This is a genomic window from Streptomyces sp. NPDC006458 (genome assembly GCF_040612135.1).
GTDB lineage: Bacteria > Actinomycetota > Actinomycetes > Streptomycetales > Streptomycetaceae > Streptomyces.
Genome location: NZ_JBEXPR010000002.1, coordinates 219,063 through 332,840, shown reverse-complemented (window position 1 = coordinate 332,840; position 113,778 = coordinate 219,063). Strand labels below are relative to the sequence as shown.

The following is a 113,778-nucleotide window of genomic DNA, read 5'->3' as shown; positions in this document are numbered from 1 at the left end:
ACACCGGGCCGGGCGACGAGGGCGAGCAGCAGATGCTCGTCCCCGATACTCCGGTCCCGATGGGCGAGGGCGATGCGCAGCGTCTGGGTGAGCAGTTCCCTGGCCCCCTTCCCGAAGGGCCGCCGTCCCGACCACCGCCCCCGCCCGTCACCCAACGCGCCTTCCCCGTGCGTCTCCTCGACCCGCGACACGACCGCCGCGAGATCGATCCCGAGCCCGGACAGCGCTTCTTCCTCCGCCCGGGAGAGCCCACCCCGCCGCCGCACGGCATCGAGCTCCCGCGCGACGTCGGCCCGCCGCTCCCCCGACAGTCCGAGTGCGCCCAACGCGAAGGACCCCCGACTTCCCTCCCGATCCAGCAGCGCGAGCAGCACATGCTCCTCCTCGACGCGCCCGGCCCCCACCCGCTCGGCATGCCCGACGGCTCCCTCCACCACCGCCCGTGCATCCTTCGTGAACCGCTCGAACATCATCGCCTCCCGTACTTCTTGTGCACGGCCTGCTTGCTGACGCCGAGTTCCGCGGCGATCTCCTGCCATGACCAGCCCTGGTTCCGCGCACTGCGCACCTGCACCGCCTCCAGCTGCTCCAGCAGCTTCCGCAGCGCGGCGACGGCCCGCAGTCCGACCCGGGGGTCGCGATCACCCGCACGCTCGGCGAGATCCGTTGCTTCACCCATACCGTCAACATAAGTTGACAGGCGCAGGGTGTCAACCAAAGTTGACGCAACGCCAAAAGCAAAGGGCGGGCCGGCACAAACGCCGAACCCGCCCAGAACCCGAACCAACCCGGAAGGCTCAGGAGTTGGTCAGCACGACCTTCCCGAACAGCTCACCGGACGCCATCTTCTCGAACCCCTCCCGGGCCCGGTCCATCGGCAGCTCCTCGTCGATCACGGGGCGCACACCCGTGGCCGCGCAGAAGGCCAGCAGATCCTCCAGTTCGTCCTTGGTGCCCATCGTCGAGCCGACGACCTTCAGCTCCAGGAAGAAGATCCGCGTCAGCTCCGCGTGCGAGGGCCGGTCACCGCTCGTCGCCCCGGAGATGACGATCGTGCCGCCGGGGCGCAGCGACTTCACCGAGTGCGACCAGGTCGCCGCGCCGACCGTCTCGATCACGGCGTCCACCCGCTGCGGCAGCCGCGCGCCCGACTCCACGGCCTCCACGGCTCCGAGCTCCAGCGCCCGCTTCCGCTTCGCCTCGTCCCGGCTGGTCGCGAACACGCGCAGCCCCGCGGCCTTGCCGAGCACGATCGCGGCCGTGGCGACTCCGCCGCCGGCGCCCTGCACCAGCACGGCGTCACCGGGGCGCACGCCCGCGTTGGTGAAGAGCATCCGGTACGCGGTCAGCCAGGCGGTCGGCAGACAGGCAGCCTCCGCGAAGGACAGCTCCTTCGGCTTCGGCAGCACGTTCCACACCGGCACGGCCACCTGCTCCGCGAAGGTGCCCTGGTACTTCTCGGTGAGGATCGAACGGGGCTCCTTGGGACCGACCCCGTACCCGGTCTGCCCGATCACCGAGTGCAGCACGACCTCGTTGCCGTCGGCGTCCACGCCGGCGGCGTCGCACCCGAGGATCATCGGCAGCTTGTCCTCCGCGAGGCCGACGCCTCGCAGGGACCAGAGGTCGTGGTGGTTCAGCGAAGCGGCCTTGACATCGATGGTCGCCCATCCGGGCCGTGCCTCCGGGGCCGGGCGCTCCCCCAAGACAAGTCCGTTCAGCGGCTCGTCGCGATCGATTCTGGCGGCATAGACAGCGAACATGTCGCCGACGATAGGTTCCCGACGCCCTGGTTGGAACGCCACGGCCCTGTGACACACACCCTCTTGCCACAGCCGGCCCCTCGGCGAAGGCACGTTTACAGGCCGGACGAAAGCCGAGCCGACACGCAACTCAACGCGACAAGGCACCGCCGCGCCCACCCGTCCCGCCCCAAGCGGCACGCATGCCCGCGGCTGAGCGCTGAGCGCGGCCCGCAGCGACGACAACGGGCGTCGGAAAGCCGCAGACGGCGCGCGCGGCCCCGCCCCGGAGCGCCCGGAGGCCGCGTAGGACGGAGAGGGGAAGTGGCGGCAGACGCCGGGAAGCCCCGCACGACGCGGCGGCCCGGCGCAGCGAGAAGCCGCACACGGCGGAGAAGGGAACGCAGCGGGGGGCGCCGGGAAGCCGCAGACGGCGCGGGCAGCCACGACCCGGAGCGCCCGGAGGCCGCGTACGGCGAAGAGGAACCCAGCGGGAGGCGCATCGGAAAGCCGCACACGGCGAGAACGAACCGAACGGGGCGGCCCATCGGAAAGCCGCACACGGCGAAGAGGAACCGAGCGGGAGGCGCATCGGAAAGCCGCACACGGCGAGAAGGAACCGAGCGAGCGAGGGGGAACGCGTCGGGAAGGCGCGTACGGCGGGGAGGGGACGGGGCGGGGGGTGTCCGCCCGCAGCGGACGGCGGTGACCGCCCTCAACCCCCGTAGGAGACCAGATCGGCGGACCGAGGACGGACACCCCCCGCCGCGGCCCCGCACCACCCACAAGCGGCCCGCGCCACCCCAACCCCCACCGAACAGGAACAGGCCGCCGCAGGCACCCCGGCACCCCCGGGACCCCCGGCACCCCCGGCGCCCACAACCACCCGACCAGCCGAACACGAAGGCAAAAAAATGGCCCCGTCCAGAAGACGGGGCCATTCGGCTGAACAAATAGCGTGTCAGCGCGACGTCAGCGACGCGCCACACCCTCCGCGCGAGCCGCAGCCGCGACCGCGGCCGTGACCGCCGGAGCGACGCGCTCGTCGAAGGGCGACGGGATCACATAGTCCGCGGACAGATCGTCGCCGACCACCGACGCCAGCGCCTCGGCCGCCGCGAGCTTCATGCCCTCGGTGATCCGGGTCGCCCGCACCTGCAGCGCACCCGCGAAGATCCCCGGGAACGCCAGCACGTTGTTGATCTGGTTCGGGAAGTCCGACCGCCCCGTGGCGACGACAGCCGCGTACTTGTGGGCGACATCGGGATGCACCTCGGGGTTCGGGTTCGCCATGGCGAAGACGAAGGCCCCCTCGGCCATGGAGGCCACGGCCTCCTCCGGCACCGTGCCGCCGGAGACACCGATGAACACGTCGGCCCCCGCCAGCGCCTCCTCCAGCGACCCCGACAGCCCGGCCTTGTTCGTGAACCCGGCCAGCTCCCGCTTGACGTCCGTGAGGTCGCCCCGGTCGGCGGACACGACGCCCTTGCGGTCGGCGACCGCGACATCCCCGATGCCCGCTTCGATGAGCATCTTGGCGATGGCGACACCGGCCGCCCCCGCACCCGAGATGACGGCGCGCAGCTCACCGAGCGCCCGCCCGCTCAGCCGCGCGGCGTTCCGCAGCGCGGCCAGCGTGACGACGGCCGTGCCGTGCTGGTCGTCGTGGAAGATCGGGATGTCCAGCGCCTCCTGGAGCCGCCGCTCGATCTCGAAGCACCGCGGCGCCGAGATGTCCTCGAGGTTGACACCGCCGAAGGAGGGAGCGAGCCGCACCACGGTCTCGACGATCTCGTCGACGTCGGTGCAGGCCAGGGCGATGGGAACCGCGTCCACACCACCGAACTGCTTGAAGAGGATCGCCTTGCCCTCCATGACCGGGAGGGAGGCCTCGGGCCCGATGTCACCGAGTCCGAGCACGGCCGTGCCGTCGGTCACGACGGCGACGACGGACGACTTCCATGTGTAGTCGTTGACGAGTTCCGGCTGCTCGGCGATCGCGGTGCACACCTTCGCGACGCCGGGCGTGTAAGCCAGGGACAGGTCGTCCTTGTCGCGGACCGGCACGGTGGCTTGCACTGCCATCTTGCCGCCGCGGTGCAGCGCGAACGCCGGATCGAGGTCGAAGGAGTCGAGGGGCTCGCCCCCGCCCTCCTGACCCGTTGTGGCGCCACTGTCGCTGCGAGGATTGACGATCTCCGCTGCCACTTGTTTTTACCCCTTAAATATTCAAGGTTGAGGGTTTGACCACTCCCGGTGAGGGGTGGGCGGGCACCGCGTACGCCCCTTGCTTGAGTGATGCATCGGGCATGTACACGACGGGCGCGCCGCACACGCGCCCTGGGCCCCGGATGAGGGGTGTAAAGAACCTTCTTACCGGACGGACGCCATGGAGGACGAGTCCATAACGCGAAGGTCACATGCCAGTGCCATGACTCATGCGCGAATATGGGGACAAGACAAACCCTGGACAAACCCCGGACAAACCCTCGCCAACCGCTCAACCCGCCACAGGGCCTGGAGTCACCGATCCGGACTCCGACACGAACCGGAGATCTTCCGGCCGGAATGAAGGATTCCCGGAGAAGATCCGGCCGTGATGTACCGGAGTGGACCGGTTCGAGGCTCTCCCGTTATCCGATTTTGACATTGCCGTCCCACTGAATGGCTCAGTCCGAATGGCAAGATGCGGTAATCACACGAGGTCGCGACACCTGAAGGTGTGTGTTCTCGTCGACCCATCGGCAACTCCACCCATCCGCCGGAGGAACCCACCATGACCGCAAGCACCACCCGTCGTACGACCGCCACGCGCACCCGGCTGGCAGCGGTCGGCTCGATCGCGGTCGCAGGCGCTCTGCTTCTCACCGGCTGCGGTGACCAGACCAAGAACAACGACTCCGAGTCCACCGAATCCGCCTCCAAGAGCACGGCCCCGCTGGCGGACGAACTGCCCCAGGCGATCCGTGACAAGGGTGTCATCAAGGTCGGCTCGGACATCGCGTACGCCCCTGTCGAGTTCAAGGACGAGGCCGGCAAGACGGTCGGTATCGACCCCGACCTCGCCGCCGCCATGGGCAAGCAGCTCGGCGTGACGTTCGAGTTCGAGAACGGCACGTTCGACACGCTGCTCGGCGGCCTGCGCTCGAACCGGTACGACATCGCCATGTCGGCCATGACGGACACCAAGGACCGCCAGGAGGGCATCGACTCCGAGACCGGCAAGAAGGTCGGCCAGGGTGTCGACTTCGTCGACTACCTCACCGCCGGTGTCTCGATCTACACCAAGAAGGGCGACGACCAGGGCATCAAGAGCTGGTCGGACCTGTGCGGCAAGAAGCTCGTCGTGCAGCGCGGCACCGTCTCGGAGGACCTGGCCAAGGCCGAGGCCGCCAAGTGCCCGGCCGGCCAGAAGCTCACCATCGAGGCCTTCGACAACGACCAGCAGGCCCAGACCCGCCTGCGCTCGGGCGGCGCGGACGCCGGCTCCTCCGACTTCCCGGTGGCGGCGTACGCGGTGAAGACCTCCGGCGGCGGCAACGACTTCCAGCTGGTCGGCGAGCAGGTCGAGGCCGCTCCGTACGGCATCGCCGTGGCCAAGGACGACACCGAGCTGCGCGACGCCCTGGTGACCGCGATGAACGCGATCATCAAGAACGGCGAGTACCAGAAGATCCTCGACAAGTGGGGCGCCGCCGACGGTGCCACCACGGAAGCCGCCGTCAACGGCGGCAAGTGACCGCTCGCTCCGCGGCCACTGAAAGGCAACACCCGTGACTGACATCGACAAGTCGGACGGCCCGGCGGTCACCCCGCCGGCCGGTCCGGAGGCCATCAAGGCCGTTCCGGTTCGGCACTACGGCCGGTACATCTCCGCGGTGCTCGCTCTCGCGATCTTCGGCGCGCTCATCTACGCCTTCGCCAACGGCGACATCAACTGGGGCGCGGTCCCGGACTACTTCTTCAACGAGCGCATCCTCAAGGGCGTCCGCGAGACGATCTGGCTGACGTTCCTCTCGATGGTCATCGGCATCGCCGGCGGCCTCATGCTGGCCGTCATGCGGCTGTCCAAGAACCCGGTGACCTCGTCGATCGCGTGGTTCTACATCTGGTTCTTCCGCGGCACCCCGGTCCTGGTCCAGCTGTTCGTCTGGTTCAACCTGGGCTTCGTCTTCGAGTACGTCAACCTCGGCCCGTTCTACAAGGACGAGTGGTCGGACTTCATGACCCCGTTCCTGACGGCGCTGCTGGGCCTCGGTCTGAACGAGGCCGCGTACATGGCGGAGATCTGCCGTGCCGGTCTGCTCGCGGTCGACGAGGGCCAGACCGAGGCGGCGCAGGCGCTGGGCATGAGCCACGGCAAGACGCTGCGCCGGATCGTCATCCCGCAGGCGATGCGCGTGATCGTGCCGCCGACGGGCAACGAGGTCATCAACATGTTGAAGACCACGTCGCTGGTCGCGGCGGTCCAGTACTACGAGCTGCTGAGGTACGCACAGGACATCGGCACGACGTCCGGTGCCACGGTCGAGATGCTGTTCCTGGCGGCGGCCTGGTACCTGATCCTGACGTCCGTGCTGAGCGTCGGCCAGTTCTATGTCGAGCGCTACTACGCCCGCGGTTCGAGCCACCAGCTGCCGCCCACCCCGTGGCAGAAGGTCCGTGCGCATCTGACGTCCTTCTCCAGCCGAAAGGGGGCCGCGGCATGACCGACAAGCTCAGCAAGACGGAGGCGGTCGCGAAGGACTCCTCCCTCCTCATGGTCAAGGCCGAGGGCGTCCACAAGTCGTTCGGCCCGCTCGAAGTCCTCAAGGGCATCGACCTGGAGGTCAAGCAGGGTGAGGTCTTCTGCCTCATCGGCCCCTCCGGCTCCGGCAAGTCGACCTTCCTGCGGTGCATCAACCACCTGGAGAAGATCAACGCCGGCCGGCTGTACGTCGACGGCGAGCTGGTCGGCTACCGCCAGAAGGGCGACAAGCTGTACGAGCTCAAGGACAGCGAGGTCGCGCTGAAGCGCCGGGACATCGGCATGGTGTTCCAGCGGTTCAACCTGTTCCCGCACATGACGGCGCTCGAGAACGTCATGGAGGCTCCGGTCCAGGTCAAGCACACGAGCAGGGCGGAGGCCCGGGAGGGGGCCCGGCAGCTGCTGGAGCGCGTGGGGCTGGCCGACAAGGCCGGGAGCTACCCCTCGCAGCTCTCCGGTGGCCAGCAGCAGCGCGTGGCGATCGCCCGTGCGCTCGCCATGGACCCGAAGCTGATGCTGTTCGACGAGCCGACCTCGGCCCTGGACCCGGAGCTGGTCGGTGACGTCCTCGACGTCATGCGCGATCTGGCCGAGTCCGGCATGACGATGATCGTCGTCACCCACGAGATGGGCTTCGCCCGCCAGGTGGGCGACAGCCTGGTCTTCATGGACGGCGGCGTGGTCGTCGAGGCCGGCGACCCGCGCGAGGTCCTGACGAACCCGCAGCACGAGCGCACCCAGGCGTTCCTGTCCAAGGTTCTCTGACCGGACACCACATGAGCAGGGGCGGTACGGATCTCCGTACCGCCCCTGCTCATGTCCGCTCAACCGCGTCGGGCCCGGCCCCGCGCCCGGCTCACTTGAGGGCGAGCAGGAGCGTGTCCGAGGGCGAGCACCACACGGGCCGCACCTCGGTGAAGCCCTTCTCGCGCAGGACGCGTGCGTGCCAGGCGGCGGAGGGTGTGTCGCCGTCGGCGTGCTCGCCGTAGATCTCGAAGCGGCGGGCGGTGGGTCCGGCGAGGACCGGGTCCTTCGCGGCGAGCTGCCACCACTCGGCCCAGTCGAGGGCGCCGTCGGTCCTGGCCTGATCCATGCGGGTGTGGCGCAGGGCGCGCTCGGCGGCGTTGATCCGGGGGGTGGTGTCGTCGATCATGTGGTCCGCGTTCATGAGGACACCGCCGTCGCGGACGAGGTCGGCGAGCCGGCCGTAGAGGGCCGCCAGGGGCTCGCTGTGGAGCCAGTGCAGGGCGGTGGCCGTCAGGATCGCGTCGTAGGAGTCGTAGGGCAGTTCCGACATCCAGTCGGGGTCTTTGAGGTCGGCGGCGACGAAGGTGACCCGGTCGTCGCCGGCGAAGGTGCCCTCGGCGATGGCCAGCAGGGCCGGGTCGAGGTCGACGCCGGTGCTGGTGGCGCCGGGGAGGCGGGCGAGGAGGCGGGCGGTGATGCTGCCGGTGCCGCAGGCGAGGTCGAGGACGCGCGGGGTGGAACCGACGAGTGCCTCGACCATGTCGAGCATGATGCGGAAGCGTTCCTCGCGGTCGGGCATGTACCACTCCTGCTGCCGGTCCCAGCTCTGCTGCCAGGCCTGCCAGTCGGTGCCCGTCTCGGTGGTGCCCGTGTCCGTCATGGGTGCCCTCCGTCCACTCCTGCACGTAATACCCTGGAAGCACGATCAGCTGTTACCCGACCGCACGCCACGACGATAGAACGCCCCCGTAAGGACTACAAGTGGAATTGGCCTATTACTCGGATTATGCCGTACGCCTCGTCAACAGCGAGGAGCCGGCCCGGGGCACGGACACGCTGACCTCGGTCGAGGCCGTCCGTGAGCTGTTCGGCGGCAACCAGACCGCGGCCCGGCGCGCCACCGAGGCGGACGTGACCCGGTTCCGCTCGGTCCGGGCCCGGCTGCGCGCGGTGTTCGAGGCCGCCGACCAGGGCGACGAGACGCTCGGGGTGGATCTGCTGAACTCGCTGCTGCTGGAGTTCCCGGTCAGTCCCCAGATCTCCGGCCACGACCTGCGCGACGACGACGGCCGCCCGCAGTGGCATCTGCACCTGGCCGATCACCCGTCGAACGCGACCGCGGGCTACGCCGCCATCGCCGCGATGGGCCTGGCCTTCCACCTCACCGAGTACGGCGTCGACCGGCTGGGCCTGTGCGAGGCGGCCCCGTGCCGCAACGCCTACCTGGACACCTCCACCAACCGCTCCCGGCGCTACTGCTCCGACCGCTGCGCCACGCGGGCCAACGTGGCCGCCTACCGCGCCCGCAAGCGCCAGGAGGCCGGCCGCACCGACAGCACGGGCCGCGCCGCGGACAGCGCCCAGCCCAGCACGGAGAGCACCCCGCGCTGAGCGGGATCGCGCGGCCGGTAGCGCAACCGGACCCGGCCGAGCACCAGGTCCTCGGGGACGACGCCGTAGTCGGTGCTGTCCCCGCCCGCGCGGGCGTTGTCGCCGAGCACCCACCAGCCGCTCTCGCGGCGCTCCACGGCACGTTTGACGACCAGCAGGTCCTGCTGGAACGGATGGCGCAGCACGACCACGTCACCGGGCCTGACCCGGGCGCCGTAGTGCACCACGAGCCGGTCGCCGTGGTACAGCGTGGGCACCATCGACGGCCCGGTCACCTCGGCCACTCCCAAGGGCAGCGCTCCCCTGCGCTCGGTCTCCTGCGACAGCTCCGGCATCACCCGGCACCTCCCCGGTTTCTTCCTCCACCAGTCTCGGTCCGACCCTGGACTTTTGTCCTAAGCCCTAGGGGGCACTCGCGAAAACCGGTCTCCCAGGGAGTAATGTCCCACCTGAGAAGACGATCACGAGGAAGGACTGCTCCATGCTTTCCCGCCTGTTTGCCCCCACGGTCAAGGTCAGCGCGCACTGCGACCTGCCCTGCGGTGTGTACGACCCGGCCCAGGCCCGCATCGAGGCGGAGTCGGTGAGGGCCGTACAGGAGAAGATGGCCGCCAACGACGACCCGCACTTCCAGGCGCGTGCCACGGTCATCAAGGAGCAGCGCGCCGAGCTCGCCAAGCACCACGTCTCGGTGCTCTGGAGCGACTACTTCAAGCCCCCGCACTTCGAGAAGCACCCGGAGCTGCACCAGCTGGTCAACGAGACCCTGAAGGCCCTCTCGGCCGCCAAGGCGTCCACGGACCCGAAGACCGGTGAGAAGGCTCTGGAGCTCATCGAGAGGATCGATGTGATCTTCAAGGAGACGAAGAAGGCCTGACGAGGGGCACCCCCTCATGACCGGCGGTCGGTGCACCACCGCGGGTCGTCGGCTGTGTGAGAAGGGCTCGACCGGCACAACCGGCCGGGCCCTTCTCGGCAGGGTCCGGGGCCGCCGGGACCGTGCCATCCTGAAGGCGTGAACAGGGACGACCTGGTCCGGCTGCGCAAGGCGCGGGACCGTATGGACCGGGAGTACGCCGAGCCGCTGGACGTCACCGCCCTCGCGGCGACCGCGCTGATGTCGCCCGGCCACTTCCAGCGCAGCTTCCGCGAGGCGTACGGCGAGACGCCCTACGGCTATCTGATGACCCGGCGCGTCGAGCGGGCCAAGGCGCTGCTGCGGCGCGGCGATCTGAGCGTGACCGAGGTGTGCATGGCGGTGGGCTGCACCTCGCTGGGCTCCTTCAGCGCCCGCTTCACCCAGCTCGTCGGCGAGACCCCGAGCGCCTACCGGGCGCGCTCGCACGAGTACAGCGCGGTGATCGCGCCCTGCTTCGCCCGCAAGTACGCCCGCCCGCGCCGTGCGTGAGCGCGCGGCCGGGCCTAGCGTGAGGGCATGGACCTCAAACTCAGGCAGTGTTTCCTCGCCGTCGACGACCACGACAAGGCGCTGATCTTCTACCGGGACGTCCTCGGCCTGGAGGTCAGGAACGACGTCGAGTACGAGGGCATGCGCTGGCTGACGATGAGCTCGCCGGCCCAGCCGGACGTGGAGATCGTCCTGGAGCCGCCGGCCGCGGATCCGGACGCCTCCGCCGCCGACAAGGAGGCGATGGCCAATCTGCTGGCCAAGGGCCTGCTGCGGGGCGTGAACTTCACCACCGCCGACTGCGACGCGCTGTTCGAGCGGGTGCGCGAGGCGGGCGCGGACGTGATCCAGGAGCCCATGGACATGCCGTACGGCGTGCGCGACTGCGCCTTCCGCGACCCGGCCGGGAACATGCTGCGCTTCATGCAGCGGCCCGCGGAGTGAACTCCCCCGCGGACACGGGACTTCGCGCCTACGATCGCGCGCATGAGCATCCGCTGGACGTACGCCTTCGCCGACCGGCCCGCCGACCGCTTCGAGCAGGCGTGTGCCTTCTGGACGGCCGTGACGGACACGCGTCTGTCCGAATTCCGGGGTGAGTCCAAGGAGTTCACCACGCTGCTGCCGGACGGCGCCGACCCCTGCGCGAAGGTCCAGGGGGTTCGGTCCGGGGAGGGCGGCGCGCACCCGGACTTCGCCGTGACGGACGTCGCCGCGTTCGTCGAGGAGGCGGTGCGGCTCGGCGCGGACTCGGCGGCCGAGCACGAGGGCTGGGCCGTACTGCGCTCCCCCGCCGGGCAGTTGTTCTGCGTGGTGCCCTGGAACGGGGAGTCGGTGCGGCCGCCCGTGGCGCACGGCAGCCGCCTGGACCAGCTCTGCCTGGATGTCCCGCCCTCGGCCTTCGACGCCGAAGTCGCCTTCTGGACAGCGCTGTTGGCCGACTGGGAGTCCACGCCCGGCTCGCTGCCCGAGTTCCGCCTGCTCAGGCCGCCGCACGGGCTGCCGCTGCGGCTGCTGCTCCAGCGTCTGGGCGAGGAGCGGCCCGCCGGCGCCCATCTCGACCTCGCCTGCGCGGACATCGACGCGACCCGCGCCCGGCACGAGCGGCTGGGCGCCTCGTTCGTGACCGAGGGCCGCCACTGGACGGTGATGCGCGACCCGGCCGGCGGTCTGTACTGCCTGACCGCCCGGGACCCGCGGACCGGACGGCTGACCGAGAGCTAGTGCCCCGACAGGCAACGTTCGCCCCGTCGCGACGCCCGGCACGCCCTCTCGCCGCACCGGGCACAGACCCAAGTACATCCAGTACGAGGGCCTGCACCCGGCACACCGAGAGCACGCGCCGGACGCCGCTCCTTGACGGGCAAACGCTGCCTGCCGGGGCACTAGGGCATGACGGCGTAGGCGCACGCGACGTTCGTCGGGTGCTCCGGGGTCGAGCATTCGGTGTACTCGCCGCGGTCGAGCCGCGGCATCGGCGCCGGCTCGTCGTACTCCTCCCAGCGGCTCGCGGGGGCCGAGCGGAGTCCTGGAGCGCCAGGGTGAGCCCGCCGCCGGCCACTACGGCGACCGCCCAGGCGATCACGGCCCACCGCCATAACCGGCGCCGGTTCACGACCACGGCTCCACGTCGACCACGGCGTCCACCGGGATCGGCCCGTACACGTGCGGAAACTCGTCTCCTCCGGGCTCCGGCGCCTCGTACTTCAGCGGCGCCCCGAGCCGTGCCGGGTCGATCACCAGGACGACCAGTTCGTCGGGGCCCTCGTAGGAGCCGTAGAGGAAGGCGGCCACCTTCGGGAGCTGCTCGTGGGTCGAGCAGTGGATGAAGCCCTCCTCCTCCAGGGTGCGGCCGCGGGTGGACATCTCGTAGGCGCCGCGCTCGCGGGCCGCGTCCCACAGGGAACGCTCGGTGAGGTGCAGGATGAACGGCTGTTCGGGCATCGCCCCAAGCTACTCGCTCAGCCGTGCCGCCCGCTGTCGCAGGTAGCGCTGCTCGGGCAGGCTCAGGGTCTTCTCGGCCGCGCTGGTGTATGCGTCCCGGGCGGCGGCGCGCTCGCCGGCGCGTTCCAGGAGGTGGGCGCGGACGGCGTCCGGCCGGTGGCCCAGCTCGCCTTCCAGGGCGTCCAGTTCGGCGAGGCCCGCGCGCGGGCCGTGCACCATGGCGACGGCCACCGCCCGGTTGAGGCGTTCGACGGGGCCGGGGACCAGGCCGACGAGGACGTCGTAGAGGCCGAGGATCTCGCCCCAGTCGGTCGCCTCGGGTGCCGGGGCCTCGTCGTGCACGGCGGCGATGGCGGCGCGCAGCGCGTAGGGCCCGGCCGGGCCGTGGGTGAGGGCGCGGGTGACCAGGGCGACGCCCTCCTCGATCGCGGCCTTGTCCCAGCGGTCGCGGTCCTGCTCGTCGAGCGGGATCAGCTCCCCGTACGGCCCGCTGCGGGCCTCGCGGCGGGCGTCGGTGAGCAGCATCAGGGCCAGCAGTCCGGACGCCTCGCCGTCGTCGGGCAGCAGCCGGTGCATGGCGCGGGCCAGCCGGACGGCCTCGCCCGCGAGGTCGCGGCGCTGCAGGCTGCTGCCGGAGGTGGCCGTATAGCCCTCGTTGAAGATCAGGTAGAGGGTGTGCAGCACGGCCGGGAGGCGGTCCTGCCAGTGGTCGGGGCGGCCGAAGCGCACCCCGCGCACCTTCTTCTTGGCCCGGCTGATCCGCTGCGCCATGGTCGCCTCGGGGACGAGGTAGGCGCGGGCGATCTCGGCCGTGGTCAGGCCGCCGACCGCGCGCAGGGTGAGCGCGATCCGGGCCGGGGGCGGCAGGTCGGGGTGGCAGCACAGGAAGAGCAGGGTGAGGGTGTCGTCCTCCCGGGGCGCGCGGTCCTCGCGGGCGGCTCCGTCCTCGGCGGGCAGTTCGTCGCGCGGGGTGAGCTCGGCGACCCGCCGCTCACGTTCGCGCCTGGCCTCCTCGCTGCGCAGGGCGTCGGTGAGGCGCCGGGAGGCGACCCGGATCAGCCAGCCGCGCGGGTTGTCGGGCACCCCGCTGCCGGGCCACTGCCGGGCCGCCGCGAGCAGCGCCTCCTGTACGGCGTCCTCGGCGGCGTCGAAGTGGCCGTAGCGGCGGACCAGCGCGCCGAGGACCTGCGGCGCGTTGCCGCGCAGCAGGTCCTCGATGTCGTACGGCAGGCGCATGGGCGGGTCAGCAGATGTCCCCGGCGCCTTCCTGGATGGGCCGGATCACCACCGGGTAGACGGGGGCGCCGGCGGGCTGGGGGCAGCGGGTGACGCGGTCGGCGATCTCGGTGACCCGCTCCAGGCTGGCGCAGTCCAGCACCCAGTAGCCGGCCAGCAGTTCCTTGGTCTCGCCGTACGGCCCGTCGGTGATGATCGCCTTGCCGTCCTCGCCCAGCGTGACGTGCCGGGCGCGGGCGGGCTCGGTGAGACCCTGTGCGTCGACCAGTTCGCCGGACTCGGCGAGGTCGTCGTTGATGGCTCCCATGTACTCGAACATGGCCTTGATGTCGGCCTCTGTCCAGGCCGGGGAGTGCTCGTTCGCGTTGCCCGTCATCGCCTTGTAGTCCGCCTGCGTGCCGAGCACCATGACCAGGTACTTCATCGTCCGCTCCTTCGGCCGGGCCGCCCTCGGCGGGCGGCTTTCACGGGTACGTCGGAGCCGACCCGGGATTCTCGACAAGGCGGTCCGGGACTTTTCTCCCGGCTCACGACTGCTCCGCGACGGAGGCGTCCGGCGGCTCGTGCCGCTCCCGCTCGTGCGGACGCTCCTGGTCGGTGTCCTTCTCGGGGAAGGACGGGCACTCCGGGTTCCGGCACGGGCCGGCCTCCCACTTCGGCACCCAGGCGCCCAGCGTCTTGTAGCGCCGGACGACCGTTCCGACGGGCTGTCCGCAGTCGGGACAGACGGGTTCTGCTCTGTCCATGCCTTCAGGGTAGGCCGGGCCGGGCGTCAGCGCTTCCTGCTGTACGTCCGCACGAGGATGCCGTTGTCGAACGTGCGCACCGAGTCGAGGGCGAAGTGCGTGAGGGAGAGGCCCTCGGCGAACATCGGCATGCCGCTGCCGTAGACCATCGGGTACGTCTTGACGACCAGCTCGTCGATCTCGTCGAGCAGTTCGCCGGCGACCGCGGAGCCGCCGCACAGGTAGATGTCGAACCGGCTGTCCTCGGCCTTGAGTTCGCGCACCCTGGCGACGAGATCCCCGGAGATGATCTCGACATGGGGGTCCGGGGACTGCGTCATGCTGCGCGAGGCGACGTACTCGCGCAGATGGGCGTAGGGGCTGGTGATGCCCTCCCGCAGGCCGACCTCGTAGCTGCCGCGCCCCTGGATGACGGTGTCGAACCGCTGGAGGGGCCGGTCGTCGATGCCGAGGGCCTTGCGGCCCTGGGCGGACAGGGTGTCGGGGCACTCCGTCGCGAGGTACCCCAGGAACTCCTCGTCGAGGTAGGCGAACATCGCCGTCGCGTCGCCGGACGGGTCTCCGATGAAGCCGTCGACGGAGCAGGCAACGAAGTACGTGAGCTTGCGCAAGCTGATCTCTTTTCGTTGGGCGTCGCGTTTACTTCCTCAGTTGTAGTACTTCAGTTGGAGTGGTTCAAGGGCTGCAAGGGTCCCCGAGGAAAGTGGGTGAGGAAATTCCGCTTGGCGGTGTCCGGGGCCCTGCCCCGAGCCGCGTACCGCCCGGCCCGCGATCAGGCCCTGGGTTCGCGCCACATCGGCCACATCAGCGGCCCTTCCGGCAGGCGCAGCGGGCTGCCCGTGACCTCGAAGCCGAGCCGCTCGTACAGGGCGCGGCTGCGGGCGTTGCTGGCCTCCAGATACGCGTGCCGACCCTCGCGGTCGCAGCGGTCCAGGACGCGTCCGACGAGGGCGGTGCCGAGGCCGCGGCCCTGGTGGGCGGGGTCGACGCCGATCATCCACAGGTATTCGTGCGGACGGTCGCAGGGGTGGATGTCCGCGGTCAGCCGGCCGATGAGCTCGACGCGCTCGTTGGCCGGGTCGACGGCCTGCCGCAGCCGCGCGAACCCGTCCTCACCGCCCTCCTCCTCGTCATGGGCCCCGGCCGGCACGGACAGCCACAGCGCGCAGGCCGAGCCGTCCTCGGTGACGTCGACGCGCCCGTCGCCCAGCACGATGTCCGTGAAGGCGCCCATCAGCCGGTGGTGCGTCGTGCGGCGGTACTCCTCGCCCGGGAACACCCAGCCGCTGACCGGGTCGTCCTGGAAGGCCGCGTCCAGCAGCCTCACGACCCCGTCCCGGTCGCCCCGTGTCGCCGTCCGTATCGCCACACCCATGGCCCGATCCTCTCAACCGACCTTGATCGCAAGGAGGTTGAGCCTAGCGGGACGCCGACCGGCGGGACCGGACCGGCTCGGCCGGGCAGGACACCGCCGGTCGGCGGACCGGGCTCACGCGGACGTACGGGGCACTTCGCGGGCCGGCTTCGAGCCGCAGGGCGTACGAGGCACTCCCCCGGCCGCCCGCACGTCGAGCGGCGTACGGTTGCGACCCCGGCCGCCTCAGCTCGTACGGCGGGTGACGAACTCGGCCAGGGAGAGCAGCCCCTCGGCGGTCTCCGGGTCGGGAATCGCGCGGGCCAGCTCGGACATCGCCCGGAACATCCGGTCGGCGGCCTGCGCCTGGGCCCAGTCGCGGCCCCCGGCCCGCTCCACGGCCAGGGCCGTGCGCTCCAGGTCCCCCTGGTCGTAGGGGACTTCGTACAGCGAGGCCAGTTCCGTCGCGGCCGCCGTGCCGGAGGTCAGCGCGGCGACGACGGGCAGCGACTTCTTGCGCGCGGCGAGATCCGCCCCGGCCGGCTTGCCGGTGCGCCCCGGGTCGCCCCAGATGCCGATGACGTCGTCGATGAGCTGGAAGGCGAGCCCGGCCTCTCGGCCGAAGGCGTCGAGTGCCTCGACGTCCTCCCGCGCGGCACCCGCGTACAGCGCGCCGACCGCGCACGCGCAGCCCAGCAGCGCTCCCGTCTTGGCCTCGGCCATGGCGAGCACCTCGGCCAGGCCGACGTCCGCGGGCGCGCACCGCTCCAAGGCGGTGTCGACCCGCTGGCCCTCGCACAGCTCGACGACACAGGCCGCGAGCCGGGCGGAGGCCGGCGCGGACGCCGGGTGCGGGTCCTCCGCGAGGAGCCGCAGGGCCAGCGCCTGCATGGCGTCCCCGGCGAGGATCGCGTCGGCGTCGCCGAACACGGTCCACGCGGTGGGCCGGTGCCGGCGCGTGGTGTCGCGGTCCATCACGTCGTCGTGCAGGAGCGTGAAGTTGTGGACCAGCTCCACGGCCGCCGCCGCCCGCACGGCGGCCGCCCGCGCCGTGGGCCCGCCGAGCGCGGCAGCCGCGGTGAGGACCAGCGCCGGGCGAATCGCCTTGCCGGAGTTCCCGGCGGCCGGGCTGCCGTCGGCGTGCTCCCAGCCGAAGTGGTAGAGCGCGACCCGGCGCATCCCGCCGGGCAGCGAGTCCAGCGCGGCGCGCAGGGCGGGGCCGACCGCCTCCCGAGCGCCCTCCAGGATCGCCATGGCCTCCTGGCTGTCGGGCGGAGCCGAGGGCACGGCGGGGTCCTGCGGACCACCCCCGTCGCTCTGCGTCTGCGCCTGGTTCGCGACGGGTCCTCGCTTCTCCCCGCCGCGCCGCGGCCCGCCGAGGCGCGGCGGGGACTCCGTCATGAACTCGGCCACGCGCGCCCCCTGCCGGGCCCCGGGTGGGCCCGCCCCGAGGGGCGGGCGCACAGCGCGGGTGGGGTCACCGCCAGCGGCCGATCTCGACGTTCTCCAGCACGCCGAGGGCGTCCGGGACGAGGACCGCGGCCGAGTAGTAGGCCGTCACGAGGTACTTGATGATCGCCTGTTCGTTGATGCCCATGAACCGCACGGACAGGCTCGGCTCGATCTCGTCCGGGATGCCGGACTGGCGCAGGCCGATCACGCCCTGGTCCTGTTCGCCGGTACGCATGGCGATGATCGAGGTGGTGCGGGCCGCGGTGACCGGGATCTTGTTGCACGGGTAGATCGGCACACCGCGCCAGGTCGGGATGCGGTTGCCGCCGACGTCGATGGTCTCCGGCACCAGACCGCGCCTGTTGAGCTCACGGCCGAACGCGGCGATCGCGCGCGGGTGGGCGAGGAACAGCTTGGTCCCGCGCCGCCTGCTGAGCAGCTCGTCCATGTCGTCCGGGCCGGGCACGCCGTCGTGCGGCTGGATCCGCTGGTCGTACTCGCAGTTGGTCAGCAGCCCGAAGTCGGGGTTGTTGACCAGCTCGTGCTCCTGGCGCTCCTTGAGCGCCTCGACCGTGAGCCGCAGCTGCTGCTCGGTCTGGTTCATCGGCTGGTTGTACAGGTCGGCCACGCGCGAGTGGATGCGCAGCACGGTCTGGGCGATGCTCAGCTCGTACTCGCGCGGACGGGCCTCGTAGTCGACGAAGGTGTGCGGGATGTCCGGCTCGCCGGAGTGGCCGGCGGCGAGGTCGACGGCCTTCTCGCCGTACTTGTTGGTCGACTGCTCCGGGATCGCCTGCTGCTCCTGGAAGTGCTCGCGCAGGGTCTCCGCGCGCTCGGCGACCTGCTCGACGTCCTGGCGGGCCAGGATCAGCACGGTGCAGGAGGTGACCGCGCGGACGGTGTGCTCCCAGATGGCGTCGCCGTGCAGCAGGGCGGCATCGCCGAAGTAGGCGCCGTCGGCGAGGACGCCGAGCACCGCGTCGTCGCCGTAGGGGCCCTCGCCGATCTTCTCGGCGCGGCCGTGCGCCAGGAGGTAGACCTCGTCCGTCGGACTGCCGAACGAGGCGATCACCTCACCGGCCGCGTACTCCCGCTGACGGCATCGCGAGGCCAGTTCCCCGAGGACCTCCAGGTCCTCGTAGGTCCGCAGAGCCGGCAGCTCGCCCAGCTCCGTCGGGATGACCTCGACCCGGTCGCCGGTCTTCACAAAGGTGACACGCCCGTCTCCGATGGCATAGGTGAGCCGCCGGTTGACCCGGTACGTGCCGCCCTGGACGTCCACCCACGGCAGACTGCGCAGCAGCCAGCGTGAGCTGATCTCCTGCATCTGCGGGACGGACTTGGTGGTGGTGGCCAGGTTCCGCGCGGCCGCGGTGCCGAGACTCTGCTGCGGCTCGTCCTGCTCCGTGCGGACCTCTTCGCCTACCGACATAAAGAACTGCCCTTCAGGTAATACCCCGACAGCGTTGCGCGGTGGGGCACCGGTCTCCGCGAGAAGCCTTCCATCACTCAGTGTGTCCGTGCTATTACACGAAAGAGCGGGAATTAACCGCCGCGCTTCTGGGCACACTTGGTCTCCGCTCACGCCCCGGTGCCGACGCGCGCCCCGCCCGAGCGGAGCCCAACTGTCCGAATCCATGCGCCCGCTGGGCGGCTCTCCGGTTCGGGCGGCACGCGGACGGCAATACGCCGGAGTGGACGGCGGCCGCGCACGGCCGCATCACGGCATCGGCGTGAAAGGAGCGGTCATGGCCCCACCCATGTCCGCGGACAGACTGCTGGACGCGCTGCGCGACGAGGGCCTCGCGGTCGTCGAGGTCGGCGACTGGAGGCACCACAACCGCAACCACAAGGGCCCCTGGGGGCCGGTCCACGGCGTGATGATCCACCACACGGTGACCCGCGGCGCCGAACGGACCGTCGAACTGTGCCGGGACGGCTATCCGGGTCTGCCCGGCCCGCTGTGCCACGGCGTCATCACCAAGGACGGCCGGGTCCACCTCGTCGGCCACGGCCGCGCCAACCACGCCGGCGCCGGGGACGACGACGTCCTGCGCGCGGTGATCGCCGAGCGGGCGCTGCCACCGGACAACGAGGCCAACACGGACGGCAACCGGCACTTCTACGGCTTCGAGTGCGAGAACCTCGGCGACGGCGAGGATCCCTGGCCCGAGGCCCAGCTGTCCGCCGTGGAGCGGGCCGCCGCCGCGATCTGCCGCCACCACGGCTGGACCGAGCGCTCGGTGATCGGGCACCTGGAGTGGCAGCCCGGCAAGATCGACCCCCGCGGCTTCACCATGGACCGGATGCGACAGCGCATCCGCGAACGCCTCACCTAGTGCCCCGACAGGCAACGTTCGCCCCGTCGCGACGCCCGGCACGCCCTCTCGCCGCACCGGGCACAGACCCAAGTACATCCAGTACGAGGGCCTGCACCCGGCACACCGAGAGCACGCGCCGGACGCCGCTCCTTGACGGGCAAACGCTGCCTGCCGGGGCACTAGGGACACCGCCGACCCGCCCCTTGTTCGACAATGGGGCCGTGACCAGCTCCGACGCCTCCGCCGCGCTGCGCCCCCGGCTGCCCTCGCCGCTGAGCGAGGCGGCCGACGCGCGCTTCGCGGCGCACGGTGTGCGGCTGCTGCTCAAGCGGGACGACCTGATCCACCCGGAGCTGATCGGGAACAAGTGGCGCAAGCTCGCGCCGAATCTCGACGCGGCGGCGGGCCGCCCGGTGGTCACCTTCGGCGGGGCGTACTCCAACCATCTGCGGGCCACCGCCGCGGCGGGGCGGCTGCTCGGGCTGGACACGGTCGGCGTCGTGCGCGGCGACGAGCTGGCCGGCCGGCCGCTCAACCCGTCGCTGGCCCGGTGCGCGGCCGACGGCATGCGGCTGCACTTCGTCGACAGGACGACTTATCGCCGCAAGGACGACCCCGGCACGCTCGCGGAGCTTCTGCGCGCGGCGCACGCCGAGGAGGCGTACGTCGTGCCGGAGGGCGGCAGCAACGCGGCCGCGGTGCGCGGCTGCGCGGCCCTCGGGGAGGAGCTGCGCGGCCGCGCCGACGTGGTCGCCGTCGCCTGCGGCACGGGCGGCACCCTGGCGGGCCTGGCGGCGGGCCTGGCCCCCGGCCAGCGGGCCCTCGGCGTGCCGGTGCTCAAGGGCGGCTTCCTGAGGGACGACATACGGTCCCTCCAACGGAGGGCCTTCGGCGAGGAGCGCGGCGACTGGTCGCTCGCCGACCGGTTCCACTTCGGCGGCTACGCCCGTACGACGCCGGAACTGCACGCCTTCGCGGAGGACTTCGAGGACCGGCACGGGCCGGCCGTGGAGCGTCTGTATGTCGCCAAGTTGCTCTATGGACTGCTGACCCTCACCGAGGAGGGCGCCTTCCCGCGCGGGACGACCCTCGCGGCGGTGATCACGGGTCGGCCGTTCGCCTGAGGCCGGCCGTTCGCCTGAGACCGCCCGTCCCGCCGGGGCGAGCCGCTGCCCGGAGGGCTCACGCTCCCCGGACGGTTCACCTTTCCCGGAAGGTTCATGTGGTCTCCCGGTACGCCGCCGCCTCCTCCAGGTCGAGTCTGCGCAGCAGGATGCGGAGCATCTCGTCGTCGATGTAGCGCAGGTCGCGCAGTCTGACGAAGACCTCGCGCTCGGCGCCGATCATCTCGCGCGACAGCCGCCGGTAGGTGTCGTCCACGGTCTCGCCGGTAACCGGGTTGGCCTGGCCGAGGCGCTCCCAGACGGAGTTGCGACGGCGCTCCAGGACCGTGCGCAGCCGGTCGGCCAGCGGTCCCGGAAGGGCGTTGCGCTCGTCGGTGAGGAGTTCGTCCAGCCGCTGCTCGGCGGCCCGGGAGGCCTGCGCCTGGGCATTGGCCTCGGCGAGCGTCTCGGCCTGCTGGTCGCGGCCGGGCAGCTTCAGGACGCGGATCAGCGGGGGCAGGGTGAGGCCCTGCAGGACCAGGGTGCCGATGACGGTCGTGAAGGTGAGGAAGAGGATCAGATTGCGGCCGGGGAAGGGCTCGTCGCTGTCGTGCAGGGTCACCGGGATGGAGAAGGCGATGGCCAGCGACACCACGCCGCGCATACCGGCCCAGGAGATGACGAACGCGCCCTTCCAGGTGGGATTGGCCTCCCGCTCACGGATGCGCGCCGAGAATATCCGGGGCAGGAACGTCGCCGGGTACACCCACACGAAGCGGGCCACGACCACGGCGACGAAGACCGCGACCGCGTACCAGGCCGCGTCGATCCCCTCGTACTCCCCGAGCTCCCGCAGGACCACCGGCAGCTGCAGGCCGATGAGCGCGAACACCGAGGACTCCAGGACGAAGGCGACCATCTTCCACACGGCCTCCTCCTGGAGGCGGGTGGCGAAGTCGACCTCCCAGGCGCGGTGTCCGAGGTAGAGCGCGACGACCACCACGGCGAGGACCCCGGAGGCCTCGAACTGCTCGGCGACGCCGTAGGCGACGAACGGGATGAGCAGCGACAGGGTGTTCTGCAGGAGCGCCTCGTGCAGGTGGGTGCGCAGCCAGTGCAGGGGGGCCATGAGGACGAGACCGATCCCGACGCCGCCGATCGCGGCGACCAGGAACTCCACGATGCCGCCGGCCCAGCTCGCCCCCTCGCCCACGGCGGCCGCGACGGCCACGCGGTAGGCGGTGATCGCGGTGGCGTCGTTCACCAGGGACTCGCCCTGGAGGATCGTGGTGATCCGCGAGGGCAGGCCCACCCGGCGGGCGACGGCGGTGGCCGCGACGGCGTCCGGCGGCGCGACCACCGCGCCCAGCACCAGGGCCGCGGTCAGCGGCAGGTCGGGGATGAGCATGTACGCCGCCCATCCGACCACGAAGGTCGCGAAGAGCACGTAGCCCACCGACAGCAGCGCCACGGGCCGTACCTGCGCGCGCAGATCGAGGTAGGAGCTGTCGACGGCCGCGGTGTACAGCAGCGGCGGCAGCACCAGCGGCAGGACGATCTCCGGTTCCAGGTGGTAGTCGGGGATGCCGGGCACGTACGACAGGGCCAGTCCGGCCGCCACCAGCAGCAGCGGCGCGGGCACGGGGCCGCGGCGCGCGGCGCCCGCCACCGCCGCGCTTCCCGCCACCAGCAACAGCAGTGGCATCACGTCCATGGTTCCCGCCCTCGTTTTTCCGCGCCGTCACGCGCAGGCCCGTCGTAACCTGGCAATCATGAAACAGTGCACGCATGCCGACGCGCTGCCGCACCCGGAGCCGGGCCCGCTGACGGACACCTGTCCGGAGTGCCGGGTGGCCGGAACCCACCCGGTGCAGCTGCGGCTGTGTCTCACCTGCGGCCATGTCGGCTGCTGCGACTCCTCCCAGGGCCGGCACGCGACCGGACACCACAGGGAGTCGGGGCACCCCGTGATGCGTACCTTCGAGCCGGGCGAGGACTGGCGGTGGTGCTTCGTGGATCACGTACTCGTGTGACCAGGAACGGCTGTCGTGTGACCCTGGAGCTGGACGGTTCGACTCTCTGACGTCTGGGTACGTCAACCCGGCGCGCGCTCTTCCCTTTTGGGCCCGCAGAACCTCTAGACACGGAGCGTATCCGCAGGTTTACTGTGAGTGACGCCAGGGGGTTGGGGTCCCGGGGACAGCACGGCCGAGAGCGCGATAGCGTCACGGCTGTACCACACTTCGCGTTACCCCGGGGGGCGACCCTCGGCTCCGAACAGCTTGTACCACCTTGGAGGTGAGGGTGTCCCAGATCGCAGGCGAGCCCGCTACCCAGGACTTCGTGGAAGTCCGGCTGCCGGCCGCGGGTGCCTACCTGTCGGTGCTGCGGACGGCCACGGCCGGCCTCGCGGCCCGTTTGGACTTCACCCTGGACGAGATCGAGGACCTGCGCATCGCGGTGGACGAGGCCTGCGCGATCCTGCTCCAGCAGGCCGTGCCGGGCTCGGTGCTCAGTTGCGTCTTCCGGCTCGTCGACGACTCGCTGGAGGTCACGGTCTCCGCTCCGACCACGGACGGCCACGCCCCGTCACGGGACACGTTCGCCTGGACCGTCCTGTCGGCCCTCGCGGGCAAGGTCTCCTCCGCGGTGGACGAGGACAGGACCGTTTCGATCAGCCTCTACAAACAGCGCGGCGCGGGACCCGGGCCGGCGTGAAGGACGGGGACGGGCCGGTGCGGGACGAAGAGCGCGGCACACGGGAGCTGCGGGCCGAGGACGGGGCCGCCACCCCTTCCCCGACCGGGGCCGGGGGCCTGGCACAGGCCGGTCCGGACGGCTCGCGGCGCATGGCTGACGGCATCGACGGCATCCCCGAGCAGGCCCGGCCGCATCCGGAGGACCTCCCCCCGGCCACCGGCGGCCAGGACGCGGGGGCGGGCCAGGGTGCGCCCGAGGCAGGGCACGACGGGGTCCGCCCGGTCCGGGGGGCGAGGGCTCGGCGAAGGGCGACGGGCGGGACGATGAGCGAGCACGAGCGAAATTCCGAGGACGGCGCGGTGGGCGGGCAGGGCACGCACCACGACCCGCAGGACCGCAGCGGGGCGCGCGCGCTGTTCCTGGAACTGCGCGAGCTGAAGGACGGCAGCCCCGAGTACGCGGAGCTGCGCAATCAGCTGGTGCGCATGCACCTGCCGCTCGTCGAGCACCTCGCGCGCCGCTTCCGCAACCGCGGCGAGCCCCTCGACGACCTGACGCAGGTCGCCACCATCGGCCTGATCAAGTCGGTCGACCGGTTCGACCCGGACCGCGGCGTGGAGTTCTCGACGTACGCCACCCCGACGGTGGTCGGCGAGATCAAGCGGCACTTCCGCGACAAGGGCTGGGCGGTCCGCGTGCCGCGCAGGCTCCAGGAGCTGCGGCTGGCGCTGACCACGGCCACCGCCGAGCTGTCCCAGCAGCACGGCCGCTCCCCGACGGTGCACGAGCTGGCCGAGAAGCTGGCGATCTCGGAGGAGGAGGTCCTGGAGGGCCTGGAGTCCGCCAACGCGTACTCCACGCTGTCCCTGGACGTCCCCGACACCGACGACGAGTCCCCCGCGGTCGCGGACACCCTTGGCGCGGAGGACGAGGCGCTGGAGGGCGTCGAGTACCGCGAGTCCCTCAAGCCGCTGCTGGAGGATCTGCCGCCCCGCGAGAAGCGGATCCTGCTGCTGCGCTTCTTCGGCAACATGACCCAGTCGCAGATCGCGCAGGAGGTCGGCATCTCGCAGATGCACGTCTCGCGTCTGCTGGCCCGCACGCTGGCTCAGCTGCGGGAGAAGCTGCTGGTGGAGGAGTAGGAGAGGCGACGGGGGCTGCGCCGCGGCCCCCGTGGCGTCACCGCTGCGCGCGCCCCGGCCCGCGGATGCCCAGCGCGTCACGCGTCTCGGGCGACAGCAGCAGGACCAGGGACGTCACGGCGACGACCGCGAGGACGGCGCCGGCCGGGATGGCCATGCTGTCCGCCTGGAGCAGGGTGTAGGCCACCGGCAGGGCCATGATCTGGGTGAAGATCGCGGGCCCCCGGCTCCAGGAGCGCCGGGCGAGCAGCCCGCGGGCGGCGAGCAGCGGCAGCAGCGCGATCACCAGCAGCGTGATCCCGCCGGTGACGGCCTGGCCCCGGTCGTCGGGGTCGCCGGTCAGTCCGAGCACGAGCATCAGGCCCGCGCCTGCCACCAGCGCGACCCCTTCCAGCGCGGCGAGGACGGCGGCGTACGTCAGTCGCCGCGGGCGCGGGCCGGTGACGTCGGCGGTGGTGGGGGTCTCTTCACTGGTCACCTCTGAAGGGTAGCCGCCGGTTCCACGGCCCCCCGTGTCGAGGTTCACGCCCGTTTGTCTTATCTGATCCACGCTTCCGTCTGGGATCAGTACCACCCAGTAGGTAGTGTGCAACGCATGCGTGCACTTCTCGTGGTCAATCCGGCGGCAACCACTACGAGCGCACGAACGCGCGATGTACTCATTCACGCGCTCGCCAGCGAGATGAAGCTGGAAGCGGTCACCACCGAGTACCGCGGGCACGCACGCGACCTGGGCCGGCAGGCGGCGGAGAGCGGCGAGATCGACCTGGTGGTGGCGCTCGGCGGCGACGGCACGGTCAACGAGGTCGTCAACGGTCTGCTGCACGCCGGCCCCGACCCGGAGCGCCTGCCCGGTCTCGCCGTGGTCCCCGGCGGTTCCACCAATGTCTTCGCCCGCGCGCTGGGTCTGCCCAACGACGCGGTCGAGGCCACCGGCGCCCTGCTCGACGCCCTGCGCGAGGGCAGTGAGCGCACGGTCGGGCTGGGGCTGACCTCGGGCACGCCGGGCACGGACGACGAGGCGGTGCCGGCCCGCTGGTTCACCTTCAACGCGGGCCTCGGCTTCGACGCGGGCGTGGTCGGCCGGGTCGAGCAGCACCGTGAGCGGGGCAGGAAGTCGACGCACGCGCTCTACGTCCGCCAGGCTCTGCGTCAGTTCCTGGGTGAGCCGCACCGCAGACACGGCACGATCACGCTGGAGGCGCCGGGTCTGGAACCGGTGACCGAGCTGGTGCTGTCCATAGTCTGCAACACCGCCCCGTGGACGTATCTGGGCAATCGCCCGGTGTACGCGTCCCCTCGGGCCTCGTTCGACACGGGGCTCGATGTACTCGGTCTCAGCCGTCTGTCGACGCCCTCGGTTGCCCGGTATGCCACACAGTTGCTCACTTCGTCCCCCGAGCGCGGACCCCATGGGAAGCACGCCGTCTCGCTGCACGATCTGAGTGAGTTCACCTTGCATTCGAAGGTCCCCCTCCCCCTGCAGATGGACGGTGACCACCTCGGGCTACGTAAGAGCGTGACGTTCACAGGCGTACGCCGTGCACTGCGTGTGATTGTGTGAGCAGAAGACGCCAAAGTCCTTTCACTCGAACGTTTAGGCCAGGATCCACCCCATGGAAGTACGGCTGTGACCTAGTCGACACCGAGGAATCAAAAAAAACTTTCCGGAAGGGGTTGTATCCGCCGCTGAGGTTTGCGAGTCTCTACGTGGCGATCGGGACGGCCCGCAACACCGGCTGGCACAGATCACCGGAACCCCTCTCAAAACCAAGGACCACGCCAGTGAACCTGGCGGTCGGCCCTTCCCTTGTTGAGGGATTCGTGAAAGCGTTCACATTCACAAGCAACCTGCATGTAATACCAAGGAGAGGTAGCAGCCATGGACTGGCGTCACAACGCCGTTTGCCGCGAGGAAGACCCCGAGCTCTTCTTCCCCATCGGCAACACCGGTCCTGCGCTGCTGCAGATCGAGGAAGCCAAGGCCGTCTGCCGTCGCTGCCCGGTGATCGAGCAGTGTCTGCAGTGGGCGCTCGAGTCCGGTCAGGACTCCGGCGTCTGGGGTGGTCTCAGCGAGGACGAGCGCCGCGCAATGAAGCGCCGCGCCGCCCGCAACCGGGCTCGTCAGGCCTCCGCCTGACACAACCCACCCCGCTGACAGCCTGAGCTTGGCGGCGCGTACAGCGAGTACGCAACTCCCGCCCCCGAGCACGCAGCGCGCAGTACCCCCGATGCGCATCAGCAACGAGCACGAGCCTCGGACCATCGAATGGTCCGGGGCTCTTTGCTGTGCCCGGCCGGTTGTCTCCGCGGCCGGGCACTTCCGTGCCGCTGCCGGTCACCGCCGCAGCCGGGCGACTTCCGCGACCGCCTGTGTGCCCGGTTACTTCTGCGCCCGCACCGGGATGTCGAGGAGCACCTGGCAGCCGCCCTCCGGCGCCGGGACCATGTCGAAGCTGCCGCCCAACTCGCCTTCCACCAGCGTCCGTACGATCTGCAGGCCGAGGTTCCCGGCGGTGCGGGCGTCGAAGCCGGGCGGCAGGCCGATGCCGTCGTCCTGGACGGTGACCAGCAGCCGGGCGTCCTTCGTCGTCCCGCCTCGGACGGCCGACACCTCGACCGTGCCGGTGTCGCCCTCGCGGAAGCCGTGTTCGAGGGCGTTCTGCAGAACCTCGGTCAGGACCATCGACAGCGGGGTGGCCACCTCGGCGTCGAGGATGCCGAAGCGGCCGGTGCGCCGGCCGGTGACCTTGCCGGGCGAGATCTCGGCGACCATCGCCAGGACCCGGTCGGCGATCTCGTCGAACTCCACGCGCTCGTCCAGATTCTGGGACAGCGTCTCGTGGACGATCGCGATCGAGCCGACCCGGCGGACCGCCTCCTCCAGGGCGGCGCGGCCCCGCTCGGACTCGATGCGCCGGGCCTGGAGGCGCAGCAGCGCGGCGACCGTCTGGAGGTTGTTCTTCACCCGGTGGTGGATCTCCCGGATGGTGGCGTCCTTGGTGATCAACTCGCGTTCGCGGCGGCGCAGTTCGGTGACGTCCCGGAGCAGGACGAGGGAGCCGATGCGGGTGCCCTTGGGTTTGAGCGGGATGGCCCGGAGCTGGATGACGCCGTCGCTGGTCTCGATCTCGAACTCGCGCGGCGCCCAGCCGCTGGCCACCTTGGCGAGCGCCTCGTCCACGGGGCCCCGGGACGGGGCGAGTTCGGCGGTGGTCTGCCCGAGGTGCTGGCCGACCAGGTCGGAGGCGAGGCCGAGCCGGTGGTAGGCGGACAGGGCGTTCGGGGAGGCGTACTGGACGACGCCGTCGGCGTCCAGCCGGATCAGACCGTCGCCCACGCGGGGCGAGGCGTCCATGTCGACCTGCTGGTCGGGGAACGGGAACGAACCGGCCGCGATCATCTGCGCGAGGTCGGAGGCGGACTGGAGGTAGGTCAGCTCCAGCCGGCTCGGGGTGCGCACGGTGAGCAGGTTGGTGTTGCGGGCGATGACGCCGAGCACGCGCCCGTCGCGTCGTACGGGGATCGACTCCACCCGTACGGGGACCTCCTCGCGCCACTCGGGGTCGCCCTCGCGCACGATCCGGCCCTCGTCGAGGGCGGCGTCCAGCAGCGGGCGGCGGCCGCGCGGGACGAGGTGGCCGACCATGTCGTCCTGGTAGGAGGTGGGGCCGGTGTTGGGCCGCATCTGGGCGACGGAGACATAGCGGGTGCCGTCACGGGTGGGGACCCACAGGACCAGGTCGGCGAAGGACAGGTCGGAGAGCAGCTGCCACTCCGAGACCAGCAGATGGAGCCACTCGAGGTCGGAGTCGTCGAGGGCGGTGTGCTGGCGGACCAGTTCGTTCATGGAGGGCACGCTTGGAGCGTACCTGGGGGTCTGTACGGCACTGAAACGCATTGCGGTGCGGGGGCTTCGGCGGCGGGGCCGGCGGGCCCGTACGGCCCCTGAAAACACCCGCGGGCCGCGGCGCCTGGGAGGGACCCTCAACCCTCCCGGCACCGCAGCCCGGAGCAGAACGGCCGGGGGGTGTGCGGTCCCGTCGGCCGAAGGTGAGGACCCGGGGCAGTCAGGGCAGAGAGCCCGGTTCCTCGTTCCGTCCTCCTGTGCGGGGAAGACGGAGGCTTGTTTTGTCGCGGTGTTGCGTGGTTCCCTACAGCATTGTGGACTAGACCATTCGGTGTGTCCATGCGGCGGAACTCGTTTTGTTGTCCGCGGAAGCCTAACCCGCGCGCGTCAGGTACGGGGCCAGATGTCCATGGCAATTTCGGCGAGCGCCTCCAGTTCCTGCCGACTCGCGCCGTCGCGCGCCTGCTGGGACATGCCCTGGATCATCGCGCCGGTGTGCCGGGCCAGCACGGCGGCGCCGGTGCCCGCGGGCAGCTCCCCCGCCATGACGTCCGCCGCGATACGGCGCTCGAACGCCGCGATGCCGGCGTTGCGCCGATCACGCAGGGACGCCTCCACCTCGGGGGTCGAGCAGTTGGTCGCCGCGTGGACGACGAGGCAGCCGGGCGGGCGGCCGGGGGTGGTGTACGCGATGGCGGCCTCGCACAGGACGCGTCGCACGGCCGCGCGGGCCGTGGGCTCCTCGGCCAGGGCGCGCTCGGCGAAGGAGGCGTAGCGCAGGTCGTACTCCCGGACGACCTCGGCGAACAGCGCCCGTTTGTCGCCGAAGGCGGCGTACAGGCTGGGGGTGCCGATGCCCATGACGCGAGTGAGGTCGGAGACGGTGGTGGCCTCGTAGCCGTGCTCCCAGAAGGCCATGATCGCCTTCTCCAGCGCCGTCTCGCGGTCGAAGGACCGCGGGCGGCCGCGCGGCCTCGTGTTCACCATGGAATCGATTTTATAGCGTGGACTAGAGAAATACCGGAGGCCCGGCGGGGTGGCCCCCGCCGAGGGTCTCGGCGGGGCGCCGGGGTGTGCGTCCGCGCCGCGGGGTCTTCCATGGGAGAGGGAGCGCCCGGAGGGCCCCGAGCGGGCCGCCCGAAGGGGCCCGCTCTGTTAGATTGGTCTAAACCACACGCCCCCTCCGGGTGCCTTCGAGTCCCCTCTCCAGAACGGCAGGCCCAGCGTGGAAGTTGTCATCGTTCCGGATGCCGAGGCCGGCGGCGAACTGATAGCCGAGGCCATGGCCCAGTTGCTGCGTCGCAAGCCCGACGCCCTGCTCGGCGTGGCGACCGGCTCGACCCCGCTGCCCATCTACCAGGCACTGACGGCCAAGGTGCGCTCCGGCGCCGTGGACGCCTCCCGGGCGAGGATCGCCCAGCTCGACGAGTACGTGGGGCTGCCCGCCGAGCACCCCGAGTCCTACCGCTCCGTGCTGCGCCGCGAGGTCCTGGAGCCGCTCGGTGTCTCCATGGACGCCTTCATGGGCCCCGACGGCACCGCGCGGGACGTACAGGCCGCGTGCGAGGCGTACGACGTGGCTCTCGCCGAGGCGGGCGGGGTGAACCTCCAGCTGCTCGGGATCGGCACGGACGGGCACATCGGCTTCAACGAGCCGTGCTCCTCGCTGGCCTCCCGTACACGGATCAAGACGCTCACCGAGCAGACCCGGGTCGACAACGCGCGGTTCTTCGACGGGGACATCGCACAGGTGCCGCACCATGTGATCACCCAGGGGATCGGGACGATCCTGGAGGCGCGGCATCTGGTGCTGCTGGCCACGGGTGAGGGCAAGGCGGATGCGGTGGCGGCGACGGTGGAAGGGGCGGTGGCGGCGGTGTGTCCGGCGTCCGCGTTGCAGCTTCATCCGCATGCCACTGTCGTGGCGGACGAGGCTGCGGCGTCGAAGCTGAAGCTCGCGGAGTACTTCCGGCATACGTATGCCCACAAGCCGGACTGGCAGGGGATCTAGCGGGGTCGTCTGCCTGGTTGTTCTTGGTTTCGGGGTGCGGGGTTGTGGGGGTGTTCGCGCAGTTCCCCGCGCCCCTTGAGGGCGTTTCCCCGAGGCGCGTCGAGAGGCTGGGGCATTCGGAGGCTGGGGTATTCGGAGGCCGAGGCGCCGTCGGCCTCAGGTACGTGAGGGGGGCTAGCGGGGTCGTCTGCCTGGTTGTTCTTGGTTTCGGGGTGCGGGGTTGTGGGGGGTGTTCGCGCAGTTCCCCGCGCCCCTTGAGGGCGTTTCCCCGAGGCGCGTCGAGAGGCTGGGGCATTCGGAGGCTGGGGCATTCGGAGGCTGGGGCATTCGGAGGCCGAGGCGCCGTCGGTCTCAGGTACGTGAAAGGCGCCGGTTCCCTCCCCTGGGGGACCGGCGCCTTTCGGCTCGGGTGGGGTGCTACGCGCCCGCGATGACCTCTGCCGCCGCCCGGCCCGACACCCGGGAGGCGCCGTGGGTGGCGATGTGGAGGGCGCCTCGGGGCGCGGCCTGCGGGAGGCCCATCTCCACCACCACCGTGTCGGGGCGGGCCCTCAGGAGGGCGTCCAGGGCCGCCGCCATCCACGAGTGGCGGTGCTCGTCGCGGACGACCGCCACGATCCGGCGCTCCCCCGCCGCCTTCAGCGCCGCATGGGCCGCCTCGTCGCCGGTGTACGTGTCCGTCTCGGTGCCGGGCAGCAGGGCCGACAGCTCGGCCGCCACGCCCCACGGCGTCTCGTCGCCGACCGCGATGTTGGCGACGGGCGACAGGGTGGCCACGTAGGGCGCCCGCGTGAGCGGGGTGAAGGTGCTCGCGCCGGTCACGCGCAGGGCGCGGCGGGCGGCGCGGAGGCCGACCTCGGGATCGGCTGACCCGGCGGAGCCGGCCGCGGCCGCGGCCGTCCAGCGGGCCAGTCCGCGCACCCGCTCGGCGGCGTCGGCGAGGCGCTCCTCGGGGAGGTCACCCGTGCGGACCGCGGTCACCAGGGCGTCGCGCAGCCGGCGTACGGTCTCGTCGTCGGCGAGGCCGCCGCCCACGCAGATGGCGTCGGCGCCGGCCGCGAGGGCGAGGACGCTGCCGCGCTCGATGCCGTAGGTGGAGGAGATGGCCTGCATCTCCATGCCGTCGGTAACGATGAGGCCGTCGTAGCCGAGTTCGACGCGCAGCAGGTCGGTGAGGATGCGGCGGGACAACGTCGCCGGGTGCTCCGTGTCCAGCGCGGGGACCAGGATGTGGGCGCTCATCACGGCTCGGCTGCCCGCGGCCATCGCCGCGCGGAACGGGGCGAGTTCGCGCTCGGCGAGCACGGCCGGGTCCGCGTCGATGCGGGGCAGGGCGTGGTGGGAGTCGACGTTGGTGTCGCCGTGCCCGGGGAAGTGCTTGGTGCAGGCGGCGACGCCGGCGGACTGCAGGCCCTGGACGTAGGCGGCGGTGTGCCGGGCGACCAGGCCCGGGTCGGCGCCGAAGGAGCGTACGCCGATGACCGGGTTTTCGGCGTTGGAGTTGACGTCGGCGGACGGCGCCCAGTTGAAGTTGACACCGCACGCGGCGAGGCGGCGGCCCAGCTCCTGGGCGACCTCGCGGGTCAGGTCCGCGTCGTCCACCGCGCCGAGGGCGTTGTTGCCCGGGAAGGAGGAGCCGGTGCGCACCTCCAGGCGGGTGACGTCACCGCCCTCCTCGTCGATGGCGACCAGGACGTCGTCGCGCTCGGTGCGCAACTGGGCGGTGAGCGCCGCCAGTTGCTCGGGCGAGGCGATGTTGCGGCCGAACAGGCCGACCGAGGCGAGGCCCTCGCCGAGGCGGCGCAGCAGCCAGTCGGGGGCGGTGGTGCCGGGGAAGCCGGGCTGGAGGACCGTCAGCGCGTCACGGGTCAGCACGTCTTTTGAGTTGGACCCGGTGGTGCCGCTGGCGAAAGTCGTCATCGAAGGCGTCATCCCTTCACGGCGCCGGCGGTCAGACCCGCGGCCATCTTGCGCTGGACGAGGAGGAACAGCACGACGATCGGCACGGCCATCATGGTGGCGCCGGCCATCATCGGGGCGTACTCGGTGCCGTGCTTGGTGGTGAAGTTGCCGAGCCAGACGGTCGCCGTCTGGTTCTGCTGGCTGAGCAGCATCAGGGCGTAGAGGTACTCGTTCCAGGCCTGGATGAAGCCGTAGACGGAGGTGGCGACCAGGCCGGGGGCCAGCAGCGGGAAGACGACCCGCATGAAGGCGCCGGTGCGCGAGCAGCCGTCGACCATCGCGGCCTCCTCCAGCTCCTTGGGGATGTTGACGATGAAACCGCGCAGCGTCCACACGGTGAAGGGGAGGATGAAGGTCAGGTAGGTGATGATCAGGCCGGTGAGCCTGTCGTACTGGCCCAGGTCGTTGAGCAGCAGGAAGACCGGGATGATCATGGCGACCAGCGGGACCATCTGGACCGCGAGGATGCCGACGATCACGACCTTGCGGCCGCGGAAGGCGAAGCGTGAGATGGCGAGGGCTGCGAGCAGTCCGATGACGATGCCGATCACGACGACGGCCACCGAGACGACGAGGCTGCGGCCGACCGGGCCCCAGAAGTCGGCGATGCCGAGCGCCCGGTCGAAGTTGGACAGCGTCAGGCCCGTGGGGAACAGGCTCGGGTCCGGGTCGATGGCGTCCTTGGCGGGCTTGAACGCGGTGTTCAGCATCCAGTAGACGGGGAATCCGACGACGGCGGAGACGAACAGGCCGAGGAGGTTCCAGCCGAGCCTGGAGCGCCCGGGGCGGCCGCCTTCGGACTTCGCAGAGCCGCTCTTCACAGCGGTCGCGCTCATTCGACCTCTCCGATCTTCAGCATCTGGCGCATGTACACGGCGACCACACCGAGCAGCAGCAGCACGGTGATCACGGCGATCGCCGAGCCCTGGGCGTAGTCGTTGACCACGAAGGCGCGGTCGTAGGAGTAGGTGTTGAGGATCTGGAACTCCGGCTCGGGATGGCCGTTGCGCATCACGAAGACCTGCGGGAAGACACCCATGTCCCAGATGACCGACAGGGTCGCGAGCATCACGATGATCGGCTTGAGGATGGGCAGGGTGACGAACCGGAAGACGCCCCAGGCGCCGGCGCCGTCGAGGCGGGCGGCCTCCTCCAGTTCCTTGGGGACCTGGGTGAGACCGGCGCTGAGGGTGATCACCACGAAGGGGACGGCTCCCCAGACCACCAGCAGCATGATCACGGCGAGGCCCTGAGGGCCGCCGGCGAACCAGTTGTGGCCGATCAGGTCGACGCCCGGCAGCTTGCTCAGCAGGGCGTTGAGGATGCCGTAGTCGGCGTCGAAGAGCCACTTGAAGACGGTGGTCGCGACGATGACGGGCATGCCCCAGCTGGCCACCAGCGCGATGTTGATCAGGGTCTTCACCCAGCCGGAGACCCGCTGGAGCAGCAGGGCGATCAGCATGCCGATGACCATCGTGAAGACCACCGCGCCGACCGCGAAGACGACCGTGCGCAGTACGACGGTCCAGAACTCGCTGTCGCCGAGCACCTTGGTGAAGTTCTCGAAGCCCACCGACTCGGCGGGCTGGAAGCCCCACAGCTGCGGCTGGCCGAACTTCTGGAGCGACAGGGTGACCAGCCGGACCAGTGGATAGCCCATGACCAGGGCGAGGATCAGCAGACAGGGCGCGAGCAGCAGCCAGGCGGTGGCCGCCGGGCCGTACGTCCGTTTGGCGCGGGGCCGGTCCGCGGTGACCGGCGGGGGTGCCTGCCGCGGCGGCGGCACCTTGGCAGGGGTGGTCGTGTCGGCACTCATCGCGCGCTCCTTGGCGGGTCCCTCAGGTCTCACGGAAAGAAGGCGGGGCTCCGCCTGCAACGGAGCCCCGCCTCAGGTCACTTGGTGTTGATGACCTTGTCGATCGCGGCGTCCGCGTCCTTCGCGGCGGCCTCGACCGACTTCTTGCCGGTGCCGATGCTCTGCAGCATGGTCTGCAGGACCTGGGCCTTCTCGACCTGGCCCCAGCCGGGCGCCATCGGGACGAACCAGTTGGACTCGGCGGCGGTGGCCGGGACGACCGTCGCCGGGTCGTTCTTCAGGGTGGCGAGGTCGGTCTTGTTGTTGGGCAGGTTGCCCTTGCCCATCAGGCCCTTCTGGCCGGCGGCGCCGGTGAGGGCGTTGATCCACTCGGCGGCGACCTCCTGCGCGTCCGACTTCACCGGGACGGCGAGGTCGGAGCCGCCGAGGAAGACCGGGAGGTTCTTGCCGGACGGGCCGGGCATCACGAAGTTCTCGACGTTGTCCTTGAGCTTGCCGGTCTTGTCGTTCTCCGGGGCTGCGGCGCTGCCACCCTCCCAGGCCGGGGCGAAGATCATGCCGGACTTGCCCTGGCCGTACACGATGTAGCGGTCGGACTCGTCCTTGGTCTTGTCACCGTGCATGTAGGTGTCGAGGACCTTCTTGAACTCGTTCAGGCCCTTGATCGACTCGGGCGAGGAGAGGCTGGCCTTCCACTGGCCGCCCTCCTCCTTGGCGATGGCGCCGCCGGCGTCGTATACGAAGGACATGGCCGCGTACCAGTCGCGGGAGGGCTGGTACCAGGCGCTGAACTTGTCGCCCTGCTTCTTCTGGACCTTGTCCAGGGCGGCGGTGAGCTCGGCGTAGGTCTTCGGGGCGGCCTTGACGCCGACCTGGCCGAAGACGTCCTTGCGGAAGTTGCCGACGCGGGTGCCCGCGTAGTACGGCACGCCGTAGGTCTTGCCCTCGTAGGTGACCGAGGCCTTGAGGCCGTCCAGCCAGGCGTCGGACTGCTCGAACTTCGCCGGGTCGACCGGGGCGAAGGCGCCCTTGACCATGTAGGCGAGCATCTCGGTGTTGCCCATCTCGACAACGTCCGGGGTCTTGTCGGTGGCGAGAACGGCGTCGAGCTTGGCGTTCTTGTCCGGCCAGCCGTAGTACTCGTGCTTGATCTTGATGCCCGGGTGCTTCTCGGCGACCGCGTCGTCGGCGGCCTTCACCAGCTCGGGCCAGTTGTTCTGGGCGTCGACGGTGAGCCAGACGGTCAGTTCCTTGACCTCGGCAGGCTTGTTGGAGTCGCTGCCCTTGTCGTCGCTGTCCCCACACGCCGCGACCGAGAACATCATGCCCGCGATACCGATCGCGGCTACCAGCTTGCGCTTCACGCCACCCTCCTCAGGGATGCCACAAACCCCCCTCGTCCCCGCGGTGAATTGGCGTCAACGCCGTGCGAACCGTCCGTGGGGCCGGGACCTGGACCAATGGTGTAGACCAGTACCCGGAGCTTGGCCCAGACCAATAGGGCTGTCAAGGGTGTTCAAGCGGCCCCTGGGCGTCCGTGATGGGACCGAGATATGCAGGGACCTTTCATTCCGCAAGCGACAGAACGGACGGACCGCTGCGACTGGACCACTGCCTCTCGACAACGCGTTGGACTAGACCAACAAGGGTCCCGAAGGTATACAAAGGAGATCACGGAGCGTGCGGAGAACACCCACACAGGACACCAGCCCGCGAAGCCGTGCCACGATGTGAGCCGCGGCCGATGGGATTCGGTCGCATCGGCACCCGGAGCCGGGAAGGCGGAGCATGAGCACCGACGTCAGCAGTGCGGAGAACGAGGGTGGAGCGAGTGTCCGTACCGCGCGCGTGCCCAAGTACTACCGCCTGAAGAAGCACCTGCTGGACATGACGGAGACGCTGCCGCCCGGCACGCCCGTCCCGCCCGAGCGCACACTCGCCGCCGAGTTCGACACCTCCCGCACCACCGTGCGCCAGGCCCTTCAGGAACTGGTCGTCGAAGGCCGCCTCGAACGCATCCAGGGCAAGGGCACCTTCGTGGCCAAGCCGAAGGTCTCCCAGGCACTGCAACTGACCTCCTACACCGAGGACATGCGCGCCCAGGGCCTGGAACCGACGTCCCAGCTGCTGGACATCGGCTACATCACCGCCGACGACCGCCTCGCCGAGCTCCTGGACATCACCGCGGGCGGCCGCGTGCTGCGCATCGAGCGGCTGCGCATGGCCAACGGCGAGCCCATGGCCATCGAGACCACGCATCTGTCCGCCAAGCGCTTCCCGGCCCTGCGCCGCTCGCTGGTCAAGTACACGTCCCTGTACACCGCGCTGGCCGAGGTCTACGACGTCCATCTCGCCGAGGCCGAGGAGACCATCGAGACCTCGCTGGCCACCCCGCGCGAGGCCGGCCTGCTCGGCACCGACGTCGGCCTGCCGATGCTGATGCTCTCCCGGCACTCCGTGGACCGCGAGGGCAATCCGGTGGAGTGGGTGCGCTCGGTGTACCGCGGCGACCGGTACAAGTTCGTGGCCCGTCTGAAGCGGCCCGCGGAATAACCGATCTCCACGGCTCGGGAGGCCTGCGGAGTGCGTACTGACTTAAGCTCGTCGGGGTGAATCCTTGCGAAACCCCTGATGGATGTCAGTGGGCGGCTGTATGCGTGTGGTGTGAGACATGCGGATGGGGCGGGCTGACCCCTGCGGGACGTCGGCGCCGGGAGACGGTACGGATGCAGGCGGCCGAACTGTTCGAGCGGAATGAACCGCCCCGGCTTCGCTCGGGTGGAGCGAGTCGAAGCCGTCGGCGTCGAAGTTGTGGATCACGTCCCGGACCCGGCCCGCGCTGGTGAACGTAACCTCAGCGACCTTCGCCACGGGCATGCGCTGGGCGGACAGCAGCACCTCGCCGCCAGGTCACCACCGGCCTGGTACCTCTGCGGATGATCCGCAGCAGCCGTCGGCCCTCGTCGTCATCGATCTCACGGAAACCCATACTCGCTCTGCCACCCGCCAGCTTGACGGATGACACCGCCACGGCGATCACCGGGACAGCGCGTCACAGATCCGTCAGCGGGTCTCCCGCTGGGCGTCGTACGCGGTAGTCGGCATCTTGGTGAGCGTCCCTGCCGGGATGAAGGCCTTGGGGCGAGGGGGGACCTGGCATGATCGCGTAAACATACGTCCCGGTAGGCCTTGACGCTCTGACCTCAGCGCTGGCACGGTTCGTTCGAAAGTGCTCGGCAGTGCGTCCGATTGCGCATGACCACGCACCATCAGTGTTCTCGGCTGCATTTCTCATGCCGTCACCGCACCCCCTGGCGGGGATGCGGCACACCCAGCCGCGCCCGTTGCCGTGCGTCCCCATCTCCACCGTAAGGAGTCCCCCTTGCGCGCTTCACGCCCACGGGGCAGAAGCTTCGCCGCTCTCGCCGTCCTCACCCTCGCTCTGGCCCTACCTCTGCCGGCGACGGCCGAGGCGGTCGAGCCCGCCCCGGCCGTCGTGCCCCAGCCCGTCTCCCAGACGAGCCTGACCGGCAGCGGCTTCGCCCTCACCGCGCAGACGCCGGTGAACGTCATCTCCTCCAGCGACCCCGACGCGGCGGGCGTGGGCTCGTACCTCGCGGGGCTGCTGGCCCCGGCGACCGGCTACACGCTTCCGGTCACCACCACCTCCCAGCCCGCGAGCCAGGCCATCGTCCTGGACCCCAACGGTCCGTCCAGCCTGGGCGCCGAGGGCTACACGCTGAACTCGACCAGCACCGGTGTGACGGTGACCGCGTACGGAGCGCAGGGCCTGTTCCGCGGGGTGCAGACCCTGCGTCAGCTGCTGCCGGCGGCGATCGAGTCCACCTCGGTCAAGCCGGGCCCCTGGACCGTCGCCCCCGTGCAGATCTCGGACTCGCCCCGGTACTCCTACCGTGGCGTCATGGTCGACGTGGCCCGCCGCTACTTCCCGATGGCCCAGCTCAAGCGGTACATCGACCAGGCCGCCACGTACAAGATCAACACCCTGCATCTGCACCTGACGGACGACCAGGGCTGGCGTATCGCGATCGGCGCGATACCGAGCCTGACGACGGTCGGCGCGAGCACGCAGAGCGGCTTCACCGGCGGTACCACGTGGTACTACACCGCGGCGGAGTACCAGGAGATCGTCGCCTACGCCAAGTCCCGCTTCATGACCGTCGTCCCGGAGATCGACGGCCCGGGCCACACCAGCGCCGCGCTGGCGTCGGTCGCCAACCTCAACTGCAACAACACCGCGATCAGCCCGTACTCGGGCTTCGACGTGGGCATCAGCCTCTACTGTCTGAGCGACGCCCAGCACATCTCCAACGTCAGCAGCTTCCTCACCACCGTGATCGACACCGTGGCGGCGATGACGCCCGGACCGTACGTCCACCTCGGCGGTGACGAGACCCCGCAGGCCACCTCGACCCAGTACAACGCCTACGTCTCCGCCGCGACCGCGGCCGCGACCGCGCGGGGCAAGACGGTGATGGGCTGGCACCAGCTCGGCCAGTCGACGATTCCCGCGAACAGCATCATGCAGTGGTGGGGCGACGCCGACGACCGGAGCAGCATCGGCACCTCCAACGAGACCGAGAGCATCCAGTTCGTCCGCAACGCGGTCGCGCAGAACGCCAAGTTCGTCATGTCGCCGTCCGACCACGCGTACCTGGACATGAAGTACGACTCGTCCACCCCGTACGGGCTGAGCTGGGAAGGCTACGTCCCGCTGAGCAGGGCCTACGACTGGGACCCCACCACCTCGACCGCCAAGCTCAACGGCACCGGATCGATCGTTTCGGCCGGCCAGATCGCCGGCGTCGAGGCGGCGCTGTGGGCCGACCGCGCCTACTCCCCCAGCACCAGCCTGCCGACCTCGACCAACCAGTTCCCTGAGCCGTACGTGTACGCCGAGCACATGACCTTCCCGCGTCTGCCCGCCATCGCCGAGATCGGCTGGTCGCCGCAGTCCACCCACAACTTCACCGACTTCAGCAACCGTCTGGCCACCCACGGCGCGCGCTGGACCGCGGCGGGCATCAACTACTACGCCGCCCCGGACGTCAACTGGTCCGGCGGTGGCAGCTCCGGCGGAGGCGCCTTCAACGGCGTCCACACCCTCGCCACCGGCGGTCAGGCCCTGACCGTCCCCAAGAAGGGGACCAACGGCACCCAGCTCACCACCTCGGCGCTGGTCAGCACCAACAGCCAGAAGTGGACCTTCACCGAGCAGCCGGACGGCTCGTACACGCTGGTCAACGTCGGCTCCGGGCTCTGCGTCGACGTCAACGCCGGCTCCATGTCGGCCGGCGCCGCCATCATCCAGTGGACGTGCAGCGGGACCACCAACCAGCGATGGAACGTCGCGGCGGCCACCGGCGGCGGCTACACCTTGACCTCGGTCAAGAGCGGCCTCGTGATCACCACCGCCTCGACGGCCAACAATGCCGCCGTCACCCAGCAGCCCTCCAGCGGATCGGCGCTGCAGCGCTGGACCATCGGATGACACCCGGGCCTGACGGCCCGACGGTGCGGTAGCGCGGGACGTCCATGGCGCCGGTCCTTGGGCCAGGTCGTCCCGCCCGCTCAGTCAGCAGCCTGAGGCCCGTCGTGGTCCGGTCTTCCCGGACCACGACGGGCCTCAGGTCATGGCGGGGAGCACGACCTGGGCAACCTGGAAAGCCGCGAGGAGAGAACAGCACCACAGCCCCTCACCGTGGGCATCAACAGCTTCATCGGCAACTACACGGACGTGGAACCTTCCTGCCGGTCAGCGTGGCCACCCTCGCCGCGGTCCACCACCTGGTCCTCCATCCGGCCGGCCGAAGCCGCCCAGCCGTCGGTAGACGTGACAAACGCTCAGCCGATGTGCGGACGAGGGGTTCCGTGCCGGTGACGCCGTGACCTAGATTGCCTGCCCACTACAACAGGTGATCTTTGAGGGGACGGAGTCGCCAGATGTCGCAAGCCCCAGAAGTGAGAGGAGAGCCGGTGGTGACGCCCGCGCGCGTCGTCATCGCTCTCTGTCTCGTCGCCCCGTTCGTGGCCATGCTGTGGGTCGGTTCGTACGCCAGGACCGACCCGACGCTCGGCGGCATCCCGTTCTTCTACTGGTACCAGATGGCCTGGGTCGTCATCTCCACGGCGCTGACCATGACCGCGTACAAGCTGTGGCAGCGCGACCAGCGCGAGCGTGCCACCCGCAAGGGGGGTGAGCGCTGATGGAGAACGATGTCAACGGCGTCGCACTCGCCGTCTTCGTCTTCTTCTTCCTGGCCGTCACGGTCATGGGCTTCCTGGCCGCCCGCTGGCGCAAGGCCGAGAACGAGCACAGCCTCGACGAATGGGGCCTGGGCGGACGGTCGTTCGGCACCTGGGTCACCTGGTTCCTCCTCGGCGGCGACCTCTACACCGCGTACACCTTCGTCGCCGTGCCGGCGGCGATCTACGCGGCGGGCGCGGCCGGCTTCTTCGCGGTGCCGTACACGATCCTCATCTACCCGCTGATCTTCACGTTCCTGCCCCGCCTGTGGTCGGTCTCCCACAAGCACGGCTATGTGACGACCTCGGACTTCGTGCGCGGCCGCTTCGGCTCCAAGAGCCTGTCGCTGGCGGTCGCCGTCACCGGCATCCTGGCGACGATGCCCTACATCGCGCTCCAGCTCGTCGGCATCCAGGCCGTGCTGGACGTGATGGGCGTGGGCGGCGGCGAGGACACGAACTGGTTCGTCAAGGACCTGCCCCTGCTGATCGCCTTCGGCGTGCTGGCGGCGTACACCTACTCCTCCGGCCTGCGGGCCCCCGCCCTGATCGCGTTCGTGAAGGACACGCTGATCTACCTGGTCATCGCGGTCGCGATCATCTACATCCCGATCAAGCTGGGCGGCTTCGACGAGATCTTCGCCAAGGCGTCCGAGGCCTACGCCCAGACGAACCCCGCCACGGGCAAACCACGCGGCGCGCTGGTTCCGGCCGAGGCGGGCCAGTGGACGTACGCCACGCTGGCGCTGGGCTCGGCGCTGGCCCTGTTCATGTACCCGCACTCGATCACCGCGACGCTCTCCTCCCGCAGCCGTGACGTGATCCGCCGCAACACCACGATCCTGCCGCTGTACTCCCTGATGCTGGGTCTGCTGGCCCTGCTGGGCTTCATGGCCATCGCGGCCGGGGTCAAGGTGCAGAACGGCCAGCTGGCCATCCCGCAGCTGTTCGAGGACATGTTCCCGGACTGGTTCGCGGGCGTGGCCTTCGCGGCGATCGGCATCGGCGCGCTGGTGCCGGCCGCGATCATGTCCATCGCGGCCGCGAACCTGTTCACCCGCAACATCTACAGGGACTTCATCAAGCCGGACGCCACGCCCGCCGAGGAGACACGCGTCTCCAAGCTGGTGTCGCTGCTGGTGAAGGTGGGCGCGCTGGTCTTCGTCCTGACGATGGACAAGACGGTCGCCATCAACTTCCAGCTCCTCGGCGGCATCTGGATCCTGCAGACCTTCCCGGCCCTCGTCGGCGGTCTGTTCACCCGCTGGTTCCACCGCTGGGCGCTGCTGGCCGGCTGGGCCGTCGGCATGCTCTACGGCACGATCGCCGCGTACGGCGTGGCCTCCCCGACCCAGAAGCACTTCGGCGGCTCCGCCAAGGAGATCCCCGGCATCGGTGAGATCGGCTACATCGGTCTGACGGCCTTCGTGCTCAACGTGGTGGTGACGGTGGTCCTGACGTTCGTCCTGAAGGCCGCCAAGGCCCCCGAGGGCGTCGACGAGACCGAGCCGGAGGACTACACGGCGGACGCGGGCGACCCGGGCGTGAAGACGGAGCTGCCGCTCGACGCGGCCCACTGAAGGGGCGCCAAGGGGCGCGGGGGGCCGTGTCCGTGAGCGGCTCCGCCGCGCGGGCGCGACCAGCCACCCGCAACCCGCAGCGGGCCGTCGTCGGAACCCACGACGGCGGCCCGCGCGCTCCTCCACACTCACACCATGGACATCCAGATCCGCCCCGCACGGCCCAGCGAGTACGACGACCTCGGCGAACTCACCGCCCGCGCCTACCTCCAGGACGACCTCCTCACCTTCGGCGAGAGCGACTGGTACCTGGGCGAACTCAGGAACGTCGCCAAACGGGCGTCCGCCGCGGAGGTCCTCGTCGCCACCGATGACGACCACCTCCTCGGCAGCGTCACCTACGTTCCCTCGCCCGGCCCCATGGCCGACCTGGCCCGCCCGGGAGAGGCCGAGATCCGCATGCTCGCGGTGGCCCACCGGGCCAGGGGCCGAGGCGTCGGCGAGGCCCTGGTCCGCGCCTGTGTCGACCGCGCCACAGCCGCGCGGCGCACCCGCGTCGTCCTGTCCACCCAGGACGCCATGCGCGCCGCCCACCGCATCTACGAGCGTCTCGGCTTCGTCCGCGCCCCGCGGCGCGACTGGCAGCCGCTCCCCGGCCAGGACTTCACTCTGCTCACCTACGAGTTGACGCTATGAAGTCACCCGGCGGCACAACATATGGGGGTGCCACCCGGACCCGGCACTAGATGTATGCTCATGCTCGCTGTCGCCGCAGGGGAATCCGGTGCGAATCCGGAACTGTCCCGCAACGGTGTACTTGTGCGTATTCGCGCACGGGAGCTAGTCCGAGGACCTGCCGACAGTGCGCCCGGCCACCCGGCCGGGACGCCCTGACGTCCGGGCCTCGTGGAGTGGGCCGGTGGACGCGACGCCGTGCGCGCTCGCGTGCTGCCCCTGCTCCGTGCCAGGCCCCCCGCGCCGAGCGAGGGAGAGCCCCGCGTGACCATCGCGCCAGCAGAACCGGCTTCAGCAGCCACCCCCGTGGACGAGGACGGTCCCGGTGCGGCGTTGCTCCGCACCCTCACCGAGCTGACCGCCGACCTCCCCGACGCCGATCCCGGCCGGGTGGCCGCGGCCGCGCTGCGCGGCCGGTCCGCGCGGGGGGCCGCCCAGGAGATCACCGCCGAGTTGCGCGAGCTGGCCACCGAGTCGGCCGCCGGTCTCATCTCCGAGGACCCGGCCTACAGCAGGCTGGCCGCCCGGCTGCTCACCCTCACCATCCGCGCCGAGGCCGCCTCCCAGGGCGTCACGTCCTTCAACGACTCGGTGGCGGTCGGGCATCGCGAGGGCCTGATCGCCGACCGGACCGCGGAGTTCGTGCGGGTCCACGCCGAGCGGCTCGACGGCCTCGTCGACCCGGCCGCCGACGACCGCTTCGGCTACTTCGGCCTGCGCACCCTGCACTCCCGCTATCTGCTCCGGCACCCCCTCACCCGCAAGGTCGTCGAGACGCCCCAGCACTTCCTGCTGCGCGTCGCCGCCGGTCTCGCCGAGGACGACACCCACCGGTCCGTCGACGAGGTCACCGCGCTGTACGGGCTGATGAGCCGGCTCGACTACCTGCCGTCCTCCCCCACGCTGTTCAACTCCGGCACCCGGCACCCCCAGATGTCGTCCTGCTACCTCCTCGACTCGCCCCTGGACGAGCTGGACTCCATCTACGACCGCTACCACCAGATCGCCCGGCTCTCCAAGCACGCAGGCGGCATCGGGCTGTCGTACTCCCGCATCCGCAGCCGCGGTTCGCTGATCCGGGGCACCAACGGGCACTCCAACGGCATCGTGCCGTTCCTGAAGACGCTCGACGCCTCGGTCGCCGCGGTGAACCAGGGCGGCCGCCGCAAGGGCGCCGCCGCGGTGTACCTGGAGACCTGGCACTCCGACATCGAGGAGTTCCTGGAGCTGCGCGACAACACCGGTGAGGACGCCCGGCGTACGCACAACCTGAACCTCGCGCACTGGGTCCCGGACGAGTTCATGCGCCGGGTGAACGCCGACCAGGACTGGTCGCTGTTCTCCCCCGCCGACGTGCCCGAGCTGGTCGACCTGTGGGGCGAGGAGTTCGACGCCGCGTACCGCAGGGCGGAGGCGAACGGGCTCGCGAGGAAGACCATCCCGGCCCGCGATCTGTACGGCCGGATGATGCGCACCCTCGCGCAGACCGGCAACGGCTGGATGACCTTCAAGGACGCCGCCAACCGCACCGCCAACCAGACGGCCGAGCCGGGACACGTCGTCCACTCCTCCAACCTCTGCACGGAGATCCTGGAGGTCACGGACGACGGCGAGACGGCGGTCTGCAACCTGGGGTCGGTCAACCTGGGCGCGTTCGTGGTCGGCGGGGACATCGACTGGGAGCGCCTGGACGCCACCGTCCGCACGGCCGTCACCTTCCTCGACCGGGTCGTCGACATCAACTTCTACCCGACCGAGCAGGCGGGCCGCTCCAACGCCAAGTGGCGTCCGGTGGGCCTGGGCGCGATGGGCCTGCAGGACGTCTTCTTCAAGCTGCGGCTGCCCTTCGACTCGGCCGAGGCGCGGCTGCTGTCCACCCGGATCGCCGAGCGCATCATGCTCGCGGCCTACGAGGCCTCCGCGGACCTCGCGGAGCGAAACGGGCCGCTGCCGGCCTGGGAGAAGACCCGTACGGCCAGGGGCGTGCTGCACCCCGACCACTACGGCGTGGAGTGCACCTGGCCCGAGCGCTGGGCGGCGCTGCGGGACCGTATCGCCTCGACGGGCCTGCGCAACTCGCTGCTGCTCGCCATCGCCCCCACCGCGACCATCGCCTCGATCGCGGGCGTCTACGAGTGCATCGAGCCGCAGGTCTCCAACCTGTTCAAGCGCGAGACCCTGTCCGGCGAGTTCCTCCAGGTCAACTCCTACCTGGTGCAGGACCTCAAGGACCTCGGCGTGTGGGACGCCCGCACGCGGGAGGCGCTGCGCGAGTCGAGCGGGTCGGTGCAGGGCTTCGCGTGGATTCCCGACGAGGTCCGGGCGCTGTACCGCACGGCCTGGGAGATCCCGCAGCGCGGTCTGATCGACATGGCGGCGGCGCGGACCCCGTATCTGGACCAGGCCCAGTCGCTGAACCTGTTCCTGGAGACGCCGACGATCGGCAAGCTCTCCTCGATGTACGCCTACGCCTGGAAGTCCGGGCTGAAGACGACGTACTACCTGCGCTCGCGTCCGGCGACGAGGATCGCCCGTGCCGCGCAGGCTTCCGTCCCCGTCCAGCAGGTGGCCTCCGCCGAGGCGGTCGCCTGCTCCCTTGAGAACCCCGAGTCCTGCGAGGCCTGCCAGTGATGTCCGAACGCAACACCAACCTCCTCGACCCGGGCTTCGAGCTGACCCTGCGCCCCATGCGCTACCCGGACTTCTACGAGCGCTACCGGGACGCGATCAAGAACACCTGGACCGTGGAGGAGGTCGACCTCCACTCGGACGTCGCCGACCTCGCGAAGCTGACGCCGGAGGAGCAGCACCTCATCGGCCGGCTGGTGGCGTTCTTCGCCACGGGCGACTCGATCGTGGCGAACAACCTGGTGCTGACTCTCTACAAGCACATCAACTCGCCCGAGGCGCGCCTGTATCTGTCACGGCAGCTGTTCGAGGAGGCCGTGCACGTCCAGTTCTATCTGACGCTGCTGGACACCTATCTGCCCGACCCGGAGGACCGCGTGGCCGCGTTCGCGGCGGTGGAGAACATCCCCTCCATCCGCGAGAAGGCCGAGTTCTGCTTCCGCTGGATCAACGAGGTCGAGAAGATCGACCGCCTGGAGACCCGGGCCGACCGGCGTCGTTTCCTGCTGAACCTGATCTGCTTCGCCGCGTGCATCGAGGGGTTGTTCTTCTACGGCGCCTTCGCGTACGTCTACTGGTTCCGCAGCCGGGGCCTGCTGCACGGTCTCGCCACGGGCACCAACTGGGTGTTCCGCGACGAGACGATGCACATGTCCTTCGCGTTCGAGGTCGTCGACACCGTGCGCAAGGAGGAGCCGGAGCTGTTCGACGACCGGCTCCGGCAGGAGGTCACCGACATGCTGGCGGAGGCGGTCGAGGCCGAGCTGCAGTTCGCCCGCGACCTGTGCGGCGAGGGCCTGCCGGGGATGAACACCGAGTCGATGCGGCAGTACCTGGAGTGCGTCGCCGACCAGCGGCTGACCCGCCTGGGCTTCGCGCCGGTGTACGGCTCGGAGAACCCGTTCTCCTTCATGGAGCTCCAGGGTGTTCAGGAGCTGACCAACTTCTTCGAAAGGCGTCCTTCGGCGTACCAGGTGGCAGTGGAGGGCACCGTCGACCTGGACGAGGACTTCTGAGCCTCGGCCGCCTTCAGCTGGCGGTCGATCCGGCGCTCGTGGGCGGCTCCCACGAGCGCCGGGCCTGCGAGGACGAGGAAGAGAAGCGCGACTGCGAGGTATTCGATGAGTGCGTTCATGCATTCAGTGTCGAACTCGGCCGACGCTCCTGACAGTGGCAGGACTGCCGCACCCCCTCGAATTACTGCCACACCTGAGGCACACTGACGGCATGCCGCCATGCCTGCGAGGTGAGTCGTGCTGAAGAACGTGGCCGTCGTCCTGCTCGACGGCGTGCATCCATTCGAACTGGGCGTCGTCTGCGAGGTGTTCGGCCTCGACCGCAGCGACCAGGGGCTGCCGGTGTACGACTTCGCGGTCGTCTCCGCCGAGGGCCCCACCCTGACCACACATGTCCCGGGCTTCACCCTCGGCACGCCGTACGGCCTGGACCGGCTCGACGAGGCCGATCTGATCGCCGTGCCCGCCGGCAACGACTTCATGGCCCGCCAGTGGCCGAGCGGGCTGCTCGACGCCCTGGTGAAGGCGGTGGACCGGGGTGCCCGGGTGCTGAGCGTGTGCTCCGGCGTGTTCGTGCTGGGAGCGGCCGGGCTGCTCGACGGGCGGCGCTGCGCGGCGCACTGGAAGCATGTCGACGAGCTGGCCCGGCGCTATCCGCGCGCGGTCGTCGAGCCCGATGTGCTCTACGTGGACGAGGACCCGGTGATCACCTCGGCCGGCACGGCCGCCGGGATCGACGCCTGTCTGCACATCGTGCGCAAGGAGGAGGGCACGGAGGTCGCCAACGCCATCGCCCGCCGGATGGTCGTGCCCCCGCACCGCGACGGCGGTCAGGCGCAGTACGTCGACCGGCCGCTGCCCGCGGCGCCGTGCGACACCGTCGGCGAGGTGCTCGCCTGGATGGAGCGCAACCTCGACGAGGAGGTCACCGTGGAGCAGCTCGCCGCCCGCGCGCTGATGTCCCCGCGCACCTTCGCCCGCCGCTTCCAGCAGGAGACCGGGACGACGCCGTACCGCTGGATCCTGCGCCAGCGTGTGCTGCTGGCCCAGCGGCTGCTGGAGGCCACGGACGAGACGGTGGACGCCATCGCCGGCCGTACCGGCTTCGGCACGGCGGCCGCCCTGCGCCATCAGTTCGTCCGGGCGCTGGGGACCACGCCGAACGCCTACCGGCGCACGTTCCGGGGTCCCGAGGCGGCCGCCTGAGCGGTGCCGTCAGCGCAGCACCGGCCGCAGCAGCAGCCGGTTGGGGCGCAGGGTGATGCCGATGCGGGTCGCGTCGTCGGAGCCGGCGACCTGCTCGAAGCGGTACTTGGCGGCCAGCGCCGCCGTGATCAGCGTGAGCTGGGCCATCGAGAAGTGGTCGCTCGGGCACTTCCGATTGCCCACGCTGAACGGGCTCATGGCGTATTTCGGCACGTCCTTGGCGCGCTCCGGAAGCCAGCGGTCGGGGTCGAACTCCAGGTTCCGCGCGTACGAACGCGGATCACGCTGGATCGCGTACGGGCTGTAGACGATGTCGGCCCCGGCCGGAATGCGATAGCCGCCGAGTTCGGTGTCGGTGACCGCCCGCCGGGTCAATATCCATACGGCGGGTCGCAAACGCATCGCCTCGACGACGACATTGTTGGTGTGGCCGAGCTTGCGGACGTCCTCGAATGCGACGGGCCTGGCACCCCCGGTCACGGATTCAACTTCCGCACACACCCGGTCCGCGTGCTCGGGATGTTCGGCGAGCACTTGGAGGAGCCACATGATCGTGGACGCCACGGTTTCGCTGCCGGGGGTGAGTATCGCGACGACCTGGTCGTGGATCTCCCGTTCCCCGATGGGGTCGCCATTCTCGTCCTTCGCTTCCAGCAATGCCGTCAGCAAATCGTCCGGCCTTTGACCGGATGTCCGGCGCTCGGCGACGATCTCGTCGACGACGAGATGCAGATCGGCCAGTGCGCGGTTGAATTCGCGGTTGGCCGGCAGCGGCAGCCGGTACAGCGGTCCGAGCGGCACCACCATGCGCCGGTACATGCCCTGGAAGACGACGGCGAGGGCGGCGCACAGCCGCTCGGCGCGCTCGTCCATGCAGTCGCCGCGCAGCAGACAGCGCGCGGCGATGCGCACGGCCACCCGGAAGGACTCGGAGGTGCACTCGACCGTCCGGCCGGGCTGCCAGCGCTCGGTCAGCGCATGCGCCTCCTCCTCCATGATCGAGCCGTAGCCGGGGATCGCGTCCAGCCGGAAGGCGGGCTGGATGGTGCGCCGCTGACGCCGGTGCCGGGGCCCGTTGGCGGTGGCCACGCCCTCCTTGCCGAGCAGCCCCTCCAGGGACTCCCACAGCGGGCCGTCGATCTTGAAGTCGGGGTTGAGGGCGAGCGCTCCGGTGAGGTCGGGCGTGGTGACGGCGTAGACCGTCTTGGGGCCGAGCCTGAGCCGCACGACGTCGCCGTGCTCGCGCAGCCGTGACATGAAGCTGAGCGGATCGCGGACCAGTTTCCAGCCGTGGCCGAGCAGCGGGATCCCGCCGCCGGCGAGGGGCGGCTCACGCGGTTCCGGCGTATCGGCCCCGAGTGGCCTGACGGACTCGACGGTCATTTCTCACCTGCCGCTTCGTTGTTGACGTACGGGGGTGTCGCACGGTCGTCCCAGCTGTCGACCCGGTAACGGCCGGACTCGTGGTGGAACCAGTACACGGAACTGAACCAGTTCCGCATATTTCCCAGGCATACGCGTACGGCAGTGCTCAGCTCCTTTCCCCGTACGGTGCCGTCGGCGAGGTCGTCCGCGAAGCCCAGCGCGTCCCGTTCGACGACGAGGAATTCCTCGATGCAGTGCACCACGCGCCGCCTGACTTCCGTGACGGCCTGCTCCAGCGTCAGTCCCTCATGCGTGATGAGGCTGATTCCGAGATTGTGGACCTCGTCGCCCGCTATTTCCTTGGGCAGCGAGCAGAGGTCGTTGTACCAGGCGGCGAATTCCTGGCTCAGCAGTGCAGCCCGGCGGAATGCGGGGTTTTTCCGCACACCGTCCGGGAGTTCGAGTTCCGCGCTCGCCTCGAGCAGGTCGGTCCAGATCCAGTGCGCGAAGGTGAGGCGGCGCAGGACGAGATACTCATCGACCGTCGGGACGATCCCCTCGATACGGTTGTGGAATTCCTGGTCGTACGCCTCGATCACGGCGTGGAAGTGCCCGGCGAAGCGCGCGTTCCAGGTCGCCGGCAGGAAGGAGTACAGCCGCTGGACGCTGTCCGCGAACCCCGCGACCAGGGCATCCGGGTGGTGCAGATGGGCCGCCGGGGAGTCCAGGGCCAGATGCAGCCGCCCCCGCAGCTCCTCCCAGGCCACCGCCCGGCCGTGGACGATGTCACGGTCGTGCCGGTCGTCCCAGACGAAGAACCACGCGCTGTAGTCCGCTATCGCCTGCATGACCTCGTCCGGGGCGCCGATGTAGTAGCCCGCCATCAGGTCGGTGTAGCAAAGGCCATCGGCATATTCCTCCACCTTGTCGGCGGGCATCAGCCGTTTTTCCAGCAGCCAGGTGCGTGTCTTCTCCTGTAGCCGGGGCCAATAGGAGTGCAGTTGCCGGTGAAACTCCGCTTCGATCACCGGCAGAGAGAGTGCTGGTGGGACCGCGAGCGCCGTCGATGTGGTGCCGTGTGGGAATGAAGACACGAACAGACCCCTCTCAGCCGACCAGAGTGCGCACACCCCTCCCGCCGTGCCGGGCGTGCGCCGTTGCGTATCCCCGCGCATCCCATTCAGCACTACAACTGACCGTTCTGGGAACGGATTTGCTCCATTCACTACCCCAACATGCTGACAAGCACCCCCTGTGTGACTGTTGTGGAGGGGCTGCGGATGCTATGGGGGCGAACATGTGACGGACTGACGAACGGGCACATGCGAGCGGCGCCCGTCCGGGATCAACTCCCGGGCGGGCGCCGCTCGTTCGAGGACAGGACGGCCCTCAGCCGTTGGCGACCACGGGGTAGCGGGGCTCATTCTCGGCCATCTGCCGCAGCGCGTCCTTGCGGTCCCGCTTGGAGAGGCGGTCGATGTAGAGGTAGCCGTACAGGTGGTCCGTCTCGTGCTGGAGGCAGCGGGCGAAGTAGCCGCTGCCGCGCACCTTGATCGGGTTGCCCTTCTCGTCCTGTCCGGTGACCTCGGCGTAGTCCGGACGGGCGAGCGGCATGTACGCCGTCGGCACCGACAGGCAGCCCTCGTTGCTGTCGTCCAACCGGCGTGTGTCGGCGGGCAGTTCGACCAGCTTGGGGTTGCAGACGACACCGACGTGGCGCGCGCCCTCGTCGTCCGGGCAGTCATAGACGAAGACCTTAAGGTCCACGCCGATCTGGTTCGCGGCCAGGCCCACGCCCTCGGCGGTGCGCTGGCTGGCGAACATGTCCGCGACCAGCTGCTGGAGCTCCTCACCGAAGTCGGTGACGTCCTGGCACTCCTTGTGCAGCACCGGGTTGCCGACGACGGTGATCGGCCGGGAGGTCCCGGCCTCCCGCCACGCCGCCTCCCGCTCCTCGGTGTCCACGCTGTCGATGACGAAGCCCTCGTCGTCCACGGGAAGCACGCCCGCGTGCTGCTGATCGGTGTCCTGCTGCGCCATGACCGACGTATGCCTTCCTCAACAAAATCAAAGTTGGATGCTGTAACAGGGTAAAGGTCGGCGCCGTCCGAGGGGCGCGGGCAAGGGCGCGACCGGCCTCGGGGAACCCGCGGCCGGCCGACGGCCTCAGCACACCTCTTCGAGATCCCGCCAGTCACGCGAGTCAGGACTGTCGGCGACCCATCCGTCCAACAGCCCCCGGACCAGCGAAGCCGGCGCAGCCACCCCGCACTCCCGCTCCGGCATCCAGAGCGACCCGTCGGTCCGGTGCCCCAAGGGCCCGGGATGCCCCGGCTCACTGTGATCGTGCGGATCGAGATGCTCCCCGTCGCCCTCGTCCGCCGGCATCCGCGACTCCGAGCACATCCGGCACAGCAACCGCACGGAAGAGGACCAGTCCTCCGCCGCGAACCCCGCGTCGGCGGCGAGCTGCTCCAGCGCGTCCCGGTCCGCCTCGGTCGCCGCCTCCAGCAGCACCACCCAGGTCGGTACCGGCGAGGGCGCCCACAGCTCGATCTCGTCGAAGACAGGGTAGGCGTGCCCGGCGGAGGTGGTCCGCTCGCCGTGCGGCACGCCGTCGTGCAGGACGACCTCGCCCCAGCGGCGCCCGGAGGACGGCAGCGGGATCGACAGCACCTCCACCCGGGCGGGGTCGAGCCTGCGCCCCCAGACGACCTCGGCCTCGCCCTCCGGCGACAGCCGCACCGCGGCGCTGCCCAGGTCCATGCCGACGGGCTCGCCGGAGACGGCCGCGCCGCCGGGCACCTGGAGCCCGTAGGCCTGCCAGGAGCGGCGGGCCAGCGGCCAGTCCTGCAGCGCGGTCGCCGCTATGCCCACGTTCCACCAGTCGGGTGCGCCGGTCTCCCGGTCGAGCAGGGCGACCGCGCGCAGACCGGCCGTGCGGGCCTGCTCCCAGTCGTGCCGGAACTTGTGCAGCAGGGCGAGGTTGAACCAGGACTCCGACAGCCACGGCTCCAGGTCGGCGGCGCGCGTCAGCAGCGCTCCCGCGTCCTCGTAACGGCCGTCGCCGATCAGCGTGAACGCGCGGTCCGTGGCCTGCCGCCAGGAGGCGGAGGGCCGGTGCCGTCCCTTGCCGAAGATCCTCACGATTCCCGCCTGCCAGTTCCGTTTAGTGGGCTGGCCAGTGCCCCGGACACTCTCTCTCCTTCGCATCCAACCACGTGCGGCCGGAAGGGCGCTCATTACCCATGGGTTACCCAGCCGCGGGCAGCGTCAGACAGCCTCTGGACAGCACCCGGGCCAGCGCTTCCACCACGTCCGGCGCATAGTCCCCGGCCGTCCCGAGCCGTAGATCCTCCAGGGCCTTGAGGGGTCCGCCGGGACCCGTGCCCTGTGCCTTCTCCTCGTACGCGTTCACCGCCCGGACGATCCGCGCGGCTGTCGGCTGTTCCCGGTAGGGGTCCGCCTGCCGCTCGACGATCACGGCGACCGCCGCGTCCCCGCCCGTCTGCCGTACGACCGCACCGCCTAGCAGCGCGATCCGCCGCCGCTCGGCCTCGGGCAGGTCGGCGGTGGCCCCGGCCGGGACCGGGTCGACCTGGCTGAGCTGCCCGATGTCGTGCATCAGGGCGGCGTGCTCCAGCACGGTCAGCTCCGCCCCGCACAGCCCCAGCTCCCGCCCGACGGCCAGGCTCAGCGCGGCGACCCGGCGGGCGTGGCCCGCGGGGGTGTACCCGGCGATCTCGGTGGCCCGCGCGAGGGAGGCGATGGTCTGCCGGTAGGTCGCGCGCACGGCGGCGTACCGGCGCAGCGACAGCTGGGTGAGCAGCAGGGGCAGGCTGAACACGGGCAGTGCCCACAGGCCGACGACGGCCACGGCGAGGGCCATCACCACGCCCGTGGCGACCACGGCGGACCCGATGCCCGGAATGGCCCGCACCTCGTCGCGCAGCAGCGGGGCGAACCGCCAGCCGGTGCGGGCGTGCGCCAGCACGGCGGCCAGCACCGCGTCGCACAGCGCGTTCAGGGCCAGCAGCCCGGCCAGCAGCCCGGCGAACTCCGGGCCGCTCCAGTCGGCGAACACGCCCTGGTTGTAGAGGGGTTGGAAGCAGATCGCGGCGAATCCGACGGTGAGCACCCGCCGGGCCAGATGGTCGGCGGTGGGCCCGTTTCCACGCGCGATGTGCGGCACGCCGCCGAGCAGGGAGGCGGCGGCGTCGGCAGACAGCACAGGGCGGCGAGGGCGACGCAGGTGATGTACACCTGTGCCCGCCGAGGTAACGCCTCCATGCGCCCCTCCCCGGGCATGACCGTGCCTGTCCAGGCTCCGGAGCCTAGGGCGGGGAGGGAGGCGTCCGGGGGCCGAAGCCCCTCGGATTAGCACGTTCGGGTGACGCCAGGGAGTCCGGGGAGGTCAGGACTCCTGCGCGGGCCGGGAGGTCAGGACTCCTGCGGGGTCACCGTGATGTCGTGCTCGGGCACCGTCTGCCCGGAGCGGATCAGATCGAGCCGCCCCATGACCTTGGCGCGCAGGTCGGTGGGCACGTCGTCATGCCCGCAGCACCGCTTGACGAGCTTCTTCACGGCCTGCTCCAGGCCGTACTTCTCCAGGCACGGCGAGCACTCCTGGAAGTGCTGCTTGAACTTGTCGCGATCGACGTCCGGCATCTCACTGTCGAGGAACTCGTAGAGATGGTCGAGTACCTCACTGCAGTCCGTCTCGTGCGGCCCTCCGCAGCTCATGAGCCCGAGCCTTTCGCTTCGTTCGACTCCCCGGCGCCCGCCGGGACCAGTCCGCGTTCGCGGGCGTAGTCCTCCAGCATGCCGCGCAGTTGACGGCGGCCCCGGTGCAGCCGGGACATCACCGTACCGATGGGTGTCCCCATGATGTCCGCGATCTCCTTGTACGCAAAGCCCTCGACGTCCGCGAGATAGACGGCGATGCGGAATTCCTCCGGGATCGCCTGGAGAGCTTCCTTCACGTCCGAGTCGGGCAGATGGTCGAGCGCCTGCGACTCCGCGGAGCGCAGACCGGTCGACATGTGCGACTCGGCGCGGGCGAGCTGCCAGTCCTCGATCTCCTCGGCCGCGCTGCGCTGCGGTTCACGCTGCTTCTTGCGGTACGAGTTGATGAAGGTGTTGGTGAGAATGCGGTACAGCCACGCCTTGAGGTTGGTGCCCTCGCGGAACTGGTGGAAGGACGCGTACGCCTTGGCGTACGTCTCCTGCACCAGGTCTTCCGCGTCGGCGGGGTTGCGCGTCATGCGCAGCGCGGCCGAGTACATCTGGTCGAGGTATGCGAGCGCGTCCCGCTCGAAGCGCGCGCTGCGTTCGTCGGCCGACTCCGAGCCGGTGTCCGCGCCCATGCCCTGGCCCTCGGGCAGCTCCGCCTGGCCGTTGTCGGTCCCTGCGTCGGTCCCAGTGACCGGACCCACCTCCTCAAGATCCCGGGCGGAACCGAGGCCGGTCCCACTCGTTTCGGAGGATAGAACACGACCCGTGTCCGCCGCCGCCCGAATCGGCGCGCTCCTGGCCGCGTGCAGCACCGTCCAGTCCAGGTCAGCGCGGCTGCCACGGCCCGAATCAGATGCCGCCGGACGCAGCCCGTCCACGGGGTGGGAGCCGGGCGGGCAGTAGGTCGAACCCATGCGGCGGACTTCCTCTCCTACGACGGTCTCGAATGCCGGGACGCCCGGCACTTCTGTCCGCGTCAACAGAGCTGTGGCGCTCCGCATTCCCGGGAGTTCAGCCGAGTGCCCCGGCCCACTCGACGACCGCCCCGGTGACGACGGCGAGGGCGTCCTGCTGGGTCAGCGGCGCCCGCTTGGGCACGGCGAGGCCGTGATCGCCGTAGGGCACCTCGACCAGTCGATGAGTGCCCTCGGGGAACTCCTCAGGTCTGCCGAAGGGGTCGTTGCCGCCCTGAACGACGAGCGTGGGCACGCCGGCCCCGAGCAGTTCGGCGGCGCGGGAGCTCTCGGGCTTGCCCGGCGGGTGCAGCGGGAAGCTGAGCGCGAGGACGGCGAGCGCGCCGAGTTCGGTGGCCGTGCGGCAGGCGACGCGGGCGCCGGCGGAGCGGCCACCGGAGACGACGGGCAGGCCGGGTGCGCTCACCGCGGGCCAGATGCCGCGCCAGCCGACGTCCAGCGTCTTCGGCGCGGTGGCGACCTTCCTGCCCGCGACCCGCCAGGGCTGTTCGACGAGGGCGACGCTCACCCCGTGCCCGGGGAGGGTGTGCGCGAGGGCCTGGAGGTCCCGGGCCTCGATGCCGCCGCCGGCGCCGTGGCTGACGGCGAGGACGAGGCGGGGCTGTGCCGCGGGGTGCCAGGTGATCCGGGCGTCCCCCGCCTCCGTGCTGATGGTCTCGGTGGTCACGTCAGAAGAGTGTGCCCTCTTCGGGGCCCTCCAGCTCCTTCAGCAGCTCCGGCCCGTTGTTGCGGACGTTGCTGACGGCCGTGGTCACCGGGTAGGCGCGCATCAGGCCGGCCGGCGGGGGCACGAGCAGCTCGCGCAGGCCGTCGGGGTCCGTGGCGGCGGGGTCCAGCCAGGCGTCCCAGCGGTCCGGGGTGAGCATCAGCGGCATGCGCGGATGGATCTCGGCGAGCGCGTGCGGGCCCTCGGCGGGCGCGACGGCCAGCGGGGTCGTCTCGGCCTCGGTGGTGATCACCGAGCAGGTCACCCACCAGGCCCGCGGGTGGTCGTCGGGCAGGGTGCCGTCCCGCCAGAACTCGTACAGCCCGGCCATGGCGAAGACGGAGCCGTCGGCGGGCAGCACGAAGTACGGCTGCTTGCGCGGGCGCTTCTTCTTCCCCTCCACCTCCAGGTCGCGCTCCTGCTTGCCGGTGACCCACTCGTAGTAGCCGTCGGCGGGCAGGATGCAGCGCCGGGCGGTGAAGGCACGGCGGTAGGAGGGCTTCTCGTGCACGGTCTCCGCGCGTGCGTTGATCATCCGGGCCGCACCCTCGGGCGTCTTGGCCCAGGACGGCACGAGCCCCCACTTCAGCTTGCGCAGCTGGCGAACCGGACGGCGGTCGTCCGCGTCCTTCAGGGGACGGTCCAGGACGGCGTAGACCTCCTTGGTGGGCGCCACGTTGTAGTCGGGCTCCAGAGTCTCCTCGGGTTCCCACTTCTCGATCTCGAAGACCCCCGCGAGGTCCTCGGGCCTACGACTGGCCGCATACCGTCCGCACATACGTGCCACACTGCCAGACTCCGTACCAGGACAGGGAGCGACCCGGGGACATGGACAGCAGTACAGCGACCTCTCTGTGGGACGAGCTCGTCGGCACCCAGTCCGACCCGGATCTGTGGGTGGTGATCGCGACCCTGGTCGCCGCCGCCGCGGTGGTCGTCCCGCCGGGCCCGTGGCGCATCGCCCGCAACGCGATCACCATCGCCCACGAGGGCGGCCACGGCCTGGTCGCGCTGCTCACCGGCCGCACCCTGACCGGTATACGTCTGCACTCGGACACCAGCGGCCTGACCGTCAGCCGCGGCAAGGCGCACGGCATCGGCATGATCCTCACGGCGGCGGCCGGCTACACGGCTCCCCCGCTGCTGGGCCTGGGCGGAGCGGCACTGCTCGCCGCGGGCCGCGTCACGCTGCTGCTGTGGCTGGCCACGGCGCTGCTGCTGGCCGTGCTGGTGATGATCCGCAACGCCTACGGGGCGCTCACCGTGGTACTGACCGGCGGAACCTTCCTGCTGGTGTCCTGGCTGGCCGGGCCCCAGGTGCAGGCGGCGTTCGCGTACGCGGTGGTGTGGTTCCTGCTGCTGGGCGGCGTACGCCCGGCGTTCGAGCTCCAGGCCAAGCGCCGCCGGGGAGGCGCGGGCGACTCGGACGCCGACCAGCTCGCCCGGCTGACGCACGCGCCGGCGGGGCTGTGGCTGTTCCTCTTCCACGCGGTGTCGCTGTGCTCCCTGATAGGCGGCGGACGCTGGCTGCTGGCGCTGTGACGCGGGGTGCGAGCGGGCGGACGGCCCCGTTCAGCTCTACCGGGACGCGATGGCGCGGGCGGTATGGACGTTGACGGCATGGCTCTCACGGAGGCCGTCGAGGACTTTCCGGTGCGCGCGGATCATCGATTTCTGTACGTCCGACTCAGCGGTGAACCAGATACCGAGCAGGCCACTCTCCCCCTTGCAGGAGATGTCGGCCACGGCGGTGGCGATCTCCTTTTCCGAGGGCTTCTCGTCCTTGAGCGAGAAACCGGTGGACGCGTCGATCGGTGTGGCGTATTCGAAGCCCTTTCGGCTCATACAGGCCGACCATTTCTGGGTGGCTCCGACGAGCCGTGAGTCCTTCTTCGCCCGCTCATAGCTGCTGACGGAAATTTCGCGCGCCACTTCGGCTCCGGGGGAACGGATGAACTTCGCCTCCAGATCGGCGACGGCCTTGCCCCGGCAGCCGTTCTCCGGAACGGCCTTGCCCGCGAATTGCTGCCCCGGCTCACTTCCGTACAGGACCCGCGCGATTTCCTCGCTCACCTCCGCGCCGGGAGGCGGTCCGTCCGGGGGCAGGTGATACCCGTAGGAACGGGCGTCGACGGCACTGGAAATGCCGTATCTGCGGTCCGCCCGGGGCGCTCCCCGAACGGGTTCGGGCCATCGGTAGTCCATGCCGAAGCCGGCCAGGCACGAATCGGTCAGCGCCTTCTTCGCGGCGTCGATCGCGATCTCGTCGTCCAGGCTGTAGCTGTACGCCGCGATGGGCAGCCGGAAGGTGAACTGCTCCGACGCCAGCCGGGCCGCCGCCGAGGGGGCGGGTCCGGCGGGGTCAGGGCGGGTGGCGGCGGGGCCGGAGTCCGCGCAGCCGGTCGCCGCACCGAGGAGGAGGCCCGCCACCGTCAGTCGGATCAAGAATGCCCGCATGACGAGCTCTCCTTTACGCGGTGTGCCGATTTTCGGAGATCAGAACCGGTAGCAGTCGGGGCGCGTGTAGCCCCAGCGGAAGGACGCGTTCTCGTTGTACGTGTAGTGCAGCTGGTCCGCGATGGCGAAGTCGGACAGGGTGTCGCAGGCGCCGACGTAGTTGCTGTTGTAGTAGATCGTGGCGTCGACGGACGTGTCGTTGTCCGCGCTGGCGGCGTTGTTCTTGATGCCCTGCCCCTGACCGGCACCGCCGGTCAGGAACTTGTAGGGGGCGAAATCGGGCACGTTGTCCCGGACGAAGTACGTGTACGAACCCTGCCGGTTGCTGTTGTAGAACAGCCGCAGACAGTTGTAGAGGGCGTCACAGGTCGTTCCCGAATAGGCGTTCGCCTCGGTCGAGACGGGCAGCACGGTGGCCGCCGCCGCGAGGACGGGGAGGGCTGCAATCAGGGGACGTCGGAATGAAAACACAGCAGATCAGCTCCGATCTCGAAATTCACGCGAAGTTGATCTTAGCGACGCCGAGATGAACGGGAAAGTGACTTTCTCTATTGTCATCCATAGTCGGTGTTGCGAATTAATTTGACATTCAACAGCAGTTTATGCATGGCCCGTCTCGCGCGGCCCGCATATATGCACAACATGTGGCGATGCCCGGTTTCATCGAGGTTTCGCCGTTATCGATCAAGATCTCCCCCCGTCGCCAGCCACTAAAGTGGGGCCCATGACCGTGAACCCCGCCCACACCGCACTCTGGCCCGCCCCGCACGCGAGCGGAGCCGTCGACGCGACGGTCCACGTGCCGGGGTCCAAGTCGGTCACCAACCGCGCACTCGTGCTCGCCGCCCTGGCGAGCGAACCCGGCTGGCTGCGCCGCCCGCTGCGCTCCCGCGACACCCTGCTGATGGCCGGCGCGCTGCGCACGATGGGCGTGGGCATCGAGGAGGGCGTGGGCCCGGACGGCACCGGCGAGTTCTGGCGGGTCATCCCCGCCGCGCTGCACGGCCCCGCCACGGTCGACGTCGGCAACGCCGGCACGGTCATGCGGTTCCTGCCGCCGGTCGCGGCGCTCGCCGACGGCCCCGTCCGCTTCGACGGCGACCCCCGCTCCTACGAGCGCCCCCTGAACGGCGTCATCGACGCCCTGCGCGTGCTCGGCGCCCGGATCGACGACGACGGCCGCGGCGCGCTGCCCCTCACCGTGCACGGCAGCGGCGCCCTGGACGGCGGCCCGGTGGAGATCGACGCCTCCTCGTCCTCGCAGTTCGTCAGCGCCCTGCTGCTGTCCGCCCCGCGCTTCAACCAGGGCGTCGAGGTCCGGCACACCGGCTCCACGCTGCCGTCGATGCCGCACATCCGGATGACGGTGGACATGCTGCGCTCGGTCGGCGCCCAGGTGGACACCCCCGAGTCCGGGGGCGAGCCGAACGTCTGGCGGGTCACGCCGGGCGCGCTGCTCGGCCGCGACCTGGTGATCGAGCCGGACCTGTCCAACGCCCAGCCGTTCCTGGCGGCGGCCCTGGTGACCGGCGGCAAGGTGCTGATCCCGGACTGGCCGACCCGTACCACCCAGCCGGGTGACCGGCTGCGGGAGATCTTCACCGAGATGGGCGGCTCCTGCGAGCTGACCGAGTACGGCCTGGTGCTCACCGGTTCGGGTGCCGTGCACGGCATCGACGTGGACCTCGGCGAGGTCGGCGAGCTGACCCCGGGCATCGCGGCGGTCGCGGCCCTCGCGGACTCCCCCTCCACCCTGCGCGGCGTGGCGCACCTGCGGCTACACGAGACCGACCGCTTGGCCGCGCTCACCAAGGAGATCAACGAGCTCGGCGGCGACGTCACCGAGACCGCCGACGGACTGCACATCCGACCCCGCCGACTGCACGGCGGCGTCTTCCACACCTACGAGGACCACCGCATGGCGACAGCCGGAGCGATCATCGGCCTGGCGGTCGAGGGCGTACAGATCGAGAACGTGGCGACGACGGCCAAGACACTGCCGGACTTCCCCGACCTGTGGACCGGGATGCTCGGGGCGTAGGGACGCGGGGAACCACCATGCGCCGCTACGGCAAGCACACCGACGAGGACGACATCCGCCAGCGCCCCAACCGCAAGGGGAACCGGCCGCGGTCGAACATCCGGCCCAAGCACGAGGACGCCGCCGAGGGCATGGTCCTCACCGTCGACCGGGGCAGGCTGACCTGCCTCGTCGACGAACAGCCCGTGATCGCCATGAAGGCCCGTGAACTCGGCCGCAAGGCCGCCGTGGTCGGCGACCGGGTCGCCCTGGTGGGCGACCTGTCGGGCAAGAAGGACACCCTCGCGCGGATCGTCCGCATCGAGGAGCGCGACTCGGTGCTGCGCCGCACCGCCGACGACGACGACCCCTACGAGCGGGTGGTGGTGGCCAACGCCGACCAGCTCGCCATCGTCACCGCCCTCGCCGACCCCGAGCCGCGCCCCCGGCTGATCGACCGCTGCCTGGTCGCGGCGTTCGACGGCGGTCTGACCCCGCTGCTGGTGATGACCAAGTCGGACCTCGCCCCGCCGGACGAGCTGCTGGAGCTGTACGGCGCGCTCGACATCCCGTTCGTCGTCACCAGCCGAGAGGAACTGGAGAGCGGCGGCGCGGCGGACCGGGTGCGCGAGCATCTGGCCGGAAAGATCACGGCGTTCGTGGGCCACTCCGGCGTCGGCAAGACGACCCTGGTCAACGCACTGGTCCCGCAGGACCGCCGCCGTCTGACCGGTCATGTGAACGCGGTGACGGGCCGCGGCCGGCACACCACGACGTCGGCGCTGGCGCTGCCGCTGTACGGGGCGGACGGCTGGGTGGTCGACACCCCGGGCGTACGGTCCTTCGGGCTGGCGCACATCGACCCGTCGCGGGTCATCCACGCCTTCCCGGACCTGGTGCCCGGCACCGAGGGCTGTCCGCGCGCGTGCAGTCACGACGAGCAGGACTGCGCGCTGGACGCCTGGGTGGCCGAGGGCCATGCCGACCCGGCGCGGCTGTACTCGCTGCGTCGGCTGCTGGCGACGCGCGAGCGCAGGGAAGGTGACTGACTCCCGCGTTGTTTGACTCCACGCGAGTCCGGTAAGGGCATAATCGCAAAAGCCGGACCCCAAGAGCGAGTAAAGCCTGACAATCGGTCTGCCGGCCGATCCGACGGCCGGCTGACAAGCGGTCACAGAGCGTCGCAGAGCGTGGAGTTACGGGAGGAACAGCACATGGCGTGGCTGCTGGTCATCGTGGCGGGGCTGCTCGAAACCGGCTTCGCCGTCTGCCTGAAGCTGTCGCACGGGTTCTCCAGACTCTGGCCCACCATCGCCTTCGCGATCTTCGCGCTGGGCAGTTTCGGCCTGCTCACACTGTCCCTGCGCAAGCTCGACGTGGGCCCGGCGTACGCGGTGTGGACCGGTATCGGCGCGGCGGGCACGGCGATCTACGGCATGGCCTTCCTCGGTGACGTGGTCTCCACACTGAAGATCGTGTCCATCGGGCTCGTCATCTGCGGGGTCATCGGGCTCCAGCTGTCGGGCTCGGCGCACTGAGGCCGACGCCGGTCGCAGCGGGCGGCCGGGCGGGCAGGGCCCCGCGGACGAGGTCCGCGACGCCGCCCTCGCCGGGCGGGGCGGAGACACAGGACAGGGCGAGCCGTACGGCCACCTCGCAGGAGCGGGCCAGGTCGGCGGCCTCCTGCCGGGTGCTCCCCGGGCCGGGCCCGGCGAGCGCGGCGAGTGCCCGGTCCCGTACGAGCGTCACGAAGTCCCCGGGCGAGGGCAGCGGCCCGTCCGCGCGGCGCTGCGCGGGCGCGGCCGAGGAGGACTGCACCGCGGTGAGCACGGGCGCGGGCAGCCGCTCGTTCCAGCAGCCGGTCAGCAGGGCCCGCACGAGCACGTTGTCGCGAGCGGTCGCGGTGGTCCACTCGGCGGCCGCGGTCAGCTTCTCGCCGGCGTCGGGGAACGCGGCGAGCGCCCGCTCGACCCCGGCCAGATACCCGTCCGCCTCACGCCGCACCAGCGCGCGGGCGAGCCCGTCCTTGCTCCCGAACTCGTTGTAGAGGGTCTGCCGGGACACCCCGGCCGAGGCCGCCACGTCCACCATCCGCACCGCGGACCACGCCCGCCGCGTCAACGCCGTATAGGCAGCATCCAGCAAAGATTCCCGCGCCGTCGGCATCATCGCCTCCCGGGGGCCACACCTCTGCGCCCAGATTTGACGCGCTCGCCGAGACTGTCAAGGGGTGCGGGCGGGGTGCGGCGCACGCGGCCGCCTCCCGGACACCCGCTGCCGACGGCCGCCGCGGGAGTACACGTCGCCGCCCCTGGCCGCGGGCATACGTGCCGCCCCTGGCCGCGGGCATACGTGCCGCTAAGGGCGGCACGGGTGGGCGCGGCGGCACCTCGACGCGCCGAGCTGCACACCGCCCCCGCCCACCCCCGGCTCCGCCCACCGCCGCGGTGGGCGGTCGCGCAGTCCCCCGCCCCCCTGGCCGCGGGACAGGCACGTCGCCACCGCGGGCGTACGCGTCGCCGTCGCCGCGGGCTGCGCAACGCCCTGGCCGCGGGCACACGTGCCGCTAAGGGCGGCACGGGTGGGCGCGGCGGCACCTCGACGCGCCGAGCTGCGCACCGCCCCGCCCCACCCCCGGCTCCGCCCACCCGGCCCGTGTCCACACTCCGGCCCCGGTGGCCCCGGGTCCACCAGGCCGGATACCGTTCCCCACATGGCCGATTACCTCGACGACCTCCGCCTCGCCCACGTCCTCGCGGACGCGGCAGACGCGACGACGATGGACCGCTTCAAGGCACTCGACCTGAAGGTCGAGACCAAGCCGGACATGACTCCGGTGAGCGAGGCGGACAAGGCGGCCGAGGAGCTGATCCGCGGCCAGTTGCAGCGCGCCCGCCCGAGGGACGCCATCCTCGGCGAGGAGTACGGCCTGGAGGGCACGGGTCCCCGCCGCTGGGTGATCGACCCGATCGACGGCACGAAGAACTACGTACGCGGCGTCCCCGTCTGGGCGACCCTGATCTCGCTGATGGAGGCTGCCGAGGGCGGCTACCAGCCGGTCGTCGGCCTGGTCTCCGCCCCGGCCCTCGGCCGCCGCTGGTGGGCCGCGAAGGGCCACGGCGCGTACACCGGCCGCAGCCTGTCCTCGGCCACCCGCATCCATGTCTCGGGCGTCTCCGGCCTCGCGGACGCCTCCTTCGCGTACTCCTCGCTCTCCGGCTGGGAGGAGCAGGGCCGGCTGGGCGGCTTCCTGGACCTCACCCGCGAGGTCTGGCGCACGCGCGCGTACGGCGACTTCTGGCCGTACATGATGGTCGCCGAGGGTTCGGTGGACATCTGCGCGGAACCGGAACTGTCGCTCTGGGACATGGCGGCCAACGCGATCGTGGTGACGGAGGCCGGCGGCACCTTCACCGGTCTCGACGGCCGCCCCGGCCCGCACAGCGGCAACGCGGCCGCGTCGAACGGTCTGCTGCACGACGAACTGCTGGGGTATCTCAACCCGCGCGGATGAGAAGCGGAATATCCGTCACGCGCCCTCAAACGGCCGCGTGCGCCCCCTTGTTGACCCGTTCTTGACCTGCCACCCTGAAAGTCCCCCCACTTGTGAACTTGTGAATCGATGAACAAGGGGCGGGAAACTCCAGGAGGTGGCTCAAGCCCATGCTCGTCCGTGACGCCATGAGCACGATGGTCCTCACCATCGGCCCCAACCACACCCTTCGTCAGGCCGCTGCCCTCATGTCCGCCCGCCGGGTGGGCGCGGCCGTGGTCCTCGACCCCGACGCCGGCGGCATCGGCATCCTCACCGAACGCGACATCCTCAACTCCCTCGGCCTGGGCCAGAACCCGGACACGGAACGCGCCCACGACCACACCACCACCGACGTCGTCTTCGCCGCGCCGTCCTGGACCCTGGAGGAGGCGGCCCGGGCCATGACGCACGGCGGCTTCCGCCATCTGATCGTGCTCGACCAGGGCGGACCGGCCGGCATCGTCTCGGTCCGCGACATCATCCGCTGCTGGGTACCGGCGCGGCAGCAGGTGCCCGCCTGACCCGGCCCGTCCGCCCGTACGACAACGGGCCGGACCTCCGCGGGGAGGTCCGGCCCGCGCCAAGACGGACGATCCGGTGCCGGGGTCAGCCGCGCAGGGCCACGACCGCGGCCCGAAGCCGCTTGCCGAAGTCCTCGTCCGCCCGGCGGAAGTTGCCGATCGCCCGCTCGACGATGTCGTCGCGCCCGACGCCGGCCATCGCCCCCGCCAGGTTCGCGACCAGCCGCTCCCGCTCCTCCCCGGCCATCAGCCGGTAGAGCGTGCCCGCCTGGACGAAGTCGTCGTCCTCGGCGTGCACGGGAGCCGGATGGTCGCCCGTGGCGCCGGTCACCGGGATTGACCGCCACAGCGGACGGCCGGTCCGCCGCGGGCCGCCGAAGCTGTTCGACTCGTAGTTCTTCGCGCCGCCGTGCCGGCCGTCGTACAGATGGCCGTCACGGGAGTCGGTACGCGCCTCGGTGGCGTGCGGACGGTTCACCGGCAGGTGGTCGGCGTTGATGCCGACGCGGTAGCGGTGCGCGTCGCCATACGCGAACAGCCGCCCCTGGAGCATCTTATCGGGCGACGGGCCGATGCCCGGCACGAAGTGCGCGGGCGAGAAGACGCTCTGCTCGACCTCGGCGAAGACGCTGCGCGGATTGCGGTTGAGCTCCAGCCTGCCCGCGGGCGTGCACGACCCACTCGGGGATGCGCTCGCGGTTGAAGTGGGCGCGCTTCTCCAGCAGGAGCTGGTCCTGGACCAGAACCGGGCCGCCGACACCGGCGGTCTCGCTGTTCCGGTTGTCGGCCACCGGGGCGCCGGCCTCGGTCGTAAGCGGTCCCTGGGTCACATGGGTCTCCTGCGCCATGTCGTGCTTGTCCTGCCCTTCGGCCAAGCCATTACCGATCCCACATTGGACTAAGTCCAACTCAAGCAGAGTTCTAAGTTCACACCAGGTCGCGACCTGGTCCCTCTAGCTGTTAGGCTGATGCCATGAGCGACCTTCTTGAGCGGCTGCGCGGACGCGGATGGCGGATGACCGCGCAGCGTCGTGTCGTGGCCGAGGTCCTGGACGGCGAGCACGTCCATCTGACGGCCGACGAGGTCCATGCGCGCGCGGTCACGCGACTGCCGGAGATCTCCCGGGCGACCGTCTACAACACGCTGGGCGAGCTGGTCACCCTCGGTGAGGTGCTGGAGGTCTCGACCGACCGACGCGCCAAGCGGTACGACCCCAACGCGCACCGTCCGCACCACCACCTGGTCTGCGCCCGGTGCGGCGCGATCCGGGACGTCCACCCCTCCGGCAACCCACTGGCCGACCTCCCCGACACCGAGCGCTTCGGCTTCACGGTCTCGGACGTCGAGGTCACCTACCGGGGTGTGTGCCCGGACTGCGCCAAGGCGTGACACTCGCCACATTCGCCACACTCACCGCATGAAGAAGGCCCCCGGCGTCGGGGGCCTTTCTCATGCCGCTTTTCCATGTGCGTACATCGCGCACCGGCTCAGCAAACACCGAGGGCCGGAACCCTTTCGGATTCCGGCCCTCGGCCTTCAGTAGCGGGGACAGGATTTGAACCTGCGACCTCTGGGTTATGAGCCCAGCGAGCTACCGAGCTGCTCCACCCCGCGTCGATGAATGCAACATTACGTCAGGGACGCGTACGGAAGCAAATCCATTCCTTGGGGGTGTGCGAGGGGGACCGCAGCCCCCGACGCCGGAGGTCGCGCACCGGCCTCCCCGAACTGATCACGCAGCCCCCCGCGCCCCTCAGGGCACCCAGCCGCGGGACGCGCGTCGCCACCACGGACGTGCGCACCGCGCGCGATGGGCAGGTGCCAGCCGTGACCGGTCGCGGTGTTCCCCACGCCCCTCCCCCGCTGCGGCACGCGAGCCGCCGCCGCTGCCCCCGCCCGCGAGCACGCCTGCCGCCCTGCGCACGTGCGGGCAGTATCGGACTGATCGCGCAGCCCCCCACGCCCCTCAGGGCACCCCAGCCGCGGGCAGGCGTGCCGCTAGGGGCGGCACGGGTGGGCGCGGCGGCACCTCGACGCGCCGAGCTGCACACCGACCCCCGCTTCAGCCGAAACGCCCCGGCTACGCCGACAACTCCTCACGCAGAGCGTCCCGCAGCCGCGCCGCCCGCTCCGCGACCTCCGCGGGCCCGAGCGACACCGCCCGGTCGGCCCACCGCTGCCCTTCCGCAAGCTCACCCCGACGTGCGTAGACGAGGGCCAACCGCAGCGCCGCCCGCCCATGCCCCGCATCCGCCGCCCGGGTCCACCACACCGCGGCCTCGGGCTCACTGCCCTCCCGCGCCAGCAGCAACCCGAGATTGAACGCCCCGTTCCGAGACCCGGCCTCCGCCGCGCACCGGTACCACCGCGCCGCCTCGACGACATCGCCCCGCGCCGCCGCCAGCATCCCGACCCGCACCTGGGCGCGCCGATGCCCCTGGGAGGCAGCCCGCTCGTACCACTCCTCGCACTCCGAACGCTCCCGCACCGGCTCCCCGAGCTCGTGCGCGGACACGGGCGGCCGACGAGCGTCCAGCAGCGCGGCCAGCCGATAGGCACCCTCCGCGCTGCCCCCGCCGGCGGCACACCGCAGATGACGTTCGGCCTCCTGCTCCTCGCCGTCGCGCAGCCGCGCGATCCCGACCTGGAGCGCGGCCTCGGTGTGCCCGGCGGCCGCCGCCCGCTCGTACCAGCGCAGCGCCGTCACGTCCTCGCCCCGCCCGGCGTAGAGGATGCCGAGGTTGAACGCGGCGTCCACGCTCCCGGCCTCCGCGGCCTTGGAGAACCACGGCTCCGCGCCTGTCGGGTCGCTGCCCTGCAGCAGCAGAACGGCCAGCGCGTTGGCGGCCTCCCGGTGCCCGGCGTAGGCGGCGCGCCGGTACCACTGCTCGGCCTGCGGGACGCGGTTCTGCTCGGCGCAGAGCAGCCCGAGGTTGTACGCCCCGTTCACATCGCCCGCGTCCATCGCGGCCCGGTACCAGCGCTCGGCCGTCTGCGGCTCACCGCGCTCGGCGTGCAGCGCGCCCAGCGCGTTCGCCGCGTTGCCGTCGCCGTCCTGCGCGGCGCGCAGCCACCACACGGCGGCGCTCTCGGTGTCCCCGGCGTCGCGCAGCAGGAAGCCCAGCGCGCACGCGGCCCGCGCCTCGCCGTCCTTGGCGGAGGTCAGATACCAGCGCCCCGCCTCCTTCAGCTCACCGCGCCGTTCGAGGATCGCGCCGAGCTGGAGCGCGGCCCGCCGGTGTCCGCGCGCGGCGGCCTGCCGGTACCACTGCTCGGCGTCCTCGGAGACCCCCGCCATGACACCGTCGTCCGGCCCGGCCTCCCCCTCGGGTGTCCCCTTGCGGTCGAGTGCCCTGGCCAGGCGGTACGCCGCCTCCCGGTGCCCGCGCTCCGCGGCAGCCCGCAGCCACCGCTCGGCACCGGCGTCACCGCGGTGCTCCAGCAGGTCGGCGAGCGCGTAGGCGCCCAGGGCGTGGTCCTGCTCGGCGGCCTGGCGCAGCCAGTACTCGGCGGCGGGTTCGTCCCCGCGCTCACGGTGATGCCGGCCGAGCGCGTGCGCGGCGGGCGCGGACCCGGCGACGGCGGCGATCCGCCACCATCCGGCGGCCTCGTCGGCGTAGCCGCGCTGGTGCAGCAGGACACCGAGGTTGTTGGCCGCGGCCCGGTCGCCGGCGGCGGTGGCGGCACGCAGATGAGGCTCGGCTCCGTCGAGATCACCGCGGCGCAGCAGCATGGCTCCGAGGACGCTCATGGCCTCGACGTCGCCGGCCTCGGCGGCGATCAGATGCTGCGCCCCCTCCGCCGCTTCGCCCGTTTCGTCCCGTTCTGGGCTGGGTTCCACGCGGCCGGAAGGCTGCACAAATCGCCCTGTCTCCAACAGAGTTGCCTTGTCCCCCATAACGTCCATCGTCGCACCACCTGCAACCTGGGTACACCCGGTATATCGCAGCCCGTGAGGTCACTTCAGCGTTTTGTCGACATGCCCACAGAGAGACAAGTCAAACACAGTTCCCCCAACTCCCCACGGCGGCGCGACGATCCCCGGCGTCGGCACATGCGTTCGCACACCACGAAGGCCCGGATCCTGTTTCGGATCCGGGCCTTCGCCTGTCGAACGGCGTGCCGTCGACTTGAGTAGCGGGGACAGGATTTGAACCTGCGACCTCTGGGTTATGAGCCCAGCGAGCTACCGAGCTGCTCCACCCCGCGCCGTTGTTTGACAACCGTATCACGGCGCGGGGAGAGCTCTCGCCCGATCACCCTGCTCAGCCGCTTGGACTGCTGCTCGGGCTGCTGCTCGGGGTGCTGCTCGGACGGGTACTCGGACTGCTGCCCGGGCTCGGGCCGCCGGTGGCGCCGCCACCGGCGCCTCCACCCGAAGCGGCCTTGTTCTGCGCCTCCTCGGCGCGCTTGAGGGCCGCTTCCAGATCCGCCTGCGCCTTGCCGTACGCCTCCCAGTCGCCCTTCTTCAGGGCTTCCTGGCCCTCGTCGAAGGCCTTCTGGGCGTCGTCCAGCGCCTGCTGGACCGTCGGGTTCTTCGACGTCGGCGGCTGGTCGGTGCCACCGCCCTCGTCCGGCGGCTCGGGCCTCGAACCCTCCGCGCCGAACACCTTGTTGAGGGCCGCGTCGAGGGTGTCCTCGAAGGCCGTCTGGCCGCCGTAGGTCACCAACACCTTGCGCAGCAGCGGGTACTTCAGTCCGCCACCGCGTACATAGACGGGTTCGACGTAGAGCAGTCCGCCGTCCAGGGGCACCGTCAGCAGATTGCCGTACTCGACCTCGGAGTCGCCGCCTCTCAGCAGCCTGATCGATTCGGCGATATCCTGTTCGGAGTTGAACTGGCTCTGCACCTGTTTGGGTCCGTCGACCGTGGTGCTCGTCGGCAGTTTCAGAATTCTGATCTTGCCGTAGTCGCCGGTGCCGGCCTCGGCGTCGACCGCCATGAACGCACTGAGGTTGTCACGCCCGTTGGGCGTGAACGTCGTGGTCAGCGAGAACGCCTGCGCCTGCTGGTCCGGCATCTTCATGCTGAGGTAGTACGGCGGCACCGCGTTGCCCGACTTGTTGGTCGGGTCGTCCGGCACCTGCCACACCTCACTGCCGCTGAGGAAGGTGTTGGCGTCCTTGACGTGGTAGCGGGCGAGCAGCTCGCGCTGGACCTTGAACAGGTCCTGCGGGTACCGCAGATGCGCCATCAGGTCCTGCGAGATGGCGGTCTTGGGTTCGACCGTGTCGGGGAACGCCTTCATCCAGGTCTTCAGAACCGGGTCCTTGGTGTCCCACTGGTAGAGCTTGACCTCACCGGTGTACGCGTCGACGGTCGCCTTCACCGAGTTGCGGATGTAGTTGACCTGGTTCTGCTGCGCCACCACCGCACGCGAGTTGTTCGTCGCGGTCAGCGAGTCGGCCGTGGTGTCACCGAGCGTCGTACGCGAGGCGTACGGGTAGCCGTTGGTGGTGGTGTAGGCGTCGACGATCCACTGGATCTTGCCGCCCACGATCGCCGGGTAGGCGTCACCGTCGATGGTCAGCCACGGTGCGACCGCCTCGACCCGGTCCTTCGGCGTGCGGTTGTACAGAATGCGCGAACCCTCGCCGATGGCCCCGGAGTACAGGATCTGCGGCTCGCTGAGCGCCACCGCGTACGCGGCCCGGTTGATCGGGTTGGAGAGGTTGACGCCGCTCTTGGCCTTGTAGCTGTACGTCTTCTCTCCGCTGTCGTCGGAGTAGTCGATCTCCTTCTGGGGACCGCCGACGATGGAGTACGCGTCGGTCTTCTCGCCGTAGTAGACCCGCTGCTCGTACGTGCCCAGGTCGCCCTGGGAGGGCAGGTCGGACTCGGTGAAGACCGGGCGGCCCTCGGCGTCGGCGGTGGTGCCCTTGGCGGCGACCACGCCGTAGCCGTGCGTGTAGCGGAAGTGGTTGTTGATCCAGTTCTGCTTGTCCACGCCGCTCAGGTTCAGCTCACGCAGGCCGATGACCGTGTCCTGGTCGGTGCCCTTGTCGTTGTAGCGGTCGACGTCCAGGTTGGTCGGGAACGCGTAGTACTTCCGCATCTGCTGAAGCTGCTGGAACGTCGGCGAGACGATGTTCGGGTCCATGATGCGGATGCTGGCCGTGGCGTCGACGTCGTCGCGCAGCTTGGTCTGGTCCGCGGTGTTGCCCTTGCCCGAGTAGTCCGTGACCTGGGCGCCGTCGATGCCGTACGCCTCACGCGTCGCCTTGAGGTTCTTCTCGACGTAGGGCGCTTCCTTGGCCTGCTCGTTCGGCTGGACCTGGAACTTCTGGACGATCGCCGGGTACAGGCCGCCGATGAGGATCGCCGACAGGACCATCAGGCCGAAGCCGATCACCGGCAGCTGCCAGGTGCGCCGCCACAGGGTGGCGAAGAACAGCAGGGCGCAGATGACCGCGATGCAGAACAGGATCGTCTTGGCCGGCAGATAGGCGTTGGCGTCGACGTAGCGCAGGCCGGTCCAGTTGTCCGTGGCCTTGAAGTCGCTGGACTTCACCGCCAGGCCGTACCGGTCGAGCCAGTACGCGACCGCCTTCAGCGTGACGAACACGCCCAGCAGCACCGACAGATGCCCGGTGGCCGCGGCCGTGGCGCGCGCTCCCGGGCTGGTGACGCGCAGCCCACCGTACAGGTAGTGGGTCAGCGTGGCGGCGATCAGCGACAGGATCGTCGCGGCGAAGCCGAAGCCCAGCAGGAAGCGGTACCAGGGCAGGTCGAAGGCGTAGAAGGACACGTCGAGGTGGAACTGCGGGTCCTTCTTGCCGAAGGAGACGCCGTTGACCCACATCAGCCAGGTCCGCCACTGGCCGGAGGCGGACGCGCCGGCGATCAGGCCCACCAGGGCGGTGATCGCGAGCAGCAGCCACTTCTTGTAGGGCGCGATCCCCATCCGGTAGCGGTCCAGGCTCTGCTGCTCCATGGACATGGCGCTCAGCGGCGGACGCAGCCGGTGGGCCAGCCAGATGTTGAAGCCGACCGCGAGGGCCATCAGCAGGCCGAAGACGAAGAACAGTCCGATCTTGGTCGACAGCGTGGTGGTGAAGACGGACGAGTAGTTCACCGACCGGTACCAGAGCCAGTCCGTCCAGAAGCCCGCGAACATGGTGAACGTCATGCCGAGCACGGCAAGGACACCCAGTGTCATGAGCAGGGTCCGGACACGCCGGGACGGGCGGCCCACTCTGATCCGCGGCCCCGACGGGCCTCCGCCGCGGTCCGGCATCTGGAAAGCCAAGGTGCGCACCTCGAAGTTCGCTGTTGATCCGTCAGGCCCCCGGGTCGGGTGGCCGGCGGTCGGGCCCCGTGATCGTAGGCCCACACCTATGCAACTTACTCACGCTTTACTCGGTTCCCGATTCAGGTCACGAACCAGGCAGGATTGTGACCATGTCCAACACACCCATGGCGGCGAGCCCGCTCACCCGGGCCGTGCTCGAGATCGACGAGTACGCCTCCGGCCTCGGCTGGGACCAGCCCGCCCGCCTCTTCGCCCTCGTAGACACCACTCGGCTGCGGACCCAGGAGCCCGCGCTGGCGGAGCAGCTCGGCCTCGGGGACGAGCCGGAGACCACCGGTCTCACCCCGATCGAGCAGGACGAGATTCCAACGGACAAGGCGCTCGACGAGTTTCTCGGCACCATCGCCTGGCCCGACGCCGTGGCCGGCTGCGCGCTCACCGTGGAGCGGCTGATGCTGCCGCCGTCCGCGGAGGCCCAGGTTCCGGACGGTCTCAGCAAGGCCCAGCTGGCGAAGTGGGTGGCCCGCCACCCCGAGCGCCAGGAGGTCCGCATGACGGTCGCGGTGCTGCGCGACGGCTCGCGCGACTCGGCGCTGCGGCTGCGCGAGAAGGACACCCCGACCGAGGTGCTGACCGGGCCCGAGCTGGTGCCGGGGCTCGCGGAGGCCCTCGCGGCGACGTTCGAGGACTGAGCGCGGCCCTTCGTACGGCACAGGCAACACGGCAAATTTCGTACGGCAGCCCAGCGACAAAGACGCCGGGGGCGCCCCTGCATCAGGGGCGCCCCCGGCGTCGTCCGTCCGCGTTCAGCCGGTCGTGCACTTCGGCAGGTCGTCGGTGTTGCCGGAGCGGATGTCCTCAAGGGCGTCGAGGGCGTCCCCGATGGTGCCCACCTTGACCAGGCGCAGCCCGGAGGGGGTGTCCTCGGCGGCGGAGGCGCAGTTCTCGGCGGGCGTCAGGAAGTACTTCGCGCCCTTGTCGCGGGCGCCCACCGTCTTCATCTCGATGCCGCCGATCGGGCCGACCTTGCCGTCGTCGCCGATGGTGCCGGTGCCCGCCACGAACTGGCCGCCCGTGAGGTTGCCCGGCGTGAGCTTGTCGTAGATGCCGAGCGCGAACATCAGTCCGGCGCTGGGGCCGCCGACGTCGGCGAGCTTGATGTCGATGGTGAACGGGAAGGTGTGGTCCGTCCCGGCGGAGATGCCGACGATCGCGCGCTTCTCGCCGTCGTCGTCGGAGGCCGTCGTGGTGATCGTGACCTTCTTGGTCTGCGTCGGCGTCCGGTTCTCCTTCTCCGCGGCGGCCTGCTCCTTGGCGGGCACGATGGTGAAGACGACGTCCTCGCCCGGCTTGTGCTTGGTCACCAGTTCGGCCACGTCGGTCGGCTGCTTCACCGCCGTACCGTCCACCGCCTTGATCACGTCACCGGCGTGCAGCGCGCCCTCCGCGGGCGAGTCCTTCACGACCGTGGAGACGACCACCCAGGACCTCACGGGGACGTCCAGTTCCTTCAGGGCGGCGACCTTGGCGCTCTCCTGGGACTGGCTGAACTCCTCCGCGTTCTCCTGGGTCGACTCCTCCTCGGTCTTGCCGTCCGGGTAGAGCGTGTCGTGCGGCACGACCTTGTTGTCGTGCGCGAGCCAGCCGTAGACCGCCTCGACCAGGTTCATGCGGTAGTCGGCGCTGGTCACGCGGACGGTGGTCATGTTGAGGTTGCCGGTCGTCGGGTAGGTCTTGCGGCCCGAGATCTGCAGCACCGGTTCGCCGTCGTGCTCGCCGAGGGTGTTCACCGTGGGGCCGGGGGACATCTCCGAGTACGGCACTTTGATGAGTACTCCCGCGCACAGGAGCGCGATCAGCATCAGGGTGGAGGCGAGCATCGTCGCGGTGCGGCGTGGCATGCCAAGACAGTACGTGACGAGTCTGTCGGAGCACCGTCAGGGCCGTGATCAGCCGCCCGTGTGGGACTTCTCCATGGCAGCGCGGAAGCGGGTGTACCTGTCGAGCTCGGGGCCGTCACCGCGTGTTCCGCGGGTCCGGTTGGCCCAGCTGCCCCACAGACCGGCGCCGATCGCGGCCACCAGCGGAATCAGCAACCAGGCGAGTGCCGCCATGCCGACCTCCCAACCCCACGCCCATATGCAACTGACTGATCAGCAGATTAATCATCCGCACTGACAACGCTCACGGCAGGGGTGTGGTTACGCAACCGGAGCTGCACCAGGTGACAGGCGTCGCAGGGGTCGGCAGGGCTCAGCAGGCCCCGACCCACTCCTCGGTGCCGTCGGAGAACTTCTGGTGCTTCCAGATCGGCGCCTCGTGCTTGAGATCGTCGATCAGCTTCCGGCAGGCCTCGAAGGCCTCGCCGCGGTGCGGACAGGACACGGCGACGACCACGGCGAGATCGCCGACCCGCAGGTCGCCGACCCGGTGCACTGCGGCGAGCGCGCGCACGGGGAACTCGGCCGCGACCTTCTCGGCGATCCTGCGCATCTCCGCCTCCGCGGAGGGGTGGCAGGAGTACCCCAGCTCGTCCACGTCGGCGCCCCCGTCGTGGTTGCGCACGGTCCCCACGAACAGCGCCGTCCCGCCGGCGGCGGCGTCGCCCACCGCCGCGAAGACCTCGTCCACCGACAGCGGGGTCTGCCTGATGCCGATCAGCTTGATGGGGTCCTGGGCGGCCTGCTCGCCGGGGTGATCGTTGGTCGCTGCCATGCGCCCATCGTGCCTCACGTGGGCGCTGAGCGGGAATGCGGTTATCGACTGGCGTGCGTGCGGGGGGTTTGGAGGTAGGTACGGGATCCCGTGCGGGTGCGGGTCGTAGGGGGTTCTTCGCGCCGTTCCCCGCGCCCCTTGGGGGCCCTTGCCGGTGGGCCGGTGCGGGTCGTGCGGGGTTCCTCGCGCCGTTCCCCGCGACCCCTGCCGGGGCCCCTGCCCGTGAGCCGGTGCCGGTCGTACAGGGTTCCTCGCGCCGTTCCCCGCGCCCCTAGCCGGAGGCTGCCCGTCAGATTCGGCGTCGGGCCTTTCGGGCTCGTCGTACGACTGCCGCCGCTCCCAGCAGGGCGACCGTCGCGCCCGCCGCGCCCGCGGCCGTCGCGTCCTTGCGGCCCAGTCTGCGTCCGGCGACGGTGTGGCGCCCGGACACCTCCTCCAGAAGTTCGGCGAGAACCTCCTCGTTGGTCCACTGCGGCCGCCACCCGGCGTCGTGCAGTCGGCTGCCGCTCACCACCCAGGGGTACATCGTGTAGGCGAGGTCCCCGGCCGGCGACGGCGTGAGGCCGATGCGGTGCAGCCGGGCCGCGGCCCCCAGCGCGACCGCCGACGGCAGCTCCATGCGCCGGATGCCGCTGAGCTCCTCGACCTCCTCCTGCTCCAGCCACCCGTCGCACCCGACGGCGAGCTCCCCGTCGGCCTTCTCCAGGACGGTGTACTCCAGAGCACTGCACAGATCCTCGACGTGGCAGAACTGCCAGGCCGGCCGCGACCCGGCCACCACGAGCAGCCTCGGCGACTCGAAGTACCTGGTCAGCGCGGTGTCGGTGCCGCCGACCAGGATCGCGGGGCGTACGACGGTGACGTTCAGCCCGGGATGCGCCCGGGGCGCGCGGCGCGCGAGCCGCTCGATCTCCAGCAGGTCCCCGACGCCGGTCGCCTCCGCCGTGGCCCGCAGCTCGGCGTCCTCGGACAGCGGCAGCTCGTTGTCCGGCAGCGCGCCGTAGACCATCGAGGAGGTGCACAGCACGACCCGGTGCACGCCCGCCGCCGCGGCCGCGGTCAGCACGGTCTGCGTACCCCGCACGTTGTACGCCGTTCGGGCGGCCGGATCCGTCTCCAGGTCCAGGTCGAGCGCCAGATGCACCACCACGTCGGCGCCCCGCAGCTTGTCCGCGATCGCCGGATCGCGCACATCGAGGATGTGCCACTGGGCCTCCGCGCACGGCCCGCGCCGCTCGTCGATGGCGATGACCTGCTTGATCTCCTCCGACGCGGCGAGCCGCTCGGCCAGCATCGCGCCCACGCCGGACGCGGCGCCGGTGACCGCGACGACGGGCCCGCGCGCGGCGGGAGAGGTTGCGAGGTTTCGCGCTGCGCGAACCTGCGGGTCTGGGGAACTCACCGGGTGTCTCCAGCGGTTGTCTTCAATACGGGCGCGAGTGACGCGCACGTACCAGCTGGCATCCATCCTGCCGCAGGCCTTCTGTCGGCGAAGCACCGAGGCCCCAACCGCTCGCGGTGTCTACGCTGGGTGGTGTTGTCGGGCAGTCGTGCCGTCGGGAAAGAACCGGCGGCCTTACCAGCCGAGGAATCCCGTGAGTGACACCCCATTCGGATTCGGCCTTCCGCCGGAGGAGCCGGACGACGGCGACGAGGGCAAGGAGAAGGACCAGCAGAGCGGCGGTGGTCAGGGACCGGCCAACCCGTTCGGTTTCGGGCTGCCCGGAGCCGGAGGCATGGGCGGCGCGGACAATCCGCTCGCTGCCATGTTCGGTTCGCTGAACCCCACCGACCTGGGGGCCGCCTTCCAGCAGCTGGGCCAGATGCTCTCCTACGAGGGCGGCCCGGTGAACTGGGACATGGCCAAGCAGATCGCCCGCCAGACGGTCTCCCAGGGGACCGCGGACGGCAGGAAGGACGCGAGCGTCGGCCCGGCCGATCGGACGGCGGTCGAGGAGGCCGTGCGCCTGGCGGACCTGTGGCTCGACGACGCCACCTCCCTGGCCTCGGGCGCGAGCACCGCCGTGGCGTGGAGCCGTGCCGAATGGGTCGAGGCCACCCTGCCCGCCTGGAAGGAACTGGTCGACCCGGTCGCCGAGCGGGTCGGCGGCGCCATGGGCGACATCCTGCCGGAGGAGATGCAGGCCATGGCCGGCCCGCTGATCGGCATGATGCGCTCGATGGGCGGCGCGATGTTCGGCACCCAGATCGGACAGGCCGTGGGCGTGCTGGCGGGCGAGGTCGTCGGCTCGACCGATGTCGGCCTGCCGCTCGGCCCGGCCGGCAAGGCCGCGCTGCTGCCGGTGAACATCGAGGCGTTCGGCAAGGACCTGGGCGTCCCGAAGGAGGAGGTGCGGCTGTATCTCGCCCTGCGCGAGGCCGCCCACCAGCGCCTCTTCGCGCACGTGCCGTGGCTGCGCTCGCACCTGTTCGGCGCGGTGGAGGGCTACGCGCGCGGGATCAAGGTGGACACCGCCAAGCTGGAGGACGTGGTCGGCCAGTTCGACCCGCAGAACCCCGAGGAGCTCCAGCAGGCGCTTCAGCAGGGCATGTTCCAGCCGGAGGACACCCCGGAGCAGAAGGCCGCCCTGGCCCGTCTGGAGACGGCTCTGGCGCTGGTGGAGGGCTGGGTGGACGCGGTGGTCCACGCCGCCGCCAAGCCGCGTCTGTCGTCCGCCGACGCGCTGCGCGAGACCCTGCGCCGACGCCGCGCCACCGGCGGTCCGGCCGAGCAGACCTTCGCCACGCTGATCGGCCTGGAGCTGCGCCCGCGCCGGCTGCGCGACGCCTCCCGCCTGTGGGCGTCCCTGACGGACGCGCGCGGCGTGGACGGCCGTGACGCCCTGTGGGCCCACCCGGACATGCTGCCCACGGCCTCCGACCTGGACGACCCGGACGGCTTCGTGCACCGCGAGCACCTGGACTTCTCCGAGCTGGACAAGATGCTCGGCGAGGCGGCCGGCGGCTCCACCGGGAAGCCGGACCTGCACAAGAAGGACGACGACACCAAGGGCGACGACACCGAGTGAGCCTGTACGACGACGCGGTCCTCGTACTGAAGGGCTACGAGGACCAGCCGGAGCTGTGCCAGGCCTACCTGGACCAGCTCGCGGCCCACCCGGACGGCATGTGGAAGGCCTGTCAAACGGGCCACCTCACCGCCAGCGCCCTGGTGATCGACCCCTCGCGCGCACGCGTGCTGCTGACCCTGCACAAGAAGCTGGGCATGTGGCTGCAGATGGGCGGGCACTGCGAGCCGGGTGACCCGACCGTGGAGGCCGCGGCCCTGCGCGAGGCAACCGAGGAGTCGGGCATCGCGGGGCTGGCACTGCTGCGGGGCGGCCCGGTGCGCCTGGACCGGCATCCCATCCCGCCGCCCTGTCACTGGCACTTCGACGTCCAGTACGCCGCCCTGGCCCCGGCCGGGGCCGCCGAGACGATCAGCGACGAGTCGCTCGACCTGCGCTGGTTCGCGTACGACGAGGTGGCCGGCGTGGCGGACGACTCGGTCGTGCGGCTGCTCGAAGCGACCCGCGCACGGCTGTGAACGCGTAGGACGCCGGCGGTTTCGGCCGTGAGACTGTGCCGTAGACGGGTAAGGGGTGGCCTCTCTGGAGGCCACCCCTTTCGTCTGTTTTCCGGACGGTCAGCTCCAGACGTTGCCCTGGTTCTGACCGCGGGCCCCTTGCTGCCCCATGCCGTACTGGGCGGCCATGCCCTGCCCGATCTGGGCGTTCTGCGGCGGCAGCAGCTCGCTGGGCTGGACCAGGGCGTAACCGGTGCCCATGAAGCTGAGCTCCCAGCCCTCACCCGTGTTGCCGCGCCAGCGCCACACGCCCGAGGAGTGCGTCTGGGCCTGCATCTGCACGCGCAGCGAGGTGGACCAGGCGACGATCGCGTCGGCGTCGCAGTTGACGTACCGGTCCGGGGTGACCTGCATCAGCAGCGGGGCGCCGGAGGTCATCAGGGCGACCTTGCCGCGGCCGGTGATGTTGAGCTGGTACTTCCCGGAGCCGGAGATGCCGTAGAGGCTGTCGACGGCGATCACCTCGTGGTGCAGGGTGGAGTCCATCGCCAGCACATAGCTGGAGTCGACGGTGAGCCCGTCCTGGTCCACGTCCATGAGGTGGACGTGCTGCTTGAGGTTGGCGAGGTAGACCGTGCCCTGTCCGTGGCAGCGCATCAGGTCCAGGCCCTCACCCGTGTGGGAGCGTGACCGCTGCTGGCTGTTGTTCTGCAACTCGGCGTCGAACTCGACCATGCCCTGGTAGGCGACCATCGTGCCCTTGCGGGCGAGGATGTCGTCGTGGCCCTCCATGGTCACGCGGAGCATCTGCTTGTTCTGCAGCGCCCAGCGGTCCTGGGTCTGCTGGTCGTTGTAGGCGAAAAGCGGACTCTGCATGGTGGTGCTCCCCCTCAGCCCCGGAACCGGAGACGGTCGGTGCTGTCCTCGCTGGGCTGGACGACGACGATGCCCTGGCCGGAGAAGGCCATCTGGTAGGCCTCGCCACTGCCCCGGCCGATCAGCGACTGCGCCTTGAAGCTGCGCTTGCCCTTGACCTTCAGGTTCGGCGACCAGGCCACGAGCGCGTCCGGGTCGACGTACGTCTCGTCCTCGCCGCCACCGCAGTCGACGACGATCGGCTTGCCCCGGGAGGTCAGGGCGACCCAGCCCTGACCGGAGATCTTGGTGTTCCACAGGCCCTGGCCGGCGAACTTCGCCAGTCCCTTGACCCGCTCCACACCCCAGGTCAGGTGCGCGTCGAAGGCGAGCAGGTTGGTGGCGTTGACGGAGATCCCGTCACCGTTGAGGTTGATCACGACCACGTTGGCGCCGTAGTCGGCCAGGTAGAGCAGACCGTCGCCGGAGCACTTCATCAGCGGCGCGCCCTCACCGGTGACCCAGTCGCGGGCGATCTGGCGGACGGCGGGCGGGTTGGGCTCGTACTGCACGAAGCCCTCGTAGGCGACCATCGAGCCCACGCGCGCGAGGAGGTCGTGCCCGGACTGCATGGCGACCTTCAGCATGTGGTTGCCGTGGTTCTCCATGCGGGCGGTCACCGGCGCGGGAGCGAAGCCCGCGAGCGGCTGGTTCATGTCGGGCTCTCCCTCAGATCTCGTACGGCTGGACGACGATGAAGTTGCCGGGCGCGCCCCGGAACTGCAGGTTGGTGCTCTCGCCGGTGTCGCCGGGGTAGGCGTTGCGGCGCATGCGGACCTGGCTGGAGACGACCACCTGGGCGGCGGAGGACCAGGCGACGACCGCGTTGCAGTCGGCGAAGGTCGTCGGGGTGACCGGCAGGACGACGGGCGTGCCGTGGGTCTTGACGACGATGGTGCCGGTGCCGGTGAACTGCATCGTGAACAGCGCGCCGCCGGGGATGCCGTGCCCCTCGATGCGGCGGACCTCGTGCTGGAGGCCCTCGTCGAAGGCGAGGACGTTCTCGGCGGAGACGCAGATGCCGTCGCCCTGGAGCTCGATGGGGTGCAGCATCGTGGAGTTCTCGGCGAAGAAGACCTGGCCCTGGCCGGTGCAGCGCATCAGCTGCATCTCCTGGCCGGTCGCGTTGCCGGTGATCCGGCCCGCGAAGCCCGCGCCCTTGTAGCTGAAGTCGACCTTGCCCTGGTACAGGACCATGCTGCCCTGGCGGGCGAGCACCGGCTGGCCCCCGATGCCGAGGTCGACGCGGACCATCTTCTTGTTCTGCGGAGTCCAGCGCTGGCCGGTGGGCGTCTCCCGGAACTGCTGGAGCGCGCCCGCCACACCGGGGGCTCCCTGCGGCGCGCCCTGCGGGACGCCCTGGGGGGCTCCGTAGGGCGCCTGCTGGCCGGGGACCTGCCCGAAAGCGGGCTGCTGCTGCCCGTAGCCGGGGGGCGGGGTCGGCTGGCCGTAGCCCGGCGGCGGGGGCGGGGTCTGGCCGGGCATCGGCTGGCCGTACCCGGGCTGCGGCGGCTGGCCGTACGGCTGCTGCGGTTGGGGCGGCTGGCCGTAGGGCGCCGGAGCGGGGGCCGGCGGCGGGACCGTGCCTCCCGGCGGGGTGTGCATGGGCGCGACGATGGTCGGCGCGGAGTGCACCTGCGGGGCCGGGGCCGGCGGCGGCACGAAGCCCTGCGCGGCGGGCTGGGGAGCCGGTGCCGGGGCGGGCGCGGGCGCCGGAGCGGCCGGGGCGCCGAAGGAGGGCTGCGGTGCGGGGGCCGGGGCGGCCGGTGCACCGAACGCGGGCGGCGCGAAGCCGGGCGTGCCCTGGGCCGGAGGCGCCTGCGGTGCGGGAGTCTCCTCCTCCATCACCTCGCCGCCGAAGTTCTTCAGCAGCGCCTCCAGTCCACCGTCGAAACCCTGTCCGACGGCGGCGAACCGCCATACGTCCTTGAGATAGAAGTCGCCCAGCATCACGGCCCGCTCGGTGGAGAACTCCGAGCCGTTGAAGGTGTAGCGGGCCACCTCCTCGCCGCCCGCGACGATCCGCAGGTAGCCGGGGGCGACCTGCGACATCTGCCCGGCGCCGTCGATGGTCGCCGTGAAGGAGAGCTTGTGGATGTTCGCCGGGATGCGGTCGAGCGTGATCCGGAACGACTCCGTGTCACCCGCCTGGGTGCCGAGGAGCTGGATCGACTCCTCGGGGGACTTCGGCTGGTTGAAGAAGACGAAGTACCGGTCGTCGGAGAGCCGCTCGTCGGCGTCCAGACCGAAGCAGCTGATGTCGAAGGTCAGTCCGGGGCCGGAGATCTGCACGCCTACGTACAGATCCGTGCCCGCGGTGAGGTCACTGATCCTGGCCTTGTGGCCGCGTTGGAATTCCCTGGCCATGCGTAACGACCGTCCCCCATCCCGAATGCGAGTGCGTCGCGCCAGGCTAACGGCAAACTCGGACAGTGGACGATGTCGGTACAGACCCGGTACAGAACCGGAGCGGTGCCCCGCGGTCCTGCGCCTGGCGTGTCAGTCCCCGCGTGCGCCCGGCAGATGGGGCAACCGGTCGGCGGCCACGACCCCTTCGAGGTAGCCGCGGGCCCTTTCGGTGCGCGGGTAGGCCTCCAGCAGCCGCCAGAAACGGGGGCCGTGTCCGGGCACGAGCAGATGGGCGAGTTCGTGCAGCAGGACGTAGTCGACGACGTACTCGGGCATCCCCTGGAGCCGGTGCGACAGACGGATGCTGCCCTCGGCGGGGGTGCACGAGCCCCAGCGGGTGTTCTGGTTGGTGACCCAGCGCACGGAGGCCGGCCGGGCGCGCCCCTGGAAGTACTGCGCCGACAGCCGCGCGGCGCGTTCGGCGAGCTCGTCGTCGCCGAGGACCCGGCGGCTCTCCTGGGCGGCCAGTTTGTCGAGCATGACGCTCACCCAGCGTCGCTCCTCCGCCTCGGACATCCGGGCGGGGATGAGCACGACGGTGCGATCACCCTCGCGGTACGCGGAGACCGTCCTTCGTCGGCGGGTACTCCTGCGCACCTCGATCGCGCTCGTCCCCGAGCCGCTGGGCGGCTGGCTCGTCGTGCTGCGCTGTGGTGTTCCGGCGCTTTGCAGGGGGTCGGCGGGCACGCCCCGACGTTACCCGCTGCACACGGGGGAAGTCCCGACTACGGACCGTTTCCGCGGAGATCCGGCGTCCGGCGCTCGACTCACCCACCTGATTTGTACGACGAGCTGCCCATGCGACTACTCTCCGTCACCTGTGGACAACTTTCGAGACGCTCTGGGCGGGCCCGGCATGCTGGCATTCGCCGGCGGGGCGGGCTGGACCCCACGCTCCCGCTCCGCCGGTTCCACTGGACGTCTTCCGGGGCTACGGGGGCCTGTCATGCATCCGATGGTGAAACCCGCGCTGCGGCGCGGCTGGCGCGACCTCAACACCGTGCAGTTCGGCATGACGCCGGCGCACGCGATGACACTGGGTCCGATGGACACGGCCTCGGGGAGCTTCCTGGACCTCCTCGACGGCACGCGCGGGCTGCCGCTGCTGCGCGAGGAGGGCCACCGTATGGATCTGGCCGACGGCCAGGTGGACGCCCTGGTCCAGGGCCTGGCCCGAGCCGGGGTGCTCGACGACTCCCGGGGCGGCGGACCGCCCGCCGACGCGCTGCGCGCGAAACAGGGGGTCCTGGACCGGCTGCGGCCCGATCTGGCCTCGCTGTCGCTGACGACGTCCGCGCCCGGCGAGGCGATGGGCCTGCTCGCCGCCCGTGGCGCACTGCGCGTGCGGGTGCTGGGAGCGGGCCGGGTGGGCGCGCTGCTCGCCTCGCTGCTGTCCGGCGCGGGCGTCGGCGAGGTGGAGGTGCGCGACGTCGGCACGGTCGAGCCGGGGGACGTCGCCCCGGGCGGTCTGCCCGCCGCCATGGTCGGCGAGCGAAGGGAGGAGGCTGCCCGGCGTGCCGTGCGCGAGGCCGCGCCGGACCGCCCGCCCCGCCGCGGCCCCCGTTCTCCCCTGGAGGAGCCCGAGCGGGGTCTGTCCCTGGTGATCATCGCCCCGCGCGACGATGTGGCCGTCCACGCGCCCCTGCCGTCCGCCTCGGAGTCCCTGATGACCTCAGGCACTCCGCATCTGTACGCCGGTGTGGTGGAGGCGACCGGTGTCGTCGGACCGCTGGTACTGCCCGGCGCCACGGGCTGCGCCGGATGTCTGCACCAGGCCCGCACCGACCGGGACCCGACCTGGCCCCGGCTGGTCGCGCAGTGGCACTCGGGCCGGCCACGCCGGGCACCCGCCTGCGATCTGTCGCTGGCCACGACCGTCGCGGGCCTGGCCGCGGCCCATGCGCTGGCCTTCCTGGACGGCCGGACCCCGTCCAGCACGGGGGCCCGCTGGGAGGCCTCGCTTCCCACGCTCCACTGGCACGCGCGTCCCGTCTGGGGGCACCCAAAGTGCCCGTGCGGCGCCGCGACACGCGAAACCGACCGAGGCAATGACGAAGGTAATGAGGAACACACCCCGGAGACCGGGGGTCCGCACGCGACAATGGCAGTGCGACGGTCGTCGGCGGAGTCGGGCCGAACGGCGGGCGCGGCACGGCCGGTCGGCACTTGGAGGGCGCATGTCTGATCTTCCCCGGAAGGCGGTCACTCGGACCGCCAAGCTCGCCGCGCTTCCGCTCGGCTTCGCCGGGCGGGCGACCTGGGGGCTGGGCAAGCGGATCGTGGGCGAGTCCGCGGAGATCGTCGGCCGCGAGCTGCAGCAGCGCACCGCGGAGCAGTTGTTCAAGGTGCTCGGCGAGCTCAAGGGCGGCGCGATGAAGTTCGGGCAGGCGCTGTCCGTCTTCGAGTCGGCGCTGCCCGAGGAGATCGCGGGCCCCTACCGGGTGGCCCTGACCAAGCTCCAGGAGGCGGCGCCGCCGATGCCGACGCGCACCGTGCACGCCGTGCTCGGGGAGCGGCTGGGCGAGGACTGGCGCGAGCTGTTCCTGGAGTTCGAGGACAAACCGGCCGCGGCCGCCTCGATCGGCCAGGTGCACCGGGCGGTGTGGCGCGACGGGCGTGAGGTCGCGGTCAAGGTCCAGTACCCCGGCGCCGGAGAGGCACTGCTGTCCGACCTCACCCAGTTGAGCCGTTTCGCCCGCCTGTTGGGGCCGCTCGTGCCGGGCATGGACATCAAGCCGCTGATCACGGAGCTGCGCGACCGGGTCACCGAGGAGCTGGACTACGCCCTGGAGGCGCAGGCCCAGCAGCAGCACGCCGAGGAGTTCGCGGACGACCCGGACGTGGTCGTGCCCGCGGTGGTCCACCAGTGCGAGCAGATCCTGATCACCGAGTGGATGGAGGGCATCCCGCTGTCGGAGATCATCTCCGACGGCACCGAGGCCCAGCGCGACCGGGCCGGACAACTGCTGGCCCGCTTCCTGTTCTCCGGCCCGGCCCGCACCGGCCTACTGCACGCCGACCCGCACCCCGGCAACTTCCGCCTGCTGCCCGGCGGCCCCGAGGGCGAGGACGACTGGCGCCTCGGCGTGCTCGACTTCGGCACCGTCGACCGCCTCCCGGGCGGGCTGCCCACGCCGATCGGGCACTCGCTGCGGATGACCCTGGGCGGCGAGGCGGAGGCGGTCTACGAGCTCCTGTGCACCGAGGGGTTCGTCAAGGAGTCGATCGACCTCGACCCCGAAGCGGTCCTGGACTATCTGCTGCCGATCATCGAGCCGGCCCAGGTGGAGGAGTTCACCTTCACCCGCGGCTGGATGCGCAGCCAGGCCGCCCGGGTCGCCGACCCCCGCTCCCCCGCCCACCAGTTGGGCCGCCGGCTGAACCTGCCTCCGGCCTACGTGCTGATACACCGCGTGACCCTCAGCACCATCGGCGTGCTGTGCCAGCTGGGCGCGACCGTGCGGCTGCGGGAGGAACTGGCGGAATGGCTGCCGGGGTTCGTGGAGGACTTCGACGAGGCCGCCCTGGAGGAGGACTACACCGAGGACGGCGACGAGGAGGCGGCGGTGGCCGAGGCCTGAGCACGCTGCGGTCCTACCACCAGGACGAGTCCAAGCGCCCTTCGATCGCCCGTAGATTCTTCCGCGAGCACCGGTCGCAGAAGTAGCGGCGGACGCCGTTCTCCACGGAGCAGGTCCAGGTCGGCTGCGGCGCCCGGGCCGGGGTGCCGCAGCGTGCGCACACAAGGGTTTCGGGGTCCGCGGCGGGGCCGCCGTCGTCCCCGCCTGCGGGAAGACTCGTCACCAGCCGACGATATCTCCGCACTCGTCCGTTCTCGCGGCACAACGCACCGCGGGGGCCGGTCCGTTCGGACGGACCGGCCCCCGCGTGAAGCTTTCGCCTCCCGGTCGGGGAGGCCACCGCTCAAGGTGGTTCTGGTTACTGCATGACGGCGATCGCCAGCGCGCGGCGGGCGCGCAGCGAGGCACGCTCGGCACGGCGCTGCATGCGGCGAGCGGTCGCCACGCTCAGCGCGCGGCGCTCCTGCTGCGCCTCGCGCAGGCGGTCGTGCATATGCGCACGTGCCAGGGCTTCTGGGATGAGTTGCATCTCACGGGTCCTGTTCTGGCGCGAACCGTTCGCGCCGGTGGTGGTGACGTCTTCGAACGCGGAGCCGCTGGGCTCGCTGATGGACGGCTTCATCGGGGCCTGTTTCTTGGGGTCGTGCGTGAAAGGACGGTCGATCGTTCCTGCGGTGTTCATGCGGCGACCGGGTTCTTGCGCGGGCGGCCACGCGGCCGCTTGCGGGCCACGACGACACCCTGGACGAACAGCTCGCCGCCCCAGACGCCCCAGGGCTCACGCCGCTCCTTCGCCCCGGCGAGGCAGGCCTCCATCAGCGGGCAGGTGCGGCACAGGGACTTGGCGTACTCCACGTCCGTCGGCGACTCCGCGAAGAAGACCTCCGGGTCGTAGGAACGGCACGGGACGGGTACGCCGAGGTTCTCGATGGCGTCGTCGAGCGCGGTGAGCGCGGTGAGCGGGGTCAAGGTGGAGTCCTCCGTGAGGCCGGGCGGGGGGATCGTTTCGGAAGGCGGTACGGACGGGGCGTGCGCTTCGAGTTGCACGGTTCGTCTTCCTCGTCTGGTCGTTCCGGCCCTGTTGGGCCGGGGGCGGCTGGTACCGGGTTCTTTTCTTGTCCCGAGGCCCCTTCGCTCTGCCTCCCCGTTCGGGGCAAACAGAAGGGCCGCGGATCCCGGATGGGGTTCCGCGGCCCTGAAGGCGCCGGCCTGATCGACGATCAGGCTGGATCACTCCAGGGTTCTGGCCCACGGAAGGCCCACATCAGGTGGTGCTGCGTCGTCTGCTTCCGGAATCCGGCACCGGTCGCCGTAAAGGCATAGGCCTGGGCCCCTGCCACTACTGCCGCTTCCAGTGCCTTGCTCGGTCGCTCATTGCGCTCACGGACGGGAAGGACCGCGAGAGAAAGGGAGGACGCCGGACGGGCGGCACGAATGCCGGACAGACCGGTGCCATGGTCCGAGGAGCCGAGCATGCACAGGGAAGCGACGACCGGGCGATCGGTCATTTTGACGGTGCTGATGGTGCTGGTCTTGATGCTGATCACTGGACTCGCCTCCTCTCGGCGTCTCGGGGGACCGGCGTGCACCAGTCCTACGGATATGCAAGTACAACACGGAAGCGGGGCCTGGAGAAGGCCGCCGTTCCCACGTCTAAGAACCTATGGGGATTGCTGGGGCATGCGCAAACTATTTTTTCGACGAGTTCGTATCAGTCGTCCTCGGCGCCCGCCGTGGGGTCCTGACCGGCGCAGATGGCCAGGACATCGGCCCCGTAGCGGTCGAGCTTGCGGGTGAGCACACCGGGGATGCGGGCGAGCTCCACCGGGCCGGTGGGAGCGGCCTCGGCGATCGCCATCAGTGTCTTGTCGGTGAAGACGCAGAACGCCGGCTGTCCGCTGCGCTGCGCCTGGTCCTCTCGCCACTCGTGCAGCCGCTCGTACAGCGCCTCGTCCATGTCGGAGGGGCAGTCCTCACACCGCATCAGCTTCATCTCACCGGCCTCGGTGAGGGTGCGCCCGCACACCCGGCAGCGCGCCGGGGTGCGCTGCGTGCGCCGGGGGACGGCCCGCGTCGCGCCCGCGAAGCCGCGCTCGACACCGCCGGCGGTCCCGGAGCCGGTGCGGCCCACCGCGGTGCCGGTGCCGGGGCGCAGGCCGTCGAGGAAGCGGCTGGGTCTGCGGTTCGGCCGGGGGCCGGGCGAACGGGACAGCGCCCAGGAGACGTGCAGGCGCTCACGGGCGCGGGTGATGCCGACGTAGAGCAGGCGGCGCTCCTCCTCGATCTGCTCGTCGGTTCTCGCGTAGGTGATCGGCATCATGCCCTCGGCGACGCCGACCAGGAACACGACGTCCCACTCCAGGCCCTTCGCCGAGTGCAGTGAGGCGAGGGTGACGCCCTGCACGGTCGGGGCGTGCTGGGCGCTCGCGCGCTCGTCGAGTTCGGCGACGAGGTCGGCGAGGGTGGCGCCGGGGCGGGCGGCGGCGAAGTCCTGGGCGAGGTTCGCCAGCGCGGCGAGCGACTCCCAGCGCTCCCTGACCGCTCCGGACCCGGCGGGGGGCTGTGATGTCCAGCCTTCGCCGGAGAGCACGGCACGGACCTGGGAGGGCAGGTCGACGGTGTCGTCCAGCAGGGAGTCGTTGCCGCCGAAGCGGGCCGCGCCCCGCAGGGCGATGCCCGCCTTGCGCACCTCGGGGCGGTCGAAGAACCGCTCGGCACCCCGTAGCTGGTAGGGCACACCGGCGTCGGCGAGGGCCTGTTCGTAGGACTCGGACTGGGAGTTCGTGCGGAAGAGCACGGCGATCTCGCTGGCCGGGACGCCGGAGTCGAGGAGTTCGCGGATGCGGCGGGCGGCGCCCTCGGCCTCGGCGGGCTCGTCGGTGTACTCGGTGAAGACCGGCTCGGGGCCCGGGTCGCGCTGGGAGACGAGTTCCAGACGGTGGTCGGCGGCGCGGCCGCGGGCCTGGGCGAGCAGCCCGTTGGCCAGGTGCACCACCTGCGGCGTGGAGCGGTAGTCACGGACGAGCTTGACGACGGTGGCGCTCGGGTGGCGGACACGGAAGTCGAGCAGATGGTCCGGGGTTGCGCCCGTGAACGAGTAGATCGTCTGGCTGGCGTCACCGACCACACAGAGGCTGTCGCGCTCCCCCAGCCACAGCTCCAGCAGGCGCTGCTGGAGGGGGCTGACGTCCTGGTACTCGTCGACCACGAAGTGCTGGTACTGGGCTCGTACCTGGTCGGCGATGTCGTGCCGGTCCTGGAGGACGGCGACGGTGAGCAGCAGCACGTCCTCGAAGTCGATCACGCCGCGGTCCCGCTTGACGTCCTCGTACGCCGTGTAGAGCTGGGCGATCTCGGCCGGGCTGCGGGGGGCCTCGCGTCCGGCCTTCGCGGCTGCGAGCGGATAGTCGGCGGGCGTGGTCTGGGTGACCTTGGACCATTCGATCTCGGCGGTGACGTCCCGCAGCTCTCCCCGGTCGAGCCGGATACGAGAGGCGGCGGCCGCGTCGGCGACGAGCTGGGCCTTGCGGTCGACGATCCGGGGCAGGGAGCCGCCGATCGCTTTCGGCCAGAAGTACTGGAGCTGACGGAGGGCCGCGGAGTGGAAGGTGCGGGCCTGGACGCCGGTGGCGCCGAGCTGGCGCAGCCGGCCGCGCATCTCACCGGCGGCCCGGTTGGTGAAGGTGACGGCGAGCACGCTGGAGGGCTGGAGGATGCCCGCCCGGACCCCGTAGGCGATGCGGTGGGTGATCGCCCGGGTCTTGCCCGTACCGGCTCCGGCCAGCACGCACACCGGACCGTGCAGGGAGGTGGCCACCTCGCGCTGCTCCGGGTCGAGCCCTTCGAGCACCGCGTCCGGCGTGTCCGGTACGTACGGGAAGAGAGGGGAGTGCGTTGCTGCTGTCACATGGCCATGCTGCCAGGTCGCCGGAGACGGGCTTGCCGGTTGTCCACAGCCTCGCCCCGATAGTCGTATCAATGCGACAGGCGTCACGTCGGCGAGCATACCCCCGGCGGGAATGCGGGCCGGGTCGCGTATGTTCCTCCATCGGACGAACTGATCCCGAGGCAGCGAAGGAGAGCGCGAGACATGCAGGGCACTGTGACGATGTACAGCACGACGTGGTGCGGTTACTGCCAGCGGCTGAAGAAGCAGCTGGACCGCGAGGGCATCGTGTACGACGAGATCAACATCGAGCAGGACCCCGCGTCCGCCGCCTTCGTGGAGAAGGCGAACGGCGGGAACCAGACGGTCCCGACGGTTCGCTTCGCGGACGGCTCGACGCTCACCAACCCTTCCCTGGCCCAGGTGAAGCAGAAGATCGGCGTCTGACCGGGGCCGAACGCCCGGAGCCCTGGGCGACCACGAGCGTGCAGGTCTGCGCTTGCTCGCCCGTACGACGAGGGGCGGCCACTCCCGCTGTGGGGGTGGCCGCCCTTCGTCGTGCGCTCTCAGACGCTCCGGGTGGGCAGCGGCTTGCCGTACCACATCTCGATGAGACGGGCCGCGATGGAGATGCCGTAGGGCGGGAGGACCTCGCCGGAGTCGAAGGCGGCGCCCAGGTCGTCGCGGGAGAACCAGCGCGCCTCGTGGATCTCGTCGCCGTCCACGTTTATCTCCGTGCTCGTGGCGCGGGCCATGAAGCCCAGCATGAGGCTGGAGGGGAACGGCCAGGGCTGGCTGGCGACGTACTCGACCCGGCCGACGGCCACCCCGGCCTCCTCGAACACCTCGCGGCGCACCGCCTGCTCGATGGACTCACCGGGTTCGACGAATCCGGCGAGCGTGGAGAAGCGGCCCTCGGGCCAGTGCACCTGGCGGCCCAGCAGGATGCGGTCGTCGGCGTCGGTGACCGCCATGATCACGGCCGGGTCCGTGCGCGGGTAGTGCTCGGCGCCGCAGGCCGGGCAGCGGCGGATGTGCCCGGCGGCGGCGATGACGGTGCGCTCGCCGCAGCGGGAACAGAAGCGGTGGGTGCGCTGCCAGTTCTCCAGGCCCACGGCGTGCACCATCAGGCCCGCGTCGCGCGGGGACAGCAGCAGTCCCGCCTCGCGCAGGCCGGCCGGGCGGGCGGACTGGTCGATCCGGCCGGGAAGGGCGTCCTTCTGGAGGGCGAAGTAGCTGACGCCGTCCGCGTCGATGCCCAGGAAATAGCGGTGTGCCTCGGTCAGGGGCGCCTCGAAGGACGGCGTCATGACCAGCTCGGTGGTGCCGTCGGGCGTCTCGTCGATGAGGACCTGACCGCCGGAGACCACGAAGCATCGGGTTGTGGGGTGGCTCCACGCCGCCGCGAGCCAGGCCTCGTCGAGGCGGTGGTGGGCGGCGCGGTCGATACCGCTCGGGGCGGTGAGCGAGATGGGTCGTTCGGCGGTGTGGTCGGTCCAGGTGGTCACGGGTGCTTCCAACTCCCCCGGGTGCAGCGGTTGGGTTCGGCGGCGGTTTCAGCGGGACGTTCGGCAGTGGGTGACCGGGTCCGGCGGTACTGGGCGGTGGCGGCCGGCGGTACCAGTGTGCCCCGCGCGCGGGGGCGCCCCGGACGGCGCCGGACGGTCAGTTGCCATGGCGCCAGTTCTCGGCCAGGTCGTCCCACAGGTAGGCGGCGGTCTCCACGCCCTTGACGAGCAGATCCAGTTCGACCTTCTCGTTCGGCGCGTGCCAGCCGTCGGAGGGGACGGAGATACCCAGGAAGAGCACGGGCGCCCCGAGTACTTCCTGGAGGTCGGCGGCCGGTCCGGAGCCGCCCTCGCGTGTGAAGCGGACCGGGCCCTCGAAGGCACGGCTCATCGCGCGCGCCACGGACTGCAGGGCCGGGTGGTCGAGCGGCGTCAGGCACGGGCGCGTGGCCGCGCCGAACTCGATCTCGCAGCGGATCCCGAGGGGCACCTGCTCGGCTGCCCAGGCGCGGACGGCCTTCTCGATGTGCGCGGGGTCCTGGCCCGCGACCATCCGGAAGGACAGCTTCACCATCGCCGAGGACGGGATGATCGTCTTGCTGCCGGGGCCCTGGTAGCCGCCGCCGATGCCGTTGACCTCGGCGGTGGGGCGGGCCCAGATCCGCTCCAGGGTGGTGTGCCCGGCCTCGCCGTGGGTGGCGCGGGACTTGGCGGTGCGCAGCCAGCGCTGCTCGTCGAAGGGCAGCTCGGCGAAGAGTTCGCGCTCGCGGTCGGTGAGCTCGACGACGCCGTCGTAGAAGCCGGGGATCGCCACGCGCGCGTGCTCGTCGTGCAGCGCGGCGACGAGCCGGGCGGCGGCGGTCGCCGGGTTGGGGACCGCGCCGCCGAAGGAGCCGGAGTGGATGTCCTGCTCCGGGCCGTACAGCCGGATCTCGCACTCGGCCAGGCCCCGCATGCCCGTGCACACCGTCGGGGTGTCCTCGGACCACATGCCGGTGTCGGAGACGATCACGGCGTCGGCGGCGAGCCGGCCGGCCTGCTCCTCGACGAGGGTGCGGAAGTGCGGGGAGCCCGACTCCTCCTCGCCCTCGATCAGCAGCTTCAGGTTCACCGCGGGTGCCGTACGGCCGGTCGCGGCGAGGTGGGCGCGCACACCCAGGGTGTGGAAGAAGACCTGGCCCTTGTCGTCGGCCGCCCCGCGCGCGTAGAGACGGTTCTCACGGACGACCGGCTCGAATGGGTCGCTGTCCCAGCCGTCCTCGCGGGCGGCGGGCTGCACATCGTGATGGCCGTAGACGAGGACGGTCGGCGCCTGCGGGTCGCCGGAGGGCCACTCGGCGAAGACCGCCGGGGCGCCCGAGGTCTCCCAGACCTCGACGACCGGGAAACCGGTCCCGGTGAGCCTGCCCGCGAGCCAGTCGGCGCTGCGCCGTACGTCGGGAGCGTGATCGGGCTGCGCAGACACCGACGGGATGCGCAGCCATTCCGCGAGGTCGTCGAGAAAAGCGGCGCGGTGCTGCTGGATGTACTGGCGGACGACGCTGTCCGGGGTCTGGCTCATGGTCACGAGCCTATCGGCCCGCACCGACATCCTTGTTGGGCGGTTCGTCACATACCGACATCCTTGTTGGGCGGTTCGTCACATACCGGCGTCCGGCTTGGGCGGTTCGTCACATGGCGCCTCGCGTGCGCTCCCCTCGCGCAGCAGCCGCTCGATCGCGGCCCGGTCCGGCAGATCGCGCGGTCGTACGACCTCCCCGCTGCGGACGTACAGGAACGCCGCCGTCACCGACTCCAGGGGTACGCCCTGCTGCCGGGCCCAGGCAAGCCGGTACAGGGCGAGCTGCAGGGGATCGGCGGTGTGCTCGCGGCTGGTCTTCCAGTCGACGATCTCGTACGTCGCCGAGTCGCCGTCGCCGTCCTTGTAGACGGCGTCGATCCGGCCCCGCACGACCCGGCCGGCGAGGGCCAGCTGGAAGGGCGCCTCGACGCGGTAGGGCGTGCGGTGCGCGTACTCGGTGCGCTCGAAGGCGTCCTTGAGGGCCTCCAGGTCGTGCTCGTCGGCTATCTCGGCGTCCGCTCCGGGCAGCTCGTCCGGCTCCAGCATGGGCAGGGTCAGCTCTTCGAAGCGGGCCTCGACCCAGGCGTGGAAGCGGGTGCCCCGACGGGCCGCGCGCTGCGGCGGGCGCGGCATGGGCCGGGCCAGTTCCTGGGCGAAGCCGTCCGGGTCGGCGGCCAGGCGCAGCAGCTGGGAGGCCGTCAGACCGGCCGGGAGCGGCACCTCGGTCACGGCCTGGCGGGCGCGCAGAAGCTCTCCGGTGAGTGCGTCGAGGTCGCGGTCCCAGGAGGCGATCGTGCGGGCCTCCTCAGGGGTGAGGGGGGTTGGGGGCGCGGGGCGCGCGGGAATTCGCGTGAGGGTTCGCGTGGGCTCGTCCGGGTGGTCGGGGACGCCCGTGAGCGCGAGGGCGTCGTCCCGGGAGTGGGTGGGGGCCAGGGTGTCCTCCGGCGCCGTCGCCTGGTGTGGGACCGAGGGGCGCTCCGACGTCCAGGACTCCCAGTCGTCCGGGTCGCCCTCGAAGGACTCGTCCTCCCCCAGTGACTCGCCCCCGTCGAAGTACGGGTCGTCCTCTCCGGGGTACGGCTCGTCCCCGTAGGGCGGTTCGTCGTCCTCCGGGGGCGCGGGCCAGTCCGGGTCCTCGTGGCTGTCCGGGTCGTAGGGCGCGGCCGGGCGGGCGTCCGGGGCGGCGGCCAGGGCCTCCAGATGGGCGAGGACCGTGTCGGCGGCCGCGCGGCGGCGGGCCAGGGCCGTGCCGTCCAGGGGCAGCGGCCAGGCCTGGTCGGCGGTCTCCCTGTGCAGCGCCGGGTTCTCCTCGCCGTCCTGGGGTTCCTCCGCCCAGGCCTCGATCTCGCCGTGACCCGCGACGCAGTGGTCGTGCAGTGCGACCAGGAAGTCGGACGGTCCGCGCGGCTTCTTCTGGCTGGGCCCCCACCAGTGGCCGGAGCCGAGCAGGAGCGAGCGGGGGCGGGTGAAGGTGACGTAGCCGAGGCGGAGTTCCTCGGTGTGCTGGTGCTCCTTCATGGCCTCGTGGAAGGCCTTCATCCCGCGCGAGTCCCACGCCTCCACGTCGGGCAGTGTGTCGGCGTCGCCGCGCAGCTCGTGCGGCAGCACCTTCGCCTGGGCCGTCCACTTCTCGCGGCCCTGGCCGCTGGGGAAGCTTCCGCCGACCAGGCCGGGCACGGCGACGACGTCCCACTCCAGGCCCTTGGACTTGTGCGCGGTGAGCACCTTCACGGTGTTCTCGCCGCCGGGCAGCGCGTTGTCCAGGCCCTTCTCGTACTGCGCCGCGGTGCGCAGGAAGCCCAGGAAGGCCAGCAGCGTGGCCTGCCCGTCGGACGCGGCGAAGGAGGCCGCGACGTCGAGGAAGTTCGACAGGGTCTCGCGGCGGCGGGCGGCCAGGGCGTGCGGGGACGCCGACAGCTCGACCTCCAGCCCGGTGACGGCCAGGACGCGGTGCAGCACGTCCATGAGCGGGTCGGCCAGGCTGCGGCGCAGCTCGCGCAGTTCGGTGGCCAGGCGGGCGAAGCGCACGCGCGCGTCCGGCGAGAACGGCAGCCGGTCGTCGTTCCCGCCGCCCTCGGCGCCGTACACCGGCGTCTCCAGGAACGTGTCGAGGGCGTCCGCCAGCGATATCACCTCGGCCGGGTCGACCCCCTCGACGGCCGCGGCGAGCCTGCGGTCGCGGTCGTCCTCGTCGCCCACGCGCGCGTGGGACACCAGCAGCCGGGCGCGGCGGCCGAGCAGGGCGAGGTCGCGCGGGCCGATGCGCCAGCGCGGGCCGGTCAGCAGCCGCACCAGCGAGGCGTTGGCTCCGGGGTCCTGGAGGACCTCGCACACGGCCACCAGGTCGGCGACCTCGGGCAGGTGCAGCAGGCCGGACAGGCCCACGACCTCGACGGCTACGTCACGGGCGACGAGCGCGCCCTGGATCTCGGCGAAGTCGGTCGCCGTGCGGCACAGGACGGCGATCTCGCCGGGCGGGGTGCCGGTGCGCACCAGATGGGCGATGGAGTCGGCGATCCAGTCCATCTCCTCGGCGTGGGTCGGCAGCAGCGCGCAGCGGACCAGGCCGTCGCGTTCGGCGCCGGGTGCCGGGCGCAGCGCCTCCACGCCCGCGTGCAGCGCGCGCAGGGGCTCGGCGAGGCCGTTGGCGAGGTCGAGCAGGCGGCCCCCGCTGCGCCGGTTCTCGCTGAGCGCCTGGCGGGTGGCGGGGCTGCCGTCGCCGTGCGCGAAGTGCTCGGGGAAGTCGTCGAGGTTGGCGACGGACGCGCCGCGCCACCCGTAGATCGCCTGGCAGGGGTCGCCGACCGCGGTGACGGGGTGGCCGGTGCCGCCGCCGAACAGGCCCGCGAGGAGCACGCGCTGGGCCACTGAGGTGTCCTGGTACTCGTCGAGCAGCACCACACGGAACTCCGCGCGCAGGATGCGGCCCACCTCGGGCAGTTGGGCGAGCTGCGCGGCGAGGGCGATCTGGTCGCCGAAGTCGAGCAGGTCCCGCTCGCGCTTGGCGGCCCGGTAGCGCAGCACCAGGGCGGCGAGGTCGCGGCGGGCGGCGGCCGCCTCGGGGACCTTGCGCAGGTCGGCGTTGGTGAGTTTGACGCCCTCCAGTGAGAGCAGCAGCCCGGCGTCGTGCGCGCGCAGGCTCTCGGTCCGGACCAGGTGCTCGGACAGCTCGGCGTCCAGGGCGAGGAGGTCGGCTACGAGGTCCGCGAAGGAGCGGGTGAGCGCCGGGTAGGGGCCGGGGGCTTCGCGCAGCACGCGCGCGGCGAGCTGGTAACGGGTGGCGTCGGCCAGCAGGCGCGCGGTGGGCTCCAGGCCGATGCGCAGCCCGTGGTCGGTCAGCAGCCGGCCGGCGAAGGCGTGGTACGTCGAGATGACCGGCTCACCGGGCGGGTTGTCGGGGTCGATGACGTCCGGGTCGGTCACGCCCGCGCGGACCAGTGCCTTGCGAACGCGCTCGGCGAGTTCGCCGGCGGCCTTGTTGGTGAAGGTCAGGCCGAGCACCTGTTCGGGGGCGACCTGGCCGGTGCCGACCAGCCACACCACGCGCGCCGCCATCACCGTGGTCTTGCCGGACCCGGCTCCGGCCACGATCACCTGAGGGGCGGGCGGCGCGATGACGCAGGCCATCTGTTCCGGGGTGAACGGGATGCCGAGAAGCTCCTTGAGCTGCTCGGGGTCGGTGATGCGGGCGGGCATGCCGAAGAGGCTATCGGCGCGCACTGACAGCGAATGCCACGACGACCTCGGCGGACGGAAGAAGCGCAGGTCGGCACGGGTGGTGCGATCCGTCACGCCGGTCGCGGGACGGGGGAGCCGCAGGGCGCCGCACGGTCGCTCGCGGAACCTGGGGGTGCTGTGCCCACGCACACGATCACTCGCGAAACCCGCGAGCCGCAGGCCGCGCAGGCCGCCGACCGCCGACCGCCGAAAAGGTCCCTTGCGGCCCCGCCGCGCCGCTACTCGACCACCTGCCGCCCCTCCGGCCGGGCGCTGCACGAGGCGCGGAAGGCACAGTGGGTGCAGTGCTGGCCGGTCGACGGTGTGAAGCGCTCGTCGAGGACCTTGCCCGCGGCCGTGGCCAGCAGGTCGCCGACCCACTCCCCCTCCAGGGGCTCCTGGGCCTGCACCTTCGGGAGCGTGTCGCCGCCGTCGCGCTTGGCCGCGCCCTGGCGGAGGTGGACGAGTTCGGCGCCGCCGGGCTCGGGGCGCACCCCGTCGAAGGCGTCGTCGACGGCGCCTTCGCGGACGGCGAGCTGGTAGACGGCGAGCTGGGGATGGTGCTCGACCTCGCGGGAGGTGGGCGCCTGCTTGCCGGTCTTGAAGTCGACGACGTAGGCGCGGCCCTGGCCGTCGGTCTCGACCCGGTCCATCTGGCCACGGATGCGCACCTCGTAGTCGCCCGCTGCGAGAGTGACGTCGAAGTCGTGCTCGCTGGCCACCGGCGTGCGGCCGGTGCGGTCGGTGACGTGCCAGGTCAGGAAGCGTTCGAGCGCCCCGCGCGCGTGCTCCTTCTCCTGCTCCGACTTCCAGGGCGCGTCGAAGGCGAGCGCGTTCCACACGGAGTCCAGACGCTCCATGAGGACGGCTAGGTCGGCCGGGGTGTGCCCGGAGGCGACCTCGTCGGCGAGGACGTGCACCACGTTGCCGAAGCCCTGGGCGGCCGTCGCGGGCGCGTCGGCCTTCACCTCGCGGCCGAGGAACCACTGCAGGGCGCAGGTGTTGGCGAGCTGGTCGAGGGCGCTGCCGGAGAGCACGACGGGCTGGTCGCGGTCGCGCAGCGGCACCCTGGACGCGGTCGGCTCGAACATGCCCCACCAGCGGTCGGGATGCGCGGAGGGCACCAGCGGGCGGCCGTCGTCGTCGGTGAGGGCGGCGAGCCGGGCCAGCCGGTGGGCGGCGGCCTCCCGGAGGGCGTCGGAGACCCGCGGGTCGACCGTGGTGGCGCGCAGTTCCGCGACGAGTGCGGCGACCGACAGCGGGCGGCGCGGGCGGCCGGTGACGTCCTTGGGCTCGACGCCGAGTTCGGTCAGGAAGCGGGAGGGCTGGTCGCCGTCGTCGGCGGGTGCCTTCACGGCGGTGACGACGAGCCGTTCACGCGCGCGCGTGGCCGCGACGTAGAACAGCCGCCGCTCCTCGGCGAGCAGGGCGCCCGGGGTGAGCGGTTCGGCGAGTCCGTCGCGGCCGATGCGGTCGGCCTCCAGCAGGGAGCCGCGGCGGCGCAGGTCGGGCCACAGGCCCTCCTGGACGCCGGCGACGACGACGAGGCGCCATTCCAGTCCCTTGGAGCGGTGTGCGGTCATCAGGCGCACCGCGTCGGACCGCAGGGCGCGCCGGGTGAGGGTGTCGGCGGCGATGTCCTCCGCGTCGATCTGCTCCAGGAAGTTCAGCGCGCCGCGCCCACCGGTGCGCTCTTCCGCCCGCGCGGCCGTGGCGAACAGCGCGCACACGGCGTCCAGGTCGCGGTCGGCGTTACGGCCCGCCGCTCCGCCGCGGCGCGCGGTCCGCTCCAGCCGGCCGGGCCACGGGGTGCCCTCCCACAGGTCCCACAGCGCCTCCTCGGCCGTACCGCCGCAGGCGAGGCGTTCGCGGGCCTTGCGCAGCAGCGCGCCCAGGCGCTGTGCCCCGCGCGCGTACGCCGGGTCGTGCACGGCCAGCCGCTCCGGCTCGGCCAGCGCCCGCGCGAGCAGCTCGTCGGAGGGTGGGGGCACGGGGTTGCCCGCGGTCCGTTCCTCCTCCCGCAGGGCCCGTCCCAGACGGCGCAGGTCGGCGGCATCCATGCCGGCGAGCGGGGAGGCGAGCAGGGTGACGGCGGTCTCGGTGTCGAGCCAGCAGGGCTCGAGGCCGGATCCGACCGGGGTCGTCCCGCCGCCGGAGGTCTGCTCGTCGGCGTCCGCCTTCGCGTCGTTGGCCTCCCTGGCCTCGGGCACTTCGACCTCGGCGTCGAGGGTCTGGACGCCCACGCTCTCGACATCCATGGTCTCGACGCCCACGCTCTCGGCGTCCATGGTCTCGGCGCCCACGCTCTCGGTGTCCTCGGCGGGCCCGCCCCCGCCCCCCGCCTCCGCTATGGCCACCGCCCGCAGTGCCGTCAGCAGGGGCGCCACCGCGGGCTCGTGCCGCAGCGGCAGGTCGTCGCCGTCGATGTCGAGGGGCACGCCCGCGGCTGTCAGGGCGCGGCGGACGGCCGGGATGGTGCGGGAGCCGGCGCGCACCAGGACGGCCATCTCGCTCCAGGGGACGCCGTCCTCCAGGTGAGCCCGGCGCAGGATGTCGGCGACGTTGTCCAGCTCCGTGCCGGGCGTCGGGTAGGTGAACACCTCGACGCGGCCTCCGTCGCGGACCGGGGCGAGGTCCCGGTGGGCGCGTACGCGGTCGGCAGGGAGCCGGGTGAGCGGCATGCGCTGGGTGAGCAGCCGGGTCGCGGCGAGCAGCGTGCCGCCGGAGCGGCGGGAGGTGCGCAGCACCTCGACGGGAGCCGGGCTGCCGTCCGCGCGCGTGAAGGTGCGCGGGAAGTCGAGGATGCCGTTCACGTCGGCGCCCCGGAAGGCGTAGATCGACTGGTCGGGGTCGCCGAAGGCGACGAGGGTGCGCCCGCCGCCGGCCAGGGCGTCCAGCAGCCGCACCTGGGCCGGGTCGGTGTCCTGGTACTCGTCGACGTAGACGGCGTCGTACTGGGCGGCGAGCCGTTCGGCGACCTCGGGGCGGCGGGCGAGGAGCACCGCGCGGTGGACGAGTTCGGCGTAGTCGAGGACGCCCTGGAGGTCGAGGACGTCGAGGTACTCGGCGAGGAAGGCGGCGGCGGCCCGCCAGTCGGGACGGCCGCTGCGGCGGGCGAAGGCGTCCAGGGCGCCGGGGTCGAGGCCCAGTTCGCGGCTGCGGGCGAGGACCGCGCGGACCTCGTCGGCGAACCCGCGGGTGGTCAGACAGGCGCGCAGCTCGTCGGGCCAGCGCACGTGCGCGAGGCCGAGGTGTTCCAGGCCGCTCTGGCCTGCCAGCAGCTCGCGTACGGCGACGTCCTGCTCGGGGCCGGACAGCAGCCGCAGGGGTTCGACGAACAGTTCGCTGTCCTGGTGGGCGCGGACCAAGGCGTAGCAGAACGAGTGGAAGGTGGTCGCCTGCGGGGCGCGGGCCGCCCCCATGCGCAGGGCCATGCGGTCGCGCAGTTCGACGGCGGCCTTGCGGCTGAAGGTCAGCACGAGGACGCGCCGGGGGTCCCCGCCGCGCGCGGCGCGGGCCGCGACGGACTCCACGAGGGTGGTGGTCTTGCCGGTGCCTGGACCGGCGAGGACGAGCAGCGGTCCGCGGGCGTGGTCAACCACCGCGCGCTGTGCCGCGTCAAGACGAGGGGGATCCGGTCGGTGCGGAGGGGTACGGACCAGTCGGTAAGCGCCACGGTTCCCCTGTCGCACCGGGGGGTGCGACAGGCGCCTGGTGGAGGAAGAGGAGCTCACGTGGTTCGCCGGTCCTGGTGGGTGTGCTGGTTGCCGGGCCGCTTCGGGGGAAGAGCGGTGGGCGGGAGGTGAGGGGGACGCGCGCTGCCGACGCTACGCCGACGAGAGGACCGGAAGCATGGCTTCCGATTGTTCCCTCCCGGCTCGTGCGTCACGTTCGTCCCTCACCCCACGAACGTACGTCATGTCACGGACGTGCCCCGTTTCCCTCGTACGGATCACGTGCGCCCCACGCCCGCCCCCGATGGCGGAAGCTGTCAGGTGTGACCCTGCGCGTGCTCACCGCCGTCCCATCGCGCCCGCTTCATGTCGACCCGGGGCAGATGGCCCTCGGCGGCCCTGCTCGCCTCCTTCAGAGGCGTCCCCTCGGCCCGGTAGTGGTCGAGCGCCCGCAGCTCGTGGCCGGGCAGCAGCGTGCCGTCCGCGCGGGTCACACGCCACCAGGGCACGGCCCCGCCGTACAGCGCCATCACGCGGCCCACCTGGCGCGGTCCGCCCTCCTCCAGCCACTCGGCGACGTCGCCGTAGGTCATGACCCGCCCCGGCGGAATCAGTTCCGCGACCTCAAGGACCCGCTCGGCGTACTCGGGCAGCTCGTCCGCGTAGTCCGCGCGGGCGTCCTGCGGCAGCCTCTCCTCGCTCATTCGCCCCATCCTGCACCACCCCACCGACAATGTGAGCGCCCCGCCACCGTGCGTATCCCTCGCCCGAAGGCGGCGCTTCCGGCAGACTGTCCGCCCCCGCGTTTGCACCCTGATGCCCCCGTGTGCCGGTGCGGCATGCCACCATCATGCGGGCGGTGACCGTTGATACGAGATCAAGAAGAGACGATGAAGCAGCAGGGTGTGCACCCCGAGGACGCGGAGGGCACCTCTGACGCTGCGTCGCGCCCTGACACCGGGCAGGCCGGCGAGCCGGCCGGGCGCCGCACCGGAGAGCCGCGCGGACACGAAGGCCGTCGCGACAGTGAAGACGACGGACGTCGCGACAGTGAAGACGGTGGTCGCCTCGACGGCGAGGACGGCGGTCGTCGTGACATGAACGACAGCGACGAGGTCCGGGCCGACGAGGTCGAGGGCGACGAACCGCTCCTCCCCGCGCGCGTGCACCGGCCCTCCGACCTCATGCGACTGCTGGTGGGCGTGCTCGCCGTCGTCGTGCTGCTGGGGATCGCCGCGTTCGCGCACGGCACCACCTCCGGCCTGGAACAGGACATCAACAAGGGCACCGGACAGGCGCCCGACCTGCTGATCAAGATCGCCGGGCTGGCGTCCAGCATCGCGATCCTCCTGGTCCCGGTCGCCTTCGCGATCGAACGCCTGATCAAACGGGACGGGCTGCGCATCGCCGACGGCGTGCTCGCGGCCGTCCTCGCGCACGGAGTGACCCTCGCCACCGACCTGTGGGTCGCCCGCGCCGCCCCGGACTCCATCCAGGACGCGCTCACCCAGCCCTCGCCCGGCGACGTCAACGCCCTCACCGACCCGGTGCACGGCTATCTGGCCCCGGTCATCGCGTACATGACGGCCGTCGGCATGTCCCGCAGACCCCGCTGGCGTGCGGTGCTGTGGATCGTGCTGATGCTGGACGCCTTCTCGATGCTCGTGACCGGCTACACGACACCGTTCTCGATCATCCTCACCGTCCTGATCGGCTGGAGCGTGGCCTACGGGACGCTCTACGCCGTCGGTTCGCCCAACGTGCGCCCCACCGGCAGGACACTCATGGCGCGCCTGCGCCACGTCGGCTTCCGCCCGGTGAGCGCGGCCCGCGAGGAGGCCTCGGACGCCTCCGACAGCGGCGACCGCGGCCGGCGCTACTTCGTCACCCTGGAGGACGGCCCACCCCTCGACGTCACCGTCGTCGACCGGGAACAGCAGGCCCAGGGCTTCTTCTACCGGGTGTGGCGCAACCTCACGCTGCGCGGCATCGCGACCCGGCGCAGTCTGCAGTCGCTGCGCCAGGCGCTGGAGCAGGAGGCCCTGCTCGCCTACGCCGCCATCGCCGCCGGCGCCAACGCGCCCAAGCTCATCGCCACCTCCGAGCTCGGCCCCGACGCCGTGATGCTGGTCTACGAGCACACCGGCGGGCGCACCCTGGACTCGGTCTCGGAAGAGGAGATCACCGACGAGTTGCTGCGCGGCACCTGGAGCCAGGTGAAGGCGCTGCACTCGCGGCGCATCGCGCACCGCAGGCTCGCGGGTGACGCGATTCTGGTGGATCGTTCCGGCAAGGTGATCATCACCGATCTGCGCGGCGGTGAGATCGCGGCCGGTGATCTGCTGCTGCGCATGGACGTCGCCCAGCTGATGACCACCCTGGCGCTCCGGGTGGGCGCCGAGCGTGCGGTGGCCTCCGCGGTCGGGGTGCTCGGCCCCGACACCGTCGCCGACTGTCTGCCCATGCTCCAGCCGATCGCTCTGACCCGCTCCACGCGCGCGACGCTGCGCCGGCTCGGCCGCGAGCGGGCCGAACGCGAGCGCGAGGCCGTGCTGGAGGCGTCCCGGCTCGCCAAGCAGGCCCGCCTGGAGGCTGCCGAGGGCGACTCCGGGCCCGTGCGCCTGGACAAGGAGGACAAGAAGGCCGTACGGGCGGAGGCGCGGGCCGAGAAGCGGGCCATCGACGATGCCCTGGAGGAGGCGCGCGAGGAGGACCTGCTGACGCAGATCCGGCACCAGGTGCTGCGCATCCGTCCGCAGGCGCCGGTCGAGCCGGTCCGGCTGGAGCGGGTGCGGCCACGCACGCTGATCAGCATCATCGCCGGTGCCATCGGCGCGTACTTCCTGCTGTCGCAGCTCACCCACATCGAGTTCGGCAAGCTCTTCGCCGAGGCCGAGTGGGGCTGGGTCGTCGCCGCGGTGCTGTTCTCGGCGCTGAGCTATGTCGCGGCCGCGATGAGTCTGCTGGGGTTCGTGCCGGAGCGGGTGCCGTTCCTGCGGACCGTGGGGGCGCAGGTCGCCGGATCGTTCGTGAAGATCGTGGCACCGGCAGCGGTCGGCGGCGTGGCCCTCAACACGCGCTTCCTGCAACGCGCGGGCGTGCGGCCCGGGCTCGCGGTGGCCAGTGTGGGCGCGTCGCAGCTGTTCGGCCTCGGCTGCCACATCCTGATGCTGCTGTCCTTCGGCTACCTGACCGGCACCGAGAAGACGCCGTCGCTGTCGCCGTCCCGGACCGTCATCGCGGGCCTGCTGACCGTGGCGGTGCTCGTGCTCGTGGTGACCTCGGTGCCCTTCCTGCGGAAATTCGTCGTCACGCGCGTGCGGTCGCTGTTCGCGGGTGTCGTGCCGCGCATGCTCGACGTGCTCCAGCGCCCGCAGAAGCTGGTCACCGGCATCGGCGGCATGCTGCTGCTCACCGCCTGCTTCGTGATGTGCCTCGACGCCTCCATCCGCGCCTTCGGCGACGAGTCGACGTCCATCAGCATCGCCAGCGTCGCGGTCGTCTTCCTGGCGGGCAACGCGCTCGGTTCCGCCGCCCCGACCCCCGGCGGTGTGGGCGCGGTCGAGGCGACCCTGACCGTCGGTCTGATCGCGGTCGGCCTGCCCAAGGAGGTCGCGGCCCCCGCGGTCCTGCTGTTCCGGCTGCTGACGCTGTGGCTGCCGGTGCTGCCGGGGTGGCTGGCGTTCAACCAGCTCACGAGGAAGGGCGCGCTGTAGCGGGCGCCCGCACAGTGCCCGCGGCGACACCGCGCGGGCCGTGTCGCACATAGGGCGCCAGGTGTCGCACGGCGGGCGGGAATTCGTCGGACAGGCCCCCTGGTGCGCGTGCCCCGCGCGGCGGCGTCCCTCGTACGGCCCGTGCCCCGCGCGGCTCACCCCGCCCGGCCGCACGATGGGATCATGCCGAAGTCCTGCCGCCTGCGCGCCGCCGCGCTGACCGCCACCGCTGTGCTGCTCTCCTCCGTGCTGGCGGGATGCGGTGACGGCGACAAGGACGCGGACCTGACGGCCCAGGAGCTGAGCTGGGAGGACTGTCCGGCGCCCTCCCAGGCCGAGGGCGGCGGAGGCTCCCCGTCCCCGCTGCCCGACGGCGACGAGTGGCAGTGCGCCACCATGAAGGCACCCCTCGACTGGGACGATCCGAAGGGCGACACGATCGGTCTGGCGCTGATCAGGGCGAAGACGACCGGCGACAAGAGCGACCGGATCGGCTCACTCATCTTCAACTTCGGCGGACCGGGCGGCTCCGGCGTCTACACGCTGCCCGCCTTCGGCCCCGACTACGCCACGCTGCGCACCCGCTACGACGTGGTGAGCTTCGACCCGCGCGGCGTCGGCCGCAGCGTCCCCGTGACCTGCCTGAACGACCAGCAGCTCGACTCCTGGTTCCAGCAGGACGCCACCCCCGACGACGCCGCGGAGCGCACCGCGCTGCTGGACGGCACCAGGGACTTCAACGGCGCCTGCGAGCAGCACTCCGAGCGGATCATCCCCCACGTGCGCACCACCGACGCGGCCCGCGACATGGACCTGATGCGCCAGGTGCTCGGCGACGACAAGCTGTACTACTTCGGCATCTCCTACGGCACGGAACTCGGCGGCGTCTACGCCCATCTGTTCCCCGAGAACGTGGGCAGGGCCGTCTTCGACGCGGTGGTCGACCCCACTCAGACGTCCGAGCAGGGCGCCCTCGGCCAGGCACAGGGCTTCCAGCTGGCCCTGGAGAACTACGCCGAGGACTGCGTGAACAGGGTCGAGGAGTGCCCGGTCGGCGACAGCGTCCAGAACGTCCAGGACCGCATCGCCAAGCTGCTGAAGGACCTCGACACCAGCCCCATCCCCGGCGCCTTCCCGCGCGAGCTGACCCAGTCCGCGGCCACCAACGGCATCATCCAGGCCCTGTACTCCAAGGACCTGTGGGAGTTCCTCACCGAGGCGCTCGACCAGGCGTACGACGGGGACGGCCAGCTGCTGATGGTGCTGTCCGACTCGATGAACGGGCGCAGCACGAACGGCGAGTACAGCAACATCACCGCGGCGAACATCGCCATCAACTGCTCCGACGACAAGGCCCGTTACGGCGTGGGTTACGTACAGGCCAAGCTGCCCGAGTTCCGGGAGGCGTCGGCCCTGTTCGGCGACGCCCTGGCCTGGGGCATGGTCAGCTGCACCGACTGGGCGGTGCCGGGTGCCGCGGCCCACCCGGACGTCAGCGCTCCCGGTTCGGCGCCGATCCTCGTCGTGGGCAACACCGGTGACCCCGCGACACCGTACGAGGGGGCGCGGCGGATGGTGCAGGCGCTGGGCGCGGGGGTCGGGGTGGAGCTGACGTACAAGGGTCAGGGGCACGGGGCGTACGACAGCGGGAGCAAGTGCGTGCACAGCGCGGTGAACGGCTATCTGCTGGACGGGAAGGTGCCGGCGTCGGGAACGGTCTGTTCCTGACCGGTCACCGAGCCGCAACCGCAACAAAGCAGCAGGTCAAAGGGTTATCCACAGGGCTGGACGGACTTCACGCCCCCCGGCCTACCATGGCCTGACCGCCGTTCGCCCGCCGAAGCGCGGACGGCCAGGGAGGGGGACACGACATGCGCCGATACCTTCGGTGGGCCGCCGCCGCGAGCGCGGCGAGCGCACTGCTGCTGACGGGCTGCACCGACGGTGCGCCGGACAGCGGGAAGGGGAGCGGGGACGAGGACGGCAGGAACGGCACCCGGACCGGCGGCCCGGCGTCGCCCTCCGGACAGGCGCTGCCGTCCTCCCTGACCTCGCAGGAGCTGGACTGGGGCGAATGCCAGGAGACCCCCGACTCCCCCGCGCCCGGCGGCGACTGGCGGTGCGCGACGCTGGAGGTGCCGCTGGACTGGGCGAAGCCGGAGGGCAGGACCATCGGCCTCTCCCTGATCCGGTCCAAGGCCCGCGACGACGACCGCATCGGCTCTCTGGTGTTCAACTTCGGCGGGCCGGGCGGCTCCGGGGTGTCGACGATGCCCTCCTACGCCTCGATCGTTTCGTCCCTGCGGGAGCGCTACGACCTGGTCGGTTTCGACCCGCGCGGGGTGGGCGGCAGCGAGGGCGTCCGGTGCCGCGACGACAAGGACGTCCAGGCCGCCGAGTCGGTGGACATCACCCCGGACACACCCGACGAGGAGCGCGCCTTCCTGGCGGACGCGGCCGACTTCGGCCAGGACTGCGCCCGCACGACCGGCGAACTGCTGGCGCATGTGTCGACCACCGACACCGCACGGGACATGGACCTGATGCGTCATCTGCTCGGCGACGAGAAGCTGCACTACTTCGGCATCTCCTACGGCACCGAACTCGGCGGCGTCTACGCCCATCTGTTCCCCGAGAACGTGGGCCGGATGGTCCTGGACGCGGTCGTCGACCCCTCCGCGGACGCCGTCGGGCACGCCGAGAACCAGGCCCAGGGCTTCCAGCGCGCGCTCGACGACTACCTGAAGTCCACGGGCGAGGACCCCGAGGAGGGCACGGCCACGATCGCGGCGCTCCTGAAGCGGCTCGACACCGATCCGCTGCCGGCCGCGCCCGGCCGCGAGCTGACGCAGAGCCTGGCGGTCACCGGCATAGTGCTGCCGCTGTACAGCAAGGACAGCTGGCCGAGCCTGACGAGCGCCCTCGAAGCGGCCGAGGCGGGCGACGGCTCCGAACTCCTCAGCCTGGCCGACTCCTACAACGAGCGGGACAGCTCGGGCCACTACGGCACGACGACCCACGCCCAGCGGGTCATCTCCTGCCTCGACGACAAGCAGCGCCCGACGCCCGACGAGGCGAGAAGGTCCCTGCCGCGGTTCGAACGGCTCTCCCCCGTCTTCGGACCCCTCCTCGGCTGGGACACGGCCGGCTGGTGCCACGACTGGCCCGTGCCCGGTCAGCACGACACCCCGGAGGTGTCCGCGCCCGGCGCTCCCCCGATCCTCGCGATCGGCAACACCGGCGACCCCGCCACCCCGTACGAAGGCGCCCGCCGCATGGCCGACGAACTCGGCAAGGACGTCGGCGTGGTCCTGACCTGGCAGGGCGAGGGCCACGGCGCCTACGGCAGCGGCAGCACCTGCGTCGACTCGGCGGTCGACACCTACCTCCTCAAGGGCACGCCACCGCAGGACGGCAAGGTCTGCCCATGAGGCCGCCGGGGCGGCCGGGCGAATTTCCACCCGAAGACGGAAGCCCGCGGCATCCGAACTGTGCGGAGCCACGGGCTTCCAGGGCCGTGCAGGTCAATCGGGCCGGGTCAGTAGACCGGCTTCTCGGGTTCGATCTGGTTGACCCAGCCGATCACGCCGCCGCCGACGTGGACGGCGTCGGCGAAGCCCGCGGACTTCAGGACCGCGAGGACTTCCGCACTGCGGACGCCCGTCTTGCAGTGCAGGACGATCTTCTTGTCCTGGGGGAGGGTCTCCAGGGCGGTGCCGAGGAGGAACTCGTTCTTCGGGATCAGCTTGGCGCCCGGGATGGAGACGATCTCGTACTCGTTCTGCTCGCGGACGTCGATGATCTCGATGTTCTCGTCCTCGTCGATCCACTCCTTGAGCTGCTTGGGAGTGATCGTCGAACCGAGAGCCGCCTCCTGGGCCTCCTCGGACACGACGCCGCAGAAGGCCTCGTAGTCGATGAGCTCGGTGACGGTCGGGTTCTCGCCGCAGACCGCGCAGCCCGGGTCCTTGCGGACCTTGACCTGGCGGTACTGCATCTCCAGGGCGTCGTAGATCATCAGGCGGCCGACCAGCGGCTCGCCGATGCCCGCGAGGAGCTTGATGGCCTCGTTGACCTGGATGGAGCCGATGGACGCGCACAGCACGCCCAGGACACCGCCCTCGGCGCAGGAGGGGACCATGCCCGGCGGCGGGGGCTCCGGGTAGAGGCAGCGGTAGCAGGGGCCGTGCTCGGACCAGAACACGGAGGCCTGGCCGTCGAAGCGGTAGATCGAGCCCCAGACGTACGGCTTGTTCAGCAGCACGCACGCGTCGTTGACCAGGTAGCGGGTGGCGAAGTTGTCCGTGCCGTCCACGATGAGGTCGTACTGGCTGAAGATGTCCATCACGTTCTCGGCCTCAAGCCGCTCCTCGTGAAGGATCACGTTCACGTACGGGTTGATGCCCTTGACGCTGTCACGCGCGGACTCGGCCTTGGAGCGGCCGATGTCGGCCTGGCTGTGGATGATCTGGCGCTGGAGGTTGGACTCGTCGACCTCGTCGAACTCCACGATGCCGAGGGTGCCCACGCCCGCGGCGGCCAAGTACATCAGTGCCGGCGAGCCCAGGCCGCCGGCGCCCACACAGAGCACCTTGGCGTTCTTCAGCCGCTTCTGCCCGTCCATCCCCACGTCGGGGATGATCAGGTGGCGGGAGTACCTGCGGACCTCGTCTACGGTGAGCTCGGCAGCCGGCTCGACCAGGGGTGGCAGCGACACGGGGACTCCGTTGGTCGGTCAATCACTACAGTTGTTCTCCCCGTAACACTGCCATGGGCTCTTTCATTCCGAGACACCCGTTCCGATCCGCGAGACGATTTCGTCCCAGTAGCCGGGCATGGCCGCCCAAGGATCGGTCTCGCCGCCCCGGTCCGTGCGGTCGGTGAACCAGATCGTGGCCGCGCCCTGCCAGCGCGCGATGCGCAGCGCTTCGTCGAGATGGCCGCCCGGCACACTGTGGACGAGATGGCAGAACCGCTCGGGAGGATAGTCCGCGGTCCACTCCGCCGCCTGCGACCAGCGGTAGTCCGTCCACGGGCCGGAGAAGGTCACCAACTGGTCGGCGGACTCGGCGTATCCGGGATACGGGTGAGTGCCGTGACCGAGGACGAGATGGGGAGCCTCGGCCATCCCTCGCAGGGCGGTGACCATCCGTCGGACACCGGGCAGGTCGGCGCGCTCGGTGGGGCAGCGGTCGAGCACGAAGCCGTCGACCCGGTACCAGTCCAGATAGCGCTGTGCGTCGGAGATCACATCGGGGAACGAACGGACCCCGTATCTGGTGTCCAGGCGGCCGAGGAGCCGCACGCCCGCGGTGCGCAGTCGGCCCGCGGCTTCGAGGCAGTGCGGGTCGCGGCGCACTCCGGGCCCGTCGGCGACGTCGAGGACGGCCCAGTGCACGGGCGTGCCGGGACGGGTGAGCTCGCCCCACTCCGCCGGGGCCAGCAACGGGTGGGCATAGCCGGGGATGCCCAGGCCGGTGCGGACATCGGTGCTCGCGCTGCCCGTCCTGGTGCTGGTCAGATGCGGCATGCCGCCTCCATCCAGATATCCGCGAGGGACTCCTCCAGGTTGATACGGGGCCGCCAGCCGAGCCGGTCGCGCGCGGTGCGGACGTCGGCCTGCTGCCAGCTGCCGCAGCCGTCCGGGTACGGATAGGCGACGGGTGCCACATGACCCGAGTGGTCGGCGTCGCCGCGCGGGTGGCCGATGGCCGGCCGCAGGGCGCCGGGCGGGCCGTCGAGTTCGTGCAGGGCCCCGCCGTAGCCGGCCACGCGGGCGAGCACGGCCGCCGCGTCGCGCAGCCGCACGGCCCGTCCCGAGCCGATGTTGATCACGCCCTGGGCCGCCGACAGCGAGGCCGCGTGCACCGCCCGCGCCACGTCGCGTACGTCGATGAAGTCGCGCTGGACGCCCAGGCCGCCGAGTTTGAGCTCGCCGTCGCCGGACTGCATGGCCCGGCGCATGGCCTCGGCGAGCCGGCCGAGGGGCGACCCGGCCGGGGTGCCGGGGCCGGCCGGTGAGAAGACGCGCAGCACGACGGCGTCGAGGCCGGAACCGAGGACGAGTTCGGTGGCGGCGAGTTTGCTGACGCCGTACGGGCCGCCGGGCCGCGGGACGGCATCCTCCGCGGTGGACGACCCGGGCTGGCTGGGGCCGTACTCGGCGCCGCAGCCGATCTGCACCAGGCGGGCGCCGCAGCCGCTGCGGCGCAGGGCCTCGCAGACGGTGGCCACGGCGACGGTGTTGTGCCGGGTCAGCTCGCGGGCACCGCCGCGGGTGGCGCCCGCGCAGTTGATGACGACGCCGGGGTGGACCGCGTCCAGGAAGCGGGTGAGCGCTCCCGGGCTGCCGGAGGCGAGGTCGAAGCGGACATCGGCGTCGTCGCCGCGGCCGAGTGCGGTGAGCTGGACGGCCGGGTCGGCGAGCAGGCGGTCGGCGACGAAGCGGCCGAGGTAGCCGTTGGCTCCGATCAGCAGGACTCTCATCGCGCGGCTCCCGGGGTGTGCGCGCCGACTGTGCCGTCGACTCCGGCGACCCCGGCGAGTCGGGCCGCTCCGACGGCTCCGGTCACGCCGGTGGCTCCGGGGGCTCCGGGGGCTCCGGGGGCTCCGGGGGCTCCGGGGGCTCCGGGGGCTCCGGATCGGGAGGTGGTCATCTGGTCTTCTCCTTCACGGGGGAGGTGCGAGTTCGGGTGCTCTCGGCGGCGCGGCCCACGGTCGCAAAGGCCCGCCCGGTCACGGCCGCACCCGTGCTCACGGCGGGACGGCGACAGGGCGCCACGGTTCACGGCGCCCTCGTTCACGGCGCCCTCGTTCACGGCGGCACGCTTCACCGCGCCACGCTTCACGCCGGCACGCTTCACCGCGCCCTCGTTCACGGCGGCACGCTTCACCGCGCCACGCTTCACGGCGGCACGCTTCACCGCGCCACCGCTCGGCACGCCAGCGCTCGGCAGGTCACGGCCGCTCACCGCGACGCCACCGGTTCGGCGTGCGCCGAGGCGAGCGTCAGCGTGCGCCCGGCGTGGATCAGCAGGGTCAGCGCACCGGCCGCGCAGATCAGGGCCGGTGCGCTGCCGGGTCCCCACGCGGACACGAGTTCCTCCACCGGTACGGAGAGGAAGCCGCACCCGGGCAGGCGCCCGGCGAAAACAGTGCCCAGGGCCGCGCCCTCGGCGGCGGCGCAGGCGGTCAGCACCGCCGCCGGCGCGTGGGTGAAGCCGTGCGCGGCCAGCAGCCGGGCGAGCAGCAGGAGCCCGCCGAGGCTGAGGATCTGGGCGTATCCCACGGCTTCGTCCAGGACCTCCCCGCACAGCACGAGCAGGGCGGCCAGCGCGCCCAGGAACAGGGCGAACGAGCCGAGCAGCAGCGGCCGTACGGCGGAGGCGAACTCCTCCAGACCGCGGCTGGCGGTGAGTCTGCGCCGGGCCTCGGCGGCGAAGAGGTGCGCGCACCAGGCGCCCGGGGCGCAGGCCAGGGCAAGGGCCAGGAGGGAGGCGGTGGCCAGCGGCCAGGGTCCGTCGTACGCGCCGTTCGGCAGGGTGTCGGGGCCGCCGGTGACGGTGGAACGGAGCAGTCCGTCGCCGAGGGCGGCGTAGCCGACGAGCCAGCCGGTCCAGACGCCGGTGACGGGCCGGGGGGCTGAACGGGGCCGGTGGACGCGTAAGGGCCCACGGCCGGCGGCGAAGCGCACGCCCAGGACCAGGGCGAGCACTCCTGCCACGGCCACGAGGAGCCGCGACTGCCCGTCGGTCAGCCGCAGCCCGGCCACCGCCGCCGTGCACAGCGCACCGGGCACCAGGGCACGCAGGGCCCAGCCGGCGCGGGCCGCCGGGAGCGCGGGGACTTTGACGGCGCGTGCCCGGGTGTCCGCGTCGCGCGGGACCCGGGCGTACATCTCCTCCGCGAGGGAGAAGACGTCCCGGTGCCTGAACCGCGCGGCGGTCCGGTCGGTGACCCCGTGGGCCTCCAGCCCGGCGGCGATCTCCAAGGGGTCCACGGCCCGCTCGCACAGTTCCCGGTGACGGTGCATCAGCGCCTTCACCGGGTCGGCGGCACCCCGCCGAGCAGCGGACCGCCGACCCCCGCCACCGGCCGTCCCGCCCTCGGCCTCGCGACCGCCACCGCCTGTGGGACCACCGTCCCCGCCCACGGCCTCACGCCCCCCACCGACCGTGAAGCCGCCGACCTCCTCGTCACCGACCGCGAGACGACCGCCCCCCGCCGAGCGGCCACCCGCCGTAGAGCCACCATCCGTGAAGCGACCATCCATGAGTCCCTCCGAGGGGCCGCCCTCCGAGAGACCGGCGTCCGAGAGGCCGGCGTCCGAGCAGTCACCGTCCGAGCGGTCACCCGCCGCAAGGCCCGTATCCGCAAGGCCCGCGTCCGCAAGGCCCGCATTCGCAAGGCCCGCATCCGTGAGCCCCCCGCCCACCCACCGCTCCGACCGCTCGTCCCAACCCCCCGCGGCGCCCGGCATCCCCAAGCGCTCCCGTTCGCGTCCGTCCACCCCGCTCACCGCGCTCCCTCCGGCGCCGGCACAGCGGCACCCCGCACGACGGCACCCCGCGCGACGGCACCTCGCACGGCACCACCCCGTGGCGCACCTCGGCCCGCGCCCGGCGCCGTGGCCCGTACGGGCGGGCCGGCCGCCCAGCCGGGCACGGGTGGGAGGGCCGGCGCGGGCCAGCGGCCGGGAACACGGGCCTCGGCGGGCACGGCGAAGGGCAGCGGCTCCCCCGCCCCGTCGAGGACGACCCTTCGGACCGGGCACTGCGCCACGATGTCCAGGTAAATGCCGTGAAATGCCTCGACGCATCGCTCGACGGTGAACAGTTCCAGCGCCCGAGCGCGCGCGGCGGCGCCCAGGCGCGCGCGCCGCTCGGGGTCGCGCAGCAGGGCCACGCACGCCTGCGCGAGCGCCCGCGGATTGCGCGGCGGCACCACGAGCCCCGTGCCGCCGATGACCTCCACGACCGCGCCGACGTCGGTCGACACGGTCACCCGGCCGCAGAGCATCGCCTGGACGAGGCCGAGCGGGAATCCCTCGACGACGCTGGAGAGGACGACCACGGCACCGGAGGCGTACGCGTCGGCGAGGTCCGGGACGTCCGGCTCACCGACCTCCTCGAAGGAGACGGGATTGTCGCCGACCGTGTGGGGCCCGTCGGCCTCGTCGGGGAAGAGCTGTGCGGCCAGGCCCCGGCAGTGGGCGAGGTAGGCGGCGCCGTCGGCCCCGGCGGCCGTGCCGATCACCCGCAGCCGGGTCTTCGGCTGCTCCCGGCGGACCTCGGCGAAGGCGTGCAGCAGGGAGACGAGGTCCTTGGTGGGCTCGACGCGGCCGACCCAGACCAGCGTGTCGGGGTCCGCGCTCTCGGGCGCCTCCCCGACCTCGGCGAACCGTTCCGCGTCCAGGCCCGGGTGGACCGTGCGCAGCTTGGCCCGGTCGGCGCCACAGTGTTCCTGCCAGCGGCGGACATGGCTGTTGCCGTGGGTGACATAGGCGGCGCGCCGGTAGGTCTCGGCGGCGAGCCGGCCGTGGAAGGCGGCGAGCAGGGCCCGGACGACGGGGGCCTCGTGCGCGCCGGTGGCGAGGTAGTGGCTGCGCAGCCGCACCCCGTACTCGGTCACCAGCAGCGGCACCCCGCACAGGTGATGGGCGAGCAGCCCCGGCAGGGCGGCGGGGCCTCCGGACGCCGCGTGGCACAGGTCGACCGCGCCGAGCGCCTCGTCCTCGTACCAGCGCAACGACAGGGGACGCAGGGCGTGTTCCAGGTGCGCGGCGGCGGCCAGCAGGTCGGGCACCCGGGCCTCGTGGGCGGCGCGCGGGGCGCCCGGCGCGCGACAGGCGCGTTCCAGGGCGCGTACGGCGGTCTCGGAGCGCAGGGCCGCCACCAGGCCGCCCTCGTCGCGGGCGAGTTCGGCGAGACCGTACAACGCGCTGGCGAAACGGTCCGCCTCGGCGGTGGAAGGCTGTGGCGACGCCGCCTCGGCGCTCGCCGCGCACAGGGCGGCGGCCAGCTCGCCGTAACAGTCGCTGAAGCGCCGCCGGGCCCGTCGGCCGTAGGTCACCCCGTCCTCGTCGGCCATCCACAGCGGGGCCGTCCGCACCCGGCTGACCTGCGGCGGCAGCGCGATCCAGCCCTCGTCCTCCTGGTGTTCGTCGCGGCTGAGCGCGTACACGTGGAACTCGTGGCGGTCGAGTCCGCGCACCAGGCGGTCGCACCAGAGCCTGGCGTCACCGTTCACATACGGATAGCCACTTTCGGTCAGCAGTCCGATGCGCACGAGTGCACCCCCGATCTCCCGTATCAGGAGCCGCCGTTGACCCGGCGGCTCGCAGCGGGACGAACGTAAGGGGACAAGGCGGTGGTGCGACGGACGGTTGTCCGTCACACCACCAAAAGGGGTGAACGGTCGTAACTTTCGCGTGCGGGTGGCGTTCTGTCGCGCTAAGAGATCACTTGCCTACGGATCGTCACCGCGCCACCCGGTCGGTCAACTCTTCGGGTAGGCCCAGGGGTTGGGCCGGCAGTGCACGCCGTCGTGGTCCAGGAACTTGGTCTGCTGCTGCATGACGGGCGCGAGATCGCCGTCCTTGTCGCAGGTCACGTGATGGAACCCGAGCCGGTGGCCGACCTCGTGGTTGATCAGCATCTGCCGGTAGGCGTGGATCTCGTCGCCGTACGTCTTCGAACCCTGCGCCCAGCGATAGGCGTTGATCATCACGCGCTCGGTGGAGGCGGAGTCGCAGGAGACGTTGTCCTCGGTCGTGTCCAGGCCGGACTTGGCGCACCAGTCCGCGGTGGTGCCGGGGCTGGCCAGGGTGATCACGAAGTCGGGCTCTCCGGAGTGGATGCGCTCGAAGGTGCGGCCGCCGCCGTGCGCCCAACTGCGTTCGTCGTTCAGCGTCTTGTACACGGCCTGCGCGAACAGCTCGCCGTCCAGCCCCAGTCCCTGCTCGACGTCCACGCGATAGGTGAACTTCTGCCCCTTGCCGGGCGCCTTGTCGATGCCGGGGATGGCGTCGAACTTCCCCGGACCGGCGAGCGACGGCGCCAGCGCGTACTTCTCGCCCATCTTCTGCTCGTACGTCAGCGGCACCACGCGCGGCGGCGTGCCGGGCGTCGGCCGTCCGTCGCCGCGCGAGGCGGAGTCGTGCACGCCCCGGTCCGGGCCGGCGGCGGACTGGGCGCCCACGTTGGACTCCTCGCCGCGCTCGGTCACCTGGGCGGTCACGACGACGGCCAGCACGGTGGTCACCGCCGCGGCCGCGATCCCGGTGAACGCCTTCCCCTTGCCGACCTTGCGGACCGGCTGCTGGTCGTCGTCCGTCCCGGCGGGCGGCCGGGTGTCCCACTGGGTGACAAAGGCGTACGGGTCCTCGTCCGCGGAGGTCTTACGGCGCCCGGGGACACTCCCGCCCTCGTCGAACGCGGAGACGTAGTCCTGCCGCGGCCCGACGGGCGGCGCCTGCCGCTGCCGGGGCAACGCGGTTGCGGCCCCGGCCCCAGCTGCGGCCGCACCCCTCAACTCCCCCCAGCCACCGCCGGTTTCCCGCTGCTCGGGATGCCCACCACGCACCTGCGGCGTGCCATGAGCGGGCGTGCCGTCGAAGAGGGGCGTGCCATGGGCAGGGGTGCCGTCGGGCAAACGCGGGACCCCGTGTGCGGGAGTGCCGTCGGGAAAGCGCGGGACACCACGCGTGGGAGTGCCATCAGAAGCACGCGGCACCCCGTGC

100 protein-coding genes, 2 tRNA genes, 2 pseudogenes and 1 riboswitch (2 of these 105 running past the window's edge) are annotated in these 113,778 nt (G+C 71.3%); of the genes and pseudogenes, 40 read left to right on the top strand and 64 right to left on the bottom strand.

All coding sequences use genetic code 11. The features are described 5' to 3' along the window. From ABZZ79_RS04785 to ABZZ79_RS04770, 4 genes are all read right to left on the bottom strand, one after another. On the bottom strand, window positions 1–470 hold the 5' portion of the coding sequence (locus tag ABZZ79_RS04785) for a Clp protease N-terminal domain-containing protein (protein ID WP_356686677.1). 85 nt of this gene lie to the left of the window's left edge; 470 of the gene's 555 nt are visible here — the first part of the coding sequence; its start codon is at window positions 468–470; its stop codon lies beyond the left edge, outside the window. Continuing rightward, window positions 470–679, bottom strand: coding sequence for an HTH domain-containing protein (locus ABZZ79_RS04780; protein WP_356686468.1), 210 nt, complete (start codon window positions 677–679; stop codon window positions 470–472). Before ABZZ79_RS04780 ends, ABZZ79_RS04785 begins: the two co-directional genes overlap by 1 nt. A gap of 118 nt (window positions 680–797) precedes the next feature. Then, window positions 798–1,763 carry a zinc-binding dehydrogenase gene (locus ABZZ79_RS04775; RefSeq protein WP_356686466.1) on the bottom strand — a complete coding sequence of 322 codons (966 nt, stop codon included), beginning with the start codon at window positions 1,761–1,763 and terminating at the stop codon, window positions 798–800. A 951-nt stretch (window positions 1,764–2,714) separates the two neighbouring features. Further along, entirely contained in the window at window positions 2,715–3,950 is a 1,236-nt protein-coding gene (locus ABZZ79_RS04770; protein WP_356686464.1) for an NADP-dependent malic enzyme, read from the bottom strand. 568 nt (window positions 3,951–4,518) lie between these two features. On the opposite strand from ABZZ79_RS04770, the gene ABZZ79_RS04765 reads away from it, so the two are divergent. The 3 genes from ABZZ79_RS04765 to ABZZ79_RS04755 are packed head-to-tail and all read left to right on the top strand — an operon-like array spanning window position 4,519 to window position 7,254. Further along, window positions 4,519–5,481 (top strand): ABC transporter substrate-binding protein, encoded by a 963-nt coding sequence (locus ABZZ79_RS04765; RefSeq protein ID WP_356686462.1) that lies wholly within the window; start codon window positions 4,519–4,521, stop codon window positions 5,479–5,481. 34 nt (window positions 5,482–5,515) lie between these two features. Further along, complete coding sequence (locus ABZZ79_RS04760) at window positions 5,516–6,451, top strand: amino acid ABC transporter permease (RefSeq protein ID WP_356686460.1); 936 nt, start codon at window positions 5,516–5,518, stop codon at window positions 6,449–6,451. Then, window positions 6,448–7,254, top strand: a complete 807-nt coding sequence (locus ABZZ79_RS04755; RefSeq protein ID WP_356686458.1) for an amino acid ABC transporter ATP-binding protein — start codon at window positions 6,448–6,450, stop codon at window positions 7,252–7,254. The genes ABZZ79_RS04760 and ABZZ79_RS04755 overlap by 4 nt, the downstream gene beginning before the upstream one ends. A gap of 91 nt (window positions 7,255–7,345) precedes the next feature. Here ABZZ79_RS04755 and ABZZ79_RS04750 read toward each other — a convergent pair whose 3' ends face one another. After that, window positions 7,346–8,116, bottom strand: a complete 771-nt coding sequence (locus tag ABZZ79_RS04750; protein WP_356686456.1) for a class I SAM-dependent methyltransferase — start codon at window positions 8,114–8,116, stop codon at window positions 7,346–7,348. A gap of 101 nt (window positions 8,117–8,217) precedes the next feature. On the opposite strand from ABZZ79_RS04750, the gene ABZZ79_RS04745 reads away from it, so the two are divergent. Continuing rightward, window positions 8,218–8,847: a CGNR zinc finger domain-containing protein gene (locus ABZZ79_RS04745; protein WP_356686454.1), complete on the top strand. Its 630-nt coding sequence runs from the start codon at window positions 8,218–8,220 to the stop codon at window positions 8,845–8,847. Here ABZZ79_RS04745 and sodX read toward each other — a convergent pair. Then, on the bottom strand, window positions 8,751–9,182 hold the full coding sequence (gene sodX, locus ABZZ79_RS04740) for a nickel-type superoxide dismutase maturation protease (protein ID WP_356686452.1): 432 nt from the start codon (window positions 9,180–9,182) through the stop codon (window positions 8,751–8,753). The genes ABZZ79_RS04745 and sodX overlap by 97 nt on opposite strands. Window positions 9,183–9,328: 146 nt before the next feature. Between sodX and sodN the strand changes: the two genes are divergently transcribed. The 4 genes from sodN (at window position 9,329) to ABZZ79_RS04720 (ending at window position 11,479) form a co-directional block, all read left to right on the top strand. After that, the gene (gene sodN, locus ABZZ79_RS04735) at window positions 9,329–9,724 is read left to right on the top strand and encodes a superoxide dismutase, Ni (protein WP_356686450.1); all 396 of its coding nucleotides are present in this window, start codon (window positions 9,329–9,331) and stop codon (window positions 9,722–9,724) included. A gap of 138 nt (window positions 9,725–9,862) precedes the next feature. Then, a complete protein-coding gene (locus ABZZ79_RS04730; protein WP_356686448.1) occupies window positions 9,863–10,255 on the top strand; it encodes a helix-turn-helix transcriptional regulator in 393 nt (130 codons plus the stop codon). A 27-nt stretch (window positions 10,256–10,282) separates the two neighbouring features. After that, entirely contained in the window at window positions 10,283–10,699 is a 417-nt protein-coding gene (locus tag ABZZ79_RS04725; RefSeq protein ID WP_356686446.1) for a VOC family protein, read from the top strand. 42 nt (window positions 10,700–10,741) lie between these two features. Next, entirely contained in the window at window positions 10,742–11,479 is a 738-nt protein-coding gene (locus ABZZ79_RS04720; RefSeq protein ID WP_356686444.1) for a VOC family protein, read from the top strand. 387 nt (window positions 11,480–11,866) lie between these two features. Here ABZZ79_RS04720 and ABZZ79_RS04715 read toward each other — a convergent pair whose 3' ends face one another. From ABZZ79_RS04715 to ABZZ79_RS04680, 8 genes are all read right to left on the bottom strand, one after another. Continuing rightward, a complete protein-coding gene (locus ABZZ79_RS04715; RefSeq protein ID WP_356686443.1) occupies window positions 11,867–12,199 on the bottom strand; it encodes a DUF952 domain-containing protein in 333 nt (110 codons plus the stop codon). Window positions 12,200–12,208: 9 nt separating this feature from the next. Continuing rightward, the gene (locus ABZZ79_RS04710) at window positions 12,209–13,435 is read right to left on the bottom strand and encodes a sigma-70 family RNA polymerase sigma factor (RefSeq protein ID WP_356686441.1); all 1,227 of its coding nucleotides are present in this window, start codon (window positions 13,433–13,435) and stop codon (window positions 12,209–12,211) included. Between the two features lie 7 nt (window positions 13,436–13,442). Continuing rightward, window positions 13,443–13,859, bottom strand: a complete 417-nt coding sequence (locus ABZZ79_RS04705) for a YciI family protein (RefSeq protein WP_356686439.1) — start codon at window positions 13,857–13,859, stop codon at window positions 13,443–13,445. Between the two features lie 103 nt (window positions 13,860–13,962). Beyond that, window positions 13,963–14,181: a hypothetical protein gene (locus tag ABZZ79_RS04700; RefSeq protein ID WP_356686437.1), complete on the bottom strand. Its 219-nt coding sequence runs from the start codon at window positions 14,179–14,181 to the stop codon at window positions 13,963–13,965. Window positions 14,182–14,207: 26 nt separating this feature from the next. Further along, window positions 14,208–14,792, bottom strand: a complete 585-nt coding sequence (locus tag ABZZ79_RS04695) for a dihydrofolate reductase family protein (protein WP_356686436.1) — start codon at window positions 14,790–14,792, stop codon at window positions 14,208–14,210. Window positions 14,793–14,953: 161 nt separating this feature from the next. After that, entirely contained in the window at window positions 14,954–15,556 is a 603-nt protein-coding gene (locus ABZZ79_RS04690; RefSeq protein WP_356686434.1) for a GNAT family N-acetyltransferase, read from the bottom strand. 225 nt (window positions 15,557–15,781) lie between these two features. Next, a complete protein-coding gene (locus ABZZ79_RS04685) occupies window positions 15,782–16,789 on the bottom strand; it encodes a family 2 encapsulin nanocompartment cargo protein polyprenyl transferase (protein ID WP_356686675.1) in 1,008 nt (335 codons plus the stop codon). Window positions 16,790–17,012: 223 nt separating this feature from the next. Continuing rightward, window positions 17,013–18,419 carry a family 2B encapsulin nanocompartment shell protein gene (locus ABZZ79_RS04680; protein ID WP_356686432.1) on the bottom strand — a complete coding sequence of 469 codons (1,407 nt, stop codon included), beginning with the start codon at window positions 18,417–18,419 and terminating at the stop codon, window positions 17,013–17,015. A 316-nt stretch (window positions 18,420–18,735) separates the two neighbouring features. On the opposite strand from ABZZ79_RS04680, the gene ABZZ79_RS04675 reads away from it, so the two are divergent. Together ABZZ79_RS04675 and ABZZ79_RS04670 are read left to right on the top strand one after the other, a co-directional pair. Continuing rightward, window positions 18,736–19,326, top strand: a complete 591-nt coding sequence (locus tag ABZZ79_RS04675; protein ID WP_356686430.1) for an N-acetylmuramoyl-L-alanine amidase — start codon at window positions 18,736–18,738, stop codon at window positions 19,324–19,326. A gap of 203 nt (window positions 19,327–19,529) precedes the next feature. Next, window positions 19,530–20,432, top strand: a complete 903-nt coding sequence (locus ABZZ79_RS04670; RefSeq protein WP_356686428.1) for a pyridoxal-phosphate dependent enzyme — start codon at window positions 19,530–19,532, stop codon at window positions 20,430–20,432. A 94-nt stretch (window positions 20,433–20,526) separates the two neighbouring features. Here the strand turns inward: ABZZ79_RS04670 and ABZZ79_RS04665 are convergent, their stop codons facing one another. Continuing rightward, complete coding sequence (locus ABZZ79_RS04665; RefSeq protein WP_356686426.1) at window positions 20,527–22,125, bottom strand: Na+/H+ antiporter; 1,599 nt, start codon at window positions 22,123–22,125, stop codon at window positions 20,527–20,529. Between the two features lie 58 nt (window positions 22,126–22,183). On the opposite strand from ABZZ79_RS04665, the gene ABZZ79_RS04660 reads away from it, so the two are divergent. The 3 genes from ABZZ79_RS04660 to ABZZ79_RS04650 all read left to right on the top strand — a co-directional run bounded on the left by ABZZ79_RS04660 (window position 22,184) and on the right by ABZZ79_RS04650 (window position 24,253). Further along, window positions 22,184–22,444 (top strand): UBP-type zinc finger domain-containing protein, encoded by a 261-nt coding sequence (locus ABZZ79_RS04660; RefSeq protein ID WP_356686424.1) that lies wholly within the window; start codon window positions 22,184–22,186, stop codon window positions 22,442–22,444. Between the two features lie 271 nt (window positions 22,445–22,715). Beyond that, on the top strand, window positions 22,716–23,129 hold the full coding sequence (locus tag ABZZ79_RS04655) for an anti-sigma factor (RefSeq protein ID WP_006136266.1): 414 nt from the start codon (window positions 22,716–22,718) through the stop codon (window positions 23,127–23,129). Next, window positions 23,126–24,253, top strand: a complete 1,128-nt coding sequence (locus tag ABZZ79_RS04650) for an RNA polymerase sigma factor SigF (RefSeq protein ID WP_356686422.1) — start codon at window positions 23,126–23,128, stop codon at window positions 24,251–24,253. The genes ABZZ79_RS04655 and ABZZ79_RS04650 overlap by 4 nt, the downstream gene beginning before the upstream one ends. Before the next feature lie 37 nt (window positions 24,254–24,290). Here ABZZ79_RS04650 and ABZZ79_RS04645 read toward each other — a convergent pair whose 3' ends face one another. Beyond that, window positions 24,291–24,731, bottom strand: a complete 441-nt coding sequence (locus tag ABZZ79_RS04645) for a hypothetical protein (RefSeq protein ID WP_356686420.1) — start codon at window positions 24,729–24,731, stop codon at window positions 24,291–24,293. Window positions 24,732–24,848: 117 nt separating this feature from the next. Between ABZZ79_RS04645 and ABZZ79_RS04640 the strand changes: the two genes are divergently transcribed. Together ABZZ79_RS04640 and ABZZ79_RS04635 are read left to right on the top strand one after the other, a co-directional pair. Further along, on the top strand, window positions 24,849–25,817 hold the full coding sequence (locus tag ABZZ79_RS04640) for a diacylglycerol kinase family protein (protein WP_356686418.1): 969 nt from the start codon (window positions 24,849–24,851) through the stop codon (window positions 25,815–25,817). A gap of 318 nt (window positions 25,818–26,135) precedes the next feature. Then, a complete protein-coding gene (locus ABZZ79_RS04635; protein WP_003992873.1) occupies window positions 26,136–26,393 on the top strand; it encodes a WhiB family transcriptional regulator in 258 nt (85 codons plus the stop codon). A gap of 243 nt (window positions 26,394–26,636) precedes the next feature. Here the strand turns inward: ABZZ79_RS04635 and ABZZ79_RS04630 are convergent, their stop codons facing one another. Together ABZZ79_RS04630 and ABZZ79_RS04625 are read right to left on the bottom strand one after the other, a co-directional pair. After that, window positions 26,637–28,103 carry a PAS domain-containing sensor histidine kinase gene (locus tag ABZZ79_RS04630; RefSeq protein WP_356686673.1) on the bottom strand — a complete coding sequence of 489 codons (1,467 nt, stop codon included), beginning with the start codon at window positions 28,101–28,103 and terminating at the stop codon, window positions 26,637–26,639. Between the two features lie 387 nt (window positions 28,104–28,490). Further along, window positions 28,491–29,090 (bottom strand): TetR/AcrR family transcriptional regulator, encoded by a 600-nt coding sequence (locus ABZZ79_RS04625; RefSeq protein WP_356686416.1) that lies wholly within the window; start codon window positions 29,088–29,090, stop codon window positions 28,491–28,493. A 238-nt stretch (window positions 29,091–29,328) separates the two neighbouring features. Between ABZZ79_RS04625 and nagB the strand changes: the two genes are divergently transcribed. Continuing rightward, window positions 29,329–30,114 carry a glucosamine-6-phosphate deaminase gene (gene nagB, locus ABZZ79_RS04620; protein WP_356686414.1) on the top strand — a complete coding sequence of 262 codons (786 nt, stop codon included), beginning with the start codon at window positions 29,329–29,331 and terminating at the stop codon, window positions 30,112–30,114. Between the two features lie 417 nt (window positions 30,115–30,531). Here nagB and ABZZ79_RS04615 read toward each other — a convergent pair whose 3' ends face one another. The 4 genes from ABZZ79_RS04615 to ABZZ79_RS04600 all read right to left on the bottom strand — a co-directional run bounded on the left by ABZZ79_RS04615 (window position 30,532) and on the right by ABZZ79_RS04600 (window position 35,256). Next, window positions 30,532–32,034 carry a glycoside hydrolase family 3 protein gene (locus tag ABZZ79_RS04615; protein ID WP_356686412.1) on the bottom strand — a complete coding sequence of 501 codons (1,503 nt, stop codon included), beginning with the start codon at window positions 32,032–32,034 and terminating at the stop codon, window positions 30,532–30,534. Between the two features lie 8 nt (window positions 32,035–32,042). Continuing rightward, window positions 32,043–32,912 carry a carbohydrate ABC transporter permease gene (locus ABZZ79_RS04610; protein ID WP_356686410.1) on the bottom strand — a complete coding sequence of 290 codons (870 nt, stop codon included), beginning with the start codon at window positions 32,910–32,912 and terminating at the stop codon, window positions 32,043–32,045. Further along, entirely contained in the window at window positions 32,909–33,892 is a 984-nt protein-coding gene (locus ABZZ79_RS04605) for a sugar ABC transporter permease (protein ID WP_356686408.1), read from the bottom strand. The genes ABZZ79_RS04610 and ABZZ79_RS04605 overlap by 4 nt, the downstream gene beginning before the upstream one ends. 77 nt (window positions 33,893–33,969) lie before the next feature. Next, complete coding sequence (locus tag ABZZ79_RS04600) at window positions 33,970–35,256, bottom strand: extracellular solute-binding protein (RefSeq protein WP_356686406.1); 1,287 nt, start codon at window positions 35,254–35,256, stop codon at window positions 33,970–33,972. 424 nt (window positions 35,257–35,680) lie between these two features. On the opposite strand from ABZZ79_RS04600, the gene ABZZ79_RS04595 reads away from it, so the two are divergent. Further along, window positions 35,681–36,445 carry a GntR family transcriptional regulator gene (locus tag ABZZ79_RS04595; RefSeq protein WP_356686404.1) on the top strand — a complete coding sequence of 255 codons (765 nt, stop codon included), beginning with the start codon at window positions 35,681–35,683 and terminating at the stop codon, window positions 36,443–36,445. 222 nt (window positions 36,446–36,667) lie between these two features. On the opposite strand, the pseudogene ABZZ79_RS04590 reads toward ABZZ79_RS04595, so the two are convergent. Further along, window positions 36,668–36,881 (bottom strand): annotated as a pseudogene (locus ABZZ79_RS04590) (helix-turn-helix domain-containing protein); the annotation flags it as partial. A 393-nt stretch (window positions 36,882–37,274) separates the two neighbouring features. On the opposite strand from ABZZ79_RS04590, the gene ABZZ79_RS04585 reads away from it, so the two are divergent. The 7 genes from ABZZ79_RS04585 to ABZZ79_RS04555 all read left to right on the top strand — a co-directional run bounded on the left by ABZZ79_RS04585 (window position 37,275) and on the right by ABZZ79_RS04555 (window position 47,264). Continuing rightward, window positions 37,275–39,404: a family 20 glycosylhydrolase gene (locus tag ABZZ79_RS04585; RefSeq protein ID WP_356686402.1), complete on the top strand. Its 2,130-nt coding sequence runs from the start codon at window positions 37,275–37,277 to the stop codon at window positions 39,402–39,404. 452 nt (window positions 39,405–39,856) lie between these two features. Beyond that, window positions 39,857–40,120: a DUF3311 domain-containing protein gene (locus ABZZ79_RS04580; RefSeq protein ID WP_356686401.1), complete on the top strand. Its 264-nt coding sequence runs from the start codon at window positions 39,857–39,859 to the stop codon at window positions 40,118–40,120. Continuing rightward, window positions 40,120–41,739, top strand: a complete 1,620-nt coding sequence (gene mctP / locus ABZZ79_RS04575; RefSeq protein WP_356686399.1) for a monocarboxylate uptake permease MctP — start codon at window positions 40,120–40,122, stop codon at window positions 41,737–41,739. Before ABZZ79_RS04580 ends, mctP begins: the two co-directional genes overlap by 1 nt. 135 nt (window positions 41,740–41,874) lie before the next feature. After that, entirely contained in the window at window positions 41,875–42,375 is a 501-nt protein-coding gene (locus ABZZ79_RS04570; RefSeq protein ID WP_356686397.1) for a GNAT family N-acetyltransferase, read from the top strand. 44 nt (window positions 42,376–42,419) lie between these two features. Beyond that, window positions 42,420–42,578, top strand: a riboswitch (cobalamin riboswitch). Window positions 42,579–42,678: 100 nt separating this feature from the next. After that, window positions 42,679–45,045, top strand: coding sequence for a ribonucleoside-diphosphate reductase subunit alpha (locus tag ABZZ79_RS04565; protein ID WP_356686395.1), 2,367 nt, complete (start codon window positions 42,679–42,681; stop codon window positions 45,043–45,045). Next, on the top strand, window positions 45,045–46,058 hold the full coding sequence (locus ABZZ79_RS04560) for a ribonucleotide-diphosphate reductase subunit beta (protein WP_356686393.1): 1,014 nt from the start codon (window positions 45,045–45,047) through the stop codon (window positions 46,056–46,058). The genes ABZZ79_RS04565 and ABZZ79_RS04560 overlap by 1 nt, the downstream gene beginning before the upstream one ends. 237 nt (window positions 46,059–46,295) lie before the next feature. Further along, complete coding sequence (locus tag ABZZ79_RS04555; protein ID WP_356686391.1) at window positions 46,296–47,264, top strand: helix-turn-helix domain-containing protein; 969 nt, start codon at window positions 46,296–46,298, stop codon at window positions 47,262–47,264. Between the two features lie 9 nt (window positions 47,265–47,273). Here the strand turns inward: ABZZ79_RS04555 and ABZZ79_RS04550 are convergent, their stop codons facing one another. The 9 genes from ABZZ79_RS04550 to ABZZ79_RS04510 all read right to left on the bottom strand — a co-directional run bounded on the left by ABZZ79_RS04550 (window position 47,274) and on the right by ABZZ79_RS04510 (window position 55,821). Then, window positions 47,274–48,647, bottom strand: coding sequence for a cytochrome P450 (locus ABZZ79_RS04550; protein WP_356686389.1), 1,374 nt, complete (start codon window positions 48,645–48,647; stop codon window positions 47,274–47,276). Beyond that, window positions 48,644–49,723: an epi-isozizaene synthase gene (cyc1, locus tag ABZZ79_RS04545; protein WP_356686387.1), complete on the bottom strand. Its 1,080-nt coding sequence runs from the start codon at window positions 49,721–49,723 to the stop codon at window positions 48,644–48,646. Before cyc1 ends, ABZZ79_RS04550 begins: the two co-directional genes overlap by 4 nt. A gap of 295 nt (window positions 49,724–50,018) precedes the next feature. Then, window positions 50,019–50,669 carry a peptide deformylase gene (def, locus tag ABZZ79_RS04540; protein WP_356686385.1) on the bottom strand — a complete coding sequence of 217 codons (651 nt, stop codon included), beginning with the start codon at window positions 50,667–50,669 and terminating at the stop codon, window positions 50,019–50,021. Window positions 50,670–50,795: 126 nt separating this feature from the next. Beyond that, entirely contained in the window at window positions 50,796–51,776 is a 981-nt protein-coding gene (locus tag ABZZ79_RS04535) for a hypothetical protein (protein WP_356686383.1), read from the bottom strand. A 106-nt stretch (window positions 51,777–51,882) separates the two neighbouring features. After that, complete coding sequence (locus ABZZ79_RS04530) at window positions 51,883–52,860, bottom strand: HD domain-containing protein (protein ID WP_356686381.1); 978 nt, start codon at window positions 52,858–52,860, stop codon at window positions 51,883–51,885. Between the two features lie 209 nt (window positions 52,861–53,069). Further along, on the bottom strand, window positions 53,070–53,372 hold the full coding sequence (rsrA, locus tag ABZZ79_RS04525) for a mycothiol system anti-sigma-R factor (protein WP_356686379.1): 303 nt from the start codon (window positions 53,370–53,372) through the stop codon (window positions 53,070–53,072). Next, complete coding sequence (locus tag ABZZ79_RS04520; protein WP_356686377.1) at window positions 53,369–54,064, bottom strand: sigma-70 family RNA polymerase sigma factor; 696 nt, start codon at window positions 54,062–54,064, stop codon at window positions 53,369–53,371. The genes rsrA and ABZZ79_RS04520 overlap by 4 nt, the downstream gene beginning before the upstream one ends. Window positions 54,065–54,374: 310 nt before the next feature. Continuing rightward, a complete protein-coding gene (locus ABZZ79_RS04515; RefSeq protein WP_356686375.1) occupies window positions 54,375–55,004 on the bottom strand; it encodes an alpha/beta family hydrolase in 630 nt (209 codons plus the stop codon). Between the two features lies 1 nt (window position 55,005). Continuing rightward, window positions 55,006–55,821, bottom strand: a complete 816-nt coding sequence (locus tag ABZZ79_RS04510; protein WP_356686373.1) for an SOS response-associated peptidase — start codon at window positions 55,819–55,821, stop codon at window positions 55,006–55,008. Between the two features lie 50 nt (window positions 55,822–55,871). Between ABZZ79_RS04510 and ABZZ79_RS04505 the strand changes: the two genes are divergently transcribed. Then, on the top strand, window positions 55,872–56,585 hold the full coding sequence (locus ABZZ79_RS04505) for a M50 family metallopeptidase (RefSeq protein WP_356686371.1): 714 nt from the start codon (window positions 55,872–55,874) through the stop codon (window positions 56,583–56,585). 36 nt (window positions 56,586–56,621) lie between these two features. Here the strand turns inward: ABZZ79_RS04505 and ABZZ79_RS04500 are convergent, their stop codons facing one another. After that, entirely contained in the window at window positions 56,622–57,500 is an 879-nt protein-coding gene (locus ABZZ79_RS04500; RefSeq protein WP_356686370.1) for a hypothetical protein, read from the bottom strand. Window positions 57,501–57,539: 39 nt separating this feature from the next. After that, entirely contained in the window at window positions 57,540–57,971 is a 432-nt protein-coding gene (locus ABZZ79_RS04495; protein WP_356686368.1) for a peptidase inhibitor family I36 protein, read from the bottom strand. Between the two features lie 253 nt (window positions 57,972–58,224). On the opposite strand from ABZZ79_RS04495, the gene aroA reads away from it, so the two are divergent. From aroA to ABZZ79_RS04480, 3 genes are all read left to right on the top strand, one after another. After that, the gene (gene aroA, locus ABZZ79_RS04490; RefSeq protein WP_356686366.1) at window positions 58,225–59,541 is read left to right on the top strand and encodes a 3-phosphoshikimate 1-carboxyvinyltransferase; all 1,317 of its coding nucleotides are present in this window, start codon (window positions 58,225–58,227) and stop codon (window positions 59,539–59,541) included. Window positions 59,542–59,558: 17 nt separating this feature from the next. Beyond that, window positions 59,559–60,569: a ribosome small subunit-dependent GTPase A gene (gene rsgA, locus ABZZ79_RS04485; protein WP_356686364.1), complete on the top strand. Its 1,011-nt coding sequence runs from the start codon at window positions 59,559–59,561 to the stop codon at window positions 60,567–60,569. Window positions 60,570–60,734: 165 nt separating this feature from the next. Beyond that, a complete protein-coding gene (locus ABZZ79_RS04480) occupies window positions 60,735–61,058 on the top strand; it encodes a multidrug efflux SMR transporter (protein ID WP_356686362.1) in 324 nt (107 codons plus the stop codon). Here ABZZ79_RS04480 and ABZZ79_RS04475 read toward each other — a convergent pair. Beyond that, entirely contained in the window at window positions 61,024–61,686 is a 663-nt protein-coding gene (locus ABZZ79_RS04475; RefSeq protein WP_356686671.1) for a TetR/AcrR family transcriptional regulator, read from the bottom strand. The two genes, ABZZ79_RS04480 and ABZZ79_RS04475, sit on opposite strands and share 35 nt — an antisense overlap. Before the next feature lie 547 nt (window positions 61,687–62,233). Here ABZZ79_RS04475 and hisN point away from each other — a divergent pair. Together hisN and ABZZ79_RS04465 are read left to right on the top strand one after the other, a co-directional pair. Next, the gene (gene hisN / locus ABZZ79_RS04470) at window positions 62,234–63,034 is read left to right on the top strand and encodes a histidinol-phosphatase (RefSeq protein WP_356686360.1); all 801 of its coding nucleotides are present in this window, start codon (window positions 62,234–62,236) and stop codon (window positions 63,032–63,034) included. 149 nt (window positions 63,035–63,183) lie between these two features. Then, window positions 63,184–63,576 (top strand): CBS domain-containing protein, encoded by a 393-nt coding sequence (locus ABZZ79_RS04465; protein WP_356686358.1) that lies wholly within the window; start codon window positions 63,184–63,186, stop codon window positions 63,574–63,576. An 85-nt stretch (window positions 63,577–63,661) separates the two neighbouring features. On the opposite strand, the pseudogene ABZZ79_RS04460 reads toward ABZZ79_RS04465, so the two are convergent. Beyond that, window positions 63,662–64,406: pseudogene (locus tag ABZZ79_RS04460) on the bottom strand (catalase). A 143-nt stretch (window positions 64,407–64,549) separates the two neighbouring features. Between ABZZ79_RS04460 and ABZZ79_RS04455 the strand changes: the two are divergent. Continuing rightward, window positions 64,550–64,966, top strand: a complete 417-nt coding sequence (locus ABZZ79_RS04455; protein WP_356686356.1) for a Fur family transcriptional regulator — start codon at window positions 64,550–64,552, stop codon at window positions 64,964–64,966. A 151-nt stretch (window positions 64,967–65,117) separates the two neighbouring features. Here ABZZ79_RS04455 and ABZZ79_RS04450 read toward each other — a convergent pair. The 4 genes from ABZZ79_RS04450 to ABZZ79_RS04435 form a co-directional block, all read right to left on the bottom strand. Continuing rightward, a tRNA-Met gene (locus tag ABZZ79_RS04450) sits at window positions 65,118–65,191 on the bottom strand. A gap of 466 nt (window positions 65,192–65,657) precedes the next feature. Beyond that, window positions 65,658–67,484, bottom strand: coding sequence for a tetratricopeptide repeat protein (locus tag ABZZ79_RS04445; RefSeq protein ID WP_356686354.1), 1,827 nt, complete (start codon window positions 67,482–67,484; stop codon window positions 65,658–65,660). A gap of 228 nt (window positions 67,485–67,712) precedes the next feature. Then, a tRNA-Met gene (locus tag ABZZ79_RS04440) sits at window positions 67,713–67,786 on the bottom strand. Between the two features lie 56 nt (window positions 67,787–67,842). Continuing rightward, window positions 67,843–70,815 (bottom strand): UPF0182 family protein, encoded by a 2,973-nt coding sequence (locus tag ABZZ79_RS04435; protein ID WP_356686669.1) that lies wholly within the window; start codon window positions 70,813–70,815, stop codon window positions 67,843–67,845. Between the two features lie 164 nt (window positions 70,816–70,979). Between ABZZ79_RS04435 and ABZZ79_RS04430 the strand changes: the two genes are divergently transcribed. After that, on the top strand, window positions 70,980–71,522 hold the full coding sequence (locus ABZZ79_RS04430; protein WP_356686352.1) for a PPA1309 family protein: 543 nt from the start codon (window positions 70,980–70,982) through the stop codon (window positions 71,520–71,522). A gap of 114 nt (window positions 71,523–71,636) precedes the next feature. Here ABZZ79_RS04430 and ABZZ79_RS04425 read toward each other — a convergent pair whose 3' ends face one another. The 4 genes from ABZZ79_RS04425 to ABZZ79_RS04410 form a co-directional block, all read right to left on the bottom strand. Next, the gene (locus tag ABZZ79_RS04425; protein ID WP_356686350.1) at window positions 71,637–72,731 is read right to left on the bottom strand and encodes a PDZ domain-containing protein; all 1,095 of its coding nucleotides are present in this window, start codon (window positions 72,729–72,731) and stop codon (window positions 71,637–71,639) included. 48 nt (window positions 72,732–72,779) lie between these two features. Further along, window positions 72,780–72,944: a hypothetical protein gene (locus ABZZ79_RS04420; protein WP_356686348.1), complete on the bottom strand. Its 165-nt coding sequence runs from the start codon at window positions 72,942–72,944 to the stop codon at window positions 72,780–72,782. Between the two features lie 139 nt (window positions 72,945–73,083). Beyond that, window positions 73,084–73,545, bottom strand: coding sequence for a molybdenum cofactor biosynthesis protein MoaE (locus tag ABZZ79_RS04415; protein WP_356686346.1), 462 nt, complete (start codon window positions 73,543–73,545; stop codon window positions 73,084–73,086). A 289-nt stretch (window positions 73,546–73,834) separates the two neighbouring features. After that, complete coding sequence (locus ABZZ79_RS04410) at window positions 73,835–74,947, bottom strand: SDR family oxidoreductase (RefSeq protein WP_356686344.1); 1,113 nt, start codon at window positions 74,945–74,947, stop codon at window positions 73,835–73,837. A gap of 193 nt (window positions 74,948–75,140) precedes the next feature. Between ABZZ79_RS04410 and ABZZ79_RS04405 the strand changes: the two genes are divergently transcribed. Continuing rightward, on the top strand, window positions 75,141–76,574 hold the full coding sequence (locus ABZZ79_RS04405; RefSeq protein WP_356686343.1) for a zinc-dependent metalloprotease: 1,434 nt from the start codon (window positions 75,141–75,143) through the stop codon (window positions 76,572–76,574). Further along, complete coding sequence (locus tag ABZZ79_RS04400; protein WP_356686341.1) at window positions 76,571–77,092, top strand: NUDIX hydrolase; 522 nt, start codon at window positions 76,571–76,573, stop codon at window positions 77,090–77,092. The genes ABZZ79_RS04405 and ABZZ79_RS04400 overlap by 4 nt, the downstream gene beginning before the upstream one ends. A 99-nt stretch (window positions 77,093–77,191) precedes the next feature. Here ABZZ79_RS04400 and ABZZ79_RS04395 read toward each other — a convergent pair whose 3' ends face one another. The 4 genes from ABZZ79_RS04395 to ABZZ79_RS04380 all read right to left on the bottom strand — a co-directional run bounded on the left by ABZZ79_RS04395 (window position 77,192) and on the right by ABZZ79_RS04380 (window position 81,082). Continuing rightward, the gene (locus ABZZ79_RS04395) at window positions 77,192–77,947 is read right to left on the bottom strand and encodes an AIM24 family protein (protein WP_356686339.1); all 756 of its coding nucleotides are present in this window, start codon (window positions 77,945–77,947) and stop codon (window positions 77,192–77,194) included. Between the two features lie 14 nt (window positions 77,948–77,961). Then, entirely contained in the window at window positions 77,962–78,642 is a 681-nt protein-coding gene (locus tag ABZZ79_RS04390; protein WP_356686337.1) for an AIM24 family protein, read from the bottom strand. A 13-nt stretch (window positions 78,643–78,655) separates the two neighbouring features. Continuing rightward, window positions 78,656–80,353, bottom strand: coding sequence for a TerD family protein (locus ABZZ79_RS04385; RefSeq protein ID WP_356686335.1), 1,698 nt, complete (start codon window positions 80,351–80,353; stop codon window positions 78,656–78,658). A 132-nt stretch (window positions 80,354–80,485) separates the two neighbouring features. Further along, window positions 80,486–81,082, bottom strand: coding sequence for a M48 family metallopeptidase (locus ABZZ79_RS04380; protein ID WP_356686333.1), 597 nt, complete (start codon window positions 81,080–81,082; stop codon window positions 80,486–80,488). A 259-nt stretch (window positions 81,083–81,341) separates the two neighbouring features. On the opposite strand from ABZZ79_RS04380, the gene ABZZ79_RS04375 reads away from it, so the two are divergent. Both ABZZ79_RS04375 and ABZZ79_RS04370 read left to right on the top strand, forming a co-directional pair. Further along, window positions 81,342–82,580 (top strand): TOMM precursor leader peptide-binding protein, encoded by a 1,239-nt coding sequence (locus tag ABZZ79_RS04375; protein WP_356686331.1) that lies wholly within the window; start codon window positions 81,342–81,344, stop codon window positions 82,578–82,580. Continuing rightward, window positions 82,573–83,976 carry an AarF/ABC1/UbiB kinase family protein gene (locus ABZZ79_RS04370; protein WP_356686329.1) on the top strand — a complete coding sequence of 468 codons (1,404 nt, stop codon included), beginning with the start codon at window positions 82,573–82,575 and terminating at the stop codon, window positions 83,974–83,976. Before ABZZ79_RS04375 ends, ABZZ79_RS04370 begins: the two co-directional genes overlap by 8 nt. A 13-nt stretch (window positions 83,977–83,989) precedes the next feature. Here ABZZ79_RS04370 and ABZZ79_RS04365 read toward each other — a convergent pair whose 3' ends face one another. From ABZZ79_RS04365 to ABZZ79_RS04345, 5 genes are all read right to left on the bottom strand, one after another. Continuing rightward, window positions 83,990–84,199, bottom strand: a complete 210-nt coding sequence (locus ABZZ79_RS04365) for a hypothetical protein (RefSeq protein ID WP_356686327.1) — start codon at window positions 84,197–84,199, stop codon at window positions 83,990–83,992. A 135-nt stretch (window positions 84,200–84,334) separates the two neighbouring features. Continuing rightward, window positions 84,335–84,658 carry a hypothetical protein gene (locus tag ABZZ79_RS04360; RefSeq protein WP_356686325.1) on the bottom strand — a complete coding sequence of 108 codons (324 nt, stop codon included), beginning with the start codon at window positions 84,656–84,658 and terminating at the stop codon, window positions 84,335–84,337. After that, entirely contained in the window at window positions 84,655–85,023 is a 369-nt protein-coding gene (locus tag ABZZ79_RS04355) for a WhiB family transcriptional regulator (protein ID WP_356686323.1), read from the bottom strand. The genes ABZZ79_RS04360 and ABZZ79_RS04355 overlap by 4 nt, the downstream gene beginning before the upstream one ends. 173 nt (window positions 85,024–85,196) lie before the next feature. Further along, window positions 85,197–85,523, bottom strand: a complete 327-nt coding sequence (locus tag ABZZ79_RS04350) for a hypothetical protein (RefSeq protein ID WP_356686322.1) — start codon at window positions 85,521–85,523, stop codon at window positions 85,197–85,199. 164 nt (window positions 85,524–85,687) lie between these two features. Next, window positions 85,688–87,883 carry an ATP-dependent DNA helicase UvrD2 gene (locus ABZZ79_RS04345; protein ID WP_356686320.1) on the bottom strand — a complete coding sequence of 732 codons (2,196 nt, stop codon included), beginning with the start codon at window positions 87,881–87,883 and terminating at the stop codon, window positions 85,688–85,690. Window positions 87,884–88,066: 183 nt separating this feature from the next. Here ABZZ79_RS04345 and ABZZ79_RS04340 point away from each other — a divergent pair, with 183 nt between their 5' ends. Continuing rightward, complete coding sequence (locus tag ABZZ79_RS04340; protein WP_356686318.1) at window positions 88,067–88,309, top strand: mycoredoxin; 243 nt, start codon at window positions 88,067–88,069, stop codon at window positions 88,307–88,309. A gap of 119 nt (window positions 88,310–88,428) precedes the next feature. On the opposite strand, the gene nudC is transcribed toward ABZZ79_RS04340, so the two are convergent. The 5 genes from nudC to ABZZ79_RS04315 form a co-directional block, all read right to left on the bottom strand. Beyond that, the gene (gene nudC, locus ABZZ79_RS04335; protein WP_356686316.1) at window positions 88,429–89,370 is read right to left on the bottom strand and encodes an NAD(+) diphosphatase; all 942 of its coding nucleotides are present in this window, start codon (window positions 89,368–89,370) and stop codon (window positions 88,429–88,431) included. 157 nt (window positions 89,371–89,527) lie between these two features. Next, window positions 89,528–90,931, bottom strand: a complete 1,404-nt coding sequence (locus ABZZ79_RS04330; protein ID WP_356686314.1) for a dipeptidase — start codon at window positions 90,929–90,931, stop codon at window positions 89,528–89,530. Window positions 90,932–91,009: 78 nt separating this feature from the next. Next, window positions 91,010–94,627 carry an ATP-dependent DNA helicase gene (locus tag ABZZ79_RS04325; protein ID WP_356686312.1) on the bottom strand — a complete coding sequence of 1,206 codons (3,618 nt, stop codon included), beginning with the start codon at window positions 94,625–94,627 and terminating at the stop codon, window positions 91,010–91,012. A 260-nt stretch (window positions 94,628–94,887) separates the two neighbouring features. Further along, window positions 94,888–98,382, bottom strand: a complete 3,495-nt coding sequence (locus tag ABZZ79_RS04320) for an ATP-dependent DNA helicase (protein WP_356686311.1) — start codon at window positions 98,380–98,382, stop codon at window positions 94,888–94,890. Window positions 98,383–98,639: 257 nt separating this feature from the next. Further along, window positions 98,640–99,026, bottom strand: a complete 387-nt coding sequence (locus tag ABZZ79_RS04315) for an MGMT family protein (RefSeq protein ID WP_356686309.1) — start codon at window positions 99,024–99,026, stop codon at window positions 98,640–98,642. A 186-nt stretch (window positions 99,027–99,212) separates the two neighbouring features. On the opposite strand from ABZZ79_RS04315, the gene ABZZ79_RS04310 reads away from it, so the two are divergent. The 3 genes from ABZZ79_RS04310 to ABZZ79_RS04300 all read left to right on the top strand — a co-directional run bounded on the left by ABZZ79_RS04310 (window position 99,213) and on the right by ABZZ79_RS04300 (window position 105,469). After that, entirely contained in the window at window positions 99,213–102,038 is a 2,826-nt protein-coding gene (locus ABZZ79_RS04310; RefSeq protein WP_356686307.1) for a lysylphosphatidylglycerol synthase domain-containing protein, read from the top strand. Window positions 102,039–102,221: 183 nt separating this feature from the next. After that, window positions 102,222–103,766 carry an alpha/beta fold hydrolase gene (locus tag ABZZ79_RS04305; protein WP_356686305.1) on the top strand — a complete coding sequence of 515 codons (1,545 nt, stop codon included), beginning with the start codon at window positions 102,222–102,224 and terminating at the stop codon, window positions 103,764–103,766. 143 nt (window positions 103,767–103,909) lie between these two features. Beyond that, window positions 103,910–105,469 (top strand): alpha/beta hydrolase, encoded by a 1,560-nt coding sequence (locus ABZZ79_RS04300; RefSeq protein WP_356686303.1) that lies wholly within the window; start codon window positions 103,910–103,912, stop codon window positions 105,467–105,469. A 107-nt stretch (window positions 105,470–105,576) separates the two neighbouring features. Here ABZZ79_RS04300 and moeZ read toward each other — a convergent pair whose 3' ends face one another. The 6 genes from moeZ to ABZZ79_RS04270 all read right to left on the bottom strand — a co-directional run. Further along, window positions 105,577–106,755 carry an adenylyltransferase/sulfurtransferase MoeZ gene (gene moeZ, locus ABZZ79_RS04295; RefSeq protein WP_356686301.1) on the bottom strand — a complete coding sequence of 393 codons (1,179 nt, stop codon included), beginning with the start codon at window positions 106,753–106,755 and terminating at the stop codon, window positions 105,577–105,579. A 63-nt stretch (window positions 106,756–106,818) separates the two neighbouring features. Beyond that, window positions 106,819–107,568, bottom strand: a complete 750-nt coding sequence (locus ABZZ79_RS04290; RefSeq protein WP_356686299.1) for a spherulation-specific family 4 protein — start codon at window positions 107,566–107,568, stop codon at window positions 106,819–106,821. Next, window positions 107,556–108,524: an NAD-dependent epimerase/dehydratase family protein gene (locus tag ABZZ79_RS04285; RefSeq protein WP_356686297.1), complete on the bottom strand. Its 969-nt coding sequence runs from the start codon at window positions 108,522–108,524 to the stop codon at window positions 107,556–107,558. The genes ABZZ79_RS04290 and ABZZ79_RS04285 overlap by 13 nt, the downstream gene beginning before the upstream one ends. 481 nt (window positions 108,525–109,005) lie before the next feature. After that, window positions 109,006–110,190 (bottom strand): hypothetical protein, encoded by a 1,185-nt coding sequence (locus ABZZ79_RS04280; RefSeq protein ID WP_356686667.1) that lies wholly within the window; start codon window positions 110,188–110,190, stop codon window positions 109,006–109,008. Between the two features lie 362 nt (window positions 110,191–110,552). Further along, window positions 110,553–112,325 carry a DUF3492 domain-containing protein gene (locus ABZZ79_RS04275; RefSeq protein WP_356686295.1) on the bottom strand — a complete coding sequence of 591 codons (1,773 nt, stop codon included), beginning with the start codon at window positions 112,323–112,325 and terminating at the stop codon, window positions 110,553–110,555. A gap of 210 nt (window positions 112,326–112,535) precedes the next feature. Then, window positions 112,536–113,778: the 3' portion of a DUF3152 domain-containing protein gene (locus ABZZ79_RS04270; RefSeq protein ID WP_356686293.1), read on the bottom strand. Its footprint extends 461 nt past the window's final position; only the last 1,243 of its 1,704 coding nucleotides appear in the window; the start codon falls outside the window, past its right edge — the gene reads right to left on this strand; the stop codon is at window positions 112,536–112,538.

Bases quoted from the DNA above. Each gene is read 5' to 3' on its own strand.
- ABZZ79_RS04780 (WP_356686468.1), bottom strand. From the start codon at position 679: ATGGGTGAAGCAACGGATCTCGCCGAGCGTGCGGGTGATCGCGACCCC.
- ABZZ79_RS04775 (WP_356686466.1), bottom strand. From the start codon at position 1,763: ATGTTCGCTGTCTATGCCGCCAGAATCGATCGCGACGAGCCGCTGAAC.
- ABZZ79_RS04765 (WP_356686462.1), top strand. From the start codon at position 4,519: ATGACCGCAAGCACCACCCGTCGTACGACCGCCACGCGCACCCGGCTG.
- ABZZ79_RS04755 (WP_356686458.1), top strand. From the start codon at position 6,448: ATGACCGACAAGCTCAGCAAGACGGAGGCGGTCGCGAAGGACTCCTCC.
- ABZZ79_RS04750 (WP_356686456.1), bottom strand. From the start codon at position 8,116: ATGACGGACACGGGCACCACCGAGACGGGCACCGACTGGCAGGCCTGG.
- sodX (WP_356686452.1), bottom strand. From the start codon at position 9,182: ATGCCGGAGCTGTCGCAGGAGACCGAGCGCAGGGGAGCGCTGCCCTTG.
- sodN (WP_356686450.1), top strand. From the start codon at position 9,329: ATGCTTTCCCGCCTGTTTGCCCCCACGGTCAAGGTCAGCGCGCACTGC.
- ABZZ79_RS04725 (WP_356686446.1), top strand. From the start codon at position 10,283: ATGGACCTCAAACTCAGGCAGTGTTTCCTCGCCGTCGACGACCACGAC.
- ABZZ79_RS04720 (WP_356686444.1), top strand. From the start codon at position 10,742: ATGAGCATCCGCTGGACGTACGCCTTCGCCGACCGGCCCGCCGACCGC.
- ABZZ79_RS04715 (WP_356686443.1), bottom strand. From the start codon at position 12,199: ATGCCCGAACAGCCGTTCATCCTGCACCTCACCGAGCGTTCCCTGTGG.
- ABZZ79_RS04710 (WP_356686441.1), bottom strand. From the start codon at position 13,435: ATGCGCCTGCCGTACGACATCGAGGACCTGCTGCGCGGCAACGCGCCG.
- ABZZ79_RS04705 (WP_356686439.1), bottom strand. From the start codon at position 13,859: ATGAAGTACCTGGTCATGGTGCTCGGCACGCAGGCGGACTACAAGGCG.
- ABZZ79_RS04700 (WP_356686437.1), bottom strand. From the start codon at position 14,181: ATGGACAGAGCAGAACCCGTCTGTCCCGACTGCGGACAGCCCGTCGGA.
- ABZZ79_RS04690 (WP_356686434.1), bottom strand. From the start codon at position 15,556: ATGGGTGTGGCGATACGGACGGCGACACGGGGCGACCGGGACGGGGTC.
- ABZZ79_RS04685 (WP_356686675.1), bottom strand. From the start codon at position 16,789: ATGGCGATCCTGGAGGGCGCTCGGGAGGCGGTCGGCCCCGCCCTGCGC.
- ABZZ79_RS04680 (WP_356686432.1), bottom strand. From the start codon at position 18,419: ATGTCGGTAGGCGAAGAGGTCCGCACGGAGCAGGACGAGCCGCAGCAG.
- ABZZ79_RS04675 (WP_356686430.1), top strand. From the start codon at position 18,736: ATGGCCCCACCCATGTCCGCGGACAGACTGCTGGACGCGCTGCGCGAC.
- ABZZ79_RS04665 (WP_356686426.1), bottom strand. From the start codon at position 22,125: ATGGACGTGATGCCACTGCTGTTGCTGGTGGCGGGAAGCGCGGCGGTG.
- ABZZ79_RS04660 (WP_356686424.1), top strand. From the start codon at position 22,184: ATGAAACAGTGCACGCATGCCGACGCGCTGCCGCACCCGGAGCCGGGC.
- ABZZ79_RS04640 (WP_356686418.1), top strand. From the start codon at position 24,849: ATGCGTGCACTTCTCGTGGTCAATCCGGCGGCAACCACTACGAGCGCA.
- ABZZ79_RS04635 (WP_003992873.1), top strand. From the start codon at position 26,136: ATGGACTGGCGTCACAACGCCGTTTGCCGCGAGGAAGACCCCGAGCTC.
- ABZZ79_RS04630 (WP_356686673.1), bottom strand. From the start codon at position 28,103: ATGAACGAACTGGTCCGCCAGCACACCGCCCTCGACGACTCCGACCTC.
- ABZZ79_RS04625 (WP_356686416.1), bottom strand. From the start codon at position 29,090: ATGGTGAACACGAGGCCGCGCGGCCGCCCGCGGTCCTTCGACCGCGAG.
- ABZZ79_RS04615 (WP_356686412.1), bottom strand. From the start codon at position 32,034: ATGACGACTTTCGCCAGCGGCACCACCGGGTCCAACTCAAAAGACGTG.
- ABZZ79_RS04610 (WP_356686410.1), bottom strand. From the start codon at position 32,912: ATGAGCGCGACCGCTGTGAAGAGCGGCTCTGCGAAGTCCGAAGGCGGC.
- ABZZ79_RS04605 (WP_356686408.1), bottom strand. From the start codon at position 33,892: ATGAGTGCCGACACGACCACCCCTGCCAAGGTGCCGCCGCCGCGGCAG.
- ABZZ79_RS04595 (WP_356686404.1), top strand. From the start codon at position 35,681: ATGAGCACCGACGTCAGCAGTGCGGAGAACGAGGGTGGAGCGAGTGTC.
- ABZZ79_RS04580 (WP_356686401.1), top strand. From the start codon at position 39,857: ATGTCGCAAGCCCCAGAAGTGAGAGGAGAGCCGGTGGTGACGCCCGCG.
- mctP (WP_356686399.1), top strand. From the start codon at position 40,120: ATGGAGAACGATGTCAACGGCGTCGCACTCGCCGTCTTCGTCTTCTTC.
- ABZZ79_RS04570 (WP_356686397.1), top strand. From the start codon at position 41,875: ATGGACATCCAGATCCGCCCCGCACGGCCCAGCGAGTACGACGACCTC.
- ABZZ79_RS04560 (WP_356686393.1), top strand. From the start codon at position 45,045: ATGTCCGAACGCAACACCAACCTCCTCGACCCGGGCTTCGAGCTGACC.
- ABZZ79_RS04550 (WP_356686389.1), bottom strand. From the start codon at position 48,647: ATGACCGTCGAGTCCGTCAGGCCACTCGGGGCCGATACGCCGGAACCG.
- def (WP_356686385.1), bottom strand. From the start codon at position 50,669: ATGGCGCAGCAGGACACCGATCAGCAGCACGCGGGCGTGCTTCCCGTG.
- rsrA (WP_356686379.1), bottom strand. From the start codon at position 53,372: ATGAGCTGCGGAGGGCCGCACGAGACGGACTGCAGTGAGGTACTCGAC.
- ABZZ79_RS04510 (WP_356686373.1), bottom strand. From the start codon at position 55,821: ATGTGCGGACGGTATGCGGCCAGTCGTAGGCCCGAGGACCTCGCGGGG.
- ABZZ79_RS04505 (WP_356686371.1), top strand. From the start codon at position 55,872: ATGGACAGCAGTACAGCGACCTCTCTGTGGGACGAGCTCGTCGGCACC.
- ABZZ79_RS04500 (WP_356686370.1), bottom strand. From the start codon at position 57,500: ATGCGGGCATTCTTGATCCGACTGACGGTGGCGGGCCTCCTCCTCGGT.
- aroA (WP_356686366.1), top strand. From the start codon at position 58,225: ATGACCGTGAACCCCGCCCACACCGCACTCTGGCCCGCCCCGCACGCG.
- rsgA (WP_356686364.1), top strand. From the start codon at position 59,559: ATGCGCCGCTACGGCAAGCACACCGACGAGGACGACATCCGCCAGCGC.
- ABZZ79_RS04480 (WP_356686362.1), top strand. From the start codon at position 60,735: ATGGCGTGGCTGCTGGTCATCGTGGCGGGGCTGCTCGAAACCGGCTTC.
- ABZZ79_RS04475 (WP_356686671.1), bottom strand. From the start codon at position 61,686: ATGCCGACGGCGCGGGAATCTTTGCTGGATGCTGCCTATACGGCGTTG.
- hisN (WP_356686360.1), top strand. From the start codon at position 62,234: ATGGCCGATTACCTCGACGACCTCCGCCTCGCCCACGTCCTCGCGGAC.
- ABZZ79_RS04465 (WP_356686358.1), top strand. From the start codon at position 63,184: ATGCTCGTCCGTGACGCCATGAGCACGATGGTCCTCACCATCGGCCCC.
- ABZZ79_RS04455 (WP_356686356.1), top strand. From the start codon at position 64,550: ATGAGCGACCTTCTTGAGCGGCTGCGCGGACGCGGATGGCGGATGACC.
- ABZZ79_RS04445 (WP_356686354.1), bottom strand. From the start codon at position 67,484: ATGGACGTTATGGGGGACAAGGCAACTCTGTTGGAGACAGGGCGATTT.
- ABZZ79_RS04435 (WP_356686669.1), bottom strand. From the start codon at position 70,815: ATGCCGGACCGCGGCGGAGGCCCGTCGGGGCCGCGGATCAGAGTGGGC.
- ABZZ79_RS04430 (WP_356686352.1), top strand. From the start codon at position 70,980: ATGTCCAACACACCCATGGCGGCGAGCCCGCTCACCCGGGCCGTGCTC.
- ABZZ79_RS04425 (WP_356686350.1), bottom strand. From the start codon at position 72,731: ATGCCACGCCGCACCGCGACGATGCTCGCCTCCACCCTGATGCTGATC.
- ABZZ79_RS04420 (WP_356686348.1), bottom strand. From the start codon at position 72,944: ATGGCGGCACTCGCCTGGTTGCTGATTCCGCTGGTGGCCGCGATCGGC.
- ABZZ79_RS04415 (WP_356686346.1), bottom strand. From the start codon at position 73,545: ATGGCAGCGACCAACGATCACCCCGGCGAGCAGGCCGCCCAGGACCCC.
- ABZZ79_RS04395 (WP_356686339.1), bottom strand. From the start codon at position 77,947: ATGCAGAGTCCGCTTTTCGCCTACAACGACCAGCAGACCCAGGACCGC.
- ABZZ79_RS04390 (WP_356686337.1), bottom strand. From the start codon at position 78,642: ATGAACCAGCCGCTCGCGGGCTTCGCTCCCGCGCCGGTGACCGCCCGC.
- ABZZ79_RS04385 (WP_356686335.1), bottom strand. From the start codon at position 80,353: ATGGCCAGGGAATTCCAACGCGGCCACAAGGCCAGGATCAGTGACCTC.
- ABZZ79_RS04375 (WP_356686331.1), top strand. From the start codon at position 81,342: ATGCATCCGATGGTGAAACCCGCGCTGCGGCGCGGCTGGCGCGACCTC.
- ABZZ79_RS04370 (WP_356686329.1), top strand. From the start codon at position 82,573: ATGTCTGATCTTCCCCGGAAGGCGGTCACTCGGACCGCCAAGCTCGCC.
- ABZZ79_RS04360 (WP_356686325.1), bottom strand. From the start codon at position 84,658: ATGAACACCGCAGGAACGATCGACCGTCCTTTCACGCACGACCCCAAG.
- ABZZ79_RS04340 (WP_356686318.1), top strand. From the start codon at position 88,067: ATGCAGGGCACTGTGACGATGTACAGCACGACGTGGTGCGGTTACTGC.
- ABZZ79_RS04330 (WP_356686314.1), bottom strand. From the start codon at position 90,931: ATGAGCCAGACCCCGGACAGCGTCGTCCGCCAGTACATCCAGCAGCAC.
- ABZZ79_RS04325 (WP_356686312.1), bottom strand. From the start codon at position 94,627: ATGCCCGCCCGCATCACCGACCCCGAGCAGCTCAAGGAGCTTCTCGGC.
- ABZZ79_RS04315 (WP_356686309.1), bottom strand. From the start codon at position 99,026: ATGAGCGAGGAGAGGCTGCCGCAGGACGCCCGCGCGGACTACGCGGAC.
- ABZZ79_RS04310 (WP_356686307.1), top strand. From the start codon at position 99,213: ATGAAGCAGCAGGGTGTGCACCCCGAGGACGCGGAGGGCACCTCTGAC.
- ABZZ79_RS04305 (WP_356686305.1), top strand. From the start codon at position 102,222: ATGCCGAAGTCCTGCCGCCTGCGCGCCGCCGCGCTGACCGCCACCGCT.
- ABZZ79_RS04300 (WP_356686303.1), top strand. From the start codon at position 103,910: ATGCGCCGATACCTTCGGTGGGCCGCCGCCGCGAGCGCGGCGAGCGCA.
- ABZZ79_RS04290 (WP_356686299.1), bottom strand. From the start codon at position 107,568: ATGCCGCATCTGACCAGCACCAGGACGGGCAGCGCGAGCACCGATGTC.
- ABZZ79_RS04285 (WP_356686297.1), bottom strand. From the start codon at position 108,524: ATGAGAGTCCTGCTGATCGGAGCCAACGGCTACCTCGGCCGCTTCGTC.